This window comes from Polynucleobacter parvulilacunae, from assembly GCF_018881715.1.
Classification (GTDB): Bacteria; Pseudomonadota; Gammaproteobacteria; order Burkholderiales; family Burkholderiaceae; genus Polynucleobacter; species Polynucleobacter parvulilacunae.
In genome coordinates, this window is the sequence record NZ_JACVPW010000001.1 from 844163 (window position 1) to 957725 (window position 113563).

At 46.0% G+C, this 113563-nt stretch carries 118 protein-coding genes and 2 tRNA genes (1 of these 120 only partly in view); 73 read left to right on the forward strand and 47 right to left on the reverse strand.

From position 1 onward, the window contains the following. Positions 1–1385 carry the 5' portion of a nitrite/sulfite reductase gene (locus tag ICN18_RS04475; RefSeq protein ID WP_216189269.1) on the reverse strand. 328 nt of this gene lie to the left of the window's left edge, so only the first 1385 of its 1713 coding nucleotides appear in the window; the start codon lies at positions 1383–1385; its stop codon lies off the left edge, out of view. 186 nt (positions 1386–1571) lie between these two features. Here ICN18_RS04475 and ICN18_RS04480 point away from each other — a divergent pair, with 186 nt between their 5' ends. Both ICN18_RS04480 and ICN18_RS04485 read left to right on the forward strand, forming a co-directional pair. Continuing rightward, entirely contained in the window at positions 1572–1850 is a 279-nt protein-coding gene (locus ICN18_RS04480; RefSeq protein WP_216189270.1) for a type II toxin-antitoxin system RelE/ParE family toxin, read from the forward strand. Between the two features lie 4 nt (positions 1851–1854). Beyond that, entirely contained in the window at positions 1855–2163 is a 309-nt protein-coding gene (locus ICN18_RS04485) for a HigA family addiction module antitoxin (RefSeq protein WP_439650804.1), read from the forward strand. A gap of 83 nt (positions 2164–2246) precedes the next feature. On the opposite strand, the gene ICN18_RS04490 is transcribed toward ICN18_RS04485, so the two are convergent. Together ICN18_RS04490 and ICN18_RS04495 are read right to left on the reverse strand one after the other, a co-directional pair. Next, positions 2247–2618 carry a hypothetical protein gene (locus tag ICN18_RS04490; protein ID WP_216189271.1) on the reverse strand — a complete coding sequence of 124 codons (372 nt, stop codon included), beginning with the start codon at positions 2616–2618 and terminating at the stop codon, positions 2247–2249. 4 nt (positions 2619–2622) lie between these two features. Then, on the reverse strand, positions 2623–2847 hold the full coding sequence (locus ICN18_RS04495) for a hypothetical protein (RefSeq protein ID WP_216189272.1): 225 nt from the start codon (positions 2845–2847) through the stop codon (positions 2623–2625). A 185-nt stretch (positions 2848–3032) separates the two neighbouring features. On the opposite strand from ICN18_RS04495, the gene ICN18_RS04500 reads away from it, so the two are divergent. The 3 genes from ICN18_RS04500 to ICN18_RS04510 are packed head-to-tail and all read left to right on the forward strand — an operon-like array spanning position 3033 to position 4886. Continuing rightward, positions 3033–3611 carry an HdeD family acid-resistance protein gene (locus ICN18_RS04500; RefSeq protein ID WP_216189273.1) on the forward strand — a complete coding sequence of 193 codons (579 nt, stop codon included), beginning with the start codon at positions 3033–3035 and terminating at the stop codon, positions 3609–3611. Positions 3612–3634: 23 nt separating this feature from the next. Beyond that, positions 3635–3811, forward strand: coding sequence for a hypothetical protein (locus ICN18_RS04505; protein WP_216189274.1), 177 nt, complete (start codon positions 3635–3637; stop codon positions 3809–3811). Positions 3812–3824: 13 nt separating this feature from the next. Next, the gene (locus ICN18_RS04510) at positions 3825–4886 is read left to right on the forward strand and encodes an acyltransferase family protein (RefSeq protein ID WP_255532064.1); all 1062 of its coding nucleotides are present in this window, start codon (positions 3825–3827) and stop codon (positions 4884–4886) included. Between the two features lie 13 nt (positions 4887–4899). On the opposite strand, the gene yjgA is transcribed toward ICN18_RS04510, so the two are convergent. After that, positions 4900–5427 (reverse strand): ribosome biogenesis factor YjgA, encoded by a 528-nt coding sequence (gene yjgA, locus ICN18_RS04515; RefSeq protein WP_215392118.1) that lies wholly within the window; start codon positions 5425–5427, stop codon positions 4900–4902. 163 nt (positions 5428–5590) lie between these two features. On the opposite strand from yjgA, the gene ICN18_RS04520 reads away from it, so the two are divergent. From ICN18_RS04520 to ICN18_RS04545, 6 genes are all read left to right on the forward strand, one after another. Further along, positions 5591–7216 carry a GMC family oxidoreductase gene (locus ICN18_RS04520; RefSeq protein ID WP_216189275.1) on the forward strand — a complete coding sequence of 542 codons (1626 nt, stop codon included), beginning with the start codon at positions 5591–5593 and terminating at the stop codon, positions 7214–7216. Further along, positions 7209–8135, forward strand: coding sequence for an EamA family transporter (locus ICN18_RS04525; RefSeq protein WP_216189276.1), 927 nt, complete (start codon positions 7209–7211; stop codon positions 8133–8135). Before ICN18_RS04520 ends, ICN18_RS04525 begins: the two co-directional genes overlap by 8 nt. Before the next feature lie 146 nt (positions 8136–8281). Then, positions 8282–9466, forward strand: coding sequence for an ABC transporter substrate-binding protein (locus tag ICN18_RS04530; protein ID WP_216189277.1), 1185 nt, complete (start codon positions 8282–8284; stop codon positions 9464–9466). A gap of 141 nt (positions 9467–9607) precedes the next feature. After that, positions 9608–10486 (forward strand): branched-chain amino acid ABC transporter permease, encoded by an 879-nt coding sequence (locus ICN18_RS04535; protein WP_072583996.1) that lies wholly within the window; start codon positions 9608–9610, stop codon positions 10484–10486. Positions 10487–10488: 2 nt separating this feature from the next. Further along, positions 10489–12417, forward strand: a complete 1929-nt coding sequence (locus ICN18_RS04540) for a branched-chain amino acid ABC transporter ATP-binding protein/permease (protein WP_216189473.1) — start codon at positions 10489–10491, stop codon at positions 12415–12417. 30 nt (positions 12418–12447) lie between these two features. After that, positions 12448–13176, forward strand: coding sequence for an ABC transporter ATP-binding protein (locus ICN18_RS04545; protein ID WP_216189278.1), 729 nt, complete (start codon positions 12448–12450; stop codon positions 13174–13176). Between the two features lie 79 nt (positions 13177–13255). On the opposite strand, the gene ICN18_RS04550 is transcribed toward ICN18_RS04545, so the two are convergent. From ICN18_RS04550 to ICN18_RS04560, 3 genes are all read right to left on the reverse strand, one after another. Continuing rightward, the gene (locus tag ICN18_RS04550) at positions 13256–13756 is read right to left on the reverse strand and encodes a hypothetical protein (protein WP_216189279.1); all 501 of its coding nucleotides are present in this window, start codon (positions 13754–13756) and stop codon (positions 13256–13258) included. Between the two features lie 81 nt (positions 13757–13837). Then, positions 13838–14653 carry a sulfite exporter TauE/SafE family protein gene (locus ICN18_RS04555; RefSeq protein ID WP_216189280.1) on the reverse strand — a complete coding sequence of 272 codons (816 nt, stop codon included), beginning with the start codon at positions 14651–14653 and terminating at the stop codon, positions 13838–13840. A gap of 3 nt (positions 14654–14656) precedes the next feature. Beyond that, positions 14657–15901 carry an NAD(P)/FAD-dependent oxidoreductase gene (locus ICN18_RS04560; RefSeq protein WP_216189281.1) on the reverse strand — a complete coding sequence of 415 codons (1245 nt, stop codon included), beginning with the start codon at positions 15899–15901 and terminating at the stop codon, positions 14657–14659. Positions 15902–16048: 147 nt separating this feature from the next. On the opposite strand from ICN18_RS04560, the gene ICN18_RS04565 reads away from it, so the two are divergent. Both ICN18_RS04565 and ICN18_RS04570 read left to right on the forward strand, forming a co-directional pair. Continuing rightward, positions 16049–16909 carry an MBL fold metallo-hydrolase gene (locus ICN18_RS04565; RefSeq protein WP_216189282.1) on the forward strand — a complete coding sequence of 287 codons (861 nt, stop codon included), beginning with the start codon at positions 16049–16051 and terminating at the stop codon, positions 16907–16909. A gap of 44 nt (positions 16910–16953) precedes the next feature. Next, entirely contained in the window at positions 16954–17235 is a 282-nt protein-coding gene (locus tag ICN18_RS04570; protein WP_369411868.1) for a metalloregulator ArsR/SmtB family transcription factor, read from the forward strand. A 24-nt stretch (positions 17236–17259) separates the two neighbouring features. Here ICN18_RS04570 and ICN18_RS04575 read toward each other — a convergent pair whose 3' ends face one another. From ICN18_RS04575 to ICN18_RS04595, 5 genes are read right to left on the reverse strand one after another with little or no spacing between them, the layout of a single operon-like run. Continuing rightward, positions 17260–17685, reverse strand: coding sequence for a hypothetical protein (locus ICN18_RS04575; RefSeq protein WP_216189284.1), 426 nt, complete (start codon positions 17683–17685; stop codon positions 17260–17262). Then, entirely contained in the window at positions 17682–18503 is an 822-nt protein-coding gene (locus ICN18_RS04580; protein WP_216189285.1) for an FAD:protein FMN transferase, read from the reverse strand. Before ICN18_RS04580 ends, ICN18_RS04575 begins: the two co-directional genes overlap by 4 nt. Positions 18504–18510: 7 nt before the next feature. Beyond that, the gene (locus ICN18_RS04585; protein ID WP_216189286.1) at positions 18511–19065 is read right to left on the reverse strand and encodes an FMN-binding protein; all 555 of its coding nucleotides are present in this window, start codon (positions 19063–19065) and stop codon (positions 18511–18513) included. A gap of 44 nt (positions 19066–19109) precedes the next feature. Continuing rightward, on the reverse strand, positions 19110–19292 hold the full coding sequence (locus tag ICN18_RS04590) for a hypothetical protein (RefSeq protein WP_216189287.1): 183 nt from the start codon (positions 19290–19292) through the stop codon (positions 19110–19112). 10 nt (positions 19293–19302) lie between these two features. Further along, positions 19303–20217, reverse strand: a complete 915-nt coding sequence (locus ICN18_RS04595) for a DUF6662 family protein (RefSeq protein ID WP_216189288.1) — start codon at positions 20215–20217, stop codon at positions 19303–19305. Positions 20218–20368: 151 nt separating this feature from the next. Here ICN18_RS04595 and ICN18_RS04600 point away from each other — a divergent pair, with 151 nt between their 5' ends. Beyond that, positions 20369–20611 (forward strand): DUF3820 family protein, encoded by a 243-nt coding sequence (locus ICN18_RS04600; protein ID WP_216189289.1) that lies wholly within the window; start codon positions 20369–20371, stop codon positions 20609–20611. Here the strand turns inward: ICN18_RS04600 and ICN18_RS04605 are convergent. Next, positions 20603–21637 (reverse strand): DNA/RNA non-specific endonuclease, encoded by a 1035-nt coding sequence (locus ICN18_RS04605; protein WP_216189290.1) that lies wholly within the window; start codon positions 21635–21637, stop codon positions 20603–20605. The genes ICN18_RS04600 and ICN18_RS04605 overlap by 9 nt on opposite strands. A 506-nt stretch (positions 21638–22143) precedes the next feature. Here ICN18_RS04605 and ICN18_RS04610 point away from each other — a divergent pair. Continuing rightward, positions 22144–23136 carry a transglycosylase SLT domain-containing protein gene (locus ICN18_RS04610; protein ID WP_216189291.1) on the forward strand — a complete coding sequence of 331 codons (993 nt, stop codon included), beginning with the start codon at positions 22144–22146 and terminating at the stop codon, positions 23134–23136. 87 nt (positions 23137–23223) lie between these two features. Here the strand turns inward: ICN18_RS04610 and ICN18_RS04615 are convergent, their stop codons facing one another. Continuing rightward, positions 23224–23571 (reverse strand): FKBP-type peptidyl-prolyl cis-trans isomerase, encoded by a 348-nt coding sequence (locus ICN18_RS04615; protein WP_216189292.1) that lies wholly within the window; start codon positions 23569–23571, stop codon positions 23224–23226. Positions 23572–23658: 87 nt separating this feature from the next. On the opposite strand from ICN18_RS04615, the gene ICN18_RS04620 reads away from it, so the two are divergent. After that, on the forward strand, positions 23659–24675 hold the full coding sequence (locus tag ICN18_RS04620) for a DUF6352 family protein (protein ID WP_216189293.1): 1017 nt from the start codon (positions 23659–23661) through the stop codon (positions 24673–24675). On the opposite strand, the gene ICN18_RS04625 is transcribed toward ICN18_RS04620, so the two are convergent. Next, complete coding sequence (locus ICN18_RS04625) at positions 24672–25868, reverse strand: MFS transporter (protein ID WP_216189294.1); 1197 nt, start codon at positions 25866–25868, stop codon at positions 24672–24674. The two genes, ICN18_RS04620 and ICN18_RS04625, sit on opposite strands and share 4 nt — an antisense overlap. Positions 25869–26103: 235 nt before the next feature. Here ICN18_RS04625 and ICN18_RS04630 point away from each other — a divergent pair, with 235 nt between their 5' ends. The 5 genes from ICN18_RS04630 to ICN18_RS04650 all read left to right on the forward strand — a co-directional run bounded on the left by ICN18_RS04630 (position 26104) and on the right by ICN18_RS04650 (position 31384). Further along, on the forward strand, positions 26104–28338 hold the full coding sequence (locus ICN18_RS04630) for an NADP-dependent isocitrate dehydrogenase (protein ID WP_216189295.1): 2235 nt from the start codon (positions 26104–26106) through the stop codon (positions 28336–28338). Between the two features lie 100 nt (positions 28339–28438). Beyond that, positions 28439–28846 carry a BLUF domain-containing protein gene (locus ICN18_RS04635; protein WP_216189296.1) on the forward strand — a complete coding sequence of 136 codons (408 nt, stop codon included), beginning with the start codon at positions 28439–28441 and terminating at the stop codon, positions 28844–28846. 55 nt (positions 28847–28901) lie between these two features. Continuing rightward, positions 28902–29864 (forward strand): protein-methionine-sulfoxide reductase catalytic subunit MsrP, encoded by a 963-nt coding sequence (gene msrP / locus ICN18_RS04640; protein ID WP_216189297.1) that lies wholly within the window; start codon positions 28902–28904, stop codon positions 29862–29864. A gap of 2 nt (positions 29865–29866) precedes the next feature. After that, on the forward strand, positions 29867–30427 hold the full coding sequence (locus ICN18_RS04645; protein ID WP_216189298.1) for a lipocalin family protein: 561 nt from the start codon (positions 29867–29869) through the stop codon (positions 30425–30427). A 33-nt stretch (positions 30428–30460) separates the two neighbouring features. Then, on the forward strand, positions 30461–31384 hold the full coding sequence (locus tag ICN18_RS04650) for an MBL fold metallo-hydrolase (RefSeq protein ID WP_216189299.1): 924 nt from the start codon (positions 30461–30463) through the stop codon (positions 31382–31384). Between the two features lie 17 nt (positions 31385–31401). On the opposite strand, the gene ICN18_RS04655 is transcribed toward ICN18_RS04650, so the two are convergent. Beyond that, positions 31402–32196, reverse strand: a complete 795-nt coding sequence (locus ICN18_RS04655) for a hypothetical protein (RefSeq protein ID WP_255532065.1) — start codon at positions 32194–32196, stop codon at positions 31402–31404. Positions 32197–32252: 56 nt separating this feature from the next. Between ICN18_RS04655 and ICN18_RS04660 the strand changes: the two genes are divergently transcribed. After that, positions 32253–33023 carry an SDR family oxidoreductase gene (locus tag ICN18_RS04660; RefSeq protein ID WP_216189300.1) on the forward strand — a complete coding sequence of 257 codons (771 nt, stop codon included), beginning with the start codon at positions 32253–32255 and terminating at the stop codon, positions 33021–33023. Here the strand turns inward: ICN18_RS04660 and ICN18_RS04665 are convergent. Further along, a complete protein-coding gene (locus ICN18_RS04665) occupies positions 33020–33559 on the reverse strand; it encodes a DUF2889 domain-containing protein (protein ID WP_216189301.1) in 540 nt (179 codons plus the stop codon). The genes ICN18_RS04660 and ICN18_RS04665 overlap by 4 nt on opposite strands. A gap of 100 nt (positions 33560–33659) precedes the next feature. Here ICN18_RS04665 and ICN18_RS04670 point away from each other — a divergent pair, with 100 nt between their 5' ends. Then, positions 33660–34385: a pseudouridine synthase gene (locus tag ICN18_RS04670; protein ID WP_216189302.1), complete on the forward strand. Its 726-nt coding sequence runs from the start codon at positions 33660–33662 to the stop codon at positions 34383–34385. 12 nt (positions 34386–34397) lie between these two features. Then, the gene (locus ICN18_RS04675; protein ID WP_216189475.1) at positions 34398–34688 is read left to right on the forward strand and encodes a 4a-hydroxytetrahydrobiopterin dehydratase; all 291 of its coding nucleotides are present in this window, start codon (positions 34398–34400) and stop codon (positions 34686–34688) included. 20 nt (positions 34689–34708) lie between these two features. Here ICN18_RS04675 and ICN18_RS04680 read toward each other — a convergent pair whose 3' ends face one another. Beyond that, positions 34709–34924, reverse strand: a complete 216-nt coding sequence (locus ICN18_RS04680; RefSeq protein WP_068322043.1) for a hypothetical protein — start codon at positions 34922–34924, stop codon at positions 34709–34711. Positions 34925–35067: 143 nt separating this feature from the next. On the opposite strand from ICN18_RS04680, the gene ICN18_RS04685 reads away from it, so the two are divergent. The 3 genes from ICN18_RS04685 (at position 35068) to msrQ (ending at position 38478) form a co-directional block, all read left to right on the forward strand. After that, positions 35068–35565, forward strand: coding sequence for a (2Fe-2S)-binding protein (locus tag ICN18_RS04685; RefSeq protein ID WP_216189303.1), 498 nt, complete (start codon positions 35068–35070; stop codon positions 35563–35565). A gap of 10 nt (positions 35566–35575) precedes the next feature. Next, the gene (locus tag ICN18_RS04690) at positions 35576–37807 is read left to right on the forward strand and encodes a xanthine dehydrogenase family protein molybdopterin-binding subunit (protein WP_216189304.1); all 2232 of its coding nucleotides are present in this window, start codon (positions 35576–35578) and stop codon (positions 37805–37807) included. An 83-nt stretch (positions 37808–37890) separates the two neighbouring features. Next, on the forward strand, positions 37891–38478 hold the full coding sequence (msrQ, locus tag ICN18_RS04695) for a protein-methionine-sulfoxide reductase heme-binding subunit MsrQ (protein ID WP_216189305.1): 588 nt from the start codon (positions 37891–37893) through the stop codon (positions 38476–38478). An 11-nt stretch (positions 38479–38489) separates the two neighbouring features. On the opposite strand, the gene ICN18_RS04700 is transcribed toward msrQ, so the two are convergent. Further along, positions 38490–39395 carry a transporter gene (locus ICN18_RS04700; RefSeq protein ID WP_216189306.1) on the reverse strand — a complete coding sequence of 302 codons (906 nt, stop codon included), beginning with the start codon at positions 39393–39395 and terminating at the stop codon, positions 38490–38492. A 60-nt stretch (positions 39396–39455) separates the two neighbouring features. On the opposite strand from ICN18_RS04700, the gene ICN18_RS04705 reads away from it, so the two are divergent. Then, on the forward strand, positions 39456–39782 hold the full coding sequence (locus tag ICN18_RS04705; RefSeq protein WP_255532066.1) for a hypothetical protein: 327 nt from the start codon (positions 39456–39458) through the stop codon (positions 39780–39782). Between the two features lie 32 nt (positions 39783–39814). Here ICN18_RS04705 and ICN18_RS04710 read toward each other — a convergent pair whose 3' ends face one another. Then, positions 39815–40435 (reverse strand): SOS response-associated peptidase, encoded by a 621-nt coding sequence (locus ICN18_RS04710; protein ID WP_216189307.1) that lies wholly within the window; start codon positions 40433–40435, stop codon positions 39815–39817. A gap of 84 nt (positions 40436–40519) precedes the next feature. Here ICN18_RS04710 and ICN18_RS04715 point away from each other — a divergent pair, with 84 nt between their 5' ends. Further along, entirely contained in the window at positions 40520–41362 is an 843-nt protein-coding gene (locus ICN18_RS04715) for a peptidylprolyl isomerase (protein WP_255532068.1), read from the forward strand. Between the two features lie 50 nt (positions 41363–41412). On the opposite strand, the gene ICN18_RS04720 is transcribed toward ICN18_RS04715, so the two are convergent. The 4 genes from ICN18_RS04720 to fdxA are packed head-to-tail and all read right to left on the reverse strand — an operon-like array spanning position 41413 to position 44141. After that, a complete protein-coding gene (locus tag ICN18_RS04720) occupies positions 41413–41901 on the reverse strand; it encodes a dihydrofolate reductase (RefSeq protein ID WP_216189308.1) in 489 nt (162 codons plus the stop codon). An 11-nt stretch (positions 41902–41912) separates the two neighbouring features. Further along, positions 41913–42707, reverse strand: a complete 795-nt coding sequence (locus tag ICN18_RS04725; RefSeq protein ID WP_216189309.1) for a thymidylate synthase — start codon at positions 42705–42707, stop codon at positions 41913–41915. A gap of 43 nt (positions 42708–42750) precedes the next feature. Continuing rightward, complete coding sequence (locus tag ICN18_RS04730) at positions 42751–43797, reverse strand: NAD(P)/FAD-dependent oxidoreductase (protein ID WP_216189310.1); 1047 nt, start codon at positions 43795–43797, stop codon at positions 42751–42753. A gap of 20 nt (positions 43798–43817) precedes the next feature. Beyond that, positions 43818–44141 carry a ferredoxin FdxA gene (fdxA, locus tag ICN18_RS04735; RefSeq protein ID WP_216189311.1) on the reverse strand — a complete coding sequence of 108 codons (324 nt, stop codon included), beginning with the start codon at positions 44139–44141 and terminating at the stop codon, positions 43818–43820. A 117-nt stretch (positions 44142–44258) separates the two neighbouring features. Between fdxA and ICN18_RS04740 the strand changes: the two genes are divergently transcribed. Then, positions 44259–45272, forward strand: coding sequence for a 2-hydroxyacid dehydrogenase (locus tag ICN18_RS04740; protein ID WP_216189312.1), 1014 nt, complete (start codon positions 44259–44261; stop codon positions 45270–45272). Between the two features lie 66 nt (positions 45273–45338). Here ICN18_RS04740 and ICN18_RS04745 read toward each other — a convergent pair whose 3' ends face one another. The 5 genes from ICN18_RS04745 to ICN18_RS04765 form a co-directional block, all read right to left on the reverse strand. Further along, on the reverse strand, positions 45339–45632 hold the full coding sequence (locus tag ICN18_RS04745; protein ID WP_215400911.1) for a hypothetical protein: 294 nt from the start codon (positions 45630–45632) through the stop codon (positions 45339–45341). Between the two features lie 12 nt (positions 45633–45644). Continuing rightward, the gene (gene moeA, locus ICN18_RS04750; protein ID WP_216189313.1) at positions 45645–46961 is read right to left on the reverse strand and encodes a molybdopterin molybdotransferase MoeA; all 1317 of its coding nucleotides are present in this window, start codon (positions 46959–46961) and stop codon (positions 45645–45647) included. Beyond that, a complete protein-coding gene (gene mobA / locus ICN18_RS04755; RefSeq protein WP_216189314.1) occupies positions 46958–47563 on the reverse strand; it encodes a molybdenum cofactor guanylyltransferase MobA in 606 nt (201 codons plus the stop codon). Before mobA ends, moeA begins: the two co-directional genes overlap by 4 nt. After that, positions 47563–48633, reverse strand: a complete 1071-nt coding sequence (moaA, locus tag ICN18_RS04760) for a GTP 3',8-cyclase MoaA (RefSeq protein ID WP_255532104.1) — start codon at positions 48631–48633, stop codon at positions 47563–47565. The genes mobA and moaA overlap by 1 nt, the downstream gene beginning before the upstream one ends. Before the next feature lie 150 nt (positions 48634–48783). Next, positions 48784–51414 carry a ribonuclease E/G gene (locus ICN18_RS04765; protein ID WP_216189316.1) on the reverse strand — a complete coding sequence of 877 codons (2631 nt, stop codon included), beginning with the start codon at positions 51412–51414 and terminating at the stop codon, positions 48784–48786. A 464-nt stretch (positions 51415–51878) separates the two neighbouring features. Between ICN18_RS04765 and ICN18_RS04770 the strand changes: the two genes are divergently transcribed. The 3 genes from ICN18_RS04770 to sppA are packed head-to-tail and all read left to right on the forward strand — an operon-like array spanning position 51879 to position 54577. Then, complete coding sequence (locus ICN18_RS04770) at positions 51879–52892, forward strand: RluA family pseudouridine synthase (RefSeq protein WP_216189317.1); 1014 nt, start codon at positions 51879–51881, stop codon at positions 52890–52892. Between the two features lie 6 nt (positions 52893–52898). Further along, on the forward strand, positions 52899–53582 hold the full coding sequence (locus ICN18_RS04775) for an HAD-IA family hydrolase (protein WP_216189318.1): 684 nt from the start codon (positions 52899–52901) through the stop codon (positions 53580–53582). 47 nt (positions 53583–53629) lie between these two features. Next, complete coding sequence (gene sppA, locus ICN18_RS04780; RefSeq protein WP_216189319.1) at positions 53630–54577, forward strand: signal peptide peptidase SppA; 948 nt, start codon at positions 53630–53632, stop codon at positions 54575–54577. 30 nt (positions 54578–54607) lie between these two features. Here sppA and ICN18_RS04785 read toward each other — a convergent pair whose 3' ends face one another. Beyond that, the gene (locus ICN18_RS04785; protein ID WP_216189320.1) at positions 54608–55378 is read right to left on the reverse strand and encodes an SAM-dependent methyltransferase; all 771 of its coding nucleotides are present in this window, start codon (positions 55376–55378) and stop codon (positions 54608–54610) included. A gap of 40 nt (positions 55379–55418) precedes the next feature. Next, positions 55419–56015 (reverse strand): Maf family nucleotide pyrophosphatase, encoded by a 597-nt coding sequence (locus ICN18_RS04790; RefSeq protein WP_216189321.1) that lies wholly within the window; start codon positions 56013–56015, stop codon positions 55419–55421. A 55-nt stretch (positions 56016–56070) separates the two neighbouring features. Here ICN18_RS04790 and ICN18_RS04795 point away from each other — a divergent pair, with 55 nt between their 5' ends. From ICN18_RS04795 to nagZ, 17 genes are all read left to right on the forward strand, one after another. Continuing rightward, entirely contained in the window at positions 56071–56646 is a 576-nt protein-coding gene (locus tag ICN18_RS04795) for a YceD family protein (protein WP_216189322.1), read from the forward strand. A 105-nt stretch (positions 56647–56751) separates the two neighbouring features. After that, positions 56752–56931, forward strand: coding sequence for a 50S ribosomal protein L32 (gene rpmF / locus ICN18_RS04800; RefSeq protein WP_011902241.1), 180 nt, complete (start codon positions 56752–56754; stop codon positions 56929–56931). 83 nt (positions 56932–57014) lie between these two features. After that, positions 57015–58028, forward strand: coding sequence for a phosphate acyltransferase PlsX (gene plsX / locus ICN18_RS04805; RefSeq protein ID WP_216189323.1), 1014 nt, complete (start codon positions 57015–57017; stop codon positions 58026–58028). Beyond that, positions 58025–59011 carry a beta-ketoacyl-ACP synthase III gene (locus ICN18_RS04810; RefSeq protein WP_216859966.1) on the forward strand — a complete coding sequence of 329 codons (987 nt, stop codon included), beginning with the start codon at positions 58025–58027 and terminating at the stop codon, positions 59009–59011. Before plsX ends, ICN18_RS04810 begins: the two co-directional genes overlap by 4 nt. Before the next feature lie 76 nt (positions 59012–59087). Next, positions 59088–60023 (forward strand): ACP S-malonyltransferase, encoded by a 936-nt coding sequence (gene fabD / locus ICN18_RS04815; protein WP_216189324.1) that lies wholly within the window; start codon positions 59088–59090, stop codon positions 60021–60023. A gap of 44 nt (positions 60024–60067) precedes the next feature. Then, a complete protein-coding gene (gene fabG / locus ICN18_RS04820; protein ID WP_216189325.1) occupies positions 60068–60811 on the forward strand; it encodes a 3-oxoacyl-ACP reductase FabG in 744 nt (247 codons plus the stop codon). Positions 60812–60911: 100 nt separating this feature from the next. Beyond that, positions 60912–61151, forward strand: a complete 240-nt coding sequence (gene acpP / locus ICN18_RS04825) for an acyl carrier protein (RefSeq protein ID WP_215361078.1) — start codon at positions 60912–60914, stop codon at positions 61149–61151. Positions 61152–61172: 21 nt separating this feature from the next. Beyond that, positions 61173–62420, forward strand: a complete 1248-nt coding sequence (gene fabF / locus ICN18_RS04830) for a beta-ketoacyl-ACP synthase II (protein WP_215392174.1) — start codon at positions 61173–61175, stop codon at positions 62418–62420. Between the two features lie 50 nt (positions 62421–62470). Then, on the forward strand, positions 62471–63916 hold the full coding sequence (locus ICN18_RS04835) for a DegQ family serine endoprotease (protein WP_216189326.1): 1446 nt from the start codon (positions 62471–62473) through the stop codon (positions 63914–63916). 136 nt (positions 63917–64052) lie between these two features. After that, on the forward strand, positions 64053–65858 hold the full coding sequence (gene lepA, locus ICN18_RS04840; protein WP_216189327.1) for a translation elongation factor 4: 1806 nt from the start codon (positions 64053–64055) through the stop codon (positions 65856–65858). Beyond that, on the forward strand, positions 65858–66664 hold the full coding sequence (gene lepB / locus ICN18_RS04845; RefSeq protein WP_216189328.1) for a signal peptidase I: 807 nt from the start codon (positions 65858–65860) through the stop codon (positions 66662–66664). Before lepA ends, lepB begins: the two co-directional genes overlap by 1 nt. A 5-nt stretch (positions 66665–66669) precedes the next feature. Beyond that, the gene (gene rnc, locus ICN18_RS04850) at positions 66670–67461 is read left to right on the forward strand and encodes a ribonuclease III (RefSeq protein WP_216189329.1); all 792 of its coding nucleotides are present in this window, start codon (positions 66670–66672) and stop codon (positions 67459–67461) included. 44 nt (positions 67462–67505) lie between these two features. Then, positions 67506–68399, forward strand: coding sequence for a GTPase Era (era, locus tag ICN18_RS04855; protein ID WP_216859990.1), 894 nt, complete (start codon positions 67506–67508; stop codon positions 68397–68399). A 5-nt stretch (positions 68400–68404) separates the two neighbouring features. After that, complete coding sequence (recO, locus tag ICN18_RS04860) at positions 68405–69139, forward strand: DNA repair protein RecO (protein ID WP_216189331.1); 735 nt, start codon at positions 68405–68407, stop codon at positions 69137–69139. 12 nt (positions 69140–69151) lie between these two features. After that, on the forward strand, positions 69152–69895 hold the full coding sequence (pdxJ, locus tag ICN18_RS04865) for a pyridoxine 5'-phosphate synthase (protein ID WP_216189332.1): 744 nt from the start codon (positions 69152–69154) through the stop codon (positions 69893–69895). A 42-nt stretch (positions 69896–69937) separates the two neighbouring features. Continuing rightward, on the forward strand, positions 69938–70330 hold the full coding sequence (gene acpS / locus ICN18_RS04870) for a holo-ACP synthase (protein WP_216189333.1): 393 nt from the start codon (positions 69938–69940) through the stop codon (positions 70328–70330). Between the two features lie 30 nt (positions 70331–70360). Then, positions 70361–71440 carry a beta-N-acetylhexosaminidase gene (nagZ, locus tag ICN18_RS04875; protein WP_216189334.1) on the forward strand — a complete coding sequence of 360 codons (1080 nt, stop codon included), beginning with the start codon at positions 70361–70363 and terminating at the stop codon, positions 71438–71440. Positions 71441–71507: 67 nt separating this feature from the next. On the opposite strand, the gene efp is transcribed toward nagZ, so the two are convergent. Continuing rightward, a complete protein-coding gene (efp, locus tag ICN18_RS04880; RefSeq protein ID WP_012357464.1) occupies positions 71508–72068 on the reverse strand; it encodes an elongation factor P in 561 nt (186 codons plus the stop codon). 87 nt (positions 72069–72155) lie between these two features. After that, positions 72156–73226, reverse strand: a complete 1071-nt coding sequence (gene earP, locus ICN18_RS04885; protein WP_216189335.1) for an elongation factor P maturation arginine rhamnosyltransferase EarP — start codon at positions 73224–73226, stop codon at positions 72156–72158. On the opposite strand from earP, the gene uvrC reads away from it, so the two are divergent. The 5 genes from uvrC to ICN18_RS04910 all read left to right on the forward strand — a co-directional run bounded on the left by uvrC (position 73225) and on the right by ICN18_RS04910 (position 76615). Continuing rightward, entirely contained in the window at positions 73225–75135 is a 1911-nt protein-coding gene (gene uvrC, locus ICN18_RS04890; RefSeq protein WP_216189336.1) for an excinuclease ABC subunit UvrC, read from the forward strand. The genes earP and uvrC overlap by 2 nt on opposite strands. A gap of 33 nt (positions 75136–75168) precedes the next feature. After that, entirely contained in the window at positions 75169–75744 is a 576-nt protein-coding gene (pgsA, locus tag ICN18_RS04895) for a CDP-diacylglycerol--glycerol-3-phosphate 3-phosphatidyltransferase (RefSeq protein ID WP_216189337.1), read from the forward strand. 116 nt (positions 75745–75860) lie between these two features. Then, positions 75861–75936: transfer RNA gene (locus tag ICN18_RS04900), tRNA-Gly, on the forward strand. Positions 75937–75986: 50 nt separating this feature from the next. Continuing rightward, positions 75987–76060, forward strand: a tRNA-Cys gene (locus tag ICN18_RS04905). A gap of 93 nt (positions 76061–76153) precedes the next feature. Next, a complete protein-coding gene (locus tag ICN18_RS04910; RefSeq protein ID WP_216189338.1) occupies positions 76154–76615 on the forward strand; it encodes a hypothetical protein in 462 nt (153 codons plus the stop codon). 82 nt (positions 76616–76697) lie between these two features. Here the strand turns inward: ICN18_RS04910 and lexA are convergent, their stop codons facing one another. Beyond that, positions 76698–77417 (reverse strand): transcriptional repressor LexA, encoded by a 720-nt coding sequence (lexA, locus tag ICN18_RS04915; protein WP_216151775.1) that lies wholly within the window; start codon positions 77415–77417, stop codon positions 76698–76700. Positions 77418–77476: 59 nt separating this feature from the next. Between lexA and ICN18_RS04920 the strand changes: the two genes are divergently transcribed. The 6 genes from ICN18_RS04920 (at position 77477) to dnaB (ending at position 82687) form a co-directional block, all read left to right on the forward strand. Continuing rightward, a complete protein-coding gene (locus ICN18_RS04920) occupies positions 77477–78553 on the forward strand; it encodes an asparaginase (protein ID WP_216189339.1) in 1077 nt (358 codons plus the stop codon). Positions 78554–78687: 134 nt separating this feature from the next. Next, entirely contained in the window at positions 78688–79062 is a 375-nt protein-coding gene (rpsF, locus tag ICN18_RS04925) for a 30S ribosomal protein S6 (protein ID WP_068322189.1), read from the forward strand. A gap of 59 nt (positions 79063–79121) precedes the next feature. After that, positions 79122–79415: a primosomal replication protein N gene (priB, locus tag ICN18_RS04930; RefSeq protein ID WP_215321607.1), complete on the forward strand. Its 294-nt coding sequence runs from the start codon at positions 79122–79124 to the stop codon at positions 79413–79415. A 13-nt stretch (positions 79416–79428) separates the two neighbouring features. Further along, positions 79429–79701, forward strand: coding sequence for a 30S ribosomal protein S18 (rpsR, locus tag ICN18_RS04935; RefSeq protein WP_011902267.1), 273 nt, complete (start codon positions 79429–79431; stop codon positions 79699–79701). Between the two features lie 13 nt (positions 79702–79714). Next, positions 79715–80167, forward strand: a complete 453-nt coding sequence (gene rplI / locus ICN18_RS04940; protein WP_216189340.1) for a 50S ribosomal protein L9 — start codon at positions 79715–79717, stop codon at positions 80165–80167. 69 nt (positions 80168–80236) lie between these two features. Beyond that, positions 80237–82687, forward strand: a complete 2451-nt coding sequence (gene dnaB / locus ICN18_RS04945; protein WP_369411870.1) for a replicative DNA helicase — start codon at positions 80237–80239, stop codon at positions 82685–82687. A gap of 114 nt (positions 82688–82801) precedes the next feature. Here the strand turns inward: dnaB and ICN18_RS04950 are convergent, their stop codons facing one another. Beyond that, on the reverse strand, positions 82802–83068 hold the full coding sequence (locus ICN18_RS04950; RefSeq protein WP_216189341.1) for a hypothetical protein: 267 nt from the start codon (positions 83066–83068) through the stop codon (positions 82802–82804). A 191-nt stretch (positions 83069–83259) separates the two neighbouring features. On the opposite strand from ICN18_RS04950, the gene ICN18_RS04955 reads away from it, so the two are divergent. Further along, positions 83260–86496 carry an autotransporter outer membrane beta-barrel domain-containing protein gene (locus ICN18_RS04955; protein ID WP_216189342.1) on the forward strand — a complete coding sequence of 1079 codons (3237 nt, stop codon included), beginning with the start codon at positions 83260–83262 and terminating at the stop codon, positions 86494–86496. A gap of 27 nt (positions 86497–86523) precedes the next feature. Here the strand turns inward: ICN18_RS04955 and ICN18_RS04960 are convergent, their stop codons facing one another. The 10 genes from ICN18_RS04960 to ICN18_RS05005 all read right to left on the reverse strand — a co-directional run bounded on the left by ICN18_RS04960 (position 86524) and on the right by ICN18_RS05005 (position 96589). Next, a complete protein-coding gene (locus ICN18_RS04960; protein ID WP_216189343.1) occupies positions 86524–87060 on the reverse strand; it encodes a C40 family peptidase in 537 nt (178 codons plus the stop codon). Then, positions 87041–88705: a PhoH family protein gene (locus ICN18_RS04965; RefSeq protein ID WP_216189344.1), complete on the reverse strand. Its 1665-nt coding sequence runs from the start codon at positions 88703–88705 to the stop codon at positions 87041–87043. The genes ICN18_RS04960 and ICN18_RS04965 overlap by 20 nt, the downstream gene beginning before the upstream one ends. 232 nt (positions 88706–88937) lie before the next feature. After that, positions 88938–89405, reverse strand: coding sequence for a peroxiredoxin (locus ICN18_RS04970; RefSeq protein WP_216189345.1), 468 nt, complete (start codon positions 89403–89405; stop codon positions 88938–88940). Positions 89406–89437: 32 nt separating this feature from the next. Continuing rightward, positions 89438–90355 (reverse strand): polysaccharide deacetylase family protein, encoded by a 918-nt coding sequence (locus tag ICN18_RS04975; RefSeq protein ID WP_216189346.1) that lies wholly within the window; start codon positions 90353–90355, stop codon positions 89438–89440. A 19-nt stretch (positions 90356–90374) separates the two neighbouring features. Beyond that, positions 90375–91421, reverse strand: a complete 1047-nt coding sequence (locus ICN18_RS04980; protein ID WP_216189347.1) for a bifunctional UDP-4-keto-pentose/UDP-xylose synthase — start codon at positions 91419–91421, stop codon at positions 90375–90377. A 47-nt stretch (positions 91422–91468) separates the two neighbouring features. After that, a complete protein-coding gene (locus ICN18_RS04985) occupies positions 91469–92338 on the reverse strand; it encodes a formyltransferase (protein ID WP_216189348.1) in 870 nt (289 codons plus the stop codon). Further along, the gene (locus ICN18_RS04990) at positions 92339–93301 is read right to left on the reverse strand and encodes a glycosyltransferase (protein WP_216189349.1); all 963 of its coding nucleotides are present in this window, start codon (positions 93299–93301) and stop codon (positions 92339–92341) included. Positions 93302–93342: 41 nt separating this feature from the next. Further along, a complete protein-coding gene (locus ICN18_RS04995; protein ID WP_216189350.1) occupies positions 93343–94509 on the reverse strand; it encodes a DegT/DnrJ/EryC1/StrS family aminotransferase in 1167 nt (388 codons plus the stop codon). Between the two features lie 11 nt (positions 94510–94520). Further along, the gene (locus ICN18_RS05000; protein WP_216189351.1) at positions 94521–96212 is read right to left on the reverse strand and encodes an ArnT family glycosyltransferase; all 1692 of its coding nucleotides are present in this window, start codon (positions 96210–96212) and stop codon (positions 94521–94523) included. After that, complete coding sequence (locus ICN18_RS05005; RefSeq protein ID WP_216189352.1) at positions 96212–96589, reverse strand: Mth938-like domain-containing protein; 378 nt, start codon at positions 96587–96589, stop codon at positions 96212–96214. Before ICN18_RS05005 ends, ICN18_RS05000 begins: the two co-directional genes overlap by 1 nt. Before the next feature lie 79 nt (positions 96590–96668). On the opposite strand from ICN18_RS05005, the gene ICN18_RS05010 reads away from it, so the two are divergent. The 8 genes from ICN18_RS05010 (at position 96669) to oxlT (ending at position 105878) form a co-directional block, all read left to right on the forward strand. Beyond that, positions 96669–97925 (forward strand): pyridoxal phosphate-dependent aminotransferase, encoded by a 1257-nt coding sequence (locus tag ICN18_RS05010; RefSeq protein WP_216189353.1) that lies wholly within the window; start codon positions 96669–96671, stop codon positions 97923–97925. Then, positions 97922–99232 carry a homoserine dehydrogenase gene (locus ICN18_RS05015; RefSeq protein WP_216189354.1) on the forward strand — a complete coding sequence of 437 codons (1311 nt, stop codon included), beginning with the start codon at positions 97922–97924 and terminating at the stop codon, positions 99230–99232. Before ICN18_RS05010 ends, ICN18_RS05015 begins: the two co-directional genes overlap by 4 nt. A gap of 19 nt (positions 99233–99251) precedes the next feature. Continuing rightward, a complete protein-coding gene (thrC, locus tag ICN18_RS05020) occupies positions 99252–100694 on the forward strand; it encodes a threonine synthase (RefSeq protein WP_216189355.1) in 1443 nt (480 codons plus the stop codon). A gap of 54 nt (positions 100695–100748) precedes the next feature. Next, complete coding sequence (locus tag ICN18_RS05025; RefSeq protein WP_216189480.1) at positions 100749–101972, forward strand: molybdopterin molybdotransferase MoeA; 1224 nt, start codon at positions 100749–100751, stop codon at positions 101970–101972. Between the two features lie 18 nt (positions 101973–101990). Then, positions 101991–102248 (forward strand): molybdopterin converting factor subunit 1, encoded by a 258-nt coding sequence (gene moaD / locus ICN18_RS05030; protein WP_216189356.1) that lies wholly within the window; start codon positions 101991–101993, stop codon positions 102246–102248. 1 nt (position 102249) lies between these two features. Continuing rightward, positions 102250–102705: a molybdopterin synthase catalytic subunit MoaE gene (gene moaE / locus ICN18_RS05035; protein WP_216189357.1), complete on the forward strand. Its 456-nt coding sequence runs from the start codon at positions 102250–102252 to the stop codon at positions 102703–102705. Positions 102706–102756: 51 nt separating this feature from the next. Continuing rightward, positions 102757–104418, forward strand: a complete 1662-nt coding sequence (locus tag ICN18_RS05040; RefSeq protein ID WP_216189358.1) for a carboxylesterase/lipase family protein — start codon at positions 102757–102759, stop codon at positions 104416–104418. A gap of 191 nt (positions 104419–104609) precedes the next feature. Then, entirely contained in the window at positions 104610–105878 is a 1269-nt protein-coding gene (gene oxlT, locus ICN18_RS05045; protein ID WP_216189359.1) for an oxalate/formate MFS antiporter, read from the forward strand. An 83-nt stretch (positions 105879–105961) separates the two neighbouring features. Here oxlT and ggt read toward each other — a convergent pair whose 3' ends face one another. Together ggt and ICN18_RS05055 are read right to left on the reverse strand one after the other, a co-directional pair. Continuing rightward, positions 105962–107560 (reverse strand): gamma-glutamyltransferase, encoded by a 1599-nt coding sequence (gene ggt, locus ICN18_RS05050; protein WP_216189360.1) that lies wholly within the window; start codon positions 107558–107560, stop codon positions 105962–105964. 120 nt (positions 107561–107680) lie between these two features. Next, positions 107681–107974, reverse strand: coding sequence for a GIY-YIG nuclease family protein (locus ICN18_RS05055; protein WP_369411862.1), 294 nt, complete (start codon positions 107972–107974; stop codon positions 107681–107683). 42 nt (positions 107975–108016) lie between these two features. Between ICN18_RS05055 and clpB the strand changes: the two genes are divergently transcribed. From clpB to aceA, 3 genes are all read left to right on the forward strand, one after another. Continuing rightward, positions 108017–110620, forward strand: coding sequence for an ATP-dependent chaperone ClpB (clpB, locus tag ICN18_RS05060; RefSeq protein ID WP_216189362.1), 2604 nt, complete (start codon positions 108017–108019; stop codon positions 110618–110620). 49 nt (positions 110621–110669) lie between these two features. Then, the gene (locus ICN18_RS05065; protein ID WP_216189363.1) at positions 110670–111905 is read left to right on the forward strand and encodes an MFS transporter; all 1236 of its coding nucleotides are present in this window, start codon (positions 110670–110672) and stop codon (positions 111903–111905) included. A 282-nt stretch (positions 111906–112187) separates the two neighbouring features. Then, entirely contained in the window at positions 112188–113486 is a 1299-nt protein-coding gene (gene aceA / locus ICN18_RS05070; protein ID WP_216189364.1) for an isocitrate lyase, read from the forward strand. The last annotated feature ends 77 nt before the right edge of the window (positions 113487–113563 follow it).

The following is a 113563-nucleotide window of genomic DNA, read 5'->3' on the forward strand; positions in this document are numbered from 1 at the left end:
CAGCCGGAGATATTCAGGCTGATGTCACCCAAATCAAATAAATAATCTAAGTCATCAAAGCGTTCTTGAATCGCCTTAGCAATTGGTAAAGACTTTGCGTTAGCTAGTGAGCAGAAATCACCACCAGGACAGGCAATGATGTCAGTCAATAGGCCAACGTTTGGCAAAGCAACTTTTTGCTTCTTGGCTTCTTGCCAGAGTTCTAATAACTTGGCTTGCTCAACATCAGCGAGTACTAAATTTTGTTCGTGGGTGGCACGTAACTCACCAAAGCTATATTGATCAGAAAGATCAGCGATTGCCAGCATTTGAGCGGTAGTAGCATCGCCAGGGGCAACAGTGCCATGTGGTTTGAGTGACAGAATCACGCTGGCATAACCAGGAATCTGATGTGGCTTTACATTGCGCTCAATCCAGCGTGCAAATGCAGGGCGCTCAGCTTCTGGTGCGTTAGCTAATACTTGCTCAGCACTGAGTGCTGGCAGATTCTGATACGCTGGTTTTGTAAAATGCTTGGCAACGCGATCCCACTCGGCTTGAGTGAAGTTGTCATCACCATTTTTAATATGTGCCCACTCACCCTCAACTTGGCGGGCAAACTCTTCTGGGCCTAAAGCCTTCACGAGGATCTTGATACGGGCTTTATAAAGGTTATCTCTTCTGCCAAAGCGGTTATACACACGCAGTAGGGCAGTGAGATAGCTTGGTAGGACGTTCCAAGGCAAATCTTGTTTAATGAGTGAGCCCAAAATAGGTGTGCGACCCATGCCGCCACCTGCATAGATGTCAGCAGTTAATTGTCCGGCGGCATTTTTCTTGAGCTCAATACCCACATCATGGCAAAGCAAAACGGTACGATCTTCTTTGGCGCCATTTACTGCAAACTTAAATTTGCGCGGTAAGTGTGCAAATTCAGGATGTAAGGTTGACCATTGACGTAAGAGTTCGCAAATCGGGCGAGTATCCACATATTCATCGGCGGCAACACCAGCAAAGGCATCGCTCGTAATATTGCGGATGCAATTACCTGATGTTTGAATAGCATGCATTTCGACTTTAGCAAGCTCAGCCAAAATATCTGGAGTGTCTTCGAGAGTTACCCAGTTGTATTGAATGTTCTGACGCGTAGTGAAGTGACCATAGCCACGGTCATACTTTTCAGAGATGAGTGCCATAGTGCGCAATTGCTTGGCGCTAAATAATCCGTAAGGAATAGCAACCCGCAGCATGTAAGCATGCCGCTGGTGGTACAGACCGTTTTGCAAACGCAAAGGACGGAATTCTTCTTCAGCTAAGCTGCCGTCTAGGCGTCTTGCAACTTGATCCCGGAATTGGGCAACCCGTTGATCTACAAGGGTTTGGTCAATAGTGTCATATTTATACATAGCAATGGATTGTCACGGATTTTAGATATTGCTACAAATACTCAAAAATCGATTCTATATATCTAAATACGTATAAAAGAACTGCGATCTAACCTTTACTTAAAAGCCCTCTGCAACAGCCCTATAGACCTTAAAAGTGATAAATATTCCACTTTACAGATTCTGTAATGCAGAATATCATGAAGCATGATCCGCTCATTTTCTTGTGAACTTACTAGAGATTTATTTGAAAGCAAGGGCTCAAGAAAGTTTATAAATATAGAAAGGGTGGCGCGGCGTAAGTTATTGCAGTTACATGCCGTTATTAGTTTGTTAGATTTGAGGATACCCCCAGGCAATATGTTGGAGGCCTTGAGTGGGAATCGTAAGGGGCAACACAGCATTCGAATTAATGGTCAGTGGCGCATTTGTTTTGTATGGCGTGAAGATGGCGCTTATGACGTAGAAATTGTGGATTACCACTAAGGATATGATGATGACAAAATTACTTGATGAAATTCATCCTGGTGAAATACTGTTGGAAGACTTTATGAAGCCGATGGGCATTACGTCTCGACAGCTGGCCGCGGATATCGATGTTTCCCCAAGCCGCATTAGTGAAATTGTGAACGGCTTGCGCCCCATTACTGCCGATACCGCCTTGCGCCTTGGCTTATTCTTTTCAATGGAGCCTATATTTTGGTTGAATCTGCAAGCAGAGTATGAAATGAGGATTGCAAGAAAGACTTTACAAAAAGAAATTGAATCGAGAATTCGAGTCTTCAAAATTGCCGCATAATCAGTTTGCTTGGATTAAATTAAAAAGCCCCGAAATATCGGGGCTTTTTAATTGAGGTATTTAATTAAAGCAGGGCTTATCGCTTATAACCCATTCTCCCGGTAGTGCTTATAGAGGTTGGCAATAGAGGCGAAGCCCAGAACAACGATGAGTACTGCAAATAGGTATTCAGTCGTGAGGTAGGTATAGACACCCATCTGTACGAGGATTGCGGCAACAACGAATGCAGCAATCGAACCAAATGCAACTAACTTAAAGTTAGGTACAAAAGCGCCTAAAGTAATGGCGATAAATACGATATAGAGATCGGAAACGAGCTGATCAGCAGTTACAAAGATGTTATTAGTGAGCTCAGGGTTGGTGAACTTGCCTAATACGGCAATGACCAGAATGGAGGCGAGGATCGCAAAGTTGAGCTTCGCTTTGAGAAGAATCGTTTTAAATTGATCGCCCATGGCTTTACGATGCGCTACCGTTAAACACGAGGCTGATGCCAATCCACAAAATAACAAATGCAATTAAAACAGTTGAGCCAATTTTCTTGAGGAAGTATTCCAGGGTATCCATATAGGCCTCATCACCTCTCCCGAAGTAATGATCAAAGCGTTCCCAATAGAGGCGCCCTACAACTAGTGGCAGAAGTATTGCAACGATGCCTAAAATAACGGTCAGAGTGTTGTCCATGCTAGAACTTTCTTTGCTAACAATCCCAATGGATCGGCTGTAAAAGGCTAAAGAATACCCTTTTTTGTATTTCTCTTAGTCAGGTACTGGCTTTGGGCGCTTGAATAGTCATTATTCGTAGCCAAAGAGGGTTTGTTGATACAGTAGAGGCTACTGTAGTAATTACATCAACTGAAAGCACTAATATGACTGAACTAAATTCCGCGCAAATGAATGAAATTCGTACCAAAGTATTGGGCGCAGCCGCCAAGGTTCCTGGGGCTTTAATTGGGCTTGGAATTCTATTCATCGTGCTGGGCATGATTGGTATCGCAGGTCAAACACTATTTTCTTTCATCTCCGTAAACATCCTAGGCATCTTCTTGTTTGCCGGCGGTCTTTTACAGGGTGCTCATGCTCTGAAATCACAAGGCTGGAAAAGTGTCGGCGTACAACTCATATTGGCTGCTCTTTACATTGCAGCAGCAATCTTTACTTGGGCTTTCCCAATTCCAGCGCTTGAAGCAATCACGCTTTGGTTAGCAGCAATCTTTTTTGTGACTGGTGCATTGCGCTTGATCTCTGCATTTCAGCATCGTCATTTCCGCGAATGGTTCTGGTTGGTTTTATCTTCAGCAATCTCCATCTTGATGGGCGTGCTGATTATGAATGGCTATCCAGAGTCCAGCCTTTGGCTTCCTGGGATGTTGATCGCGATTGAGCTCTTGTTGCAAGGATGGTCATTGTTGTTCATGGGTTTGGCTGCGCGCTCGCTGATTAAGTAAGAGGCAAGCAAAGAGTCTTCATCATGACAATGAAAAAAACAGACCTATATAAGAATTTGGCTTTGAAAACTGCGCAGGGAATGAAAAACGCTGCTAAGACTCCGAAGTTAGGCGCAGACGAGAAGGCAAAATCAAAAAAAGAACTAGCAAGCGCTAACCCCTTGCTAGCCTCTTTGTTGGGCAAGACCAAATCTAAGTAAATATAAATAAGTCTTGAAGCACAATTCGTCGCTTTTTCTGATCGACATTCTCAAGGGCCTGGCGGCCTTGATGATCATTCTTCATCACCTCTCGAGTTATGGGCAAATTGCGGTAGACGCACGAATAGTGCTACCTGGCTTGATGACTTGGCTATTTGAGTATGGTCGCTACGCAGTACAAATCTTTTTAGTTATGGCAGGTTATTTGGCTGCGCAGTCTTTGAGCCGCTATGCCAATGCTAAATTTAGCGCACATGCCTTACTCAAGTTAATTCTGAATCGTTACCTACGTTTATTTGCGCCTTACGCAGCCGCACTTATTTTCACGATTGCTTGTGCCTATATTGCCCGTCTCTGGATAAATGACGAATTTGTCGGCCAATCAGAAACGCTTTCGCAATTCTTGGCGCACCTATTTTTCATTCAGGGCATCTTAGGGCTAGATTCAATTTCTGCCGGCGCTTGGTATGTTGCGATCGATTGGCAGTTGTATTGCATATTGGCCATTTTGTTTTTATCGTTCCCAGGCTATCAAGCAATGATTTGGTTGATTGGTATTTTGGCGGTGAGCTCTTTGCTGTTCTTCAATCGCTCTGGTGAATATGAGGCGTATTTCATTTACTTTATTGGCTCTTATGGCTTAGGTGTTCTAGCTTATTTGGCTAGTGGCTTTCAAGATGCTGGTGTGAGGCGCGTAGCCAAAGTAGCCTTGATCTTAATTGGAATTATTATTGCCGCTGCTTCGTTTCAGCAAGTTTGGTTAAGAAACTTCCTGGCTTGGTTTGTGGCGCTAGCTTTGTATTTATGGGGCGATGTCACATACCCAAAAGTAAAAGGGAAAGATTTTTTCCTAAAAATGATTACCTGGGGAAGTCAGCGTTCCTATTGCGCCTTCCTGATTCACTTCGCATTTATCTTGTTGGCAAATACACTCTATATTGCTTTGGGATTACATACACATCAAAGTGGTGTACTTGCAATTGTATTGATGCTGGGTGTTGTGATTTGCAGCATCTTTACCGCTAATTACTTTTATCGTTGGATAGAGATTCCGGCGAACAAACTCAAGGTCTAACCCAGAGCCTGGATTAAAGGCCCATATCTTTGAGTACGCGAAAGATCTCGCGATAGGCCTTAGGTGGTTTGTTTTGTTCTTTCTCACGACGCGCATTGCGTATCAAGGTGCGCATGTTCTGAATATCCATATCAGGATATTGCTCAATCATCTTTGTAAAGGCTTCATCGTTTGCAATTAGCCTGTCGCGATAGCTTTCTAAAAAATGCAGCTTAGCGGTTTCAGCTTTACTAACACCTTGAATCGCATCAAGACGTTTCTGAATCGCATCTAACTCTTCTTCATCTAGGAAGCGCATCAGCTTGCCTAGATATTGCTTGTGACGGCGGATCGCTTCAAAACTCTTAATTTTGTTAGTTTCAGCAATAGCGGTTTTAATTGCCTCATCAAGGGGAATGGTCTTCAAGGCATCGCTACTTAAGGCAGCCAACACTTCCGCCAATTTCTGGCGTTCGGTCATTTGGCGTTTGAGTTCCGACTTGCTGGGCCCTTCATCGGCGTCAACTAGTTTGGGAGTGCGATTCTTCTCATTAATATGCATGCCTTCATTTTAGACTGCTATTGAGGGTGTATATGGGGCGACTAATGGGATGCCTAAACATATGCCTGAGTAGATGCCTAATTCGCAAGATTGGTAAATAATAGGCATTCACAGCAGGAAAACCTGCCAACCATTGAATAACGCTTTATTAGAAGCAAACAATATGACTCAAACAAACGCTTACGACTACATCATTATTGGGGCGGGTAGTGCTGGCTGTATGTTGGCCAAGCGCTTAACTGAAAACCCAAGTAAGAAGGTTTTGCTGATTGAGGCAGGAAAGAACGACAACTACATCTGGATTCATATTCCAGTGGGGTATTTGTATTGCATCGATAACCCAAGAGCAGATTGGCGTTTTAAAACAGCCGCTGAAAAGGGCTTGAATGGCCGTTCATTGTTATATCCCCGTGGCCGTGTTTTAGGTGGCTGCTCATCCATTAACGGCATGATTTATATGCGCGGCCAAGCGGGGGATTACGATTCATGGGTGCAAGCAACAGGTGATGATTCTTGGTCTTGGGAGAACGCACTCAAACGTTACAAGTCATTTGAGGATTACCACGGCGCTGCTAATGAGTGGCACGGTAAAGGCGGGGAATGGACCGTTTCAAAGCAGCGCTTACGTTGGCCCATCATGGATCGATTCAAAGAGGCCGCAGTTGAAGCAGGAATCCCAGCTACGGATGATTTTAATCAAGGCGATAACTTTGGTGTGGGTTACTTTGATGTTAGTCAGCGAGCCGGATGGCGCTTAAATACTTCTAAGGCATTTTTAAGAGACGCTGCCAAACGCAGCAATCTCACTGTGCTGACTGAAGCAGTAGTAAGCAAACTCAAGATTGATCCTGCTACTAAAAATTGTCTTGGTGTTGAGTATCTAAAAAATGGCGTTGCTGGCGAAGCGCTTTGCGCAATCGATCAAGGCGGTGAAGTGTTGTTGAGTGGCGGTGCAATTGGTAGCGTACAAATTTTGGAGCGCTCAGGTATTGGTGCAGCAACACATCTCAGTAAGCTGGGTATCCCTGTTATCGCTGATCTGCCAGGCGTAGGTGAGAATCTGCAAGACCATTTGCAGTTGCGCATGGTTTACAAGGTAAATGGTATTAAGACTTTGAACACCAAAGCCAATACCCTCTGGGGCAAGATGATGATTGGCCTGGAGTATGTGCTTAAACGCTCTGGTCCGATGTCAATGGCGCCGTCACAGTTAGGTGCATTTGCATACAGTTCATCAGAACAAAAGAGTGCAAACTTGGAGTATCACGTGCAACCTCTATCTCTAGAAAAGTTTGGCGAAGACTTGCATTCATTTAATGCATTTACTGCCAGCGTATGTAATTTGCGCCCTACCTCACGCGGTAATGTGCATATCAATTCAACGGATCCTGAGGCGCCGCCAGTGATTAGTCCGAACTATTTATCGACCGATGAAGATCGCCAGGTAGCAGCAGAGTCTTTGCGTTTAACTCGTAAGATTGCCCAGCAAGCTGCGCTTGGACCTTATGCTCCAGAAGAGTACAAGCCAGGTATGCAATATCAAAGTGATGATGAGTTGGTGAAGGCCGCTGGCGATATCGGTACTACGATCTTTCATCCGGTGGGTACGTGCAAGATGGGGCGCGCTGATGATCCGATGGCAGTGCTAGATTCAGAGTTGCGCGTGAGAGGCATTCATCACCTGCGCGTAGTAGATGCTTCAGCTATGCCAACGATTACTTCAGGTAACACTGCGGCTCCAACAATGATGATTGCGCAGCGCGTAGCGGAATTGCTCACGCGTGCCTAAGGTGACCAAAGCTACGCAGAAAGCTTACACATTACCGGCGAGCCATTTATTGTTGGCGCTCGCCATTGTGGCAGTGTGGGGTACTAACTTTGTAGTGATTAAGTTGTCACTCGGAGCATTTCCACCATTTCTATTCGCAGCGCTGCGTTATACGTTTGCATTTCTGCCATTAGTCTTTTTTGTACCCAAGCCCAAAGTCTCGTGGGTCAACCTTTGTGTTTATGGGCTGGCAGTAGGAGTGGGGCAGTTCGGCATCTTGTATTTTGCGATTGATGGCCGTATCTCCCCGGGCTTGGCGTCACTGGTAATTCAGACCCAGGTATTTTTCACGATCGGTTTTGCCATGTTCTTTGCCAAAGAGCGTTTACGTACCTATCAAATGGTGGCGGTATTAGTGGCCATGACCGGCCTGGCAATTATTGCGCTGCACACAGATGCAAACACCACCTTTCTTGGCTTAGCCTTGGTGGTTTTTACGGGGTTTTCATGGGGCGTGGCAAATACTGTTAGCCGTAGGGCTGGGTCAATCAATATGCTGGCCTATGTGATTTGGGCTAGTGCTTTTGCAATTCCCCCCTTATTTGCCATTTCCTTCCTATTTGAGGGTGGGTGGGAGCATATGAATGCCTCATTAAGCTCAGCTCCAGCAGGGGCATGGGCAGGGGTTCTGTGGCAGTCATGGGGTAACACCATATTTGGTTACTCAGCCTGGGCCTGGCTGCTTTCCAAGCATCCAGCCGCCGTAGTGGCGCCGGCACCCTTGCTAGTCCCTATATTTGGTATGGGGGCAGCAGCCTATTTCTTGGCTGAGCCCCTGCCTTTATGGAAGATTATGGCTGCGGGGTTAGTGATTACTGGCTTAGTTGTGAATTTATTCTGGCCAGGTATTGCATCAGCTCTCAAAAGGAAACTTTCTTAAGCAGGCAGCCCTTAAGTAGCGCTAATGTAAAACCCTAATACAAAGCCCTTTTTTTGCCTTTGTATTAACAGTAAGATAAGTGTTCGTTTCAAGTTGTACCTAAAAAAGAATTTATTTAATTAAGCATTTTTAGTCATGGAGACTTTATGAATATTCGTCGTCACATTTTTGCATTAGCTGCTACTGCAATGCTCTCAACCGGTGCTTACGCTGCCGATATCAAACTTGGTGTTGCTGGTCCATTTACTGGCGGCTCATCCTCAATGGGTGTGAGTATGCGTGACGGTGTTCGTCTTGCTACAAAAGAAATTAATGCTGCTGGCGGCATCAATGGCAACAAAATCGTTTTAGTTGAGCGCGATGATGAAGCTAAAAATGAGCGTGGCGTGCAAATTGCACAAGAGTTGATTAACAACGAAAAAGTAGTTGCTACTTTGGGTTACATCAACACCGGCGTTGCATTGGCTTCACAACGCTTTTATCAAGAAGCAAAGATTCCAGTATTCAACAACGTTGCAACAGGTACATTAATTACTCATCAGTTCCCAAATGCTGCTGAAAACTATGTTTTCCGTAATGCTGCCGCTGACAATATTCAAGCTCCAATGATCGCTAAAGAGGCGGTTGAAAAGCGTGGCTTGAAGAAAGTGGCGATTTTGGCTGACTCTACAAACTACGGTCAGTTAGGTCGCGAAGACTTAGAAAAAGCATTGAAGACATATGGCGTAACTCCAGTTGCAACTGAGAAGTTCAATATTGGTGACGTTGATATGACTTCACAATTGCTCAAAGCAAAAAATGCTGGTGCTGATGTGATTTTGACTTACGCAATTGGACCTGAGTTGGCACAAATTGCTAACGGTATGGCGAAGTTGGGTTGGAAGAAGCCAATGATTGGTTCATGGACATTGTCTATGGCCAGCTTTATTGATACAGCGGGCAAGAATGGTAACGGCGCAACAATGCCAGAAACTTTCATTCAAAGCCCTGCAACAACTCCAAAGCGTAAATCTTTCGTAGATGCATACCTCAAGGATTTCAAGCCTAAGAACGGCATCATCGCTTCACCAGTATCAGCTGCTCAAGGTTACGACTCTGTATACCTCTTGGCTGCTGCTATCAAGCAAGCTAACAGCACTGAAGGACCAAAGATCTTGGCAGCATTGCAAGACCTCAAGACTCCAGTTGATGGCGTAGTAATGACTTACAACAAGCCATTCTCTGCAACAGACCATGAAGCAATCAAGGCCAAGGACGTAGTAATGGGCGTTGTAGAAAACGGCCGTGTTGAGTTCTTGAATGCTGAGGACGCTACAGCTAAGAAGAAGTAATTCAATTACTAAGGCAGGCAATCTACTAGTTATTTTGCACTGCAGCATTTGATAAAGCAAAGCGCCGCCCAAAAAGCGGCGTTTTGCTTACAATGTCGGATTCGTCAATAAAACAGTTTTTAGAATATTTAGGCCAATAACATGGACATGTTTGCACAAATCCTCTCGAGCGGTATAGCAGTGGGGATGATCTACGCGGTCATCGCGTTCGGTTTCCAGCTAACTTTTGCCACATCTGGCACCTTGAACTTCGGTCAGGGTGAAGCGCTGATGTTAGGTGCTCTTGTAGGTTTAACTTGTGTAGATACCTTTGGCATGAATTACTGGGTAATGATTCCAGTAGTTTGCTTGTTTGGTATGTTGCAAGGTAGCTTTGTAGAGCTCATCGGCGTACGTCCTGCAATCAAGATCAAATCTGAGTTTGGTTGGATTATGTCTACCATCGCTCTCGGTATTATTTTTAAGAACGTGGCTGAAAATATTTGGGGTCGTGATGCATTGCCATTTCCATCGCCGTTGCCAATGGAGCCAATGAGTTTCTTGGGCGCAAATATTCTGCCAATGGAAATTTTGGTAGTCGTGGGCGCATTGGTGATGATGTTGTTGGTGGAGTTCTTTAACCGTAAAACGATTTACGGTAAAGCGGTTGTTGCGACAGCAAATGACCGTGATGCAGCTGGCTTGATGGGTATTAATACCAGCGTAGTCATTACCTTCTCTTATGCGCTTTCTTCTTTGACCGCAGCGTTTGCAGGCGTATTAATTGCGCCGTTAACCCTGACTGGCGCAACTATGGGCGGCGCTTTAGGTTTGAAGGCTTTCGCGGTTGCAATTATTGGCGGCTTATCTAGCGGCCTCGGAATTATTGTTGGTGGTTTGATTCTCGGTATCGTAGAAACAGCAACCGGTTTTTATATCTCTACTGGCTACAAAGATGTTCCAGGTTTGATTTTGTTATTGCTTGTGTTGGCGTACAAACCATCTGGTCTCTTCGGCAAATCTGCGATTAAGAAAGTTTAATGATGAAATTGAAGTCTCTATTACCTATATTGATTGCGATTGCGGGCCTGATTTGTTTGCCCCTCTTTATTCACAACCCTTACTACATTCACTTGGTTGAAACGATTCTGATCTACACCATTTTGTTATATGGTTTGGATATTGTTGTTGGTTATGTTGGTCAGGTTTCTTTAGGGCATGCAGCCTTATTCGGAATTGGATCGTATACCGCTGGTGTTTTGTATTTCCACTTTGGCATGCCAATCTGGGTCAATATCCCGGCTGCCATTGTTGTTACCGCAATCTTTGGTGGCATCTTAGCTTTGCCAGCATTGAAGGTGATTGGACCCTATTTAGCGATGGTGACCTTGGCATTCGGTACGATCGCGCAGATTCTGATTAATGAGATGACTTGGTTGACCGAAGGACCTTTGGGCATCAAGATCCCAAAGCCAGAGTTAATGGGTGTGCCAATGACTAAGGCGGAGTACTTCTGGTTAGTTTCTGCAGTTTTGATTATTTCTTTGGTCGTAGTCGACCGTTTTGTGAAGTCCCAGATTGGCCGTGCATTCGAAGCTTTGCGCGATAGTCCAATTGCTTGCGACTGTATGGGTGTATCTGTATATCGCTTTAAGGTGATCGCATTTGTGATTAGCGCTGGCTTTGCTGGTTTAGCTGGTTGCTTGTACGCCTATTCAGAGCAATACATTTCACCCAATACCTATAACAATGAGTTAGCTGTTCTCTTCTTGCTCGGCATTATTATGGGCGGACGTAAGTCTCGCTTGGGCGCATTGATTGGTGCTGCCATCATCGTATTGTTGCCAAAACTCTTGGACGACATCAATCTATTCCGCATCGTTGCTTCGGTTATTGCAATCGTGGTGGTTATAGGTGCTGGCATGGCTCTATCCAAGAAGATAACTACTCCTAAGCGCGTAGCTCTTCCTATCGCTGGTGTGGTGGGCTTAGCAGCATTTTCATTCTGGTTGAATAGCATTTCTGACTGGCGCTTGAGTATTTTCGGCTTCATGATTTTGCTGGTGGTGTATTACTTGCAAAGCGGTATCGTTGGTTTCGCGAAAAGCTTCTATCAATCCATGGTCGGGAAAGCTAAAACTACCCGTGGTGGTGATGCTGAAGTGGTGGACGACTCCATTAGCTTCATTAGCACTGTTGCTAATCAAAACACTGGTGCTGAGCTCCTGAAAGTTGACTCTGTATTGATGCAGTTTGGTGGCTTGAAGGCGCTGAATAATGTTGATCTCAGCATCAAGCGCGGTACTATTCACGGCTTGATCGGTCCTAACGGTTCCGGTAAGAGCACGATGATGAACGTGTTGACTGGTATCTATGTGCCTACAGCTGGTAATGTGTTGTACGCTGGTGAAAGCGTTGTTGGTAAGACATCTTCTGATATCGCCTTGTCTGGTATCGCGCGTACCTTCCAAAACGTTCAGCTCTTCGGTGAGATGACTGCTATCCAAAATATTTTGGTTGGTTTGCATCACACTTTCAAATCCAATATGGTAGAAATTGCATTGCATCTGCCACGTTACAAGAAAGAAGAAGCTGAAGCGCATGCTCGTGCGATGGCATTGCTTAAGTTCGTTGGTCTGGATGACTTGGCGAACGAAGAAGCGCGTAACTTGCCATACGGTAAGCAGCGTTTGCTTGAGATTGCCCGTGCCTTGGCATTGGATCCTGAGTTACTCTTGTTGGATGAGCCTGCTGCAGGTTTGACAGCTCCTGATATTAAAGAACTCTTGCGCATTATTCGTAAGATCCGCGATAGCGGTATTACCTTCATCCTGATTGAGCATCACATGGATGTGGTGATGTCAGTTTGTGACACCGTTTCTGTATTGGACTTCGGTCAGAAGATTGCAGAAGGTAAGCCAGCTGAAGTTCAGGCAGACGAGAAGGTGATTCATGCCTACTTGGGTACTTAATCACTAGAACATATTGAATCGGTAAATACCATGTTATCTATTAAGAATCTTGAAGCAGGCTACGGCAAAGTCAAAGTCCTTCACGGCATCAATATTGATGTTCCTAAAGGACAAGTTATTACTTTGATTGGCTCTAACGGCGCCGGCAAAACAACAACCATGCGTGCTATCACGGGCATGATTAAGCCGACAGCTGGTGAAGTGACATTGGGCGGCGAAAAAATTGATGGTTACGACTCTCATAAAATCGCACGCTTAGGTTTGGCGCATAGCCCTGAAGGCCGTCGCGTGTTTACAACCATGTCAGTGACTGATAATTTATTGCTCGGCGCGTTTCCTCGCTTTACTGGAAGTCGTCCAAAGGGTGACATCAAGAATGACTTAGAAAAGTCTCTTGAAATGTTCCCGCGTTTAAAAGAACGTCGCAATCAATTGGCTGGTACTTTGTCTGGCGGTGAGCAACAGATGTTGGCAATGGCCCGTGCAGTGATGTTGAACCCAGAGATCATCCTCTTGGATGAGCCATCAATGGGTCTGGCACCAATCTTAGTTGAGGAAGTGTTCAAGATCATTTCTAACCTCAAGTCACAAGGCGTAACAATGTTGTTAGTTGAGCAGTTCGCTGCTGCAGCTTTGAACGTAGCAGATTATGGCTACGTTCTGGAGAACGGCAAGATTGCTACCCATGGTCCAGCAAGTAAGTTGAAAGATGATCCAGCAGTTAAAGCTGCTTACTTGGGTGGAGCTGGTGGCCACTAAGTAGTTCGCTTAACTTGAGGTAATAAAAAAGCCCTTAGCAATAAGGGCTTTTTCTTTTTCAGGACGGTTTTAGCCAGCGTCAGTTTGATATCAGCTTAATGGCCTCTCGTATTAAGAGTGCTCGATGCCCCATATAAATAGCTACCAAGGTAAATCCAAATAAGAAGAGTTTGGGTATTAGCGCCCCCTCAATCACGAGTTCGCTATTGAGTAGACCTAGGGCAACCGCCAGGAAGAAGAGGCCGCCAAGCGCCAAAACAAGCCAATTTTCATGGTGACTTACTTGTTGGGTTTGATTGTTATACGCCAGTACTTGAAAGGCATCATTCTTCACGTAACCTGAGACAGTAATGGCATCGCCATCGGCAACCTTCATTGGCGAGGAAAATTTTGCCTGGATTGCCTGATCCCCAAGATTGAATTTGGAGATAAAAAATCGCTTGTAGTACTGTGATGAATGATCATGCGTAGGTTTTTCTGGGTTCACATATTCCAGCAACTCATTATTGAGATTACTAACCGTTCCAGAAACGGCGCTAATGGAAGTGGATAGAAAGGTGCTTGGCTTTGCAATGGACATCAGCAGAACTCCTAAAAGGCTAAAGCTGAGTATAAAGAGGAGGGAGGACAACGGTCTTTTAGGGGTCACTAAAAGATGGCGTCAATGATTTATTGCTTTGATCATTAAGCTCACGGCAATGATCAACGTAAAGACTGCAAATATTTGCTGAATCCTAGGACCGCTTATTTTTCGCTCCAATACTTTTCCTAGCAGAAGCCCCAATAGCGAACCGCAGGCAAAAGGAATTGCAATGACCGTATTCAAAGTTCCGGATGCAAGGGAGATAAAGGCCCCCCCAGCCGAAACAATTGCGAGAACACCCAGTGAAGTGGCAACAATTGATTTCATTGGCAGGTCAGTGAATTTATTTAAGGCGGGAACTAGAATAAATCCCCCGCCGACACCTAGTAGGCCCGATAAAAATCCAGCAGTGGCGCCAGAGAACATTAGTGCACGAGCACATGGCACTGTCCAAATCAGCTTTCCAATCGATGAGTCTAGTTGGCAGGGCGGACTTTTAATTTGTGGAACGGGTTTTCCAGAAAGATTTCTGGCTACCTGTAAAAGCATCCGAATAGAAACGTACGTCAACACCAGGCTAAATAGTATTAGTAGCGGAGTATTCGGTACCTTCTGGGCTAGCCATAAACCAGCCGGGGATAGGACCAGGCCAAAAATCGCCATTAACATGGCCGCTTTATAGCGAAGTGCTTTGGCCTTGAATCCAATTACAGCGCCTGCAAAAGCCGAAACAGTAATTGCTGTTAATGCTATCGGGCCTGCCTCTGACATTGGCAGATGCAGAAGAAACACCAGTAATGGCACTGATAAGATGCCGCCCCCAGCCCCCGTCAGGCCCATTAAGACGCCAACAAAGATGCCTATTGCTAAGGTTAGGTAGGGCAAAAAGTCCATCAATTAATTTTCAAATGGACGAGCCAGCCATTCTCTTCCTTTAAGCATTGCATTCCAGTAAAGCCAAGGAAGAACATCTTTCTTCAGAATCCAAGCGAGTCTTGTAGCCTTAAGTGGGTTAATGAGCCAGGGGAATGTTGGCAGGAGTTTTCCACCAAAACCAAACTCTGCCAAAACAATTTTTCCGTTCTCTACCGTCAGTGGGCATGAGCCATAACCATCATATTTAGTTGGTAGTGGCTTGTTATGTTTTGCTGCGAGTAAATTTTCGGCAACTACCACAATTTGTTTTCTAGCTGCAGCAGCAGTTTTAGAGTTTGGCGACGAACAGCAATCACCAAGTCCGAAGATATTCGGGTAGCGAGTATGTTGAAGGGTAAATTGGTCTACATCTACAAAGCCATCAGCATTGGAAACAGGGCTTCCCTTGAGGCAGTCTTGAGGGCCTTGTGGGGGTACTACATGCAGCATGTCAAATAATTTTTCAACCTGCGTAACATTTCCATCTGCATCCTTGACTGCAAAAATCGCTTTTTTAGCTGGGCCATCCACCGAAATCAGATTTGTATTGAAATTGAGTTTGGCATTATATTTTTTGACATACTCCATAAGGGGCGGAATAAAGTCCGCTACGCCAAATAGGGCGCCCCCTGCATTATTCAATTCAACATCAATATTATTTAGTCGACCCTGTTTTTGCCACTCATAGCAAGATAGATACATTGCTTTTTGAGGTGCGCCAGGGCATTTTATTGGCATTGGGGGTTGCGTGAAAATGGCTTTGCCAGACTCCAAGTTGCGCACTAGCTCCCAGGTATAGGGGGAGCACTCATAGCTGTAGTTGGATGTCACGCCATTTTTGCCAAGGGTTTCTTTTAGCCCAGGAATTGCATCCCAGTTGGATTTAATGCCAGTTGCAATTGCCAACTGCTTATATTTAACGGAAGCATTATTGCTAACCAGAACTTCATTGGCATCTGGATTGAAGCCTATAACCTTTTCTTTAATCCAACGAACACCTGAGGGAATGAGATCTTTAGTGTGGCGACGACTATTTTTGACGTTAAATGCACCACCTCCTACAAGCGTCCAAGAAGGTTGGTAATAATGTTCTTCAGAGGGCTCAATGATTGCGATATTTAGCGAGTGGTCTCTGGATTTCAGGCTAGCGGCCAAGCCTATGCCCGCAGCACCACCGCCTGCAATTACTACGTCAAATACATTGGAACTCGAGTTTGCTGAAGTCATGCTATCTCCACCTGTATGTTTTATTAGATCTAGGTCAATAAAATAGCTTGAATTATAGTGATTGGCTATCAGGGTTTATGATTACTCTATATTTTTATATATTATTTATCATAAAATAAAAGACTCATAGAAAACCGGAATAGATAGATGAAACCAATTGTTAAGGGCTTTTTTGACTCAGATACCTGGACGGTAACTTATGTGGTTTATGAGAAGCCAGGCTCACCTTGTCTAATCATTGATTCAGTGCTGGATTATGACCACAAGTCAGGGCGTACTAACACGAAGTCAGCCGATGAAGTGATTGAGTTCGTCAAGGTTAATAACCTGACTACGGAATGGATTTTAGAAACCCACGCCCATGCAGATCATGTTTCAGCGGCACCATATTTAAAAGCAAAATTAGGGGGCAAGATTGCCATTGGCGATCATATTTCGGTAGTGCAGGGGGTATTTAAAAAAGTTTTCAATTTAGAGCAGGCATTTCAAGCGGATGGCTCGCAGTTTGATTATTTGCTTAAAGATGGAGAAGAAATCCAGTTTGGAGAATTAAACTTTAAATCACTCTTTGTTCCTGGTCACACCCCGGCTTGCATGGCATATCAAGTAGGTGATGCCGTTTTTGTGGGGGACACTATGTTTATGCCGGATGTCGGAACTGCTCGCTGCGATTTTCCAGGCGGTGATGCGCATACGCTTTATAAATCGATGCAAAAGATACTAAGTCTTCCGGGCGAGACCAGGTTATTTATGTGTCACGACTATCCGCCAAATGGGCGTCCAGTAAATTACGAAACAACAGTGGCCGAGCAGAAGAAATCGAATATTCACATGCATGATGGTATTACTGAGGATCAGTTTGTTCAGATGCGCAGTAAGCGAGATGCTACTCTACAAATGCCGGTGCTGATTCTGCCGGCTATTCAAATGAATATCCGGGCTGGTGATATGCCTCCGAAGGAAAGCAACGGTATTTCATATTTAAAGATCCCTCTTAACGCACTGTAATTTTCATGTTGAACAAAAAAAAGCGAATTGCAGAGCTTAAGAAGATGCAATCCTCGGCCACAAAGGCTTGCGAGTTCTTAAAAGTACTTTCAAACCCGAGTCGACTGATGTTGTTGTGTGAAATTGCTGTTGAGGAGCGGTGCGTTGGGGACCTGGAGGAATCAACCGGAATACACCAACCAACCTTATCGCAACAGTTGACAGTACTACGTACTAAAAAGTTGGTTAAGACACGCAGAGACGGTAAGCAAATTTATTATTCCCTGTCCAGTGACATAACGTTATCGGTCATGAACTTGCTCTACAGTCATTATTGTAAAAAATAAACCTGTTTTTATCACTCTTAAAATTTAGCTAACAATTGTCTTTGGCTTCCTAATGGCGGTTAGATGCAATAAGAAGATGATAGCGAACAGCAGGCCAATAATCCAGTGGACGTTAATTACTCCATCGCGCAATTCCTCTGGCCCGTAATAAAGCATTCCGCCGGTAATGAGAAGTGCAAATAGAAAGCCTAGCTGGCTGAAGCCACTCCACCATTGCTTCTTTGACTTGTAGCCCGCCTTAATGTGAAAGGGCAGCACTGAGCCAAGTGCCAGTGTTGCAAGCATTGCAGCAATTCCATGGGCAGCCAAGATGGTATGCGTCCCAAGCGTAGATCTTTGAATATGAAATTGATGCCCCAGCAAGTACATCAGACCCGTGATGGAGCAGGCCATCATTCCGTAAATAACAAATGATCTTTGCCAGCTTGGCATTTTTCCTAGGCGACTCATGGTGTGATCCTGAAGGCTTGAGCTGAGAAGCGCTCGAAGCAGGGGTGATATTCGTTATTGGATAAAGCCAAAACCTTGGTGAGGGCATCCGCGTAAACACACTCCTTTGCAAGAATGGAATATGAGCCCAAAACCTCTGCATGTATTTCAGATGGATTTTGTGTAAGAGGATTGACGATATGACTTTGCTGATGATCTCTTTTTGCAAAGTAAAGACTGCTTGTGGCGATAGCACCATTTTCTAGGGATCCAATTTCAATGAGCTCTTCCGGCAATTCTGGATTACGAATTTGAATCGGGAAGGAGGTATCTCCAAATACCCGCAGGTCACCCCCAGCATTTACAGAGCCAGAAGGGATTCCTTCCGACAAAAGAACCCTCACTGCCATATCTACCGCATAACCTTTTGCAATGCCGCCAAGATCTAAGCAGACTGGGCGTGATGATTTAATGAGATCAGGTGCCAAGAAGTGAATGTCTTCAATGCCACCAAGCTCATGATTGGTAAAAGTGATATGGCGTGGCAGTAAGCCTGCCTCAACCAGGCGATGCCCAATTCCGCAATCAAATAAACCATTTGATGCAAGATGAACCTCTTGTGCAATCTTAATAACTCGGGCAGTCCATGCATGAATTTCAACTGCTTCTAGATGGGCTCGTGCATTAATACGGCTGAGTTCGCTTTGGGGGTTATGAAATCCCATCAGATCGTGAACTTTTTGAATGGCCGAGAATGCATTATCAATAGCAACTTGCTCATGATCTTGCTTGATCGAGATCTCAACAAAGGTGCCTAACAGGGGTTTGCAGCGAATCATTTTGAGCTTATTTGCTAGCGCTGGGTTTGGTGGAAGTTTTGAGTGCTAGGTCGTATAAGACAGTTACTCGCTTCACGCCATCGGTAATATGTTTGCAGGAGAGTGTTGCGCCACCAATATTCTGAATATCCTGATTGAGTTTGATAGGGTCACTGACTGTCTTGCCAGTAAATTGCTTGCGCCACTGAGGGTCTGCAACTTCATACCCATAAGACTCAACATATTCCAGGATCTCAATTCCCTGGACAGTGCCTGTGGGGCTGAGAGCAACGGCATAGGTAATCATTTCATGCTTGCCAATAACCTCATCGATCACTAGCCAGCTACCATCTGCGGCCCTCCAAATACGCTCCCCTTGGAAGGGGTGGCGAATACTAGATGCGGTACGCATTTTTTCTTGGAGATCCTCTGTGATGATGATGGGATTCTTTGTGAGGACCTTGTTAGGAAGGAGAATTTTCTGTGCTTGCTCTACGGAAACATATATTTTGGCGTGAGCAATGATGGGCACGCTAATCATTGCTAATCCAAGAATTGCGAGCGGGCTGGGTTTCCAAATCATGATTGAAGTACTTGAGTGAAAGGTTGAGCTGTAAGAGTGGGACCTTAGGTGGCGAGCAATTCATTCGCTTCATAGCAAAGCTCTTGAATATCTGCGCCTATACCTTGTTTGTCGGCTAATGTTTCAAACATGAGTAGCGCTCTTCCTCTAGCAGCAGGGCACTGTGTGGATTGAAACTTCACTAAATAACTTAAAGCGGCTACTAATAGGTTTTGAATTTCCATCATTACTCTCCGATCAATTTAGAGGGAAGCCAACTTTGACAATGAATTCATTTACTGAGTGGCTATCCCAAACGCGTGCGTTTGAGCATTCGGCTTCTCCACCACCCATGCAGGTTCCACCTGCAAGCTGATAACGCCAAGCACCAGTGACCCACCAATCTTTTGCCGCATAGTGCATATTGGGGCCAACAAAAGTGGCTCTTTGCACTTGATTGCGTAAATTTAGTTCTGAATAGTCGTTATGAAAGCGAGCTTCTACGCCAGCCGACCATTTAGGCGCAAAACGATAACTAGCCCCTACCAAGAAGTCCAGCATAGACTCGGGCACATTGCCGTTTTCAATAAACTTCAAACGTTCATTGGCGACTACAACGTTACCCGCCAAGATCAGTCGGTCATCAATGAAGTTGGATTGCAGCAAGAGTCTTGCTTCGAGTTCATCTTTATTTCTACCCCAGGTTGGCTCAAGATAAAGCCCTACGCCTACCGGTGAGGTGACTGGATTTGTTATTCGATAGATTGCCTCTAGAGAGCCGCCTTCAATGCCACTTTTTTTATAGGCTGTAGAGGGGTCATGCGAAGATGGCACGCCATAACCACCTGTACAAGTTGGAGAGTCGCCACATGCCTCGGGGTTGGTGTAATTTTGATTGGCGCTGGTGTAATAAGAATTGATATAGCCAGCAACCTGCAAATCATTTGTTAAACCGTATTCCAGTTCTGTTCTAGCTGTCCAGGCGTCGTAAGTACCAGAGGCCTGCTGTTTATTCAGCTGCAGACGCTGCTCAAACTCTAGCTTCCCCTTCGGTTGCAAATCTAAGGTATAGATCCACCCAAATGCACCTTCCCCAGCGTGGGCAAATGAAAAATGAAGGGTGGCAACTAGAAAGAGGCTAAAGGCGAGAAGTCTTTTGATGGTCAATTTCATGGATATTTGTAGTTAGTGGTTAAAGATCTAATTGAGAATGGTTCTCAATATACCACTAAATGAGAATTATTCTCAACTACTAGAATGTCCACCCCATGAAAAATGGCACTCTTTTTGAGGTTTTAGTATTTGCTTGTAAGATTTCCTCCAAATGAACGCAGAGTCCCTGGAAAAATTGGTTTTAATGAAGATGCCTTTTGGCAAGTACGCTGGGCGTGCTTTGGCTGATTTGCCGGGAAACTATTTGGCGTGGTTTGCTCGCGAAGGTTTTCCTAAAAGCGAGCTTGGTCAGTTACTAGAGTTGATGCACACCCTAGATCACAATGGTTTGCGTGGACTCTTGGCGCCGATACAGCGGGCTCATGGCCTGCAGACAAAATCTCAATTACTTTGAGCGGATGATGAGGGTGACGCGATTGCGTTCGTAAGCCACAGTCGCAGACTCAGGCGGACTGCCTTGAATCAGATTTGGTTGTAAATTGGCCTGAGCTTCGATTTGAGAGGCTATCTGGTTTGCCAAAGATTCATTGCGGTCATATTGAATCTGAATACTCGCTACCTTGCCCGATTTGATATTGGCGATCACGCTATTGAGCTTACTAGCGGAGTAATCATCAAAAAAAACGGGGTACCAACCTCCCATTAAGGCTTGCTGAGCCTTGGTTTTTAAAGACTCCGGAGTCGCATTACTTGCTGCGCTTCCTTTGCTTGTTTCATTATTGATGGGCAAATGAAAATCAATCCCTGTTTTATCCATCAACTCTTGATAGGTGATTGGTGGTGTCATGCGCGCTTCATTGGTGTTTTCAATCCAATAACCCCATGCACTGTTTTTGCTTGGGTCATAAACCAGCTTATATAAATGACTTGGAATCGTGACTCGACCTCTGCCGATGCTGCCATTGTTTCCAGTCGACCCGGTATAGATGTAGACATCACCAGTCGCTCTTTTGACGTAAGCCCTAGTCGGTTCCTCAACATTCTTGGCCCAGATGCCCTGATTGTTTTGTCGTGCCTGGGGCATCATATTGGCCAAAGAGAAGGACTGGGCCATTGAACGTTCATTGCTCATATCGCCAGCGGGGGCATTATGACCACGGTCAAAGCCGCTGCCACGGTAATCCGCGAGCAGGGATCTCTCTGCAAAAGGAAGTCTTGCTTCTTCATAAAACTGATTACTTCTCCGAGGATGTGGCGCAGAAAGCTGTTCTCTATTGAGCTTCTCAACTGTATAGATGGGTTTCTTATCCTGAGGGGAGTAGTAGATAGCAAAGCTATCAAAGCAAAGATCTCGCCCAGCTTGGGGTGTTGTCGGAATTTGCTGGGCCGGGAATAGGTCTTTGCAGTCGTCAAAAGCTGCAAGCACATTGAGCGAAGCACACAGCGTTACGAGGGCAAGTAGGTTGCGAAACAATTTCATGGGTTCTAAGTGTATGAGCTCTACTTCCAGTCTTTATGCTTTTTGTCTTGAGCTAGCCTCGGGGCTAATAAGAAACGGGGGCCTCTCACGATCTTTCTAGAAATAAAAATCCATTTTTCTGCCCAAGTTCCTTGGTGAATGGTGCTCAGAAAAAAGTCTTGGGTTGCTACTACCCGTAGAAAATCCAGGGGGTTTAAGCACTAGATGTACGATTTTTAAAGCTTAATTTTTGAGCAAAATCGTAAAAAAGTCCCATTTAAGGTATTTTTTTATAGAGTGAAATTAGCGCCCCCTAACTTTTATAAGTAATTGATTTTATTGATTTATATATGCTTTTTAGGGTAATTATCAGTAATTCCCCGTATTTCTAGATCAATAAGTTATTGATTTGTACTTCCTTATTCTTGACTTGATATAAGAAACTTCTTAGGATGACCCATGTTTTTAAGATATTGCAATGCAGCATAAAACGGTAGTTCAGTTTTTTGAGGTCTTGCAAACAATGAATGAGTAAATGTTTATCTAACAATTTGAGCGATATGCAGAATGCGCAGCCAACCTTGTTGACTGCTAAAGAGCTGCTAGCGCACGCCATGGCTCCAGTCTACAGAGTCGTTAATGGCTTACTCGTTGTAACTGTATTTATGGTGGTTGGTCTTTGGCTCTCAGGCAACGGTACAAATGCTGGTGCTTTTGACTTGGCCCGTATTCTGGTTCCAGATGAAGCGCGCCATATGGTGTGGAGCAATGGCTTTGGCATGCTCAACCAATACAAAGAATCTAATGAAGTAGCTTCTGCTCCAGCTGCCGATACTGAAATCGCTGCAGTGATCTATAACAAGTCTAAGTTGCCGGCGACGAAAGGCTTGGCTAGTGCTAAACAGCAGACGGTAGCCTTGTTGATGCCTTCCGTGGCACAAATGCAGGTGAAATCCATCTCTCATTTATCTGACCGTATTCCGACTTCAAAGATGGATCCTCAGGCTTTAGATAGCAACTTGATGGGTTCAATTCAGAATCAACGTGCAGTGGCAGATTTCTTTGAAAAGAAATACAGCCTTGATCGCGCCAAGATTGAAGAGTATGTTTCCAATACCATCTTGATTGCTAAAGAAGTCAATATTGATCCTGTGTTGTTGTTGGCAGTGATTTCAGTTGAATCGAACTTCAATCCAAATACGAAGAGCCATGCTGGTGCTGAAGGCTTGATGCAGGTAATGACATCCGTTCACAAAGATAAGTACGCACTTTTTGGTGGAACTTCTGAGGCTGCTAAGCCTGAAGTGAATATCCGCGTTGGCGCTTACATCTTGAAATATCTGATTGCTACTGCAGGTTCATTGCGGAACGGTTTAAAGTATTACGTTGGTGCTGCAAACGCTGAGGATGATGGCGGCTATGCTGACAAGGTCATGGCTGAAAGAAATCGTCTCATTGGCTTATGCCAGAACCGTTCATCCAATCGTTTAACGTTGAATGGTAAAGATTTACGTTCCTAAGTAATGCTTTGCCTCACCTAAGTGAGCTCAAAATATAAAAAGCCACCCGAGAGGGTGGCTTTTGTTTTACTGCTATCAGTAAATGCCTTAGTTAACGCCGTGCAATTCCACATCAAATACGAGCGTAGCATTTGGAGGAATTACGCCGCCAGCACCGCGAGCACCGTAGCCCATCTCAGAAGGAATAATGAGGGTGCGTTTGCCACCGATTTTCATGCCGGCAACGCCTTCATCCCAGCCTTTGATCACATGTCCAGCGCCCAGAGGAAAGCTAAACAGTTGGCCACGATCTAGGGAGCTATCAAACTTTTGACCTTTGTGATCAGCTGCTTTTTCATCATAAAGCCAGCCGGTGTAATGTACGTCCACATGATTACCTTTTGTAGCTTCCTTGCCTTCACCAACAACGGTATCGATTTTTTTGAGTTCACTCATGATGTTTTCCTATTTCACGCAAATTGACTGGCTAGTATATTCTGAGCTCTGTAAATTCTCACGGTGAGCTTGCTTTAGCTAAAACGCATGACAAATTATTGGGCAAATACTGCATATAGCACCCTGTCAATCAGTCCTGATCATCAGCTACTGGTAACGGATGACTTCTTGCGCACTTATATGGATAGACCCGAACTGCAGCTGGTTCCAGAATCCTGTGCTGCAGAGCGGGCATTACACCAGCGCTTAACTGAGAGCCCTCGCTCTGAAGTGCTGGAGACTGAAATTGCTGCGATGGCCGATGAGGATATTCAGGAAAACTACCGTGTTTGGTTGCGTTATCGGGCGCGCTTAGTAGCTGCAAGTTCTCTAGAGAGTTTCTATATGAGCTTGTTCAAGGGAGAAGGGGTTGATGTTCCCCCCCTGTTTATTGCCCAGCTCGCGCAAATTTTTATCAGACATATCTCGGGTAATGAGGCGCATCCATTAGAAGTGCGAATGGGTGAGCTCTTTTTTAGGACGCAGAAAATTAGTGTTGTCGAAGACGGAATTGTCATGGGCGCTGATGAGGAGGTAGTTGCTCGGAATGCCCAGGCAAGCGATACCGGCAACATTATGGATTTGCTGAAGGGCAAGTCCATGACGATGCGATCTGCCGACCTGGATGTCCTTCATGAAGACAACGCGGACATTTATTGGGATCGGAACGAAGATTTTGATTTGGCAGTCCAGCTGAATTTTGGTCATGAGCCAATTAATCATTTCTGCCGTGTTTTAGAAAAGTGGATCAAGCATTTTTTGGGCATCAGCGTGCGCATTACCCCGATGCAGCAAATTACTGACCCTAAGTGGTCTTGGCATGTTGGCTTAGATGCGGCCGCTACCGGAATACTCAATAAGCTCTACAACAAGGAGTTGGTAGAGGCTGATGAGTTACAAAAAGTGATTTGTCTATTCCGTCTAGACTTTATTGATGAAGCGGCTATAGCTAAGGCCCAGGCAGGTAAGCCAGTCTATATGGCCATCGCCATGAATGATCAACAGCAGCTAAAGTTAAAGCCTCAAAACTTATTATTTAATTTGCCGCTGGCAAAAACTTCTTAAGCTGGCGTTAGTGACTTTTGCCGTTGTTTCGCAAGCCACAAGATTGCTAGGCCAGTAACAACTACTGGGGTGAGTGACCCCCAGTTCAGAATGCTCCATCCGTGCGAAGTGATCAGAGCTCCTGATCCAAAAGAAGTGAAGGCCATTGTTCCAAAGACAAAGAAATTAATAGCAGCCTGTGCTTTATCTCGTTCATTGGGTTGATAAGCGGTCATTGCTAAAGAGGTGGCGCCAGTAAATAAAAAGTTCCAGCCGACGCCTAGTAAAAATAAGGCAATGAAGAATTGATGAAGATCGGTTCCGGTCAGAGCAATGGCAATGCAAATGAAGTTCAAGACAACGCCAACACCCATAATCTTCAATACTCCAAATCTCTGAATGAGCGAGCCTGTAAAAAATCCTGGGGCAAACATACCAATCACATGCCATTCCAAAACGAGAGCAGTGTCAGAGAATGGCAATCCACAGATTTGCATTGCCAAAGGCGTGGCTGCCATCAAGAGGTTCATCACCCCATAGCCCAATGCTGCGCCGATGATGGCAACCATGAAAGCGGGCTGCCGCAGAATCACCTTTAGCGGGCGCCCATCAGACAGCGCATGCTGTGTCTTGAATTCTTGAGGAAAGTGGATGAATTGCATAACGAAGATGCCAATGAATCCAGCGATCGATAGTGTTAGGTAAGCCCCCAGAAAGGCGGTATCAAATAGATCGCGAGTCCATGATGCAAGATTAGGTCCAATAACGGCGCCAAGAATGCCGCCGGCTAAAACCCAAGAAACCGCTTTATCGCGTTGCTTGAGGTCTGTTAGCTCTGCAGCGGCAAAGCGGTATAGCTGGCCATTGGCGCTGTAATACCCGGCAATAAAGGTGCCCACGACCAAAAGCCAGAAGTTCTTGCTGATAGCGGCGTATGCGCATAAAAGCGCAGACAGCATGGCTACTAATAAACCAAGTTGGAAGGAAATCTTGCGCCCAAAGTAGTTTTGGGACTTGGCCACAATTGAGGTGGAAAAGGCGCCCCCCACAACATAGCCCATGACGGGTAGGGTGGCCATCCAGCTGACTGGTGCAAGGCTAAGGCCTACCAAGCCATTAATGGCGATAAAAGTGACGTTATTGGTAAGGAATAGGCCCTGACAAATAATCAGCAGCACCAGATTTTTATTGAGTAAGGGATGCTGGCTGGTCATGGCTTGCAGTTTACGGCGAATTTGTTGCCTCTGCTGTCTTGGTGGATTCCCTTAAATTGGGCTTTATAGAGGCTTTTCCGGGGCAAAACCACCATTTTTGCCAGGTCCGATGATTTAAAATGGGAGACTCGCCTCATTGGTAAAAGGTGCGCTAAAAGCGACTTGCAAAATGTGGGTTAGAGAGCGACAGGGTAAAAACCTGACTCTGTAATTTTTCAATATTGAGGAAACATTCATGGCTTCAGAGAAATCAAAGATTATTTACACGCTGACAGATGAAGCGCCGCTTTTGGCGACTTGTGCATTTCTGCCAATTGTTCGTACTTTTACGGCACCTGCCGGCGTAGAGATTGTGAAGAGTGACATTTCTGTTGCTGCTCGTATCTTGGCTGAGTTTAATGATTGCCTGACTCCGGAGCAGCAAGTTCCAGACAACTTAGGCGCGCTCGGCAAGATGACTTTATTGCCTGATACCAACATTATTAAGTTGCCAAACATCAGCGCCTCTGTTCCTCAGTTGCTAGCAGCTATTAAAGAGTTGCAAGCTAAGGGATATAAGATCCCAAATTTCCCAGAAGATCCAAAATCAGACGAAGAAAAAGCGATTCGTACCCGTTACTCTAAGTGCTTAGGTAGTTCTGTAAACCCAGTATTGCGTGAAGGTAACTCTGACCGCCGCGCTCCTCCTGCAGTCAAGCGCTATGCGCGTAAAAATCCACACTCCATGGGTGAGTGGAGCCAGGCTTCCCGTACACACGTATCCCATATGCACGGCGGCGACTTCTACTCTAGCGAGAAGTCAATGACGATGACTAAGGCCTGCGACGTGAAGATGGACTTGGTTACTAAGAGTGGCAAGACTATTGTTCTTAAACCAAAAGTCTCCTTATTAGCTGGCGAAATTATCGACAGCATGAACATGAGCAAAAAAGCGCTCTGCGAGTTCTACGAGAAAGAAATCGAAGACGCATACAAAACCGGCATGATGTTGTCCTTGCACGTGAAGGCAACCATGATGAAGGTTTCTCATCCAATCGTGTTTGGTCACGCAGTCAAGATTTTTTATAAAGACGCTTTTGAAAAGCACGCTAAGTTGTTTGAAGAGCTGGGCGTTAATGCCAACAACGGCATGAGCAGCTTGTATGAAAAGATCAAAACCTTGCCTGAGTCTAAGCGCGAAGAAATCATTCAAGATCTGCACGCTTGCCACGAACATCGTCCAGCTTTGGCGATGGTGGATTCTGCCAAAGGCATTACCAACCTCCATTCTCCAAGCGACGTGATCGTTGACGCTTCTATGCCTGCGATGATTCGTGTTGGCGGCAAGATGTGGGGTGCTGATGGTCGTTTGCATGACACCAAAGCAGTTATCCCAGAAAGTACTTTTGCCCGTATCTACCAAGAAATGATCAATTTCTGTAAGACACACGGTAACTTTGATCCAACGACGATGGGTACAGTGCCTAACGTAGGTTTAATGGCACAACAGGCTGAAGAGTATGGTTCACACGACAAGACTTTTGAGATCCCTGAAGCGGGTGTAGCCCGTATCGTTGCTGACGACGGCACAGTATTGCTCGAGCAAAACGTTGAAGAAGGCGATATCTGGCGTATGTGTCAGTGCAAAGATGCGCCGATTCGTGACTGGGTTAAGTTGGCTGTAAATCGTGCGCGCCTTTCTAATACTCCAGCAGTGTTCTGGCTTGATGAGTACCGCCCACACGAGGCTGAGTTGATTAAGAAGGTCAAGACTTACCTTAAAGATTATGATCTCACGGGTGTAGATATTCAAATCATGTCTCAGGTTCGCGCAATGCGTTACACCTTAGAGCGCGTTATCCGTGGCAAGGATACTATTTCTGTGACCGGTAATATTTTGCGTGACTACCTCACTGATTTATTCCCAATTATGGAATTAGGTACCAGCGCAAAGATGTTGTCTATCGTGCCATTGATGGCTGGTGGTGGCTTGTTCGAAACAGGCGCAGGCGGCTCTGCTCCTAAGCACGTTCAACAGTTGGTGGAAGAAAATCACTTGCGTTGGGATTCGCTGGGCGAGTTCTTGGCTTTAGCGGTATCTCTTGAAGATATTGGCGACAAGACAGGAAACAATAAAGTCAAAATCTTGGCTCGTACTTTAGACGAAGCGACAGGTAAGTTATTGGATAACAATAAGTCACCTTCACCACGCACTGGTGAGTTGGATAACCGCGGAAGCCAGTTCTACTTGGCAATGTACTGGGCCGAGGCTTTGGCCGCACAAACCGAAGATAAAGAATTGCAAGCTTACTTTGCGCCTTTAGCAAAATCCTTGATTGAGAATGAAAAGAAAATCGCGGATGAGCTGAAAGCAGTTCAAGGCAAGCCAGCTGATATCGGTGGTTACTTTGTGGCTGATCCAGAAAAGTGCAAAGCCGTAATGCGTCCTAGCGCCACCTTTAATGCAGCTTTGAAGGCGGCAAGAGCGTAATAGGTAGAAGTGCTAAGTACATAATTTTTAGATTAGATTTAATATTTAAAGGCAAATCCTCGGGTTTGCCTTTTTTATTTGTAATCTTTATTTCTAAGTTATGCCAAAACCAAAAGACCTGGTGGAATTGAGTTATCTGAGCGAAGCAGTCTCGGATATGTCCTTTCTTGGTCTAATGCGATTGCTAGAGTCTGCGCGTACGTTTAATCAAAATAATGGCATTACCGGAATCCTTCTATATGACAACCAGCAGTTTGGTCAAATCATCGAGGGCGAGCGCGCTAATGTCATGAAAGCTTGGAAACGGATTCAGGACGATGAGCGTCATCACCGGGTTGAGTTGTTGGAGATTCGTGAGATTTCAGAGCGCAACTTCCCCGAATGGCTACTACGTTTTTATGGTGGCGAGACATTAACTCGTGACTACCCAGCGCTGGCCGATATGGTTGGTGGCATGGATAAGCATAGTCTTGCCTTGATGAATAAAATGCGCGCGAGCCAGGTTTAAGCAAGAATTTTCCATCGGTAGCAAAATAGATCGATTACCTATATAGGGGGCGCATATGCGTTTTATCGATAAGACCATTCTTCCGAGTGATATCACTCCTAGGGAAGTGTTTGAAAACCGCCGCAAGATCATTAAAACTGCTGCCGCAGGAGGCTTTGGCATGGCCTTGGCGCCTTGGTTCTCCAGAGAGGCGCTTGCGGCCAATCCAGAAAAACTCGCCGCCACGCTCAATCCTGCATTTGCAGATAAAGATGGCCTTACTGCATATAAGTACATCACGAGCTATAACAATTTTTATGAGTTTGGCACTGATAAAGCAGATCCTGCCGCGCATGCTGACACTCTACAAACTCACCCCTGGACAATATCCATTGAGGGCTTGGTAAAAAAGCCAATGACGCTTGATATTGACGCGCTTCTGAAGTTAGCTCCGATGGAGGAGCGTATTTATCGGATGCGTTGTGTTGAGGGTTGGTCTATGGTTATTCCTTGGGATGGTTACTCACTCTCAAAACTGATTACTAAGGTGGAGCCCCTCAGTTCAGCGAAATACGTTGAATTTATTTCCTTGGCCGATCGCAAGCAAATGCTGGGAGTGAAAAGCAACATCATTGATTGGCCCTACCGTGAAGGTTTGCGCATGGATGAAGCCATGAATCCATTAACACTTCTGACATTTGGTTTATACGGTGAAGTCTTGCCTAAGCAAAATGGCGCCCCCGTACGCATTGTGGTGCCCTGGAAGTATGGCTTTAAGAGTGCAAAGTCGATTGTCAAAATTCGCTTTACAGAAGAAATGCCTAAGACCAGCTGGAATCAATTTGATGCTCGCGAGTATGGGTTCTATTCCAACGTTAATCCTCAGGTGGATCATCCGCGTTGGAGTCAAGCAGTTGAGCGACGCATTGGCGATCCTAAGGGCATGTTTGCGCCAAAGATTAAAACCCAGATGTTTAATGGTTATGGTGAACAGGTGGCCAGTATGTACGCCGGAATGGATCTGAAGAAGTACTATTAAAAATGAATAAAATTTACTCAGTATTTTTTAGTGCTTGCATCTTTATCGCTAGCTTTTCTGCTTATGGGCAGACGGGTGATGTTCCAGTAAAAACCATTCCCTCACTAGATGTCCAGCGCTATCTAGGCACTTGGTACGAAATCGCTAAATTTCCAAACTGGTTTCAGAAAAAATGCGTGAGTAATACTAGGGCGGTTTATTCAGCTAGAGCTGATGGCACCCTTAAAGTATTAAATAGTTGTAGAACTGCTGAAGGCGATGTATCAGAAGCGGAGGGCACTGCCCGACAAATTGGTGCAAAAGATTCCCCTAGGTTAGAGGTACGATTTGCACCAGCATGGCTCTCCTTTATACCTATGGTGTGGGGCGATTACTGGGTGATTGATCTAGATCCCCAGTATCAAGTAGCTGTGGTGAGCGATCCACGTCGTGAATACCTCTGGATTCTGTCTAGGACTCCTCAACTGGATAAAAAAGTATACGAAGACACTCTGCAACGCATACAAGCTCAACAGTTTGATATACGCAAGTTAGAGCTAACTGCACAGCAAACCGATAAATAACAAAACAAAGCAACGATACCAATTCACTAAAGCATGACAGCGCATTTATTACCGCCAGGCATTGAAGTATTTGAAAGAGGTTGGCTCTCCGCCAATAATATCTTTCACTTTGGTGAATCTGATGTTTCCTTAGTAGACTCAGGGTACTGCGCACATCAAAACCTCACTCTAGATTTAGTGCGTAATGCCCTGAAAAAGCATGGATTGCCAAATTTAAATAAGTTAGTGAATACCCATCTACATTCGGATCACTGTGGCGGTAATGCTGCTTTAGCTAAGGTATTTAATTGCGAGGTACTCATTCCATCCGCTGAAGAGTTGGCGGTTAAGAGCTGGGATAGTGCGTTACTGAGCTACGACAACTTAGGGCAAGAGTGCCCTCAGTTTTCTCATCACGGTGTATTGATTCCGGGTGAGGAGATCCTTCTAGGAAGATATCTTTGGAAGATATTGGCCGCCCCGGGACATGATCCTCATTCAGTGATGCTGTACCAGGCCGATCATCGAATGTTGATTTCTGCTGATGCCTTATGGGAAGAAGGCTTTGGCGTCATTTTTCCTGAGTTATGGGGTGAGACAGGATTTGAGGAAGTTGCTCAAACCTTGGATTTAATTGAGACCCTGCCGGTAGACCTTGTGATTCCTGGGCATGGCGCACCATTTGTAGATATTGCAAAGTCGATTGCTACAGCTCGATCAAGATTAGATTACTTGGCATCAGATCCTGATCGCAACGCTCGTCATGGCGCAAAAGTATTGCTGAAGTACCGTTTGCTGGAATGGCGTAGTCGCAATATCGCTCAAGTGAATGATTGGATCGCCAATACACCAGCACTCATCAGTGCGGCAAAACTACTCAATATGGATATGGATGAATTCATTCAGTGGTTGCCTAGGGCGCTTGTAAAATCAGGCGCTGCAAAACTAGAAGGCGATACGCTGATAGATTTCGCTTGATCTTTGTACAAAACTTTTTAAAAGCTCAGTGAAATTTTTCCGTACACGGTCCAGTCGTACATTTGGTAAGTTTGAACCATTTGTTTAGCTCCTCCAATTGCTACCAACCAATTTTTACTGAGACGATGGGTCACCATTGCATCAATGGGCACAAACCATCCTCCGCCTGCTGCGTTATAGACGGCGCCGTTCTCATCCCAAAAACGAATCTGAGTATTGGGGCTCAGATTTAAACCTATCGTTGGGTAAAGTTCGAGACGACTTGTTAGTGGTGGTGGGCTAGTGCCTGATGGAGCCTTAGCATTAAAGCCGATCATATATCTAGCTAGTGGCGAGATATCTGAAAGAACATTCTGCCCATTGCCGGCAGGTTTGAATGAAGTGCTTACCTGAGGCCCAGCCATCCATTGTCCAGAATTGCTCAGCGGTGCATACAACCTTGCGCCCACATTAGCCAACCAACCAGCTTGACCGCCCCAAATCGTTAGCATCGCGTTATTAGGGGAAAAGGTCCCAGTCGTTTGCGCAGGTAGCTGTGGTCCATAAGTGGCTTGATAGGCAGTATCGAGCCTAACCATGCCATGCCAATCTCCGAGATTGACGGGGTTGTAATAGCGCAGTTTGAGGGTGTCCGCATAATTTTGTGACCCATCGTATTCATGGTAGCCCCAAAACTCCAGGGTACGATCTTTCGATCTGTCTTGAGATGTATTGATAAGCCCTAAAATAGGCGCTGAAGACGGTTCTGCGGCACATACTAAAGCAGCAGAAATGCATGCCAAGAAGAAGGTTAGTGTGCGCAGGAATCTCATATAAGCATTAATATTAAATTACAAAGCACTATTCACCATCGAATTGAAGAGGAAGTATGGAACATACCGTATTAGTTACTGGAGCTACCGCAGGATTTGGAGAGGCAACCGCCCGTCGTTTTTTGGCTAATGGGCATAAAGTTGTGGCCGTGGGTAGAAGAGTGGAACGTTTAGAAGCTTTAAAAAATTCTTTGCCTGCTGAGCAGCAGAAAAAAATCCTGACCATGGTGGTAGATGTTTGCGATAGCACTCAAGTTGATGCTTTAGCCAGTGCACTGCCAGCAGAATTTTCTAAGGTGACTGTTCTAGTAAATAATGCCGGTCTGGCTTTGGGGTTAGAGCCTGCGCATAAAGCTTACTTAAGTGATTGGGATCAGATGATCGATACCAATATCAAGGGACTTGTTCATATGAGTCGCGCATTTTTGCCAGGCATGGTTGATCGCAAGCGTGGTCATGTGATTAATTTAGGCTCTGTTGCCGCAAACTATCCTTACCCGGGCGGTAACGTCTATGGCGGAACCAAGGCATTTGTAAAGCAATTTAGTTTAAATTTACGCGCAGACCTGATTGGCACTCCGGTACGAGTTACTTGTATTGAACCTGGTATGTGCGCCGGAACAGAATTTTCTAATGTTCGCTTTAAGGGCGATGATGAGAAGGCTGGGAAGGTTTACACCGGTGTTCAAGCTTTGAGCGCTGACGATGTTGCTGAAACCATTTATTGGTCAGCTACTTTGCCAAGCCACATGAATATCAATGTTTTAGAGGTGATGCCGGTTCAGCAAGCCTTCAATGCATTTAATGTGCATCGTGGTGAGTTTTAAGTCTTAGGCTTCCACTGGTAAAACTGGGGATACACGCGCATCACTACGGGGCCATTAAAGTCCCAAGACTTGCAGGTGCCCAAGTAAAGCGGTGGCTTTTCGCTATCAGGATCAAAAAAAGCACCTGGAACCGATTGGTAGGCTGCAGTCGCAAGACTAACGAGAAGCTCACGCAGGTGAGTGCAGCCTTTAATTCCACCTAGGTGGGTATCAATTGTTTTGCGCCAGCCTTTACCAAGACGTGAACCCACCAAAGCATCCATTGGCGGAATGGCTGAATTACATTCTGCATGGGGCTGCCCATCCATCACCGCTTCAATCTCTTTGATGACAAAGTCGCGATCCAGTGTGACGCGCACCCACATGTCATGAAAGGGTTCCCCTGGCTGCCAAGTTTTTGCGCTAGTCCGAAATGGATTTGTCTTGAAGTCCTTTAAGTGGCCTTCGATGTCCCATAAGCCATCGTCTCTGGCATAGCCCTGGAAAGTGATTTCTCGAGTGTGTAGGAGGGAGCGTGATTTTGGGGTGGAGAGCATTGAGGCATCCAGAAATGGAGTAAATACCTAATGATAATGAATTGCAGCAGTAAATTGGCCGATCCAATTCAGGCATGCTCTGTAGTATGCTTTGCAGCATATGGCAAAACCGATTTCCCTAGAAAAAATTCTCTTTAGCCAAGGCTTTGGTACTCGTCGCTACTGTAGCGATTTGGTATACGCCGAGTTGGTTAAGGTGAATGGCACCTTAGCTGAAGACCCAGAAGAAAGAATTGCTACTGACAATCTGATCCTGAATGTGGAAGGTAAAGATTGGGAGTATCACGAGAAAGCCTATCTCGCCTTTAATAAGCCGGCCAACTACGAGTGCTCACATAAAACGACGCACCATCCTAGTGTGTATAGTTTGTTACCCAGTCCTTTTGTAGAAAGGGGCCTGCAATGTGTGGGGCGCCTAGACTATGACACTACGGGCTTACTCTTGATCTCTGATGATGGTCAGTTCATTCATAAAATGACTACGCCCAAGAAGAATATTGGCAAGGTATATGAAATTACAACCCCAGAGCCTATTACTCAGAAGCAAATAGAGCATCTCATAAATGGTGTTGTGCTTGACGATGATCCTAAGCCTTGCTTTGCTACTGCTTGCAAGCAAATTTCTGATCATGTTTTAGCAATGACGATTGTTGAAGGGCGCTATCACCAGGTGAAGCGCATGATGGCAGCGGTAGGCAATCATGTTGCCAATTTACATCGCACTGAAATTGGCGCTTATCGAATGCCTACAGAGTTGGCTGAAGGCGAGTGGCGCTGGTTATATCCAGAGGATTTAAAACAGCTCTCACAAAGTGTTTCTGCTTAAGGCTTATTGATTTTGATAGTCGATGGTTTCGATTTAGATAAAGAAATTCCTTTATGGGCTCTAAGCTCAAAGGGAAAATCTATTATGCAAACTTTTACTTTTGCAGACTTCAAGCAAGCATTTGAGTTCATGACGCTATGTGCACAGTATGCTGAAGAAATCGATCACCATCCTGATTGGTCAAACTCTTGGAATAAGGTAGTGGTGGAGTTAAGTACCCATTCAGCAGGTGGATTAACTAAGTTGGATATTCAGTTAGCAAAGGCAATGGATGCCTTTGCTTCCCAAGTAAAGCAAAACTAATCAGTGATTAGCAATAGAAATTAGTGCTCGTCACCTTCGTGCTCTTCCTCATTCATGCTCATGAGGATAGTAGCTAGCAGGCCATAAACCACTTCGGTGGAAATCATGCCATCTTCATCTAACTCATCAATTAAGTCGTTCAGGCGGTCCTCAGTAGGCTCGTTAAGCAAGGTCATTGCACACTCGCACCCATAGTCAAAATCTTCGTCGTTCTGGGTTTGGTTTTCTTCGGTCATATTTATCCTTAATTGAGGCTTCAGGATAGCAAATTACAGCCTGATTCGATAGGGTTTTGCCTTAGTCCTAAGCTATTTATGTGCAGGCGCAAAAAGCCTGGAATGATTTATAGTCTTTGAAAAGAAAAACCATAGGAGACAATATGCAATTAGACATTAATGGTCAGATTCAGAATATTGATGTGGAGCCGAATATGCCCTTGTTATGGGCGATTCGTGAAGTGGTAGGCCTCACGGGTACAAAGTATGGCTGTGGTGTTGCCCAGTGTGGCGCCTGTACCGTCTACCTTAACGGTGAGCCGGTTCGATCATGTTCAATTCCAGTGTTGGCAGTAGGTAAGGCCAAAATTACCACCATTGAAGCGCTCTCCAAAAATAATACGCATCCAGTGCAGCAAGCTTGGGTTGCGCTTGATGTTCCGCAGTGTGGATATTGCCAGTCTGGCCAAATCATGGCCGCTGCCGCTCTCTTGAAGAGAAATCCAAAGCCGACCGATGCTGATATTGATAACGCGATGGGCAATTTGTGTCGTTGCGGAACTTATCAAAAAATTCGCGATGGTATTCATGTTGCATCTGGTCAAAAGAAATTGGCAGATGTTTTGGCGCAGTACAGCGCTACTCCTGCGACACGTGGTTAAGGAGAAAAACATGACAATAAAAACTCAAACTCCAAATCTAGAAAATTCTTCCCGTCGTGATTTCATCATCAAGGGCACCATGCTTGGTGGTGGCTTGATGCTGGGTATAGGCACATTGCCTGATATGGCATTTGCTCAAGCTGGTGCCAAATACGATCCCAATACACCAACGCAAGCTGGTGATGCAGAAGTCAATGCTTGGGTCAGCATTAAACCAGATGACACTGTTTATATTCGTATCGCTCGCTCGGAGATGGGCCAGGGCACGCGCACAGGTCTAGCCCAGTTGGTAACGGAAGAACTCGAGTGCAATTGGAAAAAAGTTAAAACCCAGTCAGCCACTCCAGGGCAAAGCTTGGCGCGTAAGCGGGTTTGGGGGGAGCACGGCACAGGCGGCAGTCGTGGAATTCGGATTTCTGAAGACTATGTGCGTCGTGGTGCAGCAGCGGCCCGCATTATGTTGATGCAAGCAGCCGCTAATCAGTGGAATGTTCCTGTTTCAGAACTAACTGTAGATAAAGGTGTCATCACTCATGCGCCATCAGGACGTAAAACAACCTATGGCAAAGTAGCTGAGCTAGCTTCCACCTTAACGCCCCCTGATCCAAAGTCAATTACCTTGCGGGATCCAAGGAATTGGAAAGTTGCCGGACAACCGTATGCACGCTTGGATACGGCAAATAAGGTGAACGGATCTAAAGTCTATGGTGTTGATTTGCAACTCCCTGGAATGCTTTGCGCCTCTGTAAAAGCTTGTCCAGTCTTTGGAGGCAAATTGGTGAGCTATGACGAAACTAAGATTAAGGATATGCGCGGCGTAAAAGGTGTTGTCAAAATTAATGACAGCACGCTCGCAGTAGTTGCCGATACTTGGTGGCACGCAAATACAGCGCTGAATGCAATGCCTATCATTTGGGACGAAGGTAAGGCTGCTAGCGTCTCGCAAGATGGCATCAACAAAATGCTACGTGATGGTTTGGATGAAGAGGGTGATTTTTGGCAGCGTAAAGAAGGTGATGCGCCTGCTGCTATCAATAGCGCCGCAAAAAAGGTGGAAGCCATCTATTACACGCCATATCGTGCTCACGTCACAATGGAGCCGATGAATGCCACCGTCAAAATCACAGGTGATCGTGCTGAGGCTTGGGTACCAACTCAAAATGGCGAAGGTTCACATGCAGCCTTATCCGAAGCGACTGGATTTCCACTTGAGAAATGCGAAGTTTATAAATTAGACTCTGGCTGTGGTTTAGGTCGCCGTGGATCAACGCAAGACTTCACCACTTTTGCTGCTAAGGTGGCACAAAAATTTCCAGGTGTGCCTGTGAAAGTGATTTGGAGTCGTGAAGAAGATATGACTCATGATTACTATCATCCAATTGCCATGGCAAAGATGACTGCTGGTATTGACGGCTCTGGCAATGTCACCGGTATGCATATCAAGGTGGCAGGTCAATCCATTAATGCCACATTAGCACCACAGGCCATTAAAAATGGCAAGGATGAACGTCAGCTCCAAGGTTTTTACGAGAAGGGGCCTGATGCTCAGCTTGGTTACACATTCCCCACACTCTTAACCGAGTATGTGATGAAAAACACCCATGTACCCGTTGGTCCATGGCGGGGGGTGAACACCAACCAAAACGGCATCTTCATGGAATGCTTTATGGACGAGTGCGCCAAAGCGGCTGGTAAAGATCCTGTGAAATTTAGACAGGCACTCATGCAGAGTCATCCAAAGCATCTAGGTGTTCTGAATGCTGCAGCTAAAAAAGCGGATTGGGATAAACCGTTGCCGGCAGGAACATTCCGCGGCGTTGCACAGTTCATGGGTTATGCCAGTTACTCCGCTTGCGTAGCGGAAGTGACCGTACAAAACAATGTGGTGAAGGTTACTCGATTGGTCTTTGCTTTGAATTCTGGACATGTTGTGAATCCATATTTAACACGCGAGCAAATTGAAGGTTCGGTAGCAATGGCTTTAGGGGCAATCTTTTTGCCAGAGATCTCTGTTGAAAATGGGCGTATTAAACAGCAGAATCTGGATACTTATCCGTTGTTGAAATTGTCTGCAACCCCCAAAATTGAAACCGTTTTAGTTCCTAGTTTTGATTTTTGGGGTGGAGTGGGTGAGCCAACGATCTGCGTCGTCGGCCCAGCAGTAGCGAATGCAGTATCTGCTGCACTTGGCAGGCCAGTTCGGAACTTCCCTTTGAGTAAGGAAGGTTTGAGTTTGGCTTGAGTTTGGCTTAAGTGTTGATCCCTTAGGTATTTATAAAGGCGACCCCATTGATTCTAAATTAATGGGGTCGTTTAATATGTCTTATGAATTTCGTTAAGCCACTCGTCTTCTTAGTATCCCTACTGCCGCTAGCCCGCTTGGTTTGGCTGGGAGTGGATGAAGGCTTGGGCGCCAACCCAATTGAATTCATTACCCGCTCAACTGGTGCCTGGGCCCTGATCTTTCTCTGTATCACGCTTGCCATGACTCCCTTGCGCTTACTAACAGTCTCGACAGTCTGGATCAGGTTGCGCCGTATGCTGGGGCTATTTTGTTTTTTCTACGCCTCTATTCATTTTTCGATCTGGTTCTGGTTGGATCAGAATCTAAATCTCCAATCTATGTGGGCTGATGTGATTAAGCGACCTTTTATTACGATGGGCTTTCTAACTTTAGTATTGCTAATCCCATTGGCGTTAACTTCCAATCAATGGGCCGTGCGTCAATTGGGAAGGCGTTGGAGTCTGTTGCACAAGCTTGTGTATGTAATTGCATGTACTGCAATAGTTCACTATTGGTGGCACAAAGCAGGCAAGAATGATTTGGGAACGGTATCTATATACGGAGCAGTGATTGTGCTGCTGCTAGCTTGTCGAATCCCTTTTATCAAGAGTCTTCTTCAGCGTAAGTAGGGATAACGAGTTTAAAACTCAGTCGTGTAGCGCACAATAAGTCGGCGCGTTTCTACAAAGCCATTCTTGATTTCCATATCGCGACCATACTGAAGGCTAATTCTGCCAAAAGGGTAATAGGCCAAAGCGCTTAATAAGTAACGCTGGGTATTCGCAACATTGTTTTGGTACGCGCTGCCAATCGTGGCGGCGCCACCTGCTACATAAAAGTAAGAAGCACCCAGAGTGTAGGTTTGATTGATCTTGTAGATTGGACCAAGCTGGGTAGTCGTTAAAGGCTTCTGATTTAAGGAAGTATTGCTTGCCGAGAGGCATGCTGCGGCACATTGACTGTTTCCACCAAACCACATGGTATCCACAGCAATCATGCCGTCGAGATTTTCAATAATGGGTTGTTGATAGCCCATCTGGATATCAGATTTATAGCGGTTCTCTCCAGTATTAAAGACCTGTTGGCTGTTGTAGCTTCCAGTGGGCGCTGTTAAGTAGCCAGCCAGACCCAGGTACCTTCTTTTCTCTCTATCTGAATAAGGCCAAATGGCTGTTGCAAAAGTGAGGTCGCCAATGCCCGTGCTTGCAGAATAGGAGGCCAATGAGCCTTCTGGTTTAATCGTGCCATACGGTATTTGAAGATAGGAGATGGCTGGCAGATCTTTTACGGCATAACTAGTGCTGATACGTGCAATAGCACTTTGAGTGGCGATATCGGGGCTGCCAAATGGTTTTGTTGAGACAGCTGCCCCATTCTTGTAAAAAGTACCATTCTCTGCATTCAGATAGCTGATCATTGCGTGACTCTTGCCTGGTGGTGGCGCGACAATATCATTTGGTTGCAAGTCAATTGCAAATGCAGCTATCGGAAACACTGGAAGGCCAAATGCAATCAGGGTAAGTGCAATAAAGCGGCATAAATTCATGTAAGCATTGTAATTAATATAAAAAGAAGCAACAGCGTGTGCTGCCATACAATGGGTCTCATGAATACATTCTCCCTGCGGCTAAGCCCATTCCTGTTATTGATGGGTCTTTCAGCTTGTACTCAACCCCTTCCCAAGCCGCCTGGGTCGACCACTTTTTCCCCATACACCCCTCAGCAGATTCAGGAATTTAATCAACAAACGCTGTCGCCGGTAGAGGGACCCTTTGGCCCAGTTGATCCTAGGGCGGAAGATGCACGCATTGCCAAAGAGCGCGCAGCGGATGCGAAATTTTATAATCAACCTCAGGGCGAGGAAGAGGCCGAGGCTTTAGAAACACAGTCTACCGACCCTTATCAAACAACAAAGCCTGTTATTACTTTCTAGGTAGGTATTTGGCTGGGTATTGAGCTCGGCACTTAGCCGATCATTAGCTCAGGAATAGAGTCAAGTCGTAATAGTGCTTGTGCTTCTTCTGGTGTGGCATTCAGCCATGCATTAAAGAGTTCAGGTCGCAATGGAACTACAGTGCGTTTTTCATCTTCGGGTTTATGCATGCGCTGCATTACTGGGTGTTTGCTGGCATCAATCGTCAGCATAGAAAAAGAAACAATCAACTCGCCAGTTTCTGGTTCGGTCCAGGTATCCCAAATTGACGCGATTGCCATGGGCTCTTGATTCGCTTGTTTAATGGCAGTGCGTACTGCTTTACCAGACTCGTAAGAAGGCTCATAAAAAGCATCTGCTAGAGCGAGGGCGTAATGTCGCTTTGTCCAGGCGTGCTTATAAGAAGGCTTCTCAGCCACTGTTTCTGCTCGAGCGTTATAGGTCTTTCTGCCAAATGTTTCCTCTTTAGCCCAGGAAGGCAATAAGCCGAAGCGTGCTACACCAATCGCAGTACGGTCAGTGTTGTGGCTTTTAAGAATAATGGGCCCCGGATAAGTCGGAAATACGTCATGGGTATTCGATGCAGGCAGATCCAGATCAAAGTGGGATTTAACCCAATCTACGTTGACGGTCGTGAGATATTGAACACACATGAGTCTATTTTACTGTGGCTGATGAGGGTTTAATCTGTGCCAGCTGGTAATATTGGGGTTAAATTTTAGAAAGATAACTTCCCTATGAAACCTTTTACTTCCGTATTAAATCCAATGGTAGTGCGCTTTATTGCTGCAGGCTTGTTGACTACTGCGCTGGTTGGTGGGGCATATGCACAACAAAGTGGCTTGCCAATTAATGCTGCGGCATCTGTCAATGGAACCATTATTACTAATGACATGGTAGAGCAGGGTATTAAGGTTGCCATTTCTCAAGGGCAAAAAGATTCCCCTGAATTGCGCAAAGTGGTTATTGAAAAGTACATTGAGGTCTTATTGCTTTCTCAGCAGGCTGAAAAAGATGGCTTGGCAAACTCTGAAAGAGCAAATACACAGTTAGCCATGATTCGTCAGAATTATTTGGCCGATCTTGAGCTATCTACTTATATGGCTAAAAACCCAATCTCTGATGCCGACGTACAAGCTGAGTACAACAAGGAAATTGCTTCTTTGGGACCTCAGGGCATGATTAGTGAATATAAAGTGAGCGATATTGCAGTGGCCAGTGAAGCGGATGCGCAAGCAGCGTTAGCGCGTATTAAGAAGGGTGAAGCATTTGATAAGGTTGCTAAGAGCGTTTCTTTAGCGCCAAATAAAGTACAAGGCGGTGCTGTGGGTTGGGTTCAGCCTGGACAGGTAGCGCCTCAATTAGCTTCTGTATTGGCAACGCTCTCTAAAGGGCAGGTTTCACCAGCGCCTATCCAAATGCAACAAGGCTGGTACTTGGTTAAGTTGGAGGATAAAAAATCAAGCAAGCCGCCTTCATTTGAACAGGCTAAGCAGGCGATTCGTGCTGGCATGACCCAAAGAAAGCAATATGAGTTCTTAGGTCAGATTGCCAAAGATGCCAAGATTGTTGTTCAGTAAATGTGGCATTAGAAATTTGCTTAAGAAAAAGGACTCCGAGGAGTCCTTTTTTATTTGCGCTCTAATGTAATAAAGCTGAAGGTGATCTCACCCTCAGATCCTGGCGTTCTTTCAACCTCTTTCCAATCGGATGTGTTTGGCACTTCGAAGAAGGTATCGCCACCATCGATATCTAGGTCGATTTCTGTAATGTAGAGTCGGTCTGCTTTTGGAAATGCCTGTGTGAAAAGCTGCTCTCCACCAATAACAAAGACACGCTCAAACTCACTCAAGCTCTTTAATGCTTCATCTAGTGATCCGACTAATTCACCACCAGTAGCCTCATAGTTTGCATTGCGGCTCACTACGATATTGCGACGTCCAGGCAGAGGGCGTCCAATCGATTCCCAGGTCTTGCGACCCATGATGACAGGATGCCCCATCGTGACACGCTTGAAGAATTGCAAATCAGCCGATATTTTCCAAGGCATTTGGTTGTCGCGGCCGATGACGTGATTGCGCGAGCGCGCAACAATCATGGAAATAGCAGGTTGAGTCATAGGTATGCTTCTTAGATGGCTACAGGAGCTTTAATGTGGGGGTGAGATTCATAGCTGACGATTTCAAAATCTTCGAATTCGTAATCAAAAATAGAATCTGGCTTACGCAAGATATTGAGCTTAGGCAGTGGCAAGAAATCACGTGACAACTGAAGATCCACTTGCTCTAGATGGTTGCTATATAAATGGCAATCGCCACCAGTCCAAATAAAGTCGCCCACTTCTAAATTGCATTGCTGCGCCATCATATGGGTTAGCAATGCGTAGCTAGCAATATTAAAAGGTACACCTAAGAAAATATCGGCGCTGCGTTGATAGAGCTGACATGACAACTTACCATCTGCTACGTAAAACTGAAAAAAGGCATGACAAGGCGCTAAAGCCATACGAGGAATATCTGCAACGTTCCAAGCAGACACAATAATGCGACGTGAGTCTGGATTCTTTTTGATGGTCTCAACCACTTCTGAGATTTGATCGATGTGCTGACCGTTAGGTGCTGGCCATGAGCGCCACTGATAACCGTAGATAGGACCTAAATCACCATCAGGCGCAGCCCATTCATTCCAAATCGATACGCCGCGCTCTTTAAGCCAATTATTGTTGGTGCTGCCTTTGAGGAACCAGAGCAATTCATAAATGATGGACTTGAGGTGCAGCTTTTTAGTGGTCACCATCGGAAAGCCATCGGCCAAGTTGAAGCGCATCTGGTGTCCAAACACAGACACGGTGCCAGTTCCAGTTCTATCGGACTTTTGAACCCCCTTGGCGAGGACTTCCTTCATGAGATCGTGATATTGACGCATATATTGGCTAAAAGTGGTTATGTATTAACGAATTAGGGATAGCTTACTCGAATGTGGGTGATTTCACCCCGAGGGCTTTATGAAGCTTGGGAGAGGTGGTCGTATATTGAAGCTGGATCTGCTTTTCAGGGTTGAGGTACTCAGCAGCTGCAAAAGCCGCTAGGGCAGCCTCATGAAATCCAGACAAAATGAGTTTTTTCTTACCAGGGTAGACATTGATATCTCCAACGGCATAAATTCCTGGGGCGCTGGTTTGAAATTTAGCGGTATCTACGCAAATTTGTTTGCGATCGATATTGAGGCCCCACTCTGCAATAGGGCCTAATTTAGGAGATAGACCATAAAACACCAACAGGGCATCTAATGGAATCTGTTTAGATTCCCCATCAATATTGGTATAGGTAATTTCAGCAAGTAAGCCATCTTTCGCTTCATAGCCAGTCACTTGACCGATGAGAAGCTCCATTTGATTGTTGGCGCAAAGCTCACGCATTTTGGCAATCGATTTTAGCGCAGCTTTAAAGTCATCGCGACGATGAATCAAAGTAACGCTAGTGGCAATCTCAGAAAAATGAATAGCCCAATCTAGCGCTGCATCGCCACCACCGCAAATCACAATCCTTTTGTCTGTAAATTGCTCAGGATTTTTGACGTGATAGAAAACCTGTTTTCCTACAAAGGCCTCAATGCCTTCTAAGTTAATAGTACGCGGCTGAAAGGCACCTACTCCACCAGCAATGAAAACCGTTTTACTTAAAAAGTGATTATCTTGGGAGGTACTAACCAGAAAGCGGCCATCGGATTGGCGCTCAAGCTTGCTAACCTCTTGACCTAGATGAAATTGGGCGCTAAATGGCTCGATTTGTTTTAAAAGATTATTGGTGAGTTCGCGTCCAGTACACACTGGTATCGCAGGAATATCGTAGATGGGTTTGTCTGGATACAGCTCGATGCATTGACCACCAACCTCTGGCAAAGAATCAATCACATGCGCTTTAATTTCTAGCAGGCCTAATTCAAAAACCTGAAAGAGACCCACAGGACCGGCGCCAATGATGACAGCATCGGTTTCTATGGGTGAGTTCGACACGAATTTCTTAAGCTAGAAAATTACTTTACTAGCTGATCGAGTTTGTTCTTAACGTCTTTCCACTCGTCAGCATCTGGAAGCGCTGCTTTGGACTTGGTAATCGATGTCCAGGAAGGGGAGAGATCTGCATTCAATTTGATGAATGCTTGTTGATCGCCAGGCACATCATCTTCAGCATAAATTGCGTTTACTGGGCACTCTGGTACGCAAACAGCGCAGTCAATGCACTCATCTGGATCGATGACTAGAAAATTAGGACCTTCGCGAAAGCAGTCAACTGGGCAGACATCAACACAGTCGGTGTATTTGCAACGGATACAGGCTTCGGTAACAACGTAAGTCATGATGGTTTTGTTTCAAGAGCCCCAAAAGCAGGGCGCTAAGTTATAAAACCTCAATTTTAGCCGAAATAGCCTATTTTTCAGGCAAAAGGGTCAATTTACTTCAGGTAAAGTTCCCTTATGAACACACAAGCTAATTCCCAAGATATGAAGCAAAAACCCAAAATCCTCGTAGCTAGAGCCATTTTCCCGGAGGCTTTAGCCAAACTGGAGGAATCTTTCGAGGTTCGGTCAAACCAAGAGGATCGGATTTTTAGTCCCGAGGAGTTGCAAAAAGAACTCTCTGGGGTTGTGGGGGCTTTAGTGGCAGGTAGCGAAAGAATTGATGCCAATGCCTTAGCCAATGCAAAGGAGCTGAAGATAGTTGCCAATATCTCCGTTGGCTATAACAACTTTGATGTGCCGGCAATTACTGCTGCAGGAGTGATGGCAACTAACACACCTGATGTATTGACCGACACAACAGCAGATTTTGGATTTGCTTTATTGATGGCAACCGCAAGACGTATTACTGAATCAGAACATTGGGTGCGTGCAGGTCAATGGGATAAGTGGTCGATTGTGAACAACCCTCTTGGTATGGATTTGCATCACAGCACAGTGGGCATCATTGGTATGGGGCGTATCGGCCAAGGTATTGCTAAGCGCGCTTTGGGTTTTGGTATGAATGTGATTTATCACAACCGCAGTCATCTATCTGATGCTGATGAGAAGGCCTGTGCTGCCAAGTATGTTTCTAAAGAAGAGTTACTTCGGACAGCGGATCACGTAGTCTTGGTATTGCCATATAGCGCTGAGAGTCACCATACGATTAGTGCAAAAGAAATTGCGCTCATGAAGCCGACGGCAACCCTGATAAACATTGCCCGTGGAGGTATTGTGGATGATGTGGCTCTGGCTCAAGCACTTAAAGAAAAGAAAATATTTGCAGCTGGTCTTGATGTATTTGAGGGTGAGCCCAAAGTGCATCCTGAATTACTCAAATTAAGTAATGTTGTACTTGCTCCACACATTGCTAGTGCGACTGAAAAGACGCGTCGAGCAATGGTAGATTTAGCAGTAGAGAATTTGCGTGCAGCACTTGATGGGAAGAGGCCACCTAGTCTCATTAATATGGAAGCCTATAAAGCTTAATCAGTAAAAATAAAGCCGAGCATTGCTCGGCTTTATTACTTGGAGATAACTCCGAATATCGAATTTCTATTCTGCATCAATTTCTTCTGGTAGTTCACGCATAGCCAATTCAATGCCGCCAAACTTGCCTGCAACCCAGTTATAGACCTTACAGGCAATCCATAACAATCCAAAGCCGAGTAGGGCATTGAGAATTAAAGCGGATAGCACTGTAAATCCTGGAATGGCGCCGTCACGAATGAAGGCTACAAAGAGTGCCAACAAAACGATTGGAACGGAGAAACAGAGGTAAACCAAAACTAAAGTTTTGGCGGTATGCATTGGGTCGAGAAAGACGAGTTCTTTTTTGGTGAGTTTCATGATGACGCAATCTTAAAGCAGTCCATCAAAAAGCGCTATATCTACCCAGTCTCCGGCGGCAACATTTCCTTGTTCATGACCAAGAATGACAAAGCAATTGGCCTCACTCATGGAACGCAAAATACCAGCTCCTTGGCTACCAGTTAATCGAACAGTAGGCTTGCCATCGGATCCACGGCCCAAGATGGCGCGCTGAAATTCTGTACGACCAGGCTTTTTCCGGATAGGCGCCTCAGCAATGGCTTGGGTCAATGGCGGTTCAGTTTGATTTGCGCCATTGAGTTGTAAAAGCGCTGCACGGACAAATTGGTAAAAAGTCACCATGACCGCGACTGGATTGCCTGGTAATCCAAAGAAGAGCGTTTTGCGAGCTGGGGATTTTCCGGCGACCGGCTTAAGGACTCCAAAGGCCATCGGGCGACCTGGGCGCATGGCGATTTTCCAAAAGCCGACATCACCCAACTCTTGCATGATTTGTTTTGTGAAATCCGCTTCCCCAACAGATACGCCCCCAGACGAAATTAATACATCCGCTTTGCCGGCTGCCTCAATAAAGGCTTGTTTTAGGGAGCTTGGGTCATCGCGCACAATGCCGCAGTCAATAATCTCTAGATTGAGGCGATTGAGTAAACCAGTAAGGCTATAGCGATTGCTGTCATAAATACTGCCTGCATCCAATGGTTGGTCTAGAGAGCGTAGCTCATCACCTGAGGATAGGATCGCAACTTTGAGTTTGCGTTTGACTGGTAGCGATGCAATACCTAGTGATGCAGCTAAACCTAAATCAGACGGACGCAATAAACGACCAGCCGAAATGGCAGGCTTACCTTTTTGAAGATCTTCGCCACGAAGGCGACGGTTCTCGCCAGCCTTTAATTGATCTTGCTTGAATTCAATAAGGCTTCCATCTTTTGCGTTTGTAAACTCTTGCGGAATGACAGTATCGCAACCTGCAGGCATGAGTGCGCCGGTCATGATTTTGAGGCATTCACCTGCACTAATGCAGCCTTCATAAGGCTTGCCCGCGAACGCTGTGCCAATTACCTTAAGAGAAATAGTTGGGCTACTTGTATCAAGGCATTTACCATCAAATGCAAAGCCATCCATTGCAGAATTATCTGCAGCCGGAACATCAATGGGTGAGAGTAGATCCGCTGCCAAGATTCGATTGATCGCTTGATCTAATGCAACAGTCTCAGTATCTTCAGGATCATTAATGGCTGTTGATTCCTGAATGAGGTCGGCGACCAGCATCGCAATAGCTTTACGTGCATCATCAACATGAAGTGATGAGGTCAACAGAATGGGTTGGTTCGGTGAGTGGCTCATGCCGATACTTCTTCAAGAGACTTGAGTTCTTCGGGAGTATTTACATTCGCGAAAACTTGCGGGTTATCAAAAATGACAGTGCTGCTTCGCAATTCTTTAAACCAGCGATCAATTTTGAGATCACCTTTGAGTAAGAAATTCTCAAGAGAGTCTTGCAAGTTCGCGCGCATTAAGCAAAACACAGGCTGCGCCCATACCTTGCCATCGGCTTCTTTGCTGGAGGCATACACCAATTGAAAGTTCCCGCGCCCCATCTCAGCGCTTAATTGCTCCGCAAGATTATTGGGTAGTAAGGGTGAGTCACAGGGGGAAGTCAGGAGATAGGGGGTCTTGCATGCTTTCAGGCCCACAGAGAATCCCGCCAAGGGGCCTGAAAAATCTGGGGTCTCATCCATGATTACAGGGTATCCATAACCAGCGTACTTCGTAATATTGCGGTTGGCATTAATAACAATTGTTTGTACCTGAGGCTTTAATTTCGCAATGGCTGATTCGATTAATGGTTTGTCGTGAAAAGGAATTAAGCCCTTATCAATGCCACCCATCCTCTGCGCGCGTCCACCAGCAAGAATGAGTCCGGTAATGTCTTTAATTGAAATCATTAGCCACCAATGTAAGACATTTCAACCTTGCGATTACCCGAAGAAAGATGAGCGGTTTGAGAGCCGCGTATTTCTGAGTAGTGATCTTCGCGGTTAGACCATGTGTTCATCACAGCATTGGCAATTTCTAAATCGGATTTACCAGAGCGCAACAAAGTTTTGAAATCAAAGCCCTCATTTGCAAAGAGGCAGAGATACATTTGACCATCAGTAGAGATGCGTGCCCTTGTACATTCATGACAGAAGGTTTGGGTCACGCTGGAGATCACACCAATTTCTCCTGAGCCATCAACATAGCGCCAGCGTTGTGCAACCTCGCCAGAATAGTTGGCCTCAATCGCTTCCAGAGGAAATGCCGCATTGATGCGGGCGATGACTTCTTTAGAAGGAAGTACTTGCTCCATGTTCCAGCCATTAGAGCTGCCTACATCCATAAATTCAATAAAGCGCAGAATTACACCACTGCCCTTGAAGTGTTTGGCCATCGCAACAATCTCATGATCGTTGGTGCCTTTTTTGACCACCATGTTTACTTTGATGTTTTTAAAGCCAAGCTCTTGTGCTGCGGCAATTCCATCTAGTACATCGGCTACTGGAAAGTCGACGTCATTCATTTTTTTGAAGGTGGCATCATCAAGGCCATCTAGGCTGACTGTCAATCGTTGTAGCCCGGCTGCTTTTAATGCGGCCGCTTTCTTGCGCAAAATGCTGCCATTAGTCGTTAAGGTCAAATCAAGTGGTTTGCCTTCAGTCGTCTGAATTTTTGCCAACATCTCAATTAGCACTTCTAAATTCTTGCGTAGCAAAGGTTCGCCACCAGTTAATCTAATTTTTTCAACGCCCAAAGTAGAGAAGATAGTGGTGAGGCGAGTGATTTCTTCAAAACTCAGCAATTCTTTATGGGCTAGGTAAGGATAGTTTTGGTCGAATACTTCTTTAGGCATGCAATAAGTGCAGCGGAAGTTGCAGCGATCGGTTACAGAGATACGCAGGTCTCTGAGGGTGCGTCCACGAGTATCTTGGGTATGGCCATGCGGCGTGACAAGCTGCGCGCCAATAGACGGCGCCATGCCCGTACCTTCATCGATGCGAATGGGAATTACCTTGGGGATTGCTTTTTCAACCATGAACTCAATTATGGCTGTGAAACGGGGTTTCTGCCAAACCGCCAAATATCCTTTTGGGATAAATGGCAGCCTGGAGAAAAGCTTGAATAAGCGTTAAACCGTTTTTTCTTGGCCGCCGGTTTCAACTAAAACCATTGGGCCCTCAGGAATGCTTGCTGCAGGTTTAGGCGATCTGCCTAAGTTATGTGCAACAGGCTCTGCCTGAATCTGACTTTGTGCTTCAGCATGCTTTGAAGAGTCAGTAGCGACCCAGATCATGCCTGCTGATTGCACAACGCTATGCAGCGGAGTTTCTTCAAGCGCTTGGAAGGCAACTTTAGGAAGTTCGGGTGCAGGCTTAGCGATTACTTCAATCTTGGCAGCTGCAACAGCAACTGGTGCTGGAGTAGATGCTGGTGCTGAGGTAGGAGCTGAGGCCGCAGCAGAATTTTGCGCAGGGCGATTAGATTGACGAGGTGCACGTGGAGCGCGCTCTTGTCTTTCTTGTTTCTCTGCAGCAGGTTTTGCATTACCAAAACTATTAGCAAGGTTCTGAATTGGCATGGATGCAGATGCGCCAGCCATTCCTACTGGAGGACCTGCAAATGGGCTTGCTGATGGAGTAGCAGAAACCGCAGTTACTGCATCACCATTCTCAGTGCGCTCACCACGTTGACCACGACCACGACCACGACGGTTGCGACCACGACCACGACGTTCCTCACCATCTGCACTTGGAGCAGCTTCAGTACCAGGAGCCGCTTCAGTAGCAGGTGTTACTGCTGCTGGATTAGCTTGGCGTTCTGGCTTAGGACCATTTTGATTGCCCTGGTTACGGTTGCCGTTGCGGTTATTGCGATTGCGATTGTTGTTAGAACCCTCTGCCGGTGTGCCTTCAGCTGCATTCGCTGCTGGACGCTCAGTACGTTCGCCGCGACGATTACGGCCACGATTGCGGTCGTTACCATTGCGGCCTTGATTACGGCCACGTGGGTTGCTTGGTGCCGGCTTCTCTTCAACTGCTGGTGATGAACCAAAGAGGCTCTTAATGAATCCAAAGAAACCACCAGTACTTTCTACTTTCGCTACTTTTTCAGTGCGTGCAGGGCGTGGTTGGCTAATTGGTGCAGGCTGTGTTGGCGTAATACCTTTAACAGCAGCTTCTGGACGTACTTTTACATCCGCATCTTTTTTGCTTACTGTAGTGTCGGTCTCGAGTTCGCGAGCAGCTTCTTCCGCCATCACATAGCTAGCCTTTTGATCGTCAAGACGTGGATCGTCATGACGCAAGCGCTCTAACTTGTAGTGTGGAGTTTCTAAATGCTTGTTTGGAACCATCAAGACGTTTACTTTGAAGCGAGTCTCAATCTTGATCACTTCAGCACGTTTTTCATTCAAGAGGAATGCAGCCACTTCGACCGGTACCTGTGTATGAATCGCTGCTGTGTTTTCTTTCATTGCTTCTTCTTGGATGATGCGCAGAACTTGCAATGCAGAAGATTCAGTGTCACGAATATGGCCAGTACCATTACAACGTGGGCAGGTTACATGGCTGCCTTCAGACAAAGCAGGACGCAAGCGCTGACGTGACATTTCCATCAAACCAAACTTGGAGATCTTGCCCATCTGAACGCGCGCACGGTCATGACGCAGGGCATCACGTAAGCGATTCTCAACATCTTTCTGTGCTTTGCTCGATTCCATATCAATGAAGTCGATCACGATCAAGCCACCCAAGTCACGTAAACGTGCTTGACGAGCGATTTCATCGGCAGCTTCTAAGTTGGTACGAGTAGCAGTCTCTTCAATATCAGAGCCACGGGTTGCGCGTGCCGAGTTAACGTCTACTGAAACTAAGGCTTCAGTGTGGTCAATCACGATTGCGCCGCCAGATGGCAATGGCACAGTACGTGAGTACGCAGTTTCAATTTGATGCTCAATTTGGAAACGAGAGAACAAAGGCACATCGTCTTGATAGCGCTTTACTCGTGGCAAATTGTCGGGCATCACTACAGACATAAATGCTGCAGCTTGTTCGTAGATGTCATCGGTATCGATGAGGATCTCACCAATATCAGGCTGGAAGTAATCGCGAATAGCGCGGATCACCAAGCTGGATTCTAGGTAGATTAATAGCGGAGCAGAGTTGCCTTTGGCAGCTTCATCAATCGCTGTCCACAACTGCATGAGATAGCTTAAATCCCATTGCAATTCAGTAGCGTCGCGACCAATACCGGCTGTGCGAGCAATAATGCTCATGCCATCTGGTACTTGTAATTGGGACATTGCTTCACGGAGTTCTTGACGGTCTTCACCTTCAATACGACGAGAAACGCCACCTCCACGTGGGTTATTTGGCATTAATACCAAATAACGGCCTGCTAAGGAGACAAAAGAGGTGAGGGCAGCGCCTTTTTGGCCGCGCTCTTCTTTTTCTACTTGAACAATGATTTCTTGACCTTCGCGCAAAGCATCCTTGATGGAAGCATTGCGAACGTCAATACCTTCTTTGAAGTAAGTGCGGGCTACTTCCTTGAATGGCAAGAAGCCATGACGTTCTTCGCCGTAATTGACAAAGCAAGCCTCAAGGGAAGGTTCAATGCGGGTAATGACACCTTTGTAGATATTGCCTTTGCGTTGTTCACGACCGGCAGCTTCGATATCGATATCAATGAGTTTTTGACCATCAACGATGGCAACTCGCAACTCTTCTTGTTGAGTTGCATTAAACAACATGCGTTTCATAACACTCTCCTATGGGGGAGGGCGTCGTTGCGCGCTGCGTTAGGGGACAAGTTAGATGCCGCTTAGGACTAAGCCTAAGGCGGTATATGAGTGTGGATCATGCAAATCTAAGCATTTTTTGCCTAGTTCACCCAGTTAACGGTTGGTTAAATCGGTGCCACACTTGACGATCGCCGCAGAGACCTCCTTTAGGTCATCAATGCAGGCGCGCGCCTGAAAACTGTCTTCTAATCGCGGGTCGCGGCATACGGCACACCAACCCTGCGCCTCATTACAACGGGGGAGGGGCAACCCCGGGAGTCTTTTAAAGGGCGACTCCAAGCTCCACGATTCAAACCTGACTTCAGGTTAGTCTCGGGCCAATAAATTGGCTAGAGCGTTGATTATACGGCACAAGTTGCGTGACAATGGGGTATTGTTGAGTCCCTTGTCGTCCCCCGTCGGGGTCACAAGAGAGATAAATCATGAAATCCGAACCCATTTCCAAGCCTTTACAGGTAAAAACGCCCAATACTTCAGCGCCTGCTGCAGTCCATCTTCAGACCATTGGTCCGGAAGAGGCCGGCCAACGCTTGGATAACTATCTATTACGCTGGGCTAAAGGGGTTCCCAAAAGCCACGTTTACCGAATTATTCGATCAGGGGAGGTCCGGGTTAATAAAAAGCGGGCTGAACCAACAACTCGGCTGATTGATGGTGATGTAGTGCGTGTTCCCCCGGTTCGGATTGCAGAGCCAGCCCAAATGGCCGCGGTCAATTCTGCCCAAACCAAATCCCGTGCGCATGGATATTCAGACAAAATGCCTATCCTTTTTGAGGATGAAGCCTTATTAATAGTGAATAAGCCATCTGGTTTAGCTGTACATGGTGGATCTGGCATTGCGCTCGGCGTCATTGAGACCTTGCGCATTACCCGTCCAGAACTCAAGTTCTTGGAATTAGTTCATCGTCTAGATAGGGATACATCAGGCGTTTTGCTGCTAGCTAAAAAGCGTAGCGCTTTAGTAGAGCTCCATCGCCAAATTCGCGAAGGTCAAACTGACAAGCGTTACTTCTTGCTTGCCCATGGTGAAATCGTTCAGGGCGCGCAAACCATGCAACTTAAATATCCGCTGCATAAGTATCTTCTTCCAAATGGCGAGCGCCGTGTGAAGGTTGATCCAGATGGACTTCCAAGTCATACCGCATTAAGAGTGACTAAGACACTGAAGCGTGAAGATGCCACTATTACTTTGGCGGAGGCGCAATTGAAGACGGGGCGCACCCATCAGATTCGAGTGCATTTACTAAAATTGGGTCACGCGATTTTGGGCGACGATAAGTATGGCTTTGAAGATTTAGATAAGCAGATTAAATCCAAGCGCTTATACCTACACGCTCATCTGGCTGGCTTTACCCATCCGCGCACTGGTGAAAAGATGCGCATTGAATCACCGTTGCCTCCAGAATTTACCGCCATGATGAAAACTTTTGAGTAGTAAAAAATGCCTCAATCGAACAAATCGAATAAAGCGAATCGACCGTATGACCTGATTGTGTGGGATTGGGATGGAACCATTATGGATTCCACTCCAACCATTGTGTATTGCATTCAGCAAGCCTGTCGCGATTTAGGTTTTAAGGCGCCTGATGATACTTTGGCAAGCTCTGTGATCGGACTAGGAATTCAGGATTCATTGCGCAGAGCAGTTCCTTGGATCGAGCCAATCCATTTTCAAAAACTCACTGAGCGTTTTCGATACCACTATTTGGCCAAAGATCATGAGCTCGATTTATTTGTTGGGATCAGAGAGCTCTTGCAAGAATTGCATGATCAACAATATCTGCTGGGTGTTGCCACAGGAAAGTCTCGAGTTGGTTTAGACCGCTCACTCAAGCATCATCAAATTGGCCATCTCTTTCATGAGACTCGCACTGCCGATGAGTCCTTCTCTAAGCCTCATCCAGGAATGCTGCTAGAGTTATCGGACGTGACCCAAGTGCCAACCCGCCGCATGCTGATGATTGGTGATACGACGCATGACTTAGATATGGCAGCCAATGCTGGCGTAGATGCGGTAGCCGTTACCTATGGCGCCCATCCCCCAAGCACTCTAAAGGAATCGCCATCATTGGTGCATGTGGATGATGTTGCACAACTCTCGCAATGGCTTAAAAACAATCTGTAATTGCATAATTCAGCTAGTAAATTAGTAAGACTAAGGAATTTAAAAAGATGGAAAATAATCCAAACCCAATTTGGGAGCGTCAAGCGCTTGAGCATCTCCTATTGGAGCACTTGAAAGAGACTCGTAAAGCGCGTCGTTGGAAAGCGGTCTTGCGCATCCTAACCTTGTTAGTAATCGTGGGTGCCTTGTTTTCTATATTTGATTTCCATCTTCCAGGCAAAGGAATGGGGGTTGAAAAACATACCGCTTTGGTAACTCTTGAAGGTGAAATCTCTTCAAGCTCAATGGCCAATGCGATGGATATCAATTCTTCTTTGTTATCTGCGTTTGAGAGTGAGCAAAGTGCCGGTGTTGTCTTGCGTATTAATAGTCCTGGTGGATCTCCAGTTCAGGCTGGCATGATTAATGATGAGATTCATCGTTTGCGCAAGCTTTATCCAAAGAAGCCGTTTTATGTTGTGGTGGAAGATATTTGCGCTTCGGGTGGTTACTACGTTGCAGTAGCTGCTGATCAAATCTTGGTTGATAAAGCCAGCTTGGTTGGATCGATTGGCGTGATCATGGAGGGCTTTGGCTTTACTGGTTTGATGGATAAGTTAGGCGTTACTCGCCGCATGATTACTTCAGGCTCCAATAAAGGCATGATGGATCCGTTTAGCAAAGAGAATCCAAAGCAAGTCGAGATGGTCAAGACCATGATTGATGAGATTCATCAGCAATTTATTGCGGTAGTAAAAGAGGGTCGCGGCGATCGCTTAAAAGATGTGCCTGATTTATTTTCTGGACGCATCTGGAATGGCGAGCAAGCTGTCAAGATTGGCTTGGCCGATGGCTATGGCACGGTCGATACTGTTGCGCGCGATATCTTTAAAGCGCCTGATATTCTTGACTACACTATGAAAGAAAACTTTGCAGAGCGTGTTGCTAAGCGCTTTGGAGCTGAGGCTGGTGCCGCTGCTGGTAAGGCTTTAGTAAAGACGCCTGATCTAAAGTAAATAAAAGACAAAACTAGAACAGTAACAAATTTAGGCTAATAGTAGAAATACTGTTGGCCTATTTTGTAATGAGGCGCACGCAGCTTCATTCGGGTAGCATTTGCGCCAATCAGCAATAGATAGTGTTGTGATCATTTCTGATGACAGACTCAGATCCACTCCTAGGCAAAGCAAGCTTTGGGGCGCCAATGAGTTGATGCATGCCATCAGCATGGCGGTATTGCGATAAGGAGTCTCAATCCAAATTTGAGTTTGTTGTAACTTACGAGATTCAACTTCGAGCTGTTTGAGTTTGGCTGTGCGTTCATGAGTGTCATGAGGCAAGTAACCCTGAAATGCAAAGCGTTGACCGTTGAGCCCACTTGCCATCAGCCCTAACAAAATAGAGCTAGGGCCAACCAGTGGTTTGACCCTGGCACCTAGCTTGTGGGCCGCTAGTACTAACTCTGCACCAGGATCCGCAACTCCAGGCACTCCCGCTTCAGACATCAAACCCATATCGTTTCCAGCAAGTAGAGGCTTGAGCAAATCAGCAGGTTTCACCGCATCACCATACTTAGCGTTACGTGCAGCACCACGCCATTCACTCATTCGCATTTCTTGAATCGTGCAGGCTAATGGAGAAACGGAATCGATTGCTTTTAAGAGGGCGCGTGCTGTTTTAGCATCTTCCACAATCCAATGTTTTAACTTAGCCGATTGTGTAATCGTTTCAGATGGCAGCACCCATGGCAATTGCTCTACACGACCGTCATCACCCAACGTGTTGGGTACCAAATACAGGGTGCCGAGCTTAGTCATAAATTATTTTCTAGTGATTCTATTTTGTTTATTTATTGCTTTAGGCTTTGGATGGAATTGCAAAACCAGCATCGCGCAATAAGCCTGTTAAGGCAATGAGCGGTAAGCCAATTAAAGCGGTTGGATCATCACTTTTGATTGACTCTAGCAGGCTGATGCCTAGGCCTTCAGATTTGGCGCTACCGGCACAATCATAAGGCTCTTCAGCAAGTAAGTAGGCTTCCAAAACGCTGTCTGGTAGTTTGCGAAAAGTGACTTCAGTCGGTATACACAAAGTGGTTTGAATGTCACCCTTCATCAAACACAGGGCCGTTTGAAAGGTGGCTGTTTGACCGCGCATGAGTTGTAGCTGCGCTAGCGCTCTTTCAAAATCACCCGGCTTGCCAATCGCTGCGCCACAAAGATCGGCAACCTGATCAGAGCCAATCACCCAAGCATCCGGATGTTGTTTGGCAACTGCTGCTGCTTTAGCGTGTGCAAGGCGAAGTGCCAAATCACGCGTACTCTCGCCGGTGAGTGGTGTCTCATCCACTTTCGGGGAGACGACTTCAAAAGGAATGCGTAGACGTTCCAAAAGTTCACGGCGATATTTGGATGTAGACCCCAGAATCAGGGGCGGGTTTTGGAAACTACTCATCGTGTTCTGTGCTTTCTTCTATGCTTACTGCCGCGGCTTCATTTAGACTGATGCTATGAATCGTAATCAAGTTTTACCTCAAGTCGAACTATCTTCCGAGCCCAGCGCTTTAAAGAGGGTAGATTTTTGTGCCCCCCAATCTTATAAGGGTGCTGGTTTTTTAGGTATCCCGGATATGCCCAGAGTGGCTGAGGAAGCTTCAACCATCAATCCGGGTGATGGTTTTGATTGGTCAGTTCAGACCCATTTTGAAGATTCTCCCGGCAGTGATCCCCATCAAGTTCTGGATTTAGGCCTAAATGGACGTCTAAACCTGGTCTGCCAACGCTGTTTACAAGATTGCGCTATTGATTTGGATGAAAAACGTCGATTTATCCTGGTTTTGACCGATGAAGAGGCGGATTCCTTCCCTCTTGAGGATGAGGAGCTAGAGCCTTTGGTGGTAAATCAGCATTTCAACCTCCTGGAAACCATTGAGGACGAGATTTTGCTGTCCCTACCCTTGATTCCGAAGCATCCCGATGGATTTTGTGAGCCCCATGCATCTACCTTTGGCGATGAGGGCGCGGAAGATGTCTCAAATGAGCGTGAAAATCCCTTTAACATATTGAAAAATATGAAGAAAAACTGAAATTGACAGTTTTATTTCAGTTGTTGTTTTAGGTATGTTTTGTCAACAAATCAAGCATTTAGGTGCTTTTCCATGCTAGAATATCGCCTTGCTTAGGAGTTCAATATGGCCGTTCAACAAAACAAAAAATCACCTTCCAAACGTGGCATGCACCGTGCGCACGACTTCTTGACCGCACCTGCTACGGCTGTTGAAGCCACAACTGGTGAGGCTCATTTGCGCCACCACATTTCACCTAACGGCTACTATCGTGGTCGTAAAGTTGTTAAAACTAAAAACGACTAATTTTTTAGTCTAAACAGATAGAAGCGGCTCCACTAAAAGCCGCTTTTTTCTTGGATAAATCACTTGCAGCAATCAATGAGCTTATGAGCGTTACTCTCGCTATTGATGCCATGGGCGGAGATCATGGAGTCGTCGTGACGGTTCCAGCTGCCTGCGATTTTTTAGAAAAACACGCTGATGTGAAGATCGCCCTAGTTGGCGATCCTGATTTAATCAAACAAGTTTTGAGTAAATCTCCTAAAGCTCCGATGGAGCGCATTCAAATTATTCCCGCAACTGAAGTTGTCTTGATGGATGATCCCATTGAGGTTGCTTTGCGTCGCAAAAAAGATTCTTCCATGCGCGTTGCAATCGAGCGAGTTAAAGAAGGTGCTGCTGATGCAGTCATCTCTTCTGGCAATACTGGCGCACTCATGGCGATCTCTCGCTACATTCTCAAAACGCTTGAAGGTGTTGATCGTCCTGCGATTGCTACTGCCATCCCTAATGAACTAGGGCGCGGCACTACTATGCTGGATCTCGGTGCGAATGCTGACTGTGAGCCAATGCACTTGGTGCAGTTTGCGCAGATGGCAAACGTGATGGTGCAAGTAGTGGACGGCAAACCAAATCCTTCAATTGGCCTTCTCAATATTGGTGAGGAAGTGATTAAAGGCAATGAAGTGGTTAAACAAACCGGTGAGTTACTGCGTCAAACCTCTTTAAACTTTTACGGCAACGTAGAAGGCAATGATATTTTCAAAGGCACGACGGATATCGTGGTGTGCGATGGTTTTGTGGGCAATGTCGTTTTGAAGGCTAGCGAAGGTTTAGCCAAAATGATGAGTGGCTTGATTCGTGAAGAATTTAATCGCTCATGGCTTACTAAGTTGATGGCAGTTTGCGCCATGGTGCCATTACTCAGGGTTCGTAAGCGCGTTGATCATCGCCGTTATAACGGTGCGGTATTGTTAGGTTTACGTGGCTGCGTCATTAAGAGTCATGGTTCTGCAGATCGCTTTGCATTTGGCTTTGCCTTGGATCGAGCCTATGAAGCGGCGAAGAACCGCATGGTTGAACGCATTGCTGCAGCCTTTGTGGTGGAGACAAAAGTATGAGTATTTTTGCAAGAGTAGCGGGCACTGGAAGCTATCTTCCGGAGTTACGCCTAACCAATCAGGATCTAGTGGAGCGTCTCGCCAAAACCGGCTTAGAGACCAGTGATGAGTGGATTAAAACGCGTAGCGGTATTTCTGCGCGTCACTTTGCAGCTGAGAATGAGCTCACCAGCGATTTGGCTGTAAAGGCCGCACAAGCTGCTCTTGATAGCGCAGGTATTAGCTCTTCTGATTTAGATCTCATCATCTTAGCCACCTCTACACCAGATCATTTGGGTGGTTTTCCAAGTACAGCGTGTGTCGTGCAGGATAAATTGGGTGCGCATACTTCTTGCGCAGCTTTTGATGTGCAGGCGGTTTGCGCAGGCTTTACATATGCACTGGCTATTGCAGATGCCTTTATTCGCTCGGGAACTTACAAGAAGGTACTGGTGATCGGCGCTGAAACTTTTTCCCGCATTCTGAATTTCCAAGACCGCGGGACTTGCGTCTTGTTTGGTGATGGCGCTGGAGCAGTTGTACTCGAAGCCTCTAAAGAGGCCGGCATTCTGTCGACTGCATTACATGCAGACGGAAGTCAGCGCGATATTTTGTGCGTACCCGGTCGTGCTGGTAATGGCGAAGTTCATGGTTCTCCATTTATGACAATGGACGGTCAAGCGGTATTTAAATTGGCGGTAAAAGTTTTAGAGCAAGTAGCTCACGAAGCCCTTGCCAAGGCGAATCTCAAGCCAGAGCAGATTGATTGGTTGGTTCCACATCAAGCAAACATTCGCATCATGGAAGGTACAGCCAAGAAAATGGGTATGTCCATGGATAAGGTGATCGTTACCGTTCATGAACATGGCAATACTTCTGCAGCATCAATCCCATTGGCATTAGATTCAGGGGTGCGCTCTGGACAGATCAAGCGCGGACAGCATCTTTTATTGGAAGGTGTTGGTGGCGGATTTGCTTGGGGTGCAGTAGCTATTAAGTATTAATAGCCCATAGGCCACGAGTCATACAAGTAATTCACTATTTTTATTTTTTAATTTCTTTATCTAGCGAACTCATCACATGACATTTGCATTTGTATTCCCAGGTCAAGGTTCTCAATCAGTTGGCATGCTCAACTCCATTTCGGAGCGTCCAGAAGTCCGTGCAACATTGCAAGAGGCTTCTGAAGCCTTAGGTGAAGACGTTGCAAAGCTCATTGCTGAAGGCCCTGCTGAGGCTTTGTCATTAACTACGAATACGCAGCCGGTGATGTTGACTGCTGCTGTTGCTTTTTATCGTGCGTGGCTTGCTGCTGGTGGCCCGATCCCGAAGGTGATGGCTGGTCATAGCCTGGGTGAGTACTCTGCTTTGGTTGCATCAGGTGTAATTTCTTTTCAAGATGCAGTGCCATTGGTGCGTTTTCGTGCTGAGGCAATGCAAAGCGCCGTACCAGTTGGTACGGGCGGTATGGCTGCCATTCTGGGTTTAGATGACGCAACCGTAATTACAGTGTGTGCTGAAGCAAGCGCAGCATCTGGTGGCGTTGTTGAAGCTGTGAATTTCAATGCACCTGGTCAGGTAGTGATTGCTGGCTCAAGTGATGCCGTTACTAAAGCTTGTGAATTGTTAAAGGCTGCTGGCGCAAAACGGGCATTGCCACTACCGGTATCCGCACCATTCCATTCTTCTTTATTGCAACCGGCCTCTGAAAAACTCAAAGGCTATTTAGCGAATATTGAATTCAAAGCGCCGACTATCTCTGTGATCAATAACGTAGATGTCGAAATCTTGAATGATCCAGCAGCAATTAAAGATGCTTTAGTGCGTCAAGCTGCTAAGCCTGTGCGTTGGCAAGAAACAATCCAGGCTATGGCCTTTCAAGGTATTACTCAAGTGGTGGAGTGTGGGCCTGGCAAAGTATTGGCCGGCTTGACCAAGCGTATCAACGATCAATTGACTGGTGTGCCAGTATTTGATGAGGCTAGTTTGAACGAAGTTCTAGCAAGCTTTAAATAAAATCCAGATAAAAAATTTAAAGAAATAAAAGACGGAAGACAAATATGAATCTCGACTTAAGCGGGCAAATTGCCTTGGTAACCGGTGCCTCAAGGGGTATTGGTCAGGCAATCGCAGATGAATTAGTGAAGTGTGGTGCAAAAGTTATTGGTACGGCTACTTCAGAAAGTGGCGCAAAAGCGATTGATGATCGTCTGAAAGCTTCTGGTGGTGCAGGCAAAGTATTGAATGTGACTGCGCCTAACGCTTGCGAAGAAATTATTGATTTGATCGTTAAAGAATATGGCGGCATCAATATTCTGGTGAATAACGCCGGCATCACTCGTGATAGCTTAGCAATGCGGATGAAATCCGAAGAGTGGACTGATGTGATTGATACGAACCTCAGTTCTGTTTTCCGTCTTTCACAAGCAGTGATGCGTCCGATGATGAAGGCACGTGGTGGCCGCATTATTAACATCACCTCCATCGTTGGCCATATGGGCAATCCTGGTCAGGCAAACTATGCTGCTGCAAAAGCGGGTGTTTCTGGCATGACTCGTGCGCTGGCACGCGAAATCGGCAGCCGTAATATCACCGTTAACTGCGTAGCTCCTGGATTTATCGATACCGATATGACTCGCGCCTTAAGCGAAGAGCAGCAAAATGCCCTAAAAGTGAACATTCCTTTGGCGCGCTTAGGTAGTCCTGAAGATGTGGCCCAGGCGGTAGCATTTTTGGCTTCTCCAGCGGCTGGATACATTACGGGTAATACCCTACACGTCAATGGCGGACTCTATTTAGCCTAACGGCAAAGCAAGGATTTGGTCATTTTTAGGCGAATTTGCTAATTCGGTCCGCCAAACTGATAAAATCCTTTCATCGTTTTTACAACCCCTGGGGAAATTAATGGACAACATCGAACAACGCGTTAAGAAAATCGTCGCTGAGCAATTAGGCGTCGCAGAAGGAGAGATCAAGAATGAATCTTCTTTCGTGAACGACTTGGGCGCTGACTCTCTTGACACTGTTGAACTGGTTATGGCTTTGGAAGATGAATTCGGCATCGAAATTCCTGATGAGGAAGCTGAAAAGATCACCACAGTTCAACTCGCGATCGACTTCGCTAAATCAAAAGCTCAGGGTTAATTCCCTAGCCTAGGTAACACTGTGTCAGTATCAAATGGCCGACGCCGGGTAGTAGTTACCGGCCTTGGTCTCATCTCACCTGTTGGTAATTCAGTTGATGTAGCTTGGTCTAATTTGCTCGCGGGCAAATCAGGCATTGCTACCATCACGAAGTTTGACCACACTCCGCTTAGCGTTCATTTCGCTGGAGAGGTGAAAGATTTCAATGTCGAAGAATATGTTTCTGCCAAAGAAGCGCGCCATATGGATACCTTTATCCATTACGGTATTGCTGCTGGTACGCAAGCGATTCGCGACAGCGGTTTAGAAATCACCGAACAAAACGCCGAGCGCGTTGGTGTCATGGTTGGTTCCGGTATCGGCGGCCTGCCAATGATTGAGGAAACAGGCGCTGAGCTATTGGCTCGCGGCCCACGTCGTATCTCACCATTCTTTGTTCCGGGTTCCATCATCAATATGATCTCCGGTCACCTCAGTATTTTGTTTGGTCTTAAAGGTCCAAACGTTGCTGCAGTAACTGCGTGTACAACTGGATTGCACAGCATCGGTTTAGCTGCGCGCTTAATTCAGTATGGCGATGCAGATGTGATGGTTGCTGGTGGTGCTGAATCAACTATCTCTGCATTAGGTGTTGGCGGTTTTGCTTCAGCAAGAGCGCTCTCAACTCGCAATGATGATCCTGCAACCGCATCACGTCCTTGGGATAAAGACCGCGATGGTTTTGTTCTGGGTGAGGGTGCTGGTGTTGTAGTGCTCGAAGAATACGAACATGCTAAAGCACGCGGCGCAAAAATTTATTGTGAGTTGCTTGGGTTTGGCATGAGTGGTGATGCATATCATATGACTGCACCAAATATGGATGGTCCGCGTCGTTGTATGGTTAACGCCATGCGTGATGCAGGCTTAAACGCAGATCAGATTCAATACATTAATGCGCACGGCACCTCAACACCTTTGGGTGACAAGAATGAAACTGGCGCTATTAAGGCGGCTCTTGGTGACCACGCTAAGAAGACTTTAATTAACTCTACCAAGTCTATGACTGGGCACCTTTTGGGTGGCGCTGGCGGCTTGGAGTCTGTATTCACGATTTTGGCCCTCCATAACCAAAAATCGCCACCTACCATCAATATCTTCAATCAAGACCCTGAGTGTGACTTGGACTACTGCGCCAACACCGCTAGGGATGTGAAGATTGACCATGCAGTCAAAAACAACTTTGGCTTTGGGGGTACTAACGGTACCTTGATTTTCGGTAAATTGACCTAATATTCTTCATATCTTCATTGTTGGTTTTCACCAAGTAGGTCTATAGCATTATGAAAAAGTACTCAATTGCGCTCTTGGCTTTCTTTAGTCTTGGGCAACTCGCATTTATTCCATCCGCTTCTGCCCAAAATCCTCGCGTCACGATTCCGGACTTTGCGGATTTGGTTGAGCGCGCTAGTCCAGCTGTTGTGAATATTCGCACGACTGAAAAAGTTGTAGTGCAGCAGGCTCAGGGTGGTATTCCCGGGATGCCTGAAGACCAAGCAGAATTCTTCCGCCGTTTCTTTGGCGTACCTATTCCTGGCATGCCAAACGGACCTAAGCAAGCGCAACCAAATCCTGGTAAACCACAAGAAGCAGATCGTGGTGTTGGCTCCGGTTTCATTATTGAATCTAATGGATTGATTCTGACAAACGCACACGTAGTTGAAGGCGCCACTACTATCTATGTCACTCTGACGGATAAGCGTGAGTTCAAAGCAAAGTTGCTTGGTATGGATAAGCGTACTGATGTAGCGGTTGTCAAAATTGAAGCGCGTGATTTACCAAAGTTGCCTTTAGGCGATTCGTCTAAGGTACGAGTGGGCGAGTGGGTTCTAGCGATTGGTTCCCCGTTTGGCCTTGAGAACACTGTCACTGCAGGTATCGTGTCAGCTAAGAGTCGTGATACTGGTGACTACCTACCGTTTATTCAAACAGACGTTGCTGTTAATCCGGGTAATTCTGGCGGACCACTTTTAAATACGGCTGGTCAAGTCATTGGTATTAACTCCCAAATATTTAGTCGCTCTGGTGGCTATATGGGGATCTCCTTTGCAATCCCTATTGATGAAGCAATGCGCGTTGCGGATCAGCTGCGCACGAATGGAAAAATGACGCGCGGTCGTATTGGTGTTGCTTTGGGTGAGATGACTAAGGAAGTGGCTGAGAGTTTAGGTTTAGGTAAGCCTCGCGGTGCCTATGTTCGCAACGTTGAACCGGGTGGTCCTGCGGCTGCTGGTGGAATTGAAGCGGGTGATGTCATTTTGAGCTTTAATGGTCGTGATATTTCTAAATCAACTGACTTGCCAAGAGTGGTTGGTGAAACCAAGCCAGGCACTTCAGTACCAGTGCAGGTTTGGCGTAAGGGTGGCACTCGTGATTTAACGGTTACCGTTACCGATACTGAATCCACTCAGGCGGCTAAAAAGCCAGATGCACCAGCCGCAAAAGGAGACAGTGCAAATGCTCTTGGGGTTTCTGTCAGCGAGCTATCGGACCCCAAAAAGAAGGATCTGAATATCAAGGGCGGGGTTGAGGTTACCGGTCTAGGTGAAGGTCCTTTGGCCAGAGCCGGAATTCGGCCGGGAGACGTCATTATTCGGGTTGCTGATGCCGATATTACGGGTGTTAAACAGTTTGAGGCCCTAGTTAAGGGTCTAGATGCCAATAAGGCTGTTCCGGTCTTTATACGCCGTGCTGACAGCACTTTGGTAGTCCCTGTAAGACCAAAATAACCCCATTTTGGGCCAAATAATGGGGTTTGGCGCCTTTTGGGCGCCACCCATTACAATCACTTTAAGACGACTTTTTGCAGCGCATCATCGTGGTGCGTTCTGACAAGGCGTTTTTTGAATGACCAATTAAGACGCTATGGATTTAATCCGCAATTTTTCTATCATCGCCCATATCGATCACGGCAAATCGACGCTTGCTGATCGCATTATTCAACTCTGCGGCGGTCTCTCCGATCGCGAAATGGAAGCTCAAGTTCTCGATTCAATGGATATTGAGCGTGAACGTGGCATCACCATTAAAGCGCAAACAGCAGCTTTAAATTACAAAGCCAAAGACGGCAAGATTTACAACCTCAATCTCATCGATACCCCGGGGCACGTTGACTTCTCATATGAGGTGAGTCGCTCATTGTCCGCTTGTGAAGGTGCACTGTTAGTAGTGGATGCCAGCCAGGGCGTTGAAGCGCAAACAGTTGCGAACTGTTACATGGCACTTGAGTTGGGTGTTGAGGTTGTGCCAGTACTTAATAAGATTGACTTGCCGCAAGCTGATCCCGATCGCGCTAAAAAAGAAATTGAAGATGTGATTGGTATTGATGCGTCTGAAGCAGTAACCTGCTCGGCCAAGACTGGCTTAGGCGTTGCCGATGTAATCGAAGAAATGATCGCCAGAGTGCCTCCGCCAACGGGTAATGCTACTGATCCATTGCAAGCGTTGATTATTGACTCCTGGTTTGATAATTACGTTGGTGTTGTCATGCTGGTGCGCGTTGTGAACGGTACATTAAAGCCAAAAGATAAAATTACCTTGATGGCTAATGGTTCGAGCCATTTAGTTGAGCACGTAGGTGTATTTAGTCCAAAGTCAGTAGATCGCCCAGAATTATCTGCAGGTCAAGTGGGCTTTGTGATTGCGGGTATTAAAGAATTAAAAGCGGCCAAGGTTGGCGACACTGTTACGCATTCTCCTGGGCAGCAAGGGCGAGTTCCTGCTGCCGAGCCATTGCCTGGTTTTAAAGAGGTTAAGCCACAAGTGTTTGCTGGTTTATACCCTGTTGAGTCTAGCGAATACGATCAGTTGCGTGAATCTTTAGAGAAGCTGCAGCTCAATGACGCATCACTCTTATATGAGCCAGAGGTATCACAAGCGCTTGGATTTGGATTCCGTTGCGGCTTCTTGGGTTTGCTGCACATGGAGATTGTGCAAGAGCGCTTAGAGCGTCAATATGGCATGAATCTCATCACTACCGCTCCAACGGTGGTGTATCAGGTAGAGCAGTCAGACGGCACCATTATTTCTGTAGACAATCCGTCGAAGATGCCTGAGGCTAGCAAGATCAATACGATTCTTGAGCCTATCGTGACGGTGAACCTTTATATGCCCCAAGAGTATGTGGGCGCGATCATTACCTTGTGTGTTGGTAAGCGCGGTATTCAGATGGATATGAATTACCTTGGTCGTCAGGTCAAACTCACTTATGAGTTGCCGATGGCAGAGATTGTTTTGGACTTCTTTGACAAAATGAAATCCATCTCACGAGGCTATGCCTCAATGGATTACGAGTTCAAAGAATATCGCCCAGCAGACGTTGTGAAGGTCGATATTTTGATTAATAGCGAGCGAGTAGATGCGCTCTCCGTGATTGTTCACCGTAGCAATAGTCAACATCGTGGGCGCGAAGTGGTTGCGAAGATGCGTGGAATTATTCCACGTCAAATGTTTGATGTGGCCATTCAGGCGGCAATTGGTAGCAATATCGTTGCTCGTGAGAACGTGAAGGCATTGCGTAAGAACGTATTGGCTAAGTGCTACGGCGGTGACATCTCTCGTAAACGTAAGTTATTAGAGAAGCAAAAAGAAGGTAAGAAGCGTATGAAGCAAGTGGGTAACGTAGAGATTCCACAAGAAGCCTTCTTGGCTATTCTGCAGGTGGAAGATTAATGAACTTTGCCCTAGTCCTTTTCATCTTAGTGATTGTTTCTGGAATCGCTTGGGTTGCTGACAAATTGCACTTTGCTCCACAAAGACGTTTGGCTGGTAACGACCGTATGCCTTTGTGGCTTGAGTACACCGCTGGTTTCTTCCCAGTCATTTGCGCTGTATTTGTGTTGCGCTCCTTTATTGCTGAGCCATTTAAGATTCCTTCTGGCTCTATGATTCCGACTTTGCAGATCGGTGACTTCATTTTGGTAAATAAATTTACCTATGGAATCCGTTTGCCGGTGATTAATCAAAAGGTGATCGATTTAGGTTCTCCTAAGCGTGGCGATGTCGTCGTGTTCCGTTACCCACGTGATGAGTCGGTGGACTACATCAAGCGTATCGTAGCTTTGCCTGGTGATGAAATTACTTATGAAAATAAGCGTCTGACAATTAATGGTCAGCCTTTGCAATACAGCGGCGGCGAGCCCTATCTTGATCCTGAGAATATGCGTTACGCCAAGCGTTTCACCGAAACCTTCCCAGCAGACTTGGGTGGTAATCGTCATGAGATCCTCAATGATCCCGATCGTCCGCCTACGGTATTTCCGACAGAGCGTTTTCCGGGTTCTGAATTTTGTCAGTACCAGCAGTCTGGTGTGACTTGCAAGGTGCCTGCAGGACATTACTTTGCCATGGGTGATAACCGCGATAACAGTGCAGACTCTCGTTATTGGGGTTTTGTGCCAGATAAAAACATTGTTGGTAAAGCCTTCTTCGTTTGGCTCAACCTCGGCAATCTTGGCCGTATAGGCGGATTCGAGTAAAGATCATGAACGCGCGCGCCGTTATCGAAACTGGACCGCTGCAAGAGCGACTTGGTTATACCTTCAAGAAGTCAGAGCTACTCAATCAAGCCCTGACTCACCGTAGTCACAGCAAAAAAAATAATGAACGACTTGAGTTTTTGGGCGATTCCATTCTCAACTGCGTTGTTGCTGAGATGCTCTATGAGCGCTATTCAGATTTGGATGAAGGTGACCTCTCACGGGTACGAGCAAATTTAGTAAAGCAACAAGCTTTATATGAAATTGCCCAAGCTTTATCGCTATCGGATTATCTGCGCTTAGGTGAAGGCGAACTCAAGAGCGGGGGATTTCGTCGCCCCTCCATCCTCGCTGATACCTTAGAGGCTGTCACTGGTGCCATCTTCATGGATGGTGGTTTTGAGGCGGCCAAAGCAAGCTTACGTAAGCTGTATTCCATTATCTTGGCTAATGTTGATCCTAAAACTTTGGGTAAAGACGACAAGACGCTCTTGCAAGAGTGTTTACAGGGTTATCAATTACCTTTGCCAACCTACAACGTTACTGGTACTACTGGGGCTGCTCATAATCAGCAGTTTGAAGTGGAGTGCTTAATTCCGAGCCATAAGGTGGCGGTAAAGGGTGAGGGTGCATCGCGTCGTGCTGCTGAGCAAGCGGCTGCTAAGCAAGCCTTAATTGCGATGCTTAAGGCGCTCCCACAGGAATCTCGTAAACCCAAGAAGACTCGGTCAGCCAAAAAGAAGGCAGCAAAAAAAGAGGCGACCGAAGAGCAGTTCAATCTTAAGCTGAAGGGCTAATCGTGTTTAGATGCGGCACCATCGCCATTGTTGGGCGTCCTAATATGGGTAAATCAACTCTTCTGAATGCATTAGTCGGCCAGAAGATCAGTATTACTTCTCGTAAAGCGCAAACGACACGTCACCGTATATTGGGTATTCAGAACCGCGAAGAAGCGCAATTTATTTTTATCGATACGCCTGGCTTTCAGACGCGTCTGATGAATACCTTAAATAAGGCATTGAACCGTACTGTCACTACAGCTTTGCAAGACGTCAATGTGGCGTGCTTTGTAGTTGAGGCCGGTTACTTTGGTGAAGACGACAAAAAGGTATTGAAGTTATTGCCAGATGATTTGCCTGTAGTGCTCGTTTTAAACAAGTTGGATTTGTTTAATAGTCGCTTTCAGACTCCATCGGAGCGCGACCAGGCATTACTCAGCTTTATTAAAGACATGGCTCGCCCTTGGTGTGAATTAGGTGGGCATGAAGATCAGAAATGTGAGTTTTCTGAAATCGTGCCGATGAGCGCTAAGAGTCCTGGCGATATCGAAAGATTGTTAGATGTGCTTGAAGGGTATCTGCCTGAGGCGCCAGCAGTCTATGATGGTGACACCATCACCGATCGTAGTGAGCGCTTCTTGGCTGCTGAGATTCTGCGAGAAAAAGTATTCCGCTTTACTGGTGAGGAGTTGCCTTACACCAGCACAGTAGTAATTGACCAATTTAAGATGGATGGCAAGATGCGCCGTATTGCGGCAACTATCTTGGTGGATCGCGATAGTCATAAGGCGATGATCATCGGGCAAAAAGGTGAGCGTCTTAAAAAGATTTCCACTGATGCCCGCATCGACATGGAAAAGCTTTTTGATGGCAAAGTCTTTTTAGAGACTTGGGTCAAAGTGAAGCGCGGCTGGGCAGATGATCGTGCTGAACTACGGGCGCAAGGGCTGGAATAAATTTAATGGCCTCGATTCGTGTTGCTGACGAACCTGCTTTTGTATTGCACAGCATCCCCTATAAAGAAACCAGCTTAATTCTGGATGTATTTACTCGGCAGTATGGCCGCATGGCCCTAATTGCAAAGGGTGCTAAACGTCCACACTCTACGTTACGCCCTGTATTGCAACGCTTTCAGCCGCTCCTAGTATCTTGGAGTGGTAAATCTGAATTGCGCACCTTAACAAAGTCAGAGTGGGTCGGCGGTATGCCTTCTTTAGTGGGTGATGCATTGCTCTGCGGTTTCTATCTCAATGAATTGCTTGTGAAGTTCTTGGCTCGTGAGGATGATTACGAAAAACTCTATGATCGCTACGCTGAAACAATTAATGCCTTATCCAATCTGGAGTTTGAATCCAAGGGCTTAGAAGAAATCCTACGCCCCTTTGAGCTATCCCTCTTGCAGGAAACGGGTTACGCGGCGGCCTTGGATTGTTGTGTTGAAACCAATGAAGTACCCCTAGCTCATGAGCAATATGTGTATCAGCCTGAGCGCGGTGTGCGCCCTGTGCAAGTCGATGACCCAGGGCATTGGCCCGTCCTTACTGGAAAATCACTGTTGGCAATTGCGGTTGGGGATTTTTCAGATCCCGAGACGCTTTCTGAAAGTAAGCAGTTAATGCGCTTTTTGCTTGGCTTGCACTTGCAGGACCAGGTTTTGACTACCCGCCAAATTTTGATTGATTTGAAGAAAATCTAGTAATCTACAGAGATGAGCAGCCATCCAAGCCTTGAACTGGGCATCAATATTGACCACGTCGCCACTTTGCGTAATGCGCGAGGCACGGCCTATCCTGATCCGCTAAGGGCAGCTGCTTTAGCTGAGGAAGCTGGTGCTGATCTTATTACCTTGCATTTGCGTGAGGACCGTCGTCATATTAAAGATGCGGACTTGCTGGCGCTTCGCCCGCTCATCAAAACCCGCATGAACTTAGAGTGCGCAGTAACGCCAGAGATGATTGATATTGCCTGCAAGGTTAAGCCACACGATGTGTGTTTAGTGCCTGAAAAGCGTGAAGAAGTTACAACAGAAGGTGGCCTAGATGTTCTTGGTCACTTCGAGGCGGTGAAGGCTGCTACCAAGAAACTAATCGATGCTGGTATCCGAGTATCTTTATTTATTGATCCAGAAGAGAAGCAAATTCAGGCAGCTAAAGATGTTGGTGCCACAGTGGTGGAGTTGCATACCGGACGTTACGCTGATGTATCGGGTGCCGAGCAGGCCAAAGAACTAGAGCGCATTCGTAAATCTGCGATTTTTGGAAAGAGTATCGGCTTGAGAGTCAATGCTGGTCATGGTTTGCATGAGGGCAATGTGAAACCCATCGCTGCTATCAAGGAATTATCTGAACTCAATATTGGTCACGCTATTGTTGCGGAGGCCTTGTTCAAAGGTTGGCAAAAGGCAATTAATGATATGAAAGCGCTGATGGTTCAGGGTAGAGCCAGCGCTTAAGTATTAATAACAGCGAATAACAAAAAAGCCATTACAGTAAATATGATCATCGGTATCGGCACTGACATTTTGCAGATTGAGCGCTTACAGGCTGCTTACGATCGCACTAATGGCCGCCTGGCAGAAAAAATTCTGGGGCCAGATGAGATGTTGGTATTTCAACATCGCCTCGCCAGAAATCATAAGCGTGGAATTTCTTTCTTGGCTACGCGTTTTGCGGCTAAAGAGGCCTTTTCAAAAGCAATTGGTTTGGGGATGCGAATGCCGATGACCTGGCGCTCACTCCAAACCTTAAATGAACCTAGCGGCAAACCAGTGACTAGTTATTTGGGTGCTCTAGCGCAGTTTATGCAAGAGAAAAATTGGGAAGCGCATGTTACGGTGAGTGATGAGCAGGATATGGCGATTGCGCATGTCATCGTTACTCAAAAGTAAATAAAAAATAAAGTTGAAATAGAGGAAGAAATGAGCAAGACAACGATGGCCCCTGGCCCAGTTACCTTAGATGTAGTTGGTCTTGAGTTAAATGCTGAGGATCGTCGACGCATTTTGCGCCCCCTGACTGGCGGGGTCATTTTATTTGGTCGCAACTATGCAAACCGTCAGCAACTCACGAAATTAACTACTGCCATTAAGAAGCTTCGTCCCGATGTCCTTATTTCAATTGATCATGAGGGTGGTCGAGTGCAGCGCGCTAGGACCGATGGATTCACTCATTTGCCAGCGATGCGTAAGCTCGGTGAACTTTGGGGTGCAAAGAGCAAATCGAATCATCCCGCTGAATCTGCTGCTATTGCGATGGCTGCTGCAACAGCCTGTGGATATGTGCTCGCTGCTGAGTTACGTGCTTGCGGTATTGATTTCAGTTTTACACCGGTGCTAGATTTGGATTTTGGGCGCAGTGGTGTAATCGGCGATAGATCATTTAGTCGAGATCCACAAATAGTCTTTGCTTTGTCCAAAAGCTTGAATGAAGGTTTGCGTCTTGCAGGAATGGCTAACTGTGGCAAGCACTTTCCAGGACATGGTTGGGCTGAGGCTGATTCACATGTGGCAATTCCAGTTGATGAGCGTAGCTTAAAAGAAATCTTGGGCGACGATGCTAAGCCGTATGAGTGGCTCGATTTGAGTTTGGCGTCAGTCATGCCAGCGCATGTGATTTATCCAAAGGTAGATAAGAACCCAGCGGGTTTTTCAAAGATTTGGCTCCATTCTATTCTGCGTCAAGAATTAGGCTTTGAGGGCGTGATCTTTAGTGATGATCTTTCCATGGAAGGTGCTAGTGTTGCTGGTTCAGTAGTGAAGGGCGCTGAAATGGCCTTGGAGGCTGGTTGCGATGCTGTATTAATCTGCAATCGTCCAGATCTTGCCGATCAATTGCTCTCCAAACTCAAGGTCTCAAAAGCTAAACAATCTGAATCTGCAATACGTTTAAACCGTTTGATGCCATCAGCTTCGGCGCAGACTTGGAATGAATTGCAAAAAGAAGCTCAGTACCAGCACGCTAAAGGTTTGCTGGCGCAGTTGGGTTTGATTGCTGAGTAACTCAAATTAATTTATAGCAATAAAAAAGCCCGGCATGCCGGGCTTTTTAACATCTGTAGTTTGCTAATTAGTTAGCGCGGCTACGGTATTCACCTGTGCGAGTATCGATCTCGATTTTGTCGCCAGTATTGCAGAACAAAGGAACTTGCAATTCGTAGCCAGTTGCCAATTTTGCGTTCTTCAATACTTTTCCAGAGCTGGTATCGCCTTTAACAGCTGGCTCTGTGTAAATGATTTCACGAACCAATGAGTTAGGCATCGCTACTGAAAGCGCCTTACCTTCGTAGAACACTACTTCGCATGGCATGCTTTCTTCGAGGTAATTTAATGCATCACCCATGAACTCAGCTTCAACTTCGTATTGGTTGTAATCACCATCCATAAATACATACATTGGATCTGCGAAATAAGAGTAAGTGCATTCTTTCTTGTCGAGGATCACAACATCAAACTTGTCATCTGCTTTATAAACGCCTTCGTTTGGCGCACCAGTTAACAAATTTTTGAATTTCATTTTCACAACAGAGGAGTTGCGGCCAGAGCGGCTGTATTCGGCCTTTAAAACGACCTGGGCATCAGTACCGATCATTACTACGTTACCAACGCGGAGTTCTTGTGCTGTTTTCATCTTGCTATTCCTGGGGGCAGAGCTATTTTTCTGCGGTTTTTATCAAAATCAAGATTGTAACCGCCCGCCAGCCTTTATTGCTTGGGATTAAGCGACAAAGCGGATTAAACGCGCTGGCAAGCCACCATCCGCTTGTTTTTCAAGTAAACAGGTACGCCAGTGCTTGGCATGCGCATTCCAGGCCCCTAAGCTATCAAACCATTCGCTAGGCATTGCCCAGGTCATCGCTGAGATCGTGGCAAGTCTTAATTCTTGACTAGCCTCATCCAGATATAGGTCCAAAAAAGCGGCTAATTTAACTTCGTGGGCACGATCTTCTTGCGGGTAGATATGCCAAATAAATGGTTTTCCTGCAAGCTGGGCTCTTACAAAAGAATCTTCACCACGCACAATGTTGATGTCGCATTGCGATAGCACCCAGTCATATTCATCTTGAGACACAAACGGCATAGAAAGCAATTTCAGGTTTGCTGGAAGTTCGATGGGTTGCTCGCCGTAGAGATTTAATTGTTCGGCATGACCGTGCGCCAAAAGGACATCAATATCTTCACCAAGACGCCCCAAGTCAGTTAGCCATTTTTTAAGTGGCGCTCCTGGGTAGCAGAAAACGCTGATCCGCTTTGCTCTGGGTCGTAACTGAGACCAGGTGTTTTTGAGGTCTGCGGGAATTTGTTTTTCAACGAGATGACCTTCTGCTGGTATGGGGTCAAGCAAGAGTCCGCCAACCTCATCTTGAAATCCAGGAAAGAAGAAGTACTTCGGAATGCCATGAGACTGAGGCGAAGCCTTCCCATGAAAATCGATGACCCATGGTTCTGCGCTCAGGTACTCCAAATTAATGATGATCGGTTTGGTCGGGGCAATAAAGAGGCCGGCTAAATAACGTTCTGGCAGCTCGCACCCAAAAGCCTCAACCACCACATCGGGCGTTTGAACTGGGTGCCGGGCATTCACATGACTTGCTTCCCATAGCTGCATATCAATTTTTTGCTTAACTTTAGGATCTGCGCCAGAAGCGAGTAAATTAAGGATTGGCAGATCATCGCAAAAAATACGGACCTCTTGACCATGAATGCTTGATAAGCTTCGGGCTAGGCGCCAGCAAACACCGGCATCACCATAGTTATCGACGATTTGGCAGAAAATATCCCAACGCATGAGTAATTCGCTTTTCGAAACCCTTCAGCAGGATGTTAAACGGCTACCCGGATTGCCGGGGGTATATCGCTTTTTTGATGAAGCGGGACATATTCTGTATGTAGGCAAAGCTCGTAACCTTAAAAAGCGTGTCTCAAGTTATTTTCAGCGTACGCAGTTGTCACCGCGTATTGAGCTGATGGTGGGCAAAATTGCCCGCTATGAGACAACGGTAACACGGACCGAAACAGAAGCCCTCATTCTAGAGAACAATCTCATTAAAGAGTTGGCTCCGCCATTTAATATTCTGTTCCGTGATGATAAGTCTTACCCCTACGTGATGTTAACGGGGCATCAATTCCCCAGGTTAGCCTCATACCGTGGAAAAGTAGATAAGCGCAATCATTACTTTGGGCCATTCCCGAATAGTTGGGCAGTACGCAATAGCGTGCAGATACTCCAAAAAGTATTCCGTCTAAGAACTTGTGAAGACTCTGTTTTTAAGAATCGTAGTCGACCTTGTCTATTGCATCAAATTCATCGCTGTAGCGCTCCTTGTGTTGGCCGCTTGAGTATTGAGCAATATGGGCAAGATGTCGCTCAAGCAACACGGTTTTTAGAGGGTGATCACAGTCAGGTTTTATCTGAGCTTGAAAAAGAAATGCACAAGCATAGCGAGGCAATGGAGTTTGAGATGGCGGCAGTATTGCGCGATCGTATAGCTGACCTATCAAGTGTTTTGCAGCAGCAGTCAATGGACACAGTGGCGGAGGGCGAAGGTGACGTAGACATCATTGCGGTTGCGCAAATGGAGGGTATGGTTTGTGTGAATTTGGCAATGGTTCGTGGTGGACGTCACTTAGGCGATAGAGCTTATTTCCCTAAAGGATTACGCACTACCTCTGGAGAGTTGCCAGCCCCTGCAGAGATATTGGAAGCCTTTATTACTCAGCATTATTTGGAAGAGCATGCGGATGAAGCAACTAGCAATTTAATTCCGCCGGTATTGGTTCTAAACCATGCATTGCAATCGGCGAATGATGAGCTTACTCAATTGAATGAATCTCCGCCTGAGGATTTGCATGAGTTGCTAAATGCACAGGCCGGCAGGAAAATTACTTTCTTACATCAACCACAAGGCCAAAGACGTCATTGGCTTGCGATGGCAGAGGGTAATGCGAAGATTGCGTTGACTAAACGTTTAGTAGAGACGGGTGGGCAGTTGGCTAGAGCGCGTGCACTAGCTGATATCTTAAGTCTTGAATTAGAAAGCCTGGAGCAGTTGCGCATTGAATGCTTTGATATTAGCCATACTTCTGGTGAAGCAACTCAAGCATCTTGTGTGGTGTATACCAAGAATGCAATGCAGTCGAGCGAGTATCGACGCTTCAATATTAACGACATCACGCCGGGTGACGATTACGCAGCCATGCGTCAAGTTTTGCAAAGACGTTACGCCAATTTTCAAGAGTTGCCAGTAGAAAAAATTCCACAAGTGATTTTGATTGATGGTGGTAAAGGTCAGGTTGAAATGGCAAGACAAGTTCTCTCTGAGTTTGGTATGGACATTGGATTGATTGTTGGTGTTGCCAAAGGTGAGGGGCGCAAGGTTGGCCTAGAAACCCTCATTTTTGCGGATGGACGTGAATCATTGGAGTTGGGTATTGATAGCGCGGCCTTGCTCTTGGTTGCTCAGATACGGGATGAGGCTCATCGCTTTGCCATTACCGGCATGCGAGCTAAGCGTGCTAAAGCGAGGACGATTTCTCGTTTGGAAGAGATCGAGGGTATTGGTGCGAAGCGACGTCAAAAGCTACTGGCTCGCTTTGGTGGTCTTAAAGGCGTTGCGAATGCCAGTATTGAGGAGATCGCTAGCGTCGAGGGAGTCTCTTTAACGCTCGCAGAGCAGATCTATCGCCAGCTTCACTAGGCGATTTCACCTTTCTTGGTTTATGCTTGTCCAATGCCATTTAATCTACCCATCGCCTTAACTTGGTTGCGTGTTGCAGCCATCCCGCTATTGGTGGTGGTGTTTTATCTTCCCAATTCTTGGCTTACTCCGTTTGAGAGGAATCTGATTGCGGCAATCATTTTTATTTCTGCAGCGATTACTGATTGGTTGGACGGTTTCTTAGCGCGTCGCTTAAAACAAGAGTCTGCATTTGGGCAGTTCTTAGACCCAGTTGCGGATAAGTTAATTGTTGCGGCCGCATTGTTGGTTCTTTTGAATATGGATCGCGTGCAAGTTTGGGTGGCGCTCATCATCATTGGTCGTGAAATAACCATCTCCGCTTTAAGAGAGTGGATGGCTTTGCTCGGCGCTGGAAAAAGTGTGGCAGTTCATATGGTGGGCAAGCTCAAAACGACCGCTCAACTAGTGGCTATTCCATTTTTACTGCTCAATGACACCTTATTTGGTTGGCTTAATTGCGCACAAGCGGGTACTTGGTTGATTTGGATTGCCTCTTTTTTAACGCTTTGGTCGATGTTCTATTACATGAAAAAGGCTTTACCCCAGCTCGCTGGAAAAATCGACTGAGCGTTATAAAGCCCAGCCAGTTAAGCTTTCCAAGGCACTCGCATTCCCTTAAATATTAGGATTTACAAGGAATAATGCTTTCTTGGAGATTGTTTGTTAAACTACTGCCCTGTTATGCGGGAATAGCTCAGCTGGTAGAGCGATACCTTGCCAAGGTATAGGTCGGGAGTTCGAACCTCCTTTCCCGCTCCAAGTTCGATGGGAAGCCCTAAAAAGCTTCCCATTTTTGATTCAAGAGTTATGGCGCGTTGGCCGAGTGGTTAGGCAGGAGCCTGCAAAGCTTCGTACGGGGGTTCGATTCCCTCACGCGCCTCCAGTAATTTGTCTTGACGAATTAGGTGCATCACCTAAAATACTTTTAACTACTGTAAGTAAAAAGCGTCAACTACCTCAATCGAATACAAAACAAATGATCACACTTCAAACCCTCAAAGTCAGCACCGTCGCGTTATTTTTGGCCACACTATTGGGTGCATGCGCAAGTTCAGGGGATTCTCCTACTGGTACTGCAGAGGAAATTGCGGAAGTGCAGACTCAGCTTTTGGGTGACATGCCGCTGCCACAAGGTGCACGTCTCTCAGGCGCCGACTCCATCATTATTGGTCGTGGCAATGAGTGGGTTGGTAGAGCGGTTGTGAATGCTCTGCAAGGTGCTACTGATGTTTACGCGTTCTTTCAATCGGAATATCCAAAAGGTGGCTGGACAACAGTAACTGCAGTGAAAGCAAAAACCAGTATTTTGGTTTTCACAAAAGGCGATAGAACTGCTACGGTAGAAATCGTTGATGGCTCTATTGGCGGTCCGAAGTCACTCATCATCGTGACCTCTTCACCAAAGAATGCCAACGTAGTTGCTCCTACTCGCAAGTAGATTTATTAAGCAACTGTAGTAAATAAAAAAGGCCTCTAACAAGAGGCCTTTTGCTTAAGGGGCAGTATTACAGGGCTCTAGCTTATAGTCCTTCAGCCCTAATCAAACCAACAGCCTGTCCTTCAATCGCAAAATTGGGCTGACGATCGTCCACCAAAATGTTTTTGAAGTCTGGGTTCTCTGCTTGCAGTTCGATAACCATGCCATTGGCAGTTTTCTTTTGCTGCCAACGCTTCACAGTAACTTCATCATCAAGACGCGCGACCACAATGTCACCATTGCGCACTTCAGTTGTTTTTCTAACGGCCAAATAATCGCCGTCCAAAATACCTGCATCGCGCATGCTCATACCTTTTACTTTTAATAAGTAATCAGCGCCTTTACTAAATAAGCTTGGATCAATCGGAACATGTTTCTCTATGTGCTCTACAGCCATGATGGGTGAACCAGCAGCAACTCTTCCGATTAATGGCAATGTGAGTTGTTGTAAAGCACCTGACGGTAAAGACAGTTGACGGTATTTATTGCTGTTGTGCGATTGATTAAATCGTTGTGGAATGCGAATGCCGCGTGACGTACCTGGCGTTAATTCGATATAACCTTTTTTCGCTAGTGCGCGCAGATGTTCTTCAGCTGCATTGGCAGAGGCAAATCCCAGTTGTGTAGCAATCTCGGCTCGAGTAGGTGGAAGGCCGCTCTCATCGATGGCTTTAGTAATCAACTCCAAAATCTCATTCTGACGTGGAGTGAGTTTGGGGAGGGCAGTCAGCTCCTCCGGAAAATCGACTGTGTTTATGTCCATACTGGGATTGTATACAGCAGTATTTGATAGATCAAGCTATTTAAGGGGGATAATGGGGTATGAGCTCACAACAAAACACCCCTGAAACTGCACCTCATATCCTGGTTTTGGGTATGGGTGGCACGATTGCCGGACTGGCGGCGAGCCCAGCTGACAATCCCATGCAATATGAAGCCGGCCAGGTTGAAGTTGCCTCTTTGCTTGCTCATATTCAATCTGCCGTCCCTGAAGGTATTAGCTTGGTTTCAAGGCAGGTTGCCAACATCAATAGCCGTAACCTGACTGAGTCCTTATTGACTCTATTAGGTGAGACAGTGAAGGAAGCCCTTGATAACACCTTGGTTAGGGGGGTAGTGGTCACTCACGGAACCGATACGATTGAAGAGACAGGCGTCTTCTTGCAGCTCACCTGCGGAAAACATGCTCAAAATTTAGGCAAGAGAGTTATTCTGACTGGTGCCATGTTGCCTGCCAATGCGCCCAAGGCGGATGGCCCCTCTAACTTGCTGGATGCACTTCGCTGGGCTTCCACCCCAATTGATAACTGCCCTGGCGGTATTTATGCCGTAATGGACGGTAGGGGCTGTTTGGCTATGGATCTGGCAAAACGCCACGGCAGCGCCCTGAATGCGCCCATCCAGGCATCACCCACCAGTTCAGTTGGGTTGATTAATCCTTCCTGGCTATCAGGTGTAAAGGCAGTGCAGGCCCTTTGGATGGAGGATTTGCCGATTCCCAAGGAGAGTGAGTGGCCTTGGGTGGAGATTTTGACGAGTCATGCGGGTGCTAGACCAGAAACTATTACCCATTGGCTGAGCTCCAAGGTAAAAGGCTTAGTCCTTGCAGGCTCTGGCATGGGAGGCTTTCATGATGCCTGGAAGGAGCCCCTGGCTGCGGCGGTAAAGCATGGAATTGCGCTAGTTAGAACCACCAGAACCGGTGCGGGGGAAACCTTGCCCAATCTGCCTGAAAAAGACTTGGCTGGATGTTTGGCTTCAGGCAGTCTGTCTGCTCCTAGGGCCAGGATTGCCCTGCAGTTATCGCTGAATGCGGAAAAACAAGCTCAGACCACAGGTAAATCCCTGACTTGGCAGGATTTTTTTGCTAGAATAGCGGTCTTGCCTGTAATTCGGTAAGCGCTGAAAAGCGGCTGTAAAAGTGTTGTAAGCAGTACCTACAATTTGTTACTACCTTGTCACACTGGCGCTGAGTTCACAACCATCAGAACTTAGCAAGACGCCCAGGTGACTCAATCCTTAAGGAGTGTTTGATGCGTCATTATGAAATCGTCTTTATCGTCCATCCGGACCAAAGCGAGCAAGTGCCAGCGATGATCGATCGTTACAAAGCTACATTAGCAGCTGCGGGCGGCAAAATTCATCGTATGGAAGACTGGGGTCGTCGTCAGATGGCTTACATGATCGACAAGCTTGCTAAAGCCCACTACGTTTGCATGAACATTGAGTGCGACCAGAAAACTCTGGAAGAGCTCGAGCATGCGTTCAAATTTAATGATGCAGTTTTGCGTCACCTCATCATCAAGACTAAGAAAGCTGAAACAGAGCCTTCAATCATGATGAAAGAAGTGCAACGTGAAGAAGCGCGCAAATCTGCTCAATCTGACGCTCCTGTAGCGGCAGCCTAAGTTAGAAATTTGAAGAGGAATACACAGACTAGAAAACGTATCAGAGAAGCGGAGCGGCGTTGAATCATTTCACCCTAACTGCAATCTTGGTATCTAAAGACGCGATTCGATTTACACCAGCAGGAATACCGGTGATGCATTGCCAGCTAGAACATAGCGGCCAAGCAAACGAGGTAGGAGTGGCAAGGAAAATTCAGATGAACGTTGAAGCCATCACAATCGGTCCAATACAAAAGGACTTAGAGCGAATGGATTTAGGAGCTGAGGCAGTGTTTGAGGGATTCTTAGCACCCAAGACTCTACGTAATCAAAGACTTGTTTTCCATATTACCCATATTCAATTGAAAAATTAAAGAGGAAATCATCATGGCGTTTGGAAAGAAACCCGATTTCAAAAAGAAACCAGCTCAGAACCCATTGTTCAAGCGTAAGCGTTATTGTCGTTTCACTGTTGCTGGCGTAGAACAGATTGACTACAAAGATGTAGATACATTGAAGGACTTTATTGGCGAAAACGCCAAGATCACTCCTGCTCGTTTGACAGGCACAAAAGCTAAATATCAGCGTCAGTTAGACACTGCTATCAAGCGTGCTCGTTACTTGGCTTTGTTGCCATTCTCCGATCAACATAAGAAATAATTAGGAGCCCTCAATGCAAATCATTCTTTTAGAAAAAGTAACAAACCTGGGTAACCTCGGCGACATCGTTCGCGTTAAAGACGGTTTCGCTCGTAACTTCTTAATCCCACAACGCAAAGCTCGTCGTGCGACTGAAGCAGCTATCGCTGACTTTGCAGTACGTCGTGCTGAGTTAGAGAAATTGGCTGCTGAGAAATTGACTGCTGCTGAAGCAGTTGGCATCAAGCTCAAAGACATGGTTCTCGAAATCGGTCAAAAAGCGGGTGTTGACGGTCGTTTGTTTGGTTCTGTAACCAATCATGACATCGCTGATGCATTGAAAGCTAAAGGCTTCACAATTGAGAAGTCTTCAGTTCGCATGCCTACTGGCCCATTGAAAATGGTTGGTGATCACCCTGTAGCGGTTGCTGTTCATACCGACGTAGTTGCAGACATCACTATTCGTGTAGTTGGCGAGCAAGCTTAAGTTTTAGAACTGTAAATAAGCCACATGGCTGAATCCCGTTCACGTTCCGTTACGCTGAATCCCGGCATGATGGGTTCTGGGGATGCAGTCGTGCAGGCTTTAAAAGTTCCGCCGCATTCTGTAGAAGCCGAGCAATCTTTGCTCGGCGGTCTACTGATCGATAACTCTTCTTGGGATAACCTGGGTGGAGTATTAAACGATAAAGACTTCTATCGCCCCGAACATGCTTTGATCTACAAAGCAATTGCTCGTTTGGTTGGCGACAATCATCCCGCTGACGTTATTACTGTTCATGATGCAATTAAATCTGAACAGGGTGGCGACTTAGTTGGTATTGATTACCTAAATTCATTGGCACAAAACACACCAAGTGCAGCGAACATTAAAGGCTACGCCGATATTGTTCGTGACCGTAGTATTTTGCGTCGCTTGATTGAAGTTTCAGATAGCATTGTTAATTCTGCATTCGTTCCAGAGGGACGAACAGTCAGAACTTTGTTGGACGAAGCTGAGTCACGCATTCTTCAGATTGGTGAAGAGGGTAGTCGCAAGGCTGATTACCTCGAAATCGAGCCGCTCCTAAAGGCGGTTGTTGCCCGTATTGATGAGCTCTATAACCGTCAAGGTGGTAGCGACATCACTGGTATTGCAACTGGCTTCTTAGATCTAGACAAACAAACTAGCGGACTACAAAAAGGTGACTTAGTCATCGTTGCTGGTCGCCCTTCGATGGGTAAGGCACAACCTCTAGATACAAAAGTGAAAACAGTTGATGGTTGGAAGTTGATGGGTGATCTGAAGTTTGGTGATCGTCTCGCCTCTGTCGATGGTCAGCATTCAATGGTCACCGGTATTTATCCACAAGGTATTAAGCAGATTTATAAAGTCACTTTCTCCGATGGGCGAGTGGCTGAGTGCTGTGATGAGCATCTATGGCGTGTTATGTATCGAGAATGGTCCGAGCCACGTGTCATCAACACTGTCCGCTTAATGGAAATGCTACAGTGCGCACGCTATAAAAACAGATTATGGATTGATCCAGTCTCGGGTGATTTTGGTCACTCGAATGCGTTGCCAGTTCATCCGTGGGTTTTGGGTGCATTGCTTGGAGATGGAACTTTGGCTTTATCTCACAGTTCGGTGATGTTTTCAACTAAGTCCCCTGAGCTTGTAGAGCGCATGAATTTACTTGCAAACTACGAGATGGAGTTAGTTCATGCTAATGCTTATGACTGGAGATTAGTCTCAAAAGAAAGAATTGCTGCTAATGGTCAAAGAGCGGCCGTTAAGACAAATTTTTTCAGGTCTGCATTGCAGGATATCGGTGTTCTTGGCTGCAGAAGTTTTGATAAACACATTCCAGCAACTTATCTTGAGGCGAACAAGAATTCTCGTCTTGCATTGTTCCAAGGTCTGATGGATACCGATGGATGGATTGAGAAGTGGGGCTCCATTCGCTTTTGTACAGCAAGCAAACAATTATCTGAAGATGTTGCAACTTTAGCCAGATCTTTGGGTGGTTTTTGCTCAATAGCGCATAAGCAGACAAGCTACACCTACAAGGGTGAAAAGAAGCAAGGTCGCCTAAGTTATGTTTTAAATATGAGTTTTGGTCCCGGTTTTCAAGCGTTTACTCTGCCTGAAAAGACTGAAAGGTTAAGAGCAAGTTGGGATCGCCAACGTAGACTTTCATTCAAGAGTATTGAACCGTCTAGGATGTCTGAAGCGCAATGTATTTCAGTAAGCCACCCTCAAAGAACTTACGTAACGAATGATTATGTCGTTACTCATAACACTGCATTCGCTTTAAATATTGCAGAGAACGTTGCCTTAGCTGAAGGTTTGCCTGTTGTTGTGTTCTCCATGGAAATGTCAGGCGAACAACTGGCGGCACGTTTATTAGGCTCAGTAGGGCGCGTTGACCAAGGTCGCATGCGTACCGGTAAGTTGCAAGATGATGAGTGGCCACGTGTTACCGATGCCATTGCACGTTTAAGTAATACCCAAATTTTGATTGATGAGACCGGCTCTTTATCTAGCTTAGAGTTGCGCGCACGTGCACGTCGTATCGCCAGAAACTTTGGCGGCACACTTGGCTTGGTAGTGATTGACTACTTACAGTTGATGAGTGGTTCTGGTTCTGAGAATCGTGCCACTGAGATTTCTGAAATCTCACGCTCACTCAAATCTCTCGCAAAAGAACTGCAGTGCCCAGTAGTTGCACTCTCCCAGTTAAACCGTGGCCTCGAGCAACGCCCTAACAAACGTCCGATCATGTCTGACTTGCGTGAGTCAGGCGCTATTGAGCAAGATGCCGACTTAATTATGTTCATCTATCGTGATGAGGTGTATCACCCTGATACCACTACCGATAAAGGTGTGGCAGAAATCATCATCGGTAAGCAGCGTAACGGTCCAATCGGTACAGTGCGCTTAAGCTGGCAAGGTCCATATACCAAGTTTGATAACTTGGCGATGGGATCCGTTGGTTATTCCTCTGGTGGATACGAGCCGTTCTAAGTAAAGAAATAATAAAAAAACTGAAACATAAGCAGATAAAGAAAAAGCCTCACAGTGTGAGGCTTTTTTAATGCAGAAATAAATTAGATCAATTATTGATTCACATAATGAACCTTATTTTCCGCCTTCACATTTCTTGATTGAAGCTGCTTTAGCTGCGCCATAGAGTGGCTTGCCATCTTTGCTCACTGCTTTAGCTTCGCAATCATTCGGCTTGGCATCACCCATACATTTCTTAATAGAGGCATCTTTAGCTGCGCCATAGAGGGGCTTACCTTCTTTGCTTACTGCTTTAGCTTCGCAAGCTGCTTGATCGGCAAAGGCATAAGTAGGAAGTGCGAAACTCAGTGCAATGCTTAAAGCGATGATGATTTTTTTCATGCTCATTCTCCAGGTGGGTGATTTGATTCAAGCTTACTTTAATTCTCAAAATGATTATTGATGATTATGTAAGTTGGAAGTATTAGCCCTAGGGTTAATAGATATTAACTTCATGGATAACTATCATTATCCCTATTGATATCAGTGGCTTAGCCACTTCTTCTATATCTAAACCCGCTAGAGCAAGCCCAATGAAAATCAAGATTCTGTTTCGCAGCCTACTAAGTTATGGAGTTACTTATATATTCCTCGGTTTCCCATCATCCTCGATGGCAGCAGGTAGCTGTGATAACTACACCCCCGGTAACAATGCTACGGTCACTTGTACTGGTTCTGCAAGTACGTCTGTAGGCGTCATTTCAACTCAATCTGATACAACCGTGGGCAACAGCGTTACTGTAAATATTAATTCCGGCACTTCATTAATTATTAATGGTTCTACAGTGGGTATTGGCAGTGCAGCTACCGTAGTGAATGATGGAAATTTAAATACCAGCGCTTTCTATTACGGTTACGGAATTTCATCGGGTGCAAATGGAAGATCGCAGGCTGGCGGCAGCAACATTACCAATAATGGCACCATTTACACTGGCGGTACAAATGCATCTGGTATTTACATCAGCGCCACTAATGCTGGATCTACCGCGAACACAATTACGAATACTGGCTCCATAACAACAGCGGGTGCCGGTGCAAATGGTATTCAAGTGGTTAATGGTGGCGCGATTACCGCCATTAATAACTCAGGAGTGATTTCTGCTCAAGGGGCTAATTCAAATGGAATTCAAGTAACGGGCGCAGCAAATATCACTAACTCAGGAACCATATGCCCATCAACGGTTGTTGGCAGCAATTGCGCTGCAAGTGGCGCGGGTAGTGGCAACGGCATACAAATTGATAACAATGCCAATGCCAATCGCACTACCGTTACCAATGCATCATCCGGCTTAATAGGTGCTCCTACAACAGCAAACTATGCAATCTACAGCGCTCAACAACCTGGTGTGGATGTATATAACTACGGAAAAATTATCGCTGCAAGTGCTGCCGCTACTGCGATTAATTTTGCTGGCTCGACAACGGGCGGATCTAATAACACTGTTACTTTATATGGCGGCTCAACGTTGTTGGGCGGCATTAGTTTTAATAAGGGCAGTACACAAGAAGCCCTGAACTTTAACGGGCTTTCAAATGCAAATTTCAGTAATGCCGTAACTGGTCTGAATATTATCAATGCCACTAACGGCTCTAATGTGGTGATGAATAGCGCTACAGGATATGAATTAGTAGCTGGAAAGATTGCGGTTGATGGTACTTCTAGTTTGGCTATCTCTGGAGTGATTCAGGATCAAACTAGCCCAAGCGCTGCTACTTCGAGTATTGAGAAAAGTGGAGCTGGAACTTTAGTGTTATCTGGTGCCAATACTTACACGGGTGGCACAGCGTTGAATGCAGGAGCTATTGCAGTTGCCAATAATGCCGCCTTAGGAACTGGCGCTTTAACGATGGCAGGCGGCACAAGCTTGCAAGCAAACTCTTCAGTAAGTCTTGCTAATAACGTTGCTTTATCTGGCGCGAGCACTATCAACACCAATGGAAACAATTTGGGTCTGTCTGGGAATATGACTGGATCCGGTGGATTTACTAAAACAGGTGCTGGCACATTAACCCTCTCCGGTACAAATGCCTATAGCGGTGGAACCACCGTCTCAGCAGGTACATTGGCCGGTAATACCTCAAGCATTCAGGGCAATGTAATTAATAACGCAATAGTGAATTTCAATCAGACAACGAACGGGACCTATGCCGGCGTAATGAGCGGATCAGGTAGCCTGGTTAAAGATGGTTCTGGCACCGTAACAATTTCTAAGACCAATACTTATACTGGGGATACAAACATTAACGCAGGTGGCCTGATATTAACTGGATCGACCACATCAAATACCTCGATAGCTGCTGGTGCTAACTTGCAAGGTAGCGGTGTCATAAATGGCAACGTAAATAACTCGGGAACGATTGCGCCATCTTTTAATGGGTCTGCAACTAATTTGACCGTGAACGGTAACTATATTGGTAATGGCGGAAACTTTGTTGGCAGCGTGTATGCTCCTGCCTCTGCTCCTGTATCCGATACTTTGACCGTAACTGGTAATACCACTGGCTCTACTGGCATTACCGTAACGGATAAGGGTGGTCTTGGCAATCGTACGGTTGGCAATGGTATACCTGTGATTATTGTGAATGGCGCGTCTACATCCAATGCATTTGCATTAACTCAGCGTGTTGCATCTGGTGCTTATGAATACAAGCTTTATAAAGGTGGCCCATCAGGCGTTGGCAATTCTTGGTACCTGTCCACTCAAGCTCCCACTCCAGCATCTACCCCGGGATCCTCTAGCGGTTCCTCAGCTGCAACTTCTGTAGCACCTCCTGCACCAGTTCCCACTCCTGCTGCTGGAGAGCGTATTGAGGTTGCGGTCTATCCAGCTGTACCTTCATTGGTGCAGTTGTATGCACAGACAGCAGTTGACACATTAGATCAACGTCGTGGCGATCTCAATTTGGTTGATCCGACAAATGGCGCTAAGAAAAGTTCAAATGATTGGGCGCGCATTATTGGTAAGACTGGAACTTCTACTCCATCCTCTGTAGATAACGGCCCGAAGATGAATTTCAATGCCTATGCTTTGCAGTTGGGTGTAGACGTGTATCAGAATGAAGAGCAGGGTGGCTCTAGATCTTATGTCGGCCCTTACGTCACTATCGGTAGCGCTAATGCCAATACTTCCAGTCAGACAGGCAGTATCTCTACCGGTAGTATTAATGGTATGCAGGCTTACTCTTTAGGTTTGTATGGCACCCATTTTGCTGCTAACGGCCTATATGTAGATGCTCTTGCTCAAGGTACGCGCTATCTCAATGCGGGAGCCGGCTCTGTTCAGGGCGCACAGCTACGCACCCAAGGCACTGGCTTTACAGGCTCGATTGAAGGCGGCGGACGCTGGAATATAGATAAGTTCTTAATCTCCCCACAAGCACAAATTGTCTATGACGCCATTGGCATGAATAATGCAACAGATGCATATGGTCAAGTGAACTTTAACAAGAGTGAAATGACTCGTGGCCGTTTAGGTTTGTTGGCCGGACATAAAGATGTGATTGGTAGCACTCCAATCTTTGCGTATTTGCGTGCTAGCTATTGGAGCATCTTTAATGCAGGCACAAGTACGACTATGGCTTCACTCTATGGTGTTAACCCAATCACTTTCCAGTCACAAGCAAACTCACGCTGGATGACTGTGGATGCTGAATTAAATGCCCGCATCACAAAAGATACCAACCTATTCATGAACTTAGCTGTTGATAACTCTTTGGTAGGAACATACCAAGCTTACTCTGGACGAATTGGCTTACAAACTCGTTTCTAAAGCAAGTTTGATTTAAATCTTGCACTATTACTGAGGTACTACGCGACGTGCTTCAGTAAACTTGGCTGCCCAGTAGGGCGTTGTGATGTAGTCAAGGCGCACGGTTCCGCCTGCGCTTGGTGCATGAACAAATCTACCTTGTCCAACATAGATTCCCGCATGGGAATATTTTTCACCGGTAGTGTTAAAGAAAACTAGATCACCTGGAGCGGGTGGTTGACCTTCAATGCTCCTACCTTTGGTACTCATCAATTGAATAGTCCGTGGAAGTTTGACCCCAGCTGCCTTGTTATAGACGTAGACAATCAGTCCGCTGCAATCAAAGCCACCCTTTGGGGTATTGCCACCAAACCGATAGGGGACATCTACTAAACCAACGGCTGCAATAGAAATATCTTCAGTACCAACGCTAGTGTCTTGCTTGAATTGAGAGACTCTAGAGGAGGATCCTGATTTGCCGCTGAACGTGCTGCACCCGCTTAGGATCAGTAAGCTACAAATAAAAATGCCGCACCCCAGAAGAGTGCGGCATGAGAGAGATTGCTTAGAGTGCGTCAGCAGCATGATCCGCAAGACGTGAGCGTTCACCGCGAGCTAAAGTCACGTGACCACCATGACGCCAACCCTTGAAGCGATCAACTACATAAGTTAAACCTGAAGACCCCTCGGTTAAATATGGGGTATCGATCTGAGCGATGTTTCCTAGGCAAATAATTTTGGTTCCAGGGCCCGCGCGGGTAACGAGGGTTTTCATTTGTTTTGGAGTGAGGTTTTGCGCTTCATCAATGATCACAAACTTGCTGACAAAGGTTCTGCCGCGCATGAAGTTCATGCTCTTTACTTTAATGCGTGAGCGAATCAACTCTTGAGTAGCAGCGCGACCCCATTCACCACCATCTTCATTACGCTGTAATACCTCTAGGTTATCGTCAAACGCACCCATCCAAGGTTGCATCTTTTCTTCTTCGGTACCTGGGAGGAAGCCAATATCTTCACCGACTGGCACTGTGGCGCGGGTAATGATGATTTCGTTATAACGCTTGCTGTCCAGAACCTGTTCAAGACCGGCGGCCAATGCCAGCAAAGTTTTGCCGGTACCAGCTTGTCCCAATAGGGTCACAAAATCAACATCTGGGTTCATGAGCAGATTCATAGCAAAGTTCTGCTCGCGGTTGCGTGCAGTAACGCTCCAGACATTATTCTTTTGATGGGAGAAGTCTCTAAGTGTTTGCAGGAGGGCAGTTTTGCCATTAATTTCTCTAACCTGTGCATAGAAAGGTGTGGAGCCATCTGGATTTTCTTGATAGACAAACTGGTTGACCAACATGCTTTGTACGGATGGTCCAGTCACGCGATAAAACATCGTGCCAGATTTGGAGTCAGCCCAGCTTTCCATATCCTTGCCGTGCTTGGGCCAAAAATCTGCTGGCAATGTCATCACGCCGGCATACATCAAGTCACGATCTTCTAATACTTGGTCGTTGAAATAATCTTCTGCAGGCAAACCAAGGGCGCGTGCCTTAATACGCATATTGATATCTTTGGATACCAATACCACTTCTTGGCCCTTACGAGTTTTTTGTAATTCGCTTACTACTGCCAGAATAAGGTTGTCACCTTTGCCTTCAGGTAGACCCTCTGGCAAAGCTTGAGTAGTTAATTTTGTCTGAAAGAATAGGCGACCCGTCACATCTTGGTTGCCTAGCTTATTGAGTGGAATGCCATCATCTAAAGTACCACTAGTGCCGGCAATCAGCTGATCCAAAGACCTGCTGACTGTACGGGCGTTACGGGCTACCTCGGTCATACCTTTTTTGTGATTGTCCAACTCTTCTAAAGTGGTCATCGGCAAGTAGAGATCATGCTCAGAGAAGCGGAACAGGGAGCTTGGGTCATGCATCAATACGTTTGTATCAAGAACAAACAAGCTTGGAGGACCAGTACGAATAATCCGTTTTGGTTTTGCGGGTGTAGCTGCTTTATTCTCATTGCGTTCATTACGCTGATGATGAACAGGGCGATGATCTGCTTTAATCTTTTCGAGAGCGACTTCCGCTGCAGATAAATCTTCTTCTGCGTCGTTCGTCCAATCAACAGCTTCCACTACCACTGGTTTTGCTTGAGCAGGACGTTTCTTTAAGTCGGGAGTATCTTTGCGACTGAGTTTCACTTGATCAGCAATTTGAGTGGGGATTGGGGGCAGCGGCATGGACTCTCCTAAAAGAAAAAACCGCCAAGCGGAGTGCATTGACGGTTTATTACGAAACTAGTTGCAGTGGTGATGGAAAAACGGAGGGGGTTGCTCCCCGTGCCTGATCTGAGATATTCAGGTTTCTGATTCAAACGGATTGTCAGACTTTCCCGTCGTTTACGGTGCATATGAATCACTTTACCCCAAAATTCGGGGTTTGCAAGCACCTCAGATCAAATTGTTGTAAAAATTATTTAATGGCTTGGGCTGCTTGTAATACTTCTGTCACATGACCTGGAACCTTGAGACCGCGCCACTCTTTTACAAGTTTACCGGAGGAGTCAAATAAGAAGGTGCTGCGCTCTACCCCACGGACTTGCTTGCCGTACATATTCTTCATCTTCATAACGCCAAAGATCTGGCAAAGCGTTTCTTCGGTATCGGCAACTAGCTCAAATGGGAGTTCAAGCTTGCTGCGGAAGTTGTCGTGTGACTTGAGGCTATCGCGGGAAACCCCTACCACCAAAGTATTGGCCTTAGTAAAGGCTTCAATGTTGTCTCTAAATTCGCCGGACTCCGCTGTGCAGCCAGGCGTCATGTCTTTTGGATAAAAGTACAGAACCAATTTTTTACCTTTGGCGGACGCTGGTGAAAACGTTAATCCAGAAGTTGCTGGAATCGCGCACTGTGGCATAGGTTGACCAATAGATACTGTCATGATGATCCTTCGTTGGTTGTTGTCTCTTACTTCTAGCTACTTTGAATAATTAAATCACCGCTGCGATTGGGTATTTCACCCCAAGTCAGTGGCAGTACCGCTATTTTATCGAGTTGCTTGGTAGCTTCCCAAGATTTGTGCAGGTCGCCCATAGTGACTAGGTCGTGACCTTGATCTAGCCATCCGGCTATTAGCTTCTCAAATGCAGGCAAGAGTTTTTGTCCCTCTAGCTCAGCGTGCAAGGTGAAGACTTGGTCATTCGGGTTGCTTTGGGTAATTTTCAGTAATTTTTTAACAGCGCCAAATTCGTCTGCACCATCGATACCAATGAGTTCATCAAACGTCGGGAGTGTGGTTGGGTACTGAACATGTTTTGCTTTGCCTGAAGGGAGTGCAAGGCGATAGGGCATTAGGTTCGGTTCAGCTCTGCCATCCGATGAGTAAGCGATGCCCCATTGATCGAGTTGTTCAAAAGCAGCTTCATTCATTTGCCATCCAGCCGCACCATAAGTAACTGGCGCATGACCAAAGATCTCTACAAAGCGATCCCAACTTCTTTGCATCATTGCTTTAGTCCACTGTGCGTCTTGTGTTCGCACTGCGTCCTGCCAGGCAACGTGATCCCAGGTGTGAATACCTGTCTCGTGACCCGCTTTATCGATGGCATGCATTTCTGCGGCAGCTTTTTTTCCAATGTCTGGCCCAGGAAGAAGGACTCCGTAAAGCAAAGTCTTAATGCCGTAATGCTCGACAACGGAAGTGCGGCTTACTTTCTTTAGAAAGCCTGGGCGAAAGACACGCTTTAAAGCCCAACCGGTGTGGTCAGGCCCAAGGCTAAACAGAAAGGTGGCTTTGAGGCCAAAACGCTCCAAGGTACGAGCAAGATTGGGTACGCCTTCTTTAGTGCCGCGTAAGGTATCTACATCAACCTTGAGAGCTATCTTAGCCATGTACCTTTGACTTGCTTACTTATTCTTTGTCGACTAGGTGACGTGCTTTTTCTACGTCTCCACGATAGGCTTCAAAAATATTCTTGAGCGCATCGGACATCGTAGTGGTTGGCTTCCAACCCAATTCACTCATCGTGTTGTCAATTGCAGGAACACGATTTTGTACGTCTTGGTAGCCTTCACCGTAGTAAGCGCCGGAAGTAGTCTCAACAATTTTCACTTCATTCGCATTCTTTGCATACTCGGGAATACTGCGAGCAATTTCCAACATCTGATTGGCTAGTTCACGAATAGAGTGATTGTTCTTTGGGTTGCCAATGTTGTAGATCTTGCCATTAGCAACACCATCTTTGTTATCAATAATGTGCATCAAAGCATCGATACCATCGTCAATATAAGTAAAGGCACGTTTCTGGGCGCCACCATCAACAACGTTGATAGATTCGCCGCGAACGATATGACCCAAGAACTGAGTTACAACGCGGGAAGAGCCTTCTTTTGGTGTGTAAATGCTATCTAGACCAGGGCCAATCCAGTTAAATGGACGGAAGAGGGTAAAGCGTAAGCCTTCCATGCCATAACCCCAAATCACACGATCCATCAACTGCTTGGAGCAGGCGTAGATCCAACGAGGCTTGTTGATTGGGCCGTAAACCATATTGGATTTAGACGGATCGAATTCGGCGTCTTCACACATTCCATATACTTCAGAAGTTGATGGGAATACCAAATGCTTTTTGTATTTCACTGCAGAGCGCACGATTGGTAGATTGGCTTCGAAATCGAGTTCAAATACTTTAAGTGGCTGCTGTACATAAGTAGCTGGAGTTGCAATCGCAACTAAAGGCAAGATGACATCGCATTTACGGATGTGATATTCAACCCATTCTTTATTGATGGTGATGTCACCTTCAAAGAAATGCATGCGCGGATGATTGATTAAGTCACCAAGACGATCGTTTTGCATATCCATGCCATAGACATCCCAATCGGTTGTCTCGAGAATACGCTTAGAAAGGTGGTGACCAATAAAACCGTTAACACCAAGAATGAGTACTTTTTTCATCTTTACTGCCTCGTTTTAATCTAATTAGATACTGCTCAATTCGTTACTTAGTTGCTTGCTGGAAACCATTCCAAGATTTCTACTGCTTGGTGGTCGCCGCAAATGCCGAATACCCGATTATCAACCACTTGGACGCCACAAACCTCAAGATTGAGCTGGGCTGGAAATGACCCTTTTAGGCTGGTGCGGGCCACAATCATGGCTTTGCCCTGATGATCCGTAAAGGCGCCTGGATAAGGGGGTGCAACCGCCCTAACTAGGTCATGGACCTGTTTAGCAGTCTGATTCCAATGAATTTGCCCGTCCGCAGGCTTGCGACCCCCAAAATAGCTCCCTTTTTGAAGTTCATTCGGTTGGCGGGGCACGATTCCCTGTAATAGGCTGGGTAAGACTTGGTCAATGACGCTTACAGCCGCATGACTTACTTTCCCAAAAACATCGGTAGCAGTTTCATCGGGGTCGATGCTCACGGCTACCTGCCCAACGATATCTCCCGCATCTGGTTTTGCTTCCATTACATGCAAAGTTGCGCCAGTTTCAGTTTCGCCATGCAGGATGGCCCAATTGACTGGCGCACGACCACGATACTTTGGCAGTAGTGAGCCGTGCATATTCAAAGCCGCAATTTTGGCGCAAGCCAAAACCTGCGCTGGAATCATGAATCGATAGTAGAAGGAGAAAATGTAATCGGGGGCCAGTGCTTGAATCTTGGGAATTAAACTCACCAACTCATTAGCTTTTGGCGTAATGAACGGAATATTTTTCTCTGCGCATAATTTAGCGACACTCCCAAACCAAACATTTTCGTTTGGATCATCTTCATGGGTAACAACTAAATCAATTTGGATGCCTGCGCTGATAAGTGCCTTGAGGCAATTAACGCCTACATCGTGATAAGCAAAGACGACTGCGTGCAATTATTTTTTCTCTAAAACAGTTTGCACAACATAGCGAGGACGTTTGCGGATCTGTTGATAGATGCGGCCAATGTATTCACCCAAGAGACCAAGCCCAAAGAGCATCACGCCAATCAGGAAGAAGGTCAAGGCGAAGAGGGTAAATACACCCTCAACCTCAGCACCTAGAACAAAGCGGCGCACCAGCAGGTAGGCAAACAAGCTGCCTGCAGCAAGGGAGAGAAGCATGCCTAGGATTGAGAAGATCTGTAGCGGCATGATCGAGAAGCCAGTTACCAAGTCAAAGTTCAAACGAATAAGTTGATACAGACTGTACTTGGACTCACCAGCAAAACGCTCTTCGTGTTTGACAGAAATTTCTACTGGGTTTGCAGAGAAGGTATATGCCAAAGCTGGAATAAAAGTATTGCTTTCATCACATTGACGAACGAGATCAACAATGCGACGACTATATCCGCGCAACATGCAGCCTTGATCGGTCATCGTGATGCGGGTAATATTTTCACGCAAGCTATTCATAACGCGTGAAGCAAATTTTCTAAAGAAGCTGTCCTGACGATTTGCGCGGATAGTGCCAACGTAATCGTGACCTTTTAATAATTGCTCGGTCAATGCATCTATTTCTTCGGGCGGGTTTTGTAAGTCAGCATCCAAAGTAATAATGTGTTCGCCTTTAGCATATTCAAAGCCGGCCATGATCGCCATATGCTGGCCAAAGTTGCTATGAAATAAAACAGCGCGAGTGACATCGGGACGTAACTCAACTTGTTTAGAGAGGATGCCGGCGGAGCGATCTTTGCTGCCATCATTCACAAACACAATTTCATAGGCAATCTTGCGTTTGGCGGCCAGTGCATCCAAAGCTGGATAGAGGCGATCGAATAAAGCTTTTAGCCCGTCCTCCTCGTTGTAAACGGGAATAACAATACTGAGTGTTGGGTTGGCAACTAAATTTGCAGTCATGCTGCAATTTTGCCTGATTCTGAGCTTTTAACCTAAGAACGCTAGTTTTTGCGGTATTTAAGCAAGATTCCGACTAAACCACTAGCTATACGGCCAATATCTTCATCGGCCATTGCTGGAAATAAAGGGAGGGTCAGAATGGATTTACCAATGCGTTCAGCAATTGGCGTATCTGATGTTTTGTAGCCCTGGTTTTTGTAGAGAGTAAAGCCGGTAATAGCGGGGTAATGAACGCCAGTACCAATGCCTAAATCTTTTAACTCAGTCATCACTTGGGCGCGATCGGTCTTTAACTGATCCAAGGGCAATGCAACTTGGAACATGTGCCAGTTGCTGTCGGTAAAGTTTTCTACAGGAAGCTCTAACTCCAAGCTTTCCAATCCAGCAGATTTCAATTCAGCGCGAAGGACATTAAAGTATTGACGCGCGAGCGCGGTACGGCGAGTTTGATAAAAAGGAAGCTGCTTGAGTTGTTCAAGACCGATTGCCGCGTTCACATCAGTAAGATTATCTTTACCGCCCAATACATCAACATCCATTCCATCCATGCCTTGACGGGTTAATCCTTGAAGGCGGAACTTCTCAGCAAGTTTTGCTTCATCGGCGTTATTTAATACAAGGCAACCACCCTCAATAGTTGTGAGATTCTTATTAGCTTGAAAGCTAAAACTCACTAAATCACCGAAGCTACCAATCTTCTTGCCTTGCCACTGTGAGCCAAAGGCTTGTGCAGCATCTTCGATTACGCGAAGCTTGTATTTTTTAGCTAAAGAGTAGAGCTGATCCATGTCAACCGGTAATCCAGCTAAATAGACTGGCATGATCGCGCGCGTCTTTGGTGTGATTGCAGCAGCAACTTTATTTAAATCAATGTTGCGTGTTACGGGATCAACATCCACAAATACTGGTTTTGCACCAACACTCAAAATCACGTTTGAGGTTGCCACCCAAGAGATAGGAGTTGTAATAACTTCATCACCTGGGCCAATGCCTGCAACTTGCAAAGCAATCTTCATCGTTGCTGTGCCATTGGCAAAGCAACGCACTGGTCGATCGTCGAAGTACTTACTTAAAGTGGATTCAAACTCTGCCAACTTAGGGCCTGATGTCACCCAACCTGAGCGCAATACTTCCGAGACGGCATCAATTGTTTCTTGATTAAAGCTGGGGCGCGTGAATGGGATAAATGGGGAGTTAGAGTCTGACATAGGTTTCTATATTACTGCGTCACGTTTGATGAGTCGGGATGTTTCACAATGACTCTGCGAGAGTCGCGATCGACCTCCTGCATTGGGAAGTTCTGTGCCTTTAGCGCATCAAATTGCTCTGGAACCATCAGGGCATAGGCTGTTTGATCTTCTTGCCAGCGGGCAATAAACGCATCTAAGCTCGGCATCCAAAGTTGGGGCTCTTGATTCACGCCAAACTCGAGTTCGTCAGGAGATTCCACCATGATCATGGTTCTGCCTAAATAAAAAGGTACGGTGTGATCCAAAAGACGCACTGAATAGAAATTCACCTTTTCAGGAATGGAGGCTTTTACCCGTTCAACTAAATCAATGCCAGAGACAGCGCGACCTAAAGTTTCATGGCCTGTTCCGGCGATGATGGCGCAAAGAAAAAATCCACAGGCAAAACTCACAATACTTTGAATGCCATTGCGTTTGCTTTGCCATGTAGCAAAAGCACTAAAACTGACTAGTGCCACTAATGCAGTAATCACCCAATAGGTGTATTGGGCATATGTTTCAATTTCATCAGGCCTTGCTTGTTTGCCAATCGCATCTAAAAAGAAAAATCCAACGCAACCAAGCAATGCAAATCCAAGTGTCTGTAATTTCCATGACAGAGCCATGGTGTTGGTGTGACCAAGTAAGTGATCCAAGCGATTGCCAATAATCAAAGCAAGCGCAGGGAAAATAGGAATGATGTAGCCAGGTAATTTAGAGCGCGAGACACTAAAGAACGCAAAGATCACCACAAACCAGCAGACCAATAACCAGCCGGCAGAAAACTCGCGACGACGCTCACTCCATGCTTGTGCAATTGCCCCTGGGATCTGAAGAAACCAGGGAAGTATGCCTATCAGGAGTAAGGGCACAAAGTAATAAATAGGACCTGTTCTGCTGTGCGCGTCTTGTGTAAAGCGTTGTAGATGCTCGTGGATAAAAAAGAATTCTAGAAATTCAGGGTTGCGTTGCGCTACCAATACAAACCAGGGCGCTGTGATTGCTAGGAACAAAATGCTTCCGCTGACTAAACGTAAGCGAGTCCAAATTTTCCAATCCCATGTGCTAATAGAGTAAGTAACAAATACCATTGCAGGAATCGCAGCACCAATCACACCCTTCGATAGAGTGGCTAATGCCATGAAGGCCCAGCAAGCCCACATCCAATTGCGACAACTATTTTTATTGTGAGATGTTTGTGCAACTAATAGGCTGCACAAAGCCGCAACTAAAAATGATGACAAGCCCATGTCTAGCGAGTTGAAGTGTCCGCTGATGATCCACATAGGGCTTGATGCAAGAACAACAGCAGCCAACCATCCCGCTCTCGCATTAAAAATTCGCGCGCCAGTAAAGCCAACTAAAAGAATGGTTAAGAATCCGGTGAGCGCTGTCCAAAGACGCGCTTGCCAATCACCAATACCGAATACTTGAAAAGCGGCGGCAGTTGCCCAGGCCTGAAGGGGCGGTTTTTCAAAATACTTATAGCCGTTGTAACGCGGTGTAATCCAATCGCCGGTAACCAGCATTTCGCGGGCGATTTCTGCATAGCGCCCCTCGTCCGATGGAATGAGGTGGCGGTAATTGAGAGTGCCAAACCACAGCAAGCCATAAATAATGACCAGCAGCAAAATCTTGCCTGGATGCAGGGCGGATGACTGCCGAATTTGGCCAAATTGCATTAAGTGGGTTCCACTATTAAGGCTAAGAGGACTTGGCGCCCTTCACCTACAAGGATGTTGTATGTCCGGCAGGCAGCTTGAGAATCCATGATTTCAAAGCCAATTTTGGCTGAAATCAGAGCTTTCAGGAGCTCAGGTTTGGGAAAACGCTGACGGCTACCGGTCCCGATCAGGATTAATTCTGGTTTTAAATCAACGAGTTGCGAGAAATTATTGGCTTCTAGGCCTTCAAATGCCTTGACTGGCCACTCGGAGATGGCGCCGTCTGAGCTCAGGACAACAGCGTGGGCGTAAGAAGTCTTATTGATCTCTACGTAGCCATCGCCGTAGCCAGTGATCGTATTTGCTCCGGAATGGGGGTCAGATTGAAGCTTCAAGTGGACTCTCTGTCATAATTATGTGGATTATAGCTAGCTGTTTTTTCTCATATTTCAAGAACTTACCCTTAAATTTATTGTGAAACCGATCCGAAAGTCCCAAAAGCTCGATAACGTCTGTTATGACATACGTGGGCCGGTGCTCGAGCTTGCTCAGCGCATGGAGGAAGAGGGTCACAAAATCATCAAATTAAACATCGGAAACGTAGGGGTTTTCGGTTTTGATCCACCTGAAGAGATTCAGTTGGACATGATTCGCAATTTGAGTAACGCATCTGCCTATTCTGATTCCAAAGGAATTTTTGCTGCTCGCAAAGCCATCATGCAGTATTGCCAGGAAAAAGGCATCCAGGGTGTGACTTTGGATGATGTTTATACCGGTAATGGGGTTTCTGAGCTCATCGTACTTTCGATGAATGCCCTTCTAAATGATGGCGATGAAGTTTTAGTTCCAACACCAGACTACCCACTGTGGACTGCTGCTGTGAGTTTGTCCAGCGGCACACCTGTGCACTATCTTTGTGATGAATCCAAAGGTTGGGAGCCAGACTTAAATGATTTGCGTAAAAAAATTACGCCTCGCACTAAAGCAATTGTCATCATTAATCCCAACAATCCAACTGGCGCTATTTACTCTAAAGAGGTTTTGTTGGAGATGATTCAGATTGCGCGCGAACATGGTTTGATATTGTTTGCTGATGAGATTTACGACAAGATGTTGTATGACGCAGAGAAGCATATCTCTCTCGCATCTTTATCAACTGATGTGGTTACCATCACCTTTAATGGTTTATCCAAGAATTACCGTTCATGTGGCTATCGTGCCGGTTGGATGGTGGTTTCAGGTGATAAAGAAATGGTTCGAGACTACATCGAAGGCTTGAACATGTTGGCCTCGATGCGCTTGTGTGCAAACGTGCCAGGCCAGTATGCAATTCAAACTGCATTGGGCGGCTATCAAAGTATTAATGATTTAGTTGGTGAGGGTGGTCGTCTTGCAAAGCAGCGCGATCTTGCATGGAAACTCATTACGGATATTCCGGGGGTCACCTGCGTTAAACCAAAATCTGCTTTGTATTTATTCCCAAGGTTAGATCCTGAGATTTATCCAATTGAAGATGATCAACAATTTGTTGCTGATCTCTTGAAGGAAGAAAAAGTATTGTTAGTTCAGGGTTCCGGTTTTAACTGGGGCAAGCCTGATCACTTCCGCGTAGTGTTCTTGCCTCACGAAGATGTGCTCAAGGAGGCTATCAGCCGTCTTGCACGTTTTTTGGAGCGTTATCGTAATAAGCACAGCCGTAAGGCTTCTTCAACTGCAGCAAAGGCATCATGAAACCGATTCAAGTAGGTCTGTTAGGTATTGGCACCGTTGGTGGTGGCGTATTCACTGTTCTCGAGCGTAACCAAGATGAGATTACTCGTCGTGCTGGGCGCGGTATTCGTATTAATACAGTCGCTGATCTAAATGTAGATCGCGCTAAAGAACTCGTGAAGGATCGTGCACAAGTGGTGAGCGATGCTCGTGCCGTCATCAATAACCCAGAGATTGATATCGTTGTTGAGTTAATCGGTGGTTACGGTATTGCTAAAGACTTGGTTCTTGAAGCGATCGCTGCTGGTAAACACGTAGTTACAGCAAATAAGGCATTGATCGCTGTACACGGTAATGAGATTTTTAAGGCTGCGCACGCTAAAGGCGTGATGGTGGCATTTGAAGCGGCAGTTGCTGGTGGTATCCCGATTATTAAAGCATTGCGTGAAGGCTTAACCGCTAATCGCATCGAATGGATCGCTGGCATTATTAATGGTACGACCAATTTCATCTTGTCAGAAATGCGTGACAAAGGTTTGGACTTCGGCACCGTTCTCAAAGAAGCGCAACGTTTGGGTTACGCTGAGGCGGATCCTACCTTTGATATTGAAGGGGTTGATGCTGCGCATAAAGCGACCATCATGAGCGCGATTGCATTTGGCATTCCAATGCAGTTTGAAAAAGCGCACATTGAAGGCATCACTAAATTAGACGCCATTGATATTAAATACGCAGAGCAATTAGGCTATCGCATTAAGTTGCTTGGTATTGCTAAGAAAACTTCTACAGGTGTTGAGTTGCGTGTGCACCCAACCTTAATTCCTTCTAAGCGTTTAATTGCTAACGTTGAAGGCGCTATGAATGCTGTTCAAGTATTTGGCGATGCCGTGGGAACTACTTTGTATTACGGCAAAGGTGCCGGCTCTGAGCCAACTGCATCCGCAGTGATTGCTGACTTGGTTGACATCACCCGTTTGTTAAGTGCTGACGCTGAGCATCGCGTACCTTACTTGGCCTTCCAGTCAGACGCTATTCATGACACGCCTGTCTTGCCGATTGGCGAGATCACTACTAGTTACTACTTGCGCTTGCGTGTAGCTGACCAGGCAGGTGTATTGGCAGACATCACCAAAATTTTGGCTTCACATGGCGTTTCAATTGACGCGCTCTTACAAAAGGAAGCTGACGAGGGCGAGAGTCAAACTGATTTAGTGGCTTTGACTCATGAAACCAAAGAGAAGAACATGCTTGCGGCAATCAAAGAGATTCAAGCTCTTAAAACCGTTGCAGGCGAAGTAGTGAAGATCCGTTTAGAAAATCTGTCTTAAGTAAAACTCAGCAAAACACATGCGTTACCAATCTACTCGTGGCAATAGCCCACAACAATCCTTCTTAGAAATTTTGTTAGGTGGATTGGCGCCTGATGGTGGCCTGTATTTACCTACTCAGTATCCTAAAGTCACTGTAGCGCAATTGGATTCTTGGCGTGGCTTGTCTTATGCTGATTTGGCTTATGAAGTTCTGAGCCTGTATTGCGACGATATTCCTGAGGCTGATTTGCGTGCGCTCTTACGCAAAACTTATACCGAACAGGTCTACTGCAATGGTCGCCCTCAAGATAATGCAAAAGACATTACACCCATCCATTGGCTGGGTGAAGAGCATGGCACACGCATAGGCCTATTGAGTCTTTCAAATGGCCCAACATTGGCCTTCAAAGATATGGCCATGCAGTTGCTGGGCAATCTTTTTGAATACACCTTAAAGAAAAAAGGTCAGCAGCTCAATATTTTGGGTGCAACTTCCGGTGATACTGGTAGCGCGGCTGAGTACGCGATGCGGGGTAAAGAGGGCGTCAAGGTATTTATGCTCTCACCGCGCGGCAAGATGAGCGCCTTTCAGTCTGCGCAAATGTATTCCTTGCAAGACCCTAATATTTTTAACTTAGCAGTAGCTGGCGTCTTTGATGATTGCCAAGATATTGTGAAGGCGGTAAGTAACGATCACGCCTTCAAGGCGAATAATAAAATTGGCACAGTGAACTCCATCAACTGGGGTCGTGTGGTTGCTCAGGTCGTGTATTACTTCCAAGGTTATCTCTTAGCAACGAAATCTAGTTCAGAGAAAGTCTCATTCACTGTTCCTTCAGGTAACTTTGGTAACATCTGCGCAGGCCATATTGCTCGCATGATGGGTTTACCAATTGAGCATTTGATTGCTGCTACAAATGAGAATGACGTACTTGATGAGTTTTTCCGCACCGGTGTCTATCGTGCGCGCAAGTCCGCAGAAACTCTGCACACATCTAGCCCATCCATGGATATCTCTAAGGCGAGTAACTTTGAGCGATTTGTATTTGATTTCATGGGGCAAGACGGCACAGCGACTGCAGCCATGTTCAAGCAGGTTGATGAAGCAGGTGGTTTTGATATCTCGAAAGATACGGTCTTTAAAGAGTTGGGTAAGTATGGTTTCCAGTCTGGACGCAGCACTCATGAGAATCGCCTAGAAACTATTCGTGATATCGATAAACGCTATGGCGTCATGATTGATACACATACTGCTGATGGTGTGAAAGTGGCTCGTGAGCACTTGCAAGCAGGTATTCCAATGATTGTTCTCGAGACAGCACTGCCAATTAAGTTTGAAGAAACGATTGAAGTAGCTTTAGGCCGTCCTGCTGAATGCCCGCCAGCTTTTAAGGACATTAAGTCTAAGCCGCAGCGCGTAGAAAATATCGATGCAGATGTGAATCAAGTTAAAGATTTCATTACAGCGAATCTGGGTTAATTTTTTAACCCACCAAAACTCAAGCAATAAATTCATCCTATGACTAAGCCACCAATGTTGACTGCACAGCAGGCTTTAGACCATTTGCTTTCTCATGCCCAGCCCGTTGGCGAGATTGAGAAGGTGGCAATGCAAGCGGCCTTAGGTCGCGTTCTTGCTGAAAACGTCAATAGCCTAGTGGATGTACCACCATTGGATAACACTTCCATGGATGGTTATGCGGTTAGAACGGCGGATACCCAAAATCCTGGAAGTACTCTCAGAATTGCACAACGTATCCCAGCTGGATCGATGGGTACTACTTTGGAGCCAGGCACTGTCGCCAGAATTTTTACTGGCGCACCAGTTCCACCAGGTGCAGATGCCGTTGTGATGCAAGAGGATTGCACGACAGACAGTGAGACTAATCAGGTAACCATTAACATTGCCCCAACATCAGGCCAATGGATTCGTCGCAAGGGCGAGGATTTAACTGCTGGTAAGACTGCATTAACTGCTGGTACCTTTCTGCGTCCACAGGAGTTGGGTGTCGCTGCTTCAGCTGGTCTAACTCATCTGAATGTAAAGCGTCGTGTGAAGGTTGCGGCATTCTTCACAGGTGACGAGTTAGCTTTACCGGGTGAGCCTTTAAAGCCGGGCGGCATTTACAACTCGAATCGCGATACCTTATTGGCCTGTCTCAAATCCTTGGGATGTGACGCAACGGATTTAGGCATTGTTCCTGATCGTCTGGATGCAACACGCGCAGCATTACGTAAAGCTAGCAAAGACCACGATTTAATTATTACTTCTGGCGGCGTTTCAGTTGGCGAAGAAGATCACATTAAGCCTGCAGTGACTGCCGAAGGAAGATTAGATCTTTGGCAGATTGCTATTAAGCCTGGTAAGCCATTGGCTTTTGGTGCAGTTCGCAAATCAGAAGAGTCTAAAGACGGTGAGGCCTGGTTTATTGGCTTGCCCGGCAACCCTGTATCCAGTTTTGTAACCTTCTTGTTATTCGTCCGCCCTTTTATTCTGAAATTACAGGGCCGCGAAGCTAAACAGCCTCAGTCTTATCTTATGCGCGCAGATTTTGATTGGTTAAAAGCCGATCGCCGCAATGAGTTCTTGCGCGTCAAGTTGAATAGCAATGGCGGCTTAGATTTATTCCCCAACCAAAGCTCTGGCGTGCTCACTAGTGCTTCTTGGGGCGATGGTTTAGTTGATTGCCCGCCAAACCAACCAATCAAGGCTGGAGATTTGGTGAAATACATCCCCTTTGATGCGCTACTCAAATAATCGGTTTACGATTAACCCATGAAACTCGAATTACGATTCTTTGCCTCGCTACGTGAAGCGCTTGGTATCTCGCAAGAGAGCATCACCATTCCTGTAACAGTCAAAAGCATTGCTGATCTTAGGGCTCATCTTATCGAGCGTGGCAACCCATGGGCTGAAGTCTTGGCGGATGGCAAAGTATTGCGCTGCGCCTTAAATCAACATATGGTTGATGCGAATACGCCATTACAAGATGGTGCTGAAGTGGCTTTCTTCCCGCCGGTTACTGGGGGCTGATGTGCCAATCAAAATTCAAGAAAATGATTTTGATGTCAGCGCCGAGATAGCAGCGCTGCGCAAAGGCGATCCAAGAGTAGGTGCAGTAGTTACTTTCTTGGGTACTGTGCGGGATATGAACGATGGTAGCCAAGTAAAAGGCATGACGCTTGAGCACTACCCCGGCATGACTGAGAAGGCGCTTCAAGAAATCCTCGATCAAGCTAAAGCTCGCTGGGATCTTTATCAAACTCTAGTAATTCATCGTGTTGGGCCTTTGTTGCCTGAAGATCAAATCGTACTGGTAGTAGTCACTAGTGCACACAGGGGTGAAGCTTTTTCTGCCTGTGAGTTCATCATGGACTACCTCAAGACGGCAGCACCATTCTGGAAAAAAGAAGATACCCCAGAGGGTGCTCGCTGGGTGGATGCCCGTGTAACCGATGAGGCTGCAATGGCCCGGTGGCAAAAGAAGTAAACAGCAAACTTCGGTTGCTAAAAATATTATTTTTTGATAGAGGGAATTCAGATGAAAAAACTGCTTGGGATACTTCTTGCTGCCATTGCTTTATCTGCTTACAGTGTTACTGAGCGACCAGTTATTCAGATTGAAGCTGGTAAATTGCAAGGCACTGTTGAATACAACATGCATGCATTTAAAAATATTCCTTATGCTGCACCGCCAGTTGGTGACTTAAGATGGAGACCTCCACAGCCACCGGCATCATGGTCCGGCACTCGTGATGCTGGACAATTTGGTGATTCTTGCCCACAACCCTTTGTAAAAAATTTGAGTACTGGCTTGGGCTTACCCGGAAGTGAGGATTGTCTTAAGTTAAACGTGTTCACGCCACAAAAAGCAGGCAAGGATTTGCCTGTGATGGTTTGGATTCATGGAGGTGGTTTACTGGTAGATGGTGCGAGAGATGCGCAGTTCACCCCAATTAATTTAGTGAAGAATGGCGTGATTGTTGTAACTTTTGATTACCGTTTAGGCACATTTGGATTCTTTGCGAGCCAAGAGTTAATTGAAGAAGCCAAGGCTAAAGGCGAGCCAGTTGGAAATTACGGCACCATGGATCAAATCGCAGTGCTGAAGTGGGTTAAAGATAATATTGCTGCATTTGGTGGGGATCCAAATAATGTCACTATTTTTGGTGAGTCAGCGGGTGGGCGAAGTGTTACATGGTTAATGGTTTCTGATGCTGCAAGAGGCTTATTCCATCGAGCAATCGCTGAAAGTGCACAACAAAGCCCATTGCGAGGCATGACTGAAAAGCGCCTAGGCATGGTTCCAGAAACCGAGATTGATGCTAAGTACATGAACACGGTAGGAGCAAAGAATCTTAAGGAGTTAAGAAATCTCCCAACGCAGAAGTTGGTTCTAACGGCCGCTAACTTTGAGCAGGGAGAATTTGGCGGGCCCTTTATCGATGGTCAGATCTTGAAGGGTGATCCGGTGCCTTTGTTTGCTGCAGGTAAGCAGGCTAAAGTTCCTTTTATGATTGGTACCAACTCTTGGGACTCTAGTTTTTTGGTGCCCGGACAGCCATCGATGGTAGCCCTCTCAAAAATGCTTCGCGAGGATCCAAAGATTGTCCAAATGCTGTATTCAAATATTAAAGACAAATGCATTATTGCTTCAGATGCTTTGGGTGATATGTTGTATCGGGGTAGTACTAAATTACTTGCCGACAGCATGAATGGTGTTGCGCCAGGATATGCATACTATTTCGATTATTTAACCGAGAAAATTCGCCCAGCGTATCCAGGTGTCCCACATACATTTGAGATTAGTTATGTATTCGGTAGTTATGGACTGATGCCGCAGGCCCCTAAAAAAGTGGAGTCCGGCGCCAATCATTGCGCTCGCATCGAACAAGCTACTGCTGACTTAAAGAAAAAAGGTATTTGGTCTAAGTATTGGTACCCCATTACCAATAAAGATGATCCGCAAGATCAGGCGATGTCTGAAAAGATGTCTGCAAGTTGGGCCGCATTTGCAAAAACGGGCAATCCAAATGTTAGCGGTCAGGCTAATTGGCCCGTATATAACCTTAATGCCGATGTCATGAGGAGTTTTTCATATGATCAAGAGACTACGACGGGTCTTTTAAAGGATCGTGTTGCGTATCAAATACTCCATCTGCGAGAGATATTTGCACTTGAGCGTTTAAAAGACGCATTCTAAAAACTTTTTCCGCTATTCACTAAACCACCCCAAGGGGTGGTTTTTGTTTTTATTGGTGCATCAAGCCGCATCAAATATGTACTACTGCACCATCCAAGGGAATTACTTAGTAATTACCCGAAAATTTAGATCAAAATACATCAACAAAAGCAATTCAGAAATTTTGATTAAACAATAAACAGGAGATTCGTATGACTTCAGTTGTTATGGGTGCGGAAAGCACCAGTAAGAACCCTCTAAAGTCGAAGTGGGTTCAGTTGGCTTTGGGTGTGATTTGTATGATGTCCATCTCCAGCCCACAATATGTATGGGCCTTATTCACTAAGCCGATTATGGGTCAGCTCGGTGTTACTTTGACAGAGCTGCAAATAACATTTTCGATCTTGATTGTGTTGCAGACTTTTTTCTCACCATTCCAAGGTTATTTAGTCGATAAGTTTGGCCCTCGTCTTTTGTTATCTATTGGCACTATTCTGACGGGCGCAAGCTGGGTGCTTTCGGCTAATCTCACTACCGTGTCCAATCTTTACCTCACCTACGGCGTGTTAGGTGGCTTGGGCACCGGTATTGTGTATATCGGTGTTGTTGGCTTGATGGTTCGTTGGTTTCCAAATAACCGTGGATTTGCTGTAGGTATGGTTGCGGCCGGATATGGCATTGGTGCATTGCTTACTACTTTCCCAATTTCTACAAGCCTTACTGAATCTGGCATTCAGGGTACATTGACAGTTTTTGGTTACATCATCGGCGCTGTTGGTTTATTGGCTGCACAAGGTATTCGTGTGCCCCATGCCGATCGCGTACAAACAGCCGATCAAATAGAGGCCGCTGCAACGGGAGTTGCACCAAAGACAATGCTAAAGACACCAGTTTTTTGGCTCATGTTTTTGATGATGTCTATGATGTCTACATCAGGGTTGATGGTCATCTCTCAGATGGGCGCATTTGCAAAAGACTTTGGTATTACATCGGCTATGGTTTTTGGTATGGCCGCCTTACCATTAGCTTTAACAATTGATCGTGTTACCAATGGTTTAACTCGTCCAATATTTGGTTGGGTATCCGACCGCATTGGACGTGAATACACCATGACGATTGCTTTTGGTTTAGAAGCGGTTGCTATGTTTGCTTGGGTGATGACACGCTCTGATCCTGTGATGTTCGTATTGCTCTCAGGTATCGTGTTCTTTGGTTGGGGTGAGATTTTCTCCTTATTCCCATCGACTTTGACTGATACATTTGGTCAAAAGCATGCAACTACAAACTATGGTTTCTTATATATGGCTCAAGGTGTTGGCTCGATTGTTGGCGCCCCAGTTGCAGCTTATATCCATGGTGTGACTGATAGCTGGCTACCAGTATTTGCCATCATGATCGTATTAGATGCGACTGCAGCTATTCTGGCTTTCTTTGTTCTACGCCCAATGCGCGCTAAGTACATGAAGACACTTGCTGCATAAGTTGTCACTAGCCTCTCACTTGAGGATGGAAAAAAGGCTACCAACTCGGTAGCCTTTTTTAATGTCACAAGATGTGTTTAACACTAGAACGAGCTCACTGCTCCATCGCTTCTAGGGTCCCATCCACCTTGCAATATTCCAGACGGATCACGAATAATGCAACCTGCATGGCCAACAGTTTCATCAAAGGCGTCTAGCATTTCAATTTCATGGCCTAAAGCATGAAGGTCTTTTGCGACTTCAGGACCAAAACGTGATTCGAGTTTTAAGCTATCACTCGTTTGTCCCCAGGTGCGACCAAGTAACCAGCGTGGACGACTAATAGCATCTTGCGGATCAAGGCCATAAGTTGCTGTACGAGTAAATACTGCACACTGGGTTTGTGGTTGACCATCTCCGCCCATCGTGCCGTAAACCATTGAGCGACCATCCTTAAATAAAGCCATCGCTGGGTTAAGGGTATGAAAAGGTTTGCGATACGGCTCAAGGTGATTCAGTGTGTTTGGATCGAGAGAAAAACTGCAACCGCGGTTTTGCCAGTTGACACCTGAGGTAGGGAGCACAATGCCTGCGCCAAACTCATGATAGATGCTTTGGATGAAGGAAACGCAATTACCGTCACCATCAATGACGCCCATCCAAATGGTATCGGCTGGACCTTTGCCTTGACCCCATGGAAGTGCTTTATTAGGGTCAATATTTTTGGCTAATTTTTTCAGGAATGCAGGTGATAAGAAGGATTGCGCATTCTTTGTCATGTACGCAGGATCAGTTACAAACTGATCGCGAATCTTAAAGGCCTGCTTGGTAGCCTCAACGCAATGGTGCACGTATTCTGGGCTATCCACTTTGAAGCGTTTTAAGTTCAGCTGATCTAGGATGCCGATAATCATTAATGAGACCACGCCTTGGGTTGGCGGAGTCATGTTGTAAACATTGCCCATGCTATGTTTCAGCTCCAGAGGATCTATAAGCTTTGCATTGTGGCGATGAAGGTCATCCAATCTTAGTGGGCTGCCTAGCTCAGCGAGTTCTTTAGCTAACGATTCAGCCAATTCACCACGATAGTAATCATCAGTGCCTTTTTGGGCGATTTGGCGCAAAGTTTTTGCTAGGCGCTCTTGCTTAAAAATACTGCCGACGGCGGGTGCTTTACCCTTAACTAAAAAAGTTTCCGCAAAGCCGGGAATAGGACTCAGTTCTTGGCGCTTCTTTTCGGTGAGGCTTGATTGACTAAAGGTGACGGGTGTACCGGCTTCTGCATAGTGAATCGCATCCGCAAGCAAACGAGAAAGGGGCAATTTACCGCCTAAACCTTGTTTAGAAAGTTTGTGTGCGGCACCCCAACCGGAGATGGTGCCAGCTACGGTATTTGCTGCTACCGCACCACGAAAGGGGATGGCTTTCGTGATGCCACGCTCTGCGTACCATTTCTTTGTGGCTAGGCCGGCAGCCGCTCCACAGGCATCAATACCACCCATGGCTTTGCCAGGAGAGTGAATCACCCAGAAGGAGTCTCCACCAATGGAGTTCATGTGTGGGTAGACCACAGCAATCGTGGCTGCTGCTGCAACCATCGCCTCAAGTGCATTACCACCTTCTCGTAAAACCGCTAAAGCAGATTCTGATGCTAGAGAATGTGGCGCAACCGCCATTCCTCTAGTTCCCCATTTTGGTTGCATGACTAATCTCCGATGAAATAATGAATATTGTTATGGTTCTATTGTAGATCTGGCGCAAGTGCTGCAATCATTGACTGTGCACAAATTTGGTTAACTTGATGCGCTTGACCGTTGGATGAATTAAATCTTAAAAAAAGCCAGCTTCTGGGAGCGGGGTAGGCCCTTCAATTTGATCTCAGCCTTCGATGCCTCAGATCGATCCGGGTGCTCCTGTGTGGCTAAAAGGATCACTGGTCGACGAGATCTTGTATAGCGAGCGCCTTGCCCTGAATTGTGGGCTTCCAAGCGATGTTCTAGACGGTTAGTAATGCCGGCATAGTATGTGCCGTCAGCGCATTCTAGGAGGTAAACAAGCCAGGTCAAAATAAGGGAAATTAAGGTTAAAAAGGGCTTTAAAACCCTTGAAATTATCAATATTGACCTTATATTCTATAGATAGATATGTGGAGTGCAAAAATGAGAATAGATAAGTTAACAACTAAATTTCAAGAGGCCTTAAGTGAGGCCCAAAGTATTGCTTTAGCTAAAGATAATCAATACATCGAGCCAGCCCATGTTCTGTTGGCAATGTTGCGTGATTCTGATGGCGGCGCCAAGAGTTTATTAACTCGCGCCGGCGTTAATGTTTCCGGCCTTGAAAAAGGCGTAGAGAAGATTATTAGCAATCTCCCTGAGGTGCAAGGCACTAGCGGGGAAGTGCAGGTCGGCCGTGATTTAAGTAACTGGTTAAACCTATGTGAAAAAGAGGCTAATAAGCGTAATGATCAATTTATTGCTGGTGAGCTATTTTTACTAGTGGTAGCCGACGACAAAGGTGAGCTTGGCAAGGTTGCTCGTGAAAATGGATTAAATCGTAAATCGTTAGAGGCGGCTATTGATTTAGTACGCGGAGGAGATTCAGTGAATAGTGCAGATGCCGAAGGCCAACGTGAAGCCTTAAAGAAATACACGGTCGATTTAACAGAGCGTGCTCGTATGGGTAAACTCGATCCAGTGATTGGTCGTGACGATGAGATTCGTCGCACCATTCAAATCTTGCAACGACGCGGCAAGAACAATCCCGTGCTCATTGGAGAGCCGGGTGTTGGTAAGACGGCGATTGTTGAAGGCTTAGCACAACGTATTGTCAATGGTGAAGTGCCGGAGACTCTGAAAAACAAGCGCGTATTGGTTCTCGATATGGCCTTACTATTGGCTGGTGCTAAATACCGTGGTGAATTCGAGGAACGTTTAAAAGCAGTTTTGAGCGATGTCGCTAAAGACGAAGGTCAAACTATTATCTTTATCGACGAAATCCACACGATGGTTGGCGCCGGTAAAGGTGATGGCGCAATGGATGCTGGCAACATGCTTAAGCCAGCATTGGCTCGCGGTGAATTGCATTGCATCGGCGCAACTACCCTAGATGAATATCGTAAATACATCGAAAAAGATCCTGCGCTAGAGCGCCGCTTCCAAAAAGTGATGGTGGAAGAGCCTAGTGTTGAAGCAACTATCGCTATCTTGCGTGGTTTACAAGAGCGCTATGAGCTGCACCATGGTATTGAAATTACCGATCCTGCCATTGTGGCTGCTGCTGAGTTGTCACATCGTTACATTACCGATCGTTTCTTGCCGGATAAGGCTATCGACTTGATTGACGAGGCCGGATCACGTATCCGCATGGAGATTGATTCCAAGCCTGAGGTGATGGATAAGCTTGAGCGTCGCCTGATTCAATTAAAGATTGAGCGCGAAGCGGTGAAGAAAGAAAAAGACGAAGCCTCTCAAAAACGTTTAGGCCTCATTGAAGAAGAGATTAAGCGTCTTGGTGCTGAGTATGCAGACTTAGAAGAAATCTGGAAAGCAGAGAAGGGTGCTGTACTTGGCGCCGCTAATCTGAAAGAAGAAATTGAAAAAGTAAAAGCAGATATCGCCAAGCTACAGCGTGATGGCAAGCTTGAGCAGGTTGCAGAGTTGCAATATGGCAAGTTGCCTGAGCTCGAGGCCAAACTGAAGTCTGCTGCTGCGGCTGAAGCAAAGGGCGACAAAGATGGCGTGGTGAAGAACAAATTGCTTCGCACTCAAGTTGGCGCAGAAGAAATTGCAGAAGTGGTTTCTCGTGCAACCGGTATTCCAGTGTCGAAGATGATGCAGGGTGAGCGCGATAAATTGCTCAAGATGGAAGAGTTGCTGCATAAGCGTGTGGTTGGCCAAGAAGAGGCTATTCGTGCCGTATCCGATGCTATCCGTCGTTCCCGTGCTGGTTTGGCCGAAGAGAATCGTCCTTACGGCTCATTCTTATTCCTGGGGCCTACTGGCGTTGGTAAGACTGAGTTGTGTAAAGCATTGGCTGGTTTCTTGTTTGACAGCGAAGATCACCTCATTCGTATCGATATGAGTGAGTTCATGGAAAAACATAGCGTTGCACGTTTAATCGGCGCGCCTCCAGGCTATGTTGGTTACGAAGAGGGTGGTTATTTAACTGAACAAGTTCGTCGTCACCCATACAGTGTGATCTTGTTTGATGAGATAGAAAAAGCGCACCCAGATGTATTCAATGTGCTCTTACAAGTGCTAGATGATGGTCGTTTGACCGATGGTCAAGGTCGTACCGTCGACTTTAAGAATACTGTGATCGTAATGACCAGCAATATTGGTTCGCATTTAATTCAGTCAATGACCGATAAGAAGCAATCTGAAATTAAAGAGGCTGTATTTGAAGAGCTTAAGAATCATTTCCGCCCTGAGTTCTTGAATCGTATTGATGAGATCGTCGTGTTCCATGGTTTGGATAAAGGTAATATCGCCAATATTGCGAAGATCTTGCTCAAGAACCTGTCCGATCGCTTGGCAAAGGTCGACATGCAGCTGGAGGTCAGTGATGCAGCCCTGAATAAGATTGCTGAAGTGGGCTTTGATCCAGTCTTTGGAGCAAGGCCACTAAAACGGGCGATTCAGCAGCACATCGAGAACCCTGTTTCTAAGATGATCTTGGAAGGCAAGTTCGGACCTAAGGATGTGGTGCCTGTGGATGTCGATAAAGCCGGAGACTTTAGCTTTTCTCGTCAGATTCACTAGCAATAAAAGCGGTTCAGCAGGATTCCTCCTGCGCCAGTAAACTCGATACATGACTGTTGCGCTTAGTAGGCGTGCCAGTGATGTCCGGGTTATTGGTCTTATTAGCCTAGCTCACGGCAGCTCTCATTTCTTTCATTTGGTACTTCCTCCCATGTTTCCATGGTTGAAGGATGCTTTTGCATTAAGTTATGCCGAACTCGGCTTACTCATGTCAGTCTTCTTTGTCGTGTCTTGTGTTGCTCAGGCGACATCTGGTTTTTTAGTGGACCGTATTGGAGCTAGACCAGTTTTATTTAGCGGCGTTGGCTTACTTGTACTTGCAGCCCTGGTGTATTCGCAAAGCAATGGTTATGCCATGCTTTTATTGGGTGCGGTTATCGCTGGGTGCGGTAACGGTATTTTCCATCCTGTTGATTACACGCTCATTAATCACAAGGTATCACCCCCTAATCTTCCGTATGCCTATTCAATGCATGGTGTAACCGGCTATTTAGGTTGGGCTGCTGCGCCTGCCTCTATGGTTGCCATTGCGCAATTTTCAGATTGGCGCATTGCATTCTTATCTGCAGCCCTGCTAGAGGCTTGTGTCCTGGCGATTCTTTGGATCAATAAAAATTACCTCTTAGATAATGTCAAAGAGCGGCATGAGAATACGTATGTAAGTACTCAGGCTGCCAATCCTGGTATTGCTCAGGAGAGTCCATTTGCGTTTCTAAAGTTAACTGCTGTTTGGTTATGTTGGATTTTCTTTTTCTTCAGCATGGCATCTACTTCCAGCCTGCAATCGTTCGCTCCAAGTGCGCTATTTAATATTTATCAAGTTCCCTTAGATGTGGGAAGCTATTACATCACCTTGTTAGCGCTAGGTAGTGCGGCTGGTGTTTTGTTTGGTGGTTACCTCGCTGCAAAGTTGCAAGCTCCAGAGCGGATTGTGTCTTCATGTTTGTCCGTAACGATTGTGATGTGTCTGTTGCTGGGCACCGGATTTATGCCTGTTTCACTTATTCCCTTCCTTTTTATTGGATTGGGTTTTGGTTACGGAGTGGTTGCTCCTTCTCGCGATCTTCTAGTGAAGACAGTTACCCCAAAGGGTGTGGCAGGGCGCGTATATGGAATCGTTTATTCAGGCATTGATTTAGGCGCTGCAGTAGGCCCATTTATATTCGGATTCTTTATGGACGCAGGTCTTCCTAAGGCGTTGTTCTTAGGTATTGTTCTATTCCAATTAATGATCATTCCAACCGTATTTAAGGTATCTGCTGGGGCTACGCCTAAAACTGCTTAGTAGGCGTCAATTATTTTCATAATGTGAAATGGCATTACGCTGCGTAAAATGAAGTGCAACAATGGTGTCTTCGTTTTATCTCAATCTGTGGATTTACATTTCACATAGTAAAAATATATCTATAAGTTATTGAATTTAAATAACTAAATATTTTTAAAAATATCTCAAATTTTGCTTGCTTGCATTTTTGATCTAGCTAAACTCTTATATAAGACATAAGACTTAAATGAGTCTTAAAGGTCCTCAAATTTTGAAGTACTTGTTTAACTTAGGGAGAAAAACATGGCAGATCGCAAAGCAGAAATCGCAGCACTACAAAAAGACTGGGATACCAATCCACGCTGGAAAGGTATTACTCGTGGCTATACGGCTGAGGACGTAGTACGTCTTCGTGGCTCATTGAAGATTGAGCACACATTAGCCAAGCATGGCGCTGAGCGTCTTTGGGACTTAGTAAATAACGAAGCTTACGTTAACTGTTTAGGTGCTTTGACTGGTGGTCAAGCAATGCAACAAGTTAAAGCTGGCGTACAAGCAATTTACTTGTCAGGTTGGCAAGTTGCTGCTGATGGCAACTCATACGCAGCGATGTATCCAGACCAATCTTTATATCCAGTAGATTCAGTTCCTAAGATGGTTGAGCGTATCAATAATTCATTCCAACGTGCTGATGAAATTCAAACAGCTAAAGGTATCAACAAGGGCGATGCAGGTTACATCGAGTATTTCGCTCCAATCGTTGCTGATGCTGAAGCTGGTTTCGGTGGTGTATTGAATGCATTTGAATTAAGCAAGGCATTGATCAAGCAAGGCGCTGCTGGCGTTCACTTCGAAGACCAATTGTCTTCTGTTAAGAAGTGCGGTCACTTGGGTGGCAAGGTATTGCTGCCTACTGCTGAGTCAGTACAGAAATTAATTTCTGCACGTTTGGCTGCTGACGTTATGGGTGTTTCCACCATCATCTTGGCCCGTACTGATGCTGAAGCTGCTGACTTATTGACATCTGACTACGATGCCAACGATAAGCCATTCTTGACAGGCGAGCGCACACCAGAAGGCTTCTACAAGACACGTAAGGGCTTGGATCAAGCGATCTCACGTGGTTTGGCTTACGCTGCTTACGCTGATATGGTTTGGTGTGAGACTGGTACTCCTGACCTCGAGTTTGCACGTCAGTTCGCTGAAGCAATTCGTGCGAAGTTCCCTGGCAAGATGTTGGCTTACAACTGCTCACCATCTTTCAACTGGAAGAAAAACTTGGACGACGCAACAATCGCTAAGTTCCAACGTGAATTAGGTGCAATGGGCTATAAATATCAGTTCATCACATTGGCTGGTATTCACTCTATGTGGTACAACATGTTCGACTTGGCGCAAGACTACATGCAGCGTGGTATGACTGCATACATCGAGAAAGTACAAGAGCCAGAATTTGCTGCTCGTGACCGTGGTTACACCTTCGTTTCACATCAGCAAGAAGTTGGCACTGGTTACTTCGACGATGTAACTACTGTTATCCAGGGTGGTAAGTCTTCTGTAACAGCGTTGACTGGTTCTACTGAAGAAGAGCAGTTCCACTAATCTTTACTAGATCCCTAAGTAGTCTGAAGTAAGCAGTAGCACCAATACTGCCGCGGCACCTAAATGACCCCACAAGG

Bases quoted from the DNA above. Each gene is read 5' to 3' on its own strand.
- ICN18_RS04480 (WP_216189270.1), top strand. From the start codon at position 1,572: ATGATCCGCTCATTTTCTTGTGAACTTACTAGAGATTTATTTGAAAGC.
- ICN18_RS04485 (WP_439650804.1), top strand. From the start codon at position 1,855: ATGATGATGACAAAATTACTTGATGAAATTCATCCTGGTGAAATACTG.
- ICN18_RS04490 (WP_216189271.1), bottom strand. From the start codon at position 2,618: ATGGGCGATCAATTTAAAACGATTCTTCTCAAAGCGAAGCTCAACTTT.
- ICN18_RS04495 (WP_216189272.1), bottom strand. From the start codon at position 2,847: ATGGACAACACTCTGACCGTTATTTTAGGCATCGTTGCAATACTTCTG.
- ICN18_RS04500 (WP_216189273.1), top strand. From the start codon at position 3,033: ATGACTGAACTAAATTCCGCGCAAATGAATGAAATTCGTACCAAAGTA.
- ICN18_RS04505 (WP_216189274.1), top strand. From the start codon at position 3,635: ATGACAATGAAAAAAACAGACCTATATAAGAATTTGGCTTTGAAAACT.
- yjgA (WP_215392118.1), bottom strand. From the start codon at position 5,427: ATGCATATTAATGAGAAGAATCGCACTCCCAAACTAGTTGACGCCGAT.
- ICN18_RS04520 (WP_216189275.1), top strand. From the start codon at position 5,591: ATGACTCAAACAAACGCTTACGACTACATCATTATTGGGGCGGGTAGT.
- ICN18_RS04530 (WP_216189277.1), top strand. From the start codon at position 8,282: ATGAATATTCGTCGTCACATTTTTGCATTAGCTGCTACTGCAATGCTC.
- ICN18_RS04535 (WP_072583996.1), top strand. From the start codon at position 9,608: ATGGACATGTTTGCACAAATCCTCTCGAGCGGTATAGCAGTGGGGATG.
- ICN18_RS04540 (WP_216189473.1), top strand. From the start codon at position 10,489: ATGAAATTGAAGTCTCTATTACCTATATTGATTGCGATTGCGGGCCTG.
- ICN18_RS04545 (WP_216189278.1), top strand. From the start codon at position 12,448: ATGTTATCTATTAAGAATCTTGAAGCAGGCTACGGCAAAGTCAAAGTC.
- ICN18_RS04550 (WP_216189279.1), bottom strand. From the start codon at position 13,756: ATGTCCATTGCAAAGCCAAGCACCTTTCTATCCACTTCCATTAGCGCC.
- ICN18_RS04555 (WP_216189280.1), bottom strand. From the start codon at position 14,653: ATGGACTTTTTGCCCTACCTAACCTTAGCAATAGGCATCTTTGTTGGC.
- ICN18_RS04560 (WP_216189281.1), bottom strand. From the start codon at position 15,901: ATGACTTCAGCAAACTCGAGTTCCAATGTATTTGACGTAGTAATTGCA.
- ICN18_RS04565 (WP_216189282.1), top strand. From the start codon at position 16,049: ATGAAACCAATTGTTAAGGGCTTTTTTGACTCAGATACCTGGACGGTA.
- ICN18_RS04570 (WP_369411868.1), top strand. From the start codon at position 16,954: ATGCAATCCTCGGCCACAAAGGCTTGCGAGTTCTTAAAAGTACTTTCA.
- ICN18_RS04575 (WP_216189284.1), bottom strand. From the start codon at position 17,685: ATGAGTCGCCTAGGAAAAATGCCAAGCTGGCAAAGATCATTTGTTATT.
- ICN18_RS04580 (WP_216189285.1), bottom strand. From the start codon at position 18,503: ATGATTCGCTGCAAACCCCTGTTAGGCACCTTTGTTGAGATCTCGATC.
- ICN18_RS04585 (WP_216189286.1), bottom strand. From the start codon at position 19,065: ATGATTTGGAAACCCAGCCCGCTCGCAATTCTTGGATTAGCAATGATT.
- ICN18_RS04590 (WP_216189287.1), bottom strand. From the start codon at position 19,292: ATGATGGAAATTCAAAACCTATTAGTAGCCGCTTTAAGTTATTTAGTG.
- ICN18_RS04595 (WP_216189288.1), bottom strand. From the start codon at position 20,217: ATGAAATTGACCATCAAAAGACTTCTCGCCTTTAGCCTCTTTCTAGTT.
- ICN18_RS04600 (WP_216189289.1), top strand. From the start codon at position 20,369: ATGAACGCAGAGTCCCTGGAAAAATTGGTTTTAATGAAGATGCCTTTT.
- ICN18_RS04605 (WP_216189290.1), bottom strand. From the start codon at position 21,637: ATGAAATTGTTTCGCAACCTACTTGCCCTCGTAACGCTGTGTGCTTCG.
- ICN18_RS04610 (WP_216189291.1), top strand. From the start codon at position 22,144: ATGAGTAAATGTTTATCTAACAATTTGAGCGATATGCAGAATGCGCAG.
- ICN18_RS04615 (WP_216189292.1), bottom strand. From the start codon at position 23,571: ATGAGTGAACTCAAAAAAATCGATACCGTTGTTGGTGAAGGCAAGGAA.
- ICN18_RS04620 (WP_216189293.1), top strand. From the start codon at position 23,659: ATGACAAATTATTGGGCAAATACTGCATATAGCACCCTGTCAATCAGT.
- ICN18_RS04625 (WP_216189294.1), bottom strand. From the start codon at position 25,868: ATGACCAGCCAGCATCCCTTACTCAATAAAAATCTGGTGCTGCTGATT.
- ICN18_RS04630 (WP_216189295.1), top strand. From the start codon at position 26,104: ATGGCTTCAGAGAAATCAAAGATTATTTACACGCTGACAGATGAAGCG.
- ICN18_RS04635 (WP_216189296.1), top strand. From the start codon at position 28,439: ATGCCAAAACCAAAAGACCTGGTGGAATTGAGTTATCTGAGCGAAGCA.
- msrP (WP_216189297.1), top strand. From the start codon at position 28,902: ATGCGTTTTATCGATAAGACCATTCTTCCGAGTGATATCACTCCTAGG.
- ICN18_RS04645 (WP_216189298.1), top strand. From the start codon at position 29,867: ATGAATAAAATTTACTCAGTATTTTTTAGTGCTTGCATCTTTATCGCT.
- ICN18_RS04650 (WP_216189299.1), top strand. From the start codon at position 30,461: ATGACAGCGCATTTATTACCGCCAGGCATTGAAGTATTTGAAAGAGGT.
- ICN18_RS04655 (WP_255532065.1), bottom strand. From the start codon at position 32,196: ATGAGATTCCTGCGCACACTAACCTTCTTCTTGGCATGCATTTCTGCT.
- ICN18_RS04660 (WP_216189300.1), top strand. From the start codon at position 32,253: ATGGAACATACCGTATTAGTTACTGGAGCTACCGCAGGATTTGGAGAG.
- ICN18_RS04665 (WP_216189301.1), bottom strand. From the start codon at position 33,559: ATGCTCTCCACCCCAAAATCACGCTCCCTCCTACACACTCGAGAAATC.
- ICN18_RS04670 (WP_216189302.1), top strand. From the start codon at position 33,660: ATGGCAAAACCGATTTCCCTAGAAAAAATTCTCTTTAGCCAAGGCTTT.
- ICN18_RS04680 (WP_068322043.1), bottom strand. From the start codon at position 34,924: ATGACCGAAGAAAACCAAACCCAGAACGACGAAGATTTTGACTATGGG.
- ICN18_RS04685 (WP_216189303.1), top strand. From the start codon at position 35,068: ATGCAATTAGACATTAATGGTCAGATTCAGAATATTGATGTGGAGCCG.
- ICN18_RS04690 (WP_216189304.1), top strand. From the start codon at position 35,576: ATGACAATAAAAACTCAAACTCCAAATCTAGAAAATTCTTCCCGTCGT.
- msrQ (WP_216189305.1), top strand. From the start codon at position 37,891: ATGAATTTCGTTAAGCCACTCGTCTTCTTAGTATCCCTACTGCCGCTA.
- ICN18_RS04700 (WP_216189306.1), bottom strand. From the start codon at position 39,395: ATGAATTTATGCCGCTTTATTGCACTTACCCTGATTGCATTTGGCCTT.
- ICN18_RS04705 (WP_255532066.1), top strand. From the start codon at position 39,456: ATGAATACATTCTCCCTGCGGCTAAGCCCATTCCTGTTATTGATGGGT.
- ICN18_RS04710 (WP_216189307.1), bottom strand. From the start codon at position 40,435: ATGTGTGTTCAATATCTCACGACCGTCAACGTAGATTGGGTTAAATCC.
- ICN18_RS04715 (WP_255532068.1), top strand. From the start codon at position 40,520: ATGAAACCTTTTACTTCCGTATTAAATCCAATGGTAGTGCGCTTTATT.
- ICN18_RS04720 (WP_216189308.1), bottom strand. From the start codon at position 41,901: ATGACTCAACCTGCTATTTCCATGATTGTTGCGCGCTCGCGCAATCAC.
- ICN18_RS04725 (WP_216189309.1), bottom strand. From the start codon at position 42,707: ATGCGTCAATATCACGATCTCATGAAGGAAGTCCTCGCCAAGGGGGTT.
- fdxA (WP_216189311.1), bottom strand. From the start codon at position 44,141: ATGACTTACGTTGTTACCGAAGCCTGTATCCGTTGCAAATACACCGAC.
- ICN18_RS04740 (WP_216189312.1), top strand. From the start codon at position 44,259: ATGAACACACAAGCTAATTCCCAAGATATGAAGCAAAAACCCAAAATC.
- ICN18_RS04745 (WP_215400911.1), bottom strand. From the start codon at position 45,632: ATGAAACTCACCAAAAAAGAACTCGTCTTTCTCGACCCAATGCATACC.
- moeA (WP_216189313.1), bottom strand. From the start codon at position 46,961: ATGAGCCACTCACCGAACCAACCCATTCTGTTGACCTCATCACTTCAT.
- mobA (WP_216189314.1), bottom strand. From the start codon at position 47,563: ATGATTTCAATTAAAGACATTACCGGACTCATTCTTGCTGGTGGACGC.
- moaA (WP_255532104.1), bottom strand. From the start codon at position 48,633: ATGGCGCCGTCTATTGGCGCGCAGCTTGTCACGCCGCATGGCCATACC.
- ICN18_RS04765 (WP_216189316.1), bottom strand. From the start codon at position 51,414: ATGAAACGCATGTTGTTTAATGCAACTCAACAAGAAGAGTTGCGAGTT.
- ICN18_RS04770 (WP_216189317.1), top strand. From the start codon at position 51,879: ATGAAATCCGAACCCATTTCCAAGCCTTTACAGGTAAAAACGCCCAAT.
- ICN18_RS04775 (WP_216189318.1), top strand. From the start codon at position 52,899: ATGCCTCAATCGAACAAATCGAATAAAGCGAATCGACCGTATGACCTG.
- sppA (WP_216189319.1), top strand. From the start codon at position 53,630: ATGGAAAATAATCCAAACCCAATTTGGGAGCGTCAAGCGCTTGAGCAT.
- ICN18_RS04785 (WP_216189320.1), bottom strand. From the start codon at position 55,378: ATGACTAAGCTCGGCACCCTGTATTTGGTACCCAACACGTTGGGTGAT.
- ICN18_RS04790 (WP_216189321.1), bottom strand. From the start codon at position 56,015: ATGAGTAGTTTCCAAAACCCGCCCCTGATTCTGGGGTCTACATCCAAA.
- ICN18_RS04795 (WP_216189322.1), top strand. From the start codon at position 56,071: ATGAATCGTAATCAAGTTTTACCTCAAGTCGAACTATCTTCCGAGCCC.
- rpmF (WP_011902241.1), top strand. From the start codon at position 56,752: ATGGCCGTTCAACAAAACAAAAAATCACCTTCCAAACGTGGCATGCAC.
- plsX (WP_216189323.1), top strand. From the start codon at position 57,015: ATGAGCGTTACTCTCGCTATTGATGCCATGGGCGGAGATCATGGAGTC.
- ICN18_RS04810 (WP_216859966.1), top strand. From the start codon at position 58,025: ATGAGTATTTTTGCAAGAGTAGCGGGCACTGGAAGCTATCTTCCGGAG.
- fabD (WP_216189324.1), top strand. From the start codon at position 59,088: ATGACATTTGCATTTGTATTCCCAGGTCAAGGTTCTCAATCAGTTGGC.
- fabG (WP_216189325.1), top strand. From the start codon at position 60,068: ATGAATCTCGACTTAAGCGGGCAAATTGCCTTGGTAACCGGTGCCTCA.
- acpP (WP_215361078.1), top strand. From the start codon at position 60,912: ATGGACAACATCGAACAACGCGTTAAGAAAATCGTCGCTGAGCAATTA.
- ICN18_RS04835 (WP_216189326.1), top strand. From the start codon at position 62,471: ATGAAAAAGTACTCAATTGCGCTCTTGGCTTTCTTTAGTCTTGGGCAA.
- lepA (WP_216189327.1), top strand. From the start codon at position 64,053: ATGGATTTAATCCGCAATTTTTCTATCATCGCCCATATCGATCACGGC.
- lepB (WP_216189328.1), top strand. From the start codon at position 65,858: ATGAACTTTGCCCTAGTCCTTTTCATCTTAGTGATTGTTTCTGGAATC.
- rnc (WP_216189329.1), top strand. From the start codon at position 66,670: ATGAACGCGCGCGCCGTTATCGAAACTGGACCGCTGCAAGAGCGACTT.
- era (WP_216859990.1), top strand. From the start codon at position 67,506: ATGGGTAAATCAACTCTTCTGAATGCATTAGTCGGCCAGAAGATCAGT.
- recO (WP_216189331.1), top strand. From the start codon at position 68,405: ATGGCCTCGATTCGTGTTGCTGACGAACCTGCTTTTGTATTGCACAGC.
- pdxJ (WP_216189332.1), top strand. From the start codon at position 69,152: ATGAGCAGCCATCCAAGCCTTGAACTGGGCATCAATATTGACCACGTC.
- acpS (WP_216189333.1), top strand. From the start codon at position 69,938: ATGATCATCGGTATCGGCACTGACATTTTGCAGATTGAGCGCTTACAG.
- nagZ (WP_216189334.1), top strand. From the start codon at position 70,361: ATGAGCAAGACAACGATGGCCCCTGGCCCAGTTACCTTAGATGTAGTT.
- efp (WP_012357464.1), bottom strand. From the start codon at position 72,068: ATGAAAACAGCACAAGAACTCCGCGTTGGTAACGTAGTAATGATCGGT.
- uvrC (WP_216189336.1), top strand. From the start codon at position 73,225: ATGAGTAATTCGCTTTTCGAAACCCTTCAGCAGGATGTTAAACGGCTA.
- earP (WP_216189335.1), bottom strand. From the start codon at position 73,226: ATGCGTTGGGATATTTTCTGCCAAATCGTCGATAACTATGGTGATGCC.
- pgsA (WP_216189337.1), top strand. From the start codon at position 75,169: ATGCCATTTAATCTACCCATCGCCTTAACTTGGTTGCGTGTTGCAGCC.
- ICN18_RS04910 (WP_216189338.1), top strand. From the start codon at position 76,154: ATGATCACACTTCAAACCCTCAAAGTCAGCACCGTCGCGTTATTTTTG.
- lexA (WP_216151775.1), bottom strand. From the start codon at position 77,417: ATGGACATAAACACAGTCGATTTTCCGGAGGAGCTGACTGCCCTCCCC.
- ICN18_RS04920 (WP_216189339.1), top strand. From the start codon at position 77,477: ATGAGCTCACAACAAAACACCCCTGAAACTGCACCTCATATCCTGGTT.
- rpsF (WP_068322189.1), top strand. From the start codon at position 78,688: ATGCGTCATTATGAAATCGTCTTTATCGTCCATCCGGACCAAAGCGAG.
- rpsR (WP_011902267.1), top strand. From the start codon at position 79,429: ATGGCGTTTGGAAAGAAACCCGATTTCAAAAAGAAACCAGCTCAGAAC.
- rplI (WP_216189340.1), top strand. From the start codon at position 79,715: ATGCAAATCATTCTTTTAGAAAAAGTAACAAACCTGGGTAACCTCGGC.
- dnaB (WP_369411870.1), top strand. From the start codon at position 80,237: ATGGGTTCTGGGGATGCAGTCGTGCAGGCTTTAAAAGTTCCGCCGCAT.
- ICN18_RS04950 (WP_216189341.1), bottom strand. From the start codon at position 83,068: ATGAAAAAAATCATCATCGCTTTAAGCATTGCACTGAGTTTCGCACTT.
- ICN18_RS04955 (WP_216189342.1), top strand. From the start codon at position 83,260: ATGAAAATCAAGATTCTGTTTCGCAGCCTACTAAGTTATGGAGTTACT.
- ICN18_RS04960 (WP_216189343.1), bottom strand. From the start codon at position 87,060: ATGCTGCTGACGCACTCTAAGCAATCTCTCTCATGCCGCACTCTTCTG.
- ICN18_RS04965 (WP_216189344.1), bottom strand. From the start codon at position 88,705: ATGCCGCTGCCCCCAATCCCCACTCAAATTGCTGATCAAGTGAAACTC.
- ICN18_RS04970 (WP_216189345.1), bottom strand. From the start codon at position 89,405: ATGACAGTATCTATTGGTCAACCTATGCCACAGTGCGCGATTCCAGCA.
- ICN18_RS04975 (WP_216189346.1), bottom strand. From the start codon at position 90,355: ATGGCTAAGATAGCTCTCAAGGTTGATGTAGATACCTTACGCGGCACT.
- ICN18_RS04980 (WP_216189347.1), bottom strand. From the start codon at position 91,421: ATGAAAAAAGTACTCATTCTTGGTGTTAACGGTTTTATTGGTCACCAC.
- ICN18_RS04990 (WP_216189349.1), bottom strand. From the start codon at position 93,301: ATGACTGCAAATTTAGTTGCCAACCCAACACTCAGTATTGTTATTCCC.
- ICN18_RS04995 (WP_216189350.1), bottom strand. From the start codon at position 94,509: ATGTCAGACTCTAACTCCCCATTTATCCCATTCACGCGCCCCAGCTTT.
- ICN18_RS05000 (WP_216189351.1), bottom strand. From the start codon at position 96,212: ATGCAATTTGGCCAAATTCGGCAGTCATCCGCCCTGCATCCAGGCAAG.
- ICN18_RS05015 (WP_216189354.1), top strand. From the start codon at position 97,922: ATGAAACCGATTCAAGTAGGTCTGTTAGGTATTGGCACCGTTGGTGGT.
- thrC (WP_216189355.1), top strand. From the start codon at position 99,252: ATGCGTTACCAATCTACTCGTGGCAATAGCCCACAACAATCCTTCTTA.
- ICN18_RS05025 (WP_216189480.1), top strand. From the start codon at position 100,749: ATGTTGACTGCACAGCAGGCTTTAGACCATTTGCTTTCTCATGCCCAG.
- moaD (WP_216189356.1), top strand. From the start codon at position 101,991: ATGAAACTCGAATTACGATTCTTTGCCTCGCTACGTGAAGCGCTTGGT.
- ICN18_RS05040 (WP_216189358.1), top strand. From the start codon at position 102,757: ATGAAAAAACTGCTTGGGATACTTCTTGCTGCCATTGCTTTATCTGCT.
- oxlT (WP_216189359.1), top strand. From the start codon at position 104,610: ATGACTTCAGTTGTTATGGGTGCGGAAAGCACCAGTAAGAACCCTCTA.
- ggt (WP_216189360.1), bottom strand. From the start codon at position 107,560: ATGCAACCAAAATGGGGAACTAGAGGAATGGCGGTTGCGCCACATTCT.
- clpB (WP_216189362.1), top strand. From the start codon at position 108,017: ATGAGAATAGATAAGTTAACAACTAAATTTCAAGAGGCCTTAAGTGAG.
- ICN18_RS05065 (WP_216189363.1), top strand. From the start codon at position 110,670: ATGACTGTTGCGCTTAGTAGGCGTGCCAGTGATGTCCGGGTTATTGGT.
- aceA (WP_216189364.1), top strand. From the start codon at position 112,188: ATGGCAGATCGCAAAGCAGAAATCGCAGCACTACAAAAAGACTGGGAT.